Origin of the sequence: Bacillus sp. DHT2 (assembly GCF_026241455.1) — a bacterium.
Taxonomy (GTDB): Bacteria; Bacillota; Bacilli; order Bacillales; family Bacillaceae_G; genus Bacillus_A; species Bacillus_A pseudomycoides.
The window spans coordinates 57,672-173,014 of the sequence record NZ_JAPHWH010000003.1; the positions used below are offsets into that span (position 1 = coordinate 57,672).

The window sequence follows — 115,343 nt, forward strand, 5'->3', positions numbered from 1 at the left end:
TGGCCGAATGACACATGGACGTTGTTTGTGGCCATGGCGTTTCGAGCGGCTTGCTGCTCGGGCGTGAGGCGGTTGGTGGTCATCAGCTGGACGGCGGGCCGGGACAGGATCCGTTCGCTTTCGTGCATCCCGTGATTCAGCAGCATCCGTAAATACGCGTTGTAGTCGTCGACGGTGGAGACCAGCCCACCTCCGCCGCCCTGGAACGCCGGAGGCTGGCTCCAGCGTCCCCCCTTGGCCTCGTCCCACACGATGAACTCTCCGGTCTGCGGGTTCGGGGCGTAGAGGGTCGGCAACCGGTCGATCTTGTTGGCGGGCACGTGGAAACCGGTGTCCTTCATGCCTAGGGGGGCGAAGATGCGTTTGCGCAGGAACGTCTCAAACGACTGGCCCGTGACCCTGGCGACGAGCACGCCGAGTAAATCGTTGCTGATGTGGTATTGCCAGCGCTCTCCGGGCTGGTGCATCAGCGGAAGCTCGCCAAGGCGGCGCATCCACTCATCCGGCTCGGGCATCGGCACCGGTAGATCGGGCGTGAGCCCCTTCTCGAAGATCGCGTTCATGATCGGAGTGCCCAGCGACGTAATATCCATGCCGAGCCCGAACGTGGAGGTCAGCAGGTCCCGTACGGTGATCGGCCGCCGCGCTGGCACGGTATCGTCCAGCGGGCCGTCGATCCGCTTCAGCACCCGCCGGTCGGCGAGTTCCGGTAGCCACGTCTCTACCAGGTCATCCAGCCGCAGCCTGCACTCGTCGAGCAGGATCATTGCCGCCGCAATCGCAAGCGGCTTGGACGTCGAGGCCATCCGAAAGATCGTGTCCCGGCGCATCGGCGCACCACCATCATGGCGCATCGTGCCGAGCACTTCGACGTGCGTCTCACCGTTCCGGCTGACTAAGGCGACGACCCCAGGAATCTTCCCGGAATCGACATGTCGTGCCAGCACGTTGCGCATTTTGTGCAGCCCTGTTTCGGAGAAGCCTTTGTTACTTTGTCCCATCATGATTCTCTCCTTTTTTCCCCATTTTCTGATGAACGAAAATCTTCTGTTGTAATCTTTTTCATTTGGTTTCCCTCTTTTTACTTTTTTATCAGCCCTATTGTTTTAAAACTACAAATTCTCTTTTGTTATTCATGCTTGAAAGCCCTTTGTCAAAAAGGTGGATTCGATGCATCAAAGAAAATGAATATTGGCAATCAAAATCTGACTCACTTCCTTTTCTGGGTTATCAGAATCGAGATATGTCCTGCACTTAACATAGAGCCATGTGTTCATCAGACGTTTATTCTACAACCGTTGTCTTGTCCGCCCCATTGGAGCCGAGCAGGGCGAAAATACTGCCCTTATCCACCTCGAAATCTACGCCCTTTAGGACTTGTAGCTATATATCTTTATCTATCTACATATCTAATTCAATACTTCCCTTTTTTGGAAGTAACTTTAACTTTCTAGATGCCTTATCTAAATCCCTTTCTTTTTCCAGAATATAGCCCGATTGCGGAACAAAAATAAAAGAGCTCTCTTCAGCTTTTCTGTGTGCTTAATAAATTCGCCCCATAAATGAAGGGTATAAGTTTTCACGAGAAGATCATGTTATGCTGAGCCCATACCTTACAAGGCACATTAAACGTTTTGGTGATTATGTCATCGATTTACAAAGCATCCCTCAACCAGTAGAGGAAAATATACCGGTATAAACATAAAACGGGTCATCGGCTGGAAATAAAAATAAGCCTATGACCCGTTTTTACACGTATCTCGGCTGAACCCCATATTTGCACCAGAACCGAAAAGAGAAGTGTATGAATATCAAGGTGTGGTAAATGTGATAGTTCCTGATGAATCAGAGGAACGTATAGAGTCCACCTTTTTCACATACAGCATATAAGTTCCTACAGGAGCTGGCTTATTAGTTGTAAAAGTAAATGAACCAGTACCTTTAAATGTACCAGAACCGAAGATAGTCGAAGAACCATCTGCTTCCATTTTTAAGAAGGCGTACGTTATTCTTTTACCATCAACTGTTTTTTGATCAACATTAAAAGTGATATGCCCTGCATTATTCACATAGATGTGACCGAATTGTCTAGGATCAGATAAACTTGAGAAACTATAAGAATATTGTTCTGAGAGTAATGACGTTTGTACTAGTGGTTTAATTTCTAAGGGGTTATGCACTTGTTGAGGCGACGTGGCATGTGCCAAGTTTCCAGGCAATAAAATTCCGATCGCTAATGTTCCAATCGCTAATTTTTTTAACATAAATACATCTCCTATTCTATATTGGTTATCTATCAATCAAGTGTTATAACCTAATTGACATACTAAATAATACCAATTAAGAAATAGAGATAGTGTCATATTTTGTAAGTTGATGAAAATTTTTTGGAAATATGACGAAAATATGAACAAAAATTTCATTTTGTAGAAAAGGGGGATGGATATGGAATTCAAAGAAGATGACTATGTAATGGTTGTTCATCCAGATTATCCAGAACTACATGGGCTAGCACGAGTTATAAAGCCAAGAAATCAAATTATCAGAATTGAATTATGTGGTGATAAAACTAGGTGGTTAGCTTCTACAGAATTTTTAAAACATGCTTCAGAAGAAGAAATAAGAGCAGCTAGCAAAAGCTAACTGCTCGGGTTGTGGAATAGGTTAAGAAATGGGTATCTACATTATTGACGGAATATTGAGTTTTATTCAGTCTTGTATTTAAATTGCGTTTTAACTTAACGCATATCCTACAATCAAAGTAAGTGTTAGAAATACAGATAATGAAAATGTTAGTAGGACTGTTACTATGCTTCTAAGCATCGCTACCCAATTATTTACCTTAGAGAAGCCAATCATGCCAGCAAAAAAAGTTCCAGTTCTGGTGCAAATATGATTTGTTAGAAACATAGAGCCTCCATATCCTTTTCATCTAGGAGTTATGATGCTACTCCAAATAATTTATGTATGAATTCAATCTCGTTTTGGACAGACTCCATCCCTTGTTGCAGTTGTCCTTTTTTCAGCATATACATCACCTCTACTCCACAGATGATCCGTTTGGCTGTTTGAAACGTTTTTAATCCTAACATAGAACGAACTCGTTTCTTTATAAAGCGATGATCTTGCTCTACTATGTTATTCAAGTACTTCTGTTGTCTAAGTTGCATACCGTCAGATATGCTTTTCTCTTTTTTCAACTGTTCAATTGCTATAGGATAAGCCGGATTCTTATCGACTGTTATGACACGAGATTTAGAAACATGCAAAGACCGCAAAGCTTTCTTAAAGAAGTGCTTTGCAGCCTGTTTGTCTCTTGTTTTACTGAGATAAAAATCAATCGTGTTTCCTTCGGAATCCACGGCACGATACAGATACATCCATTGACCTTTTACTTTGATATATGTTTCATCGATTCTCCAGGAGTCATTTGTTTGTTTGAGGTGACGTCGGATTCGCTTGTCCAATTCAGGACCATACTGATGAACCCAACGCATAATCGTTGTATGGGAAATGGATAAACCCCGTTCTTCCATCATTTCCACCAAATCACGAAAGCTGAGGTTGTACCGTTAACAAAATAATATCAGGTTGGTAATGTTTCCATTTGAACAAATTTTCCTTTTTCATACCGATCACACACCTTTTTTAGAGTAATAGTATCAGTATGTCCAAGATTTAGAGGTTACTTGCATGTATCTTGAAGTTTTTGCACCGGAACCGAAAATTTTACATATTTCTGTATTATGTTTTTCTTAGCTTGATGGCGATGTTGCGGTGCCCCTTATAGGGAATTCATTATACTTATTAAAACAATAACATGATATAGACAAAGCCAAAGAATAAACATAATGGACTATAGAACCAAGTGTCGTATCTAGCAAACTGAGAATGTTTAATTTTTTTAAAAAATCCAACAAACTTAAAATCACCAATTGCCCTAATAATGAAAACTAAAGCACAGACAATACTTCCGATTTTAGATAAACTATTTGCTTGGAACCCTTGCAAATAACCTCCTTGAACAACAATAATGACACTAGCCAGTAGAATAAGAATGGCTACGAATAATGTTCCCCATATTCTCGGAGTAAAAGCAGGCTTATGTTCTCCCTCTTTTACTGGGAGAACAGCGGCAGAACCCCATCGACCTCCAAAAGCCCAATAAATATGCAAAAAACTGATAAACCACAGAAGCCCTACAGCTACTAATATTAATAGTAATTTCATTTATTCGCCCCCAATGTCGTAACTTCAAATGAAACATACACTACCGTATGTTATAGTGAAAATTTTGTCCCCTCAGGTTTTATAACCATATTAGGGACATTTATTATCGAATAATCAATTATGCCTTGGCATAATTCCGTGACATCCGCCGGAGGCTTTAACTTCTTTCAGCGGATGTTTGGACACCCGCTGAAAGAAGTTAAAAGCTCAACCATTTTATCAATATCAAAATTAGGATTTGCTTCAAACCTTGTCATCCATCCTACATACGTTAAATAGGCAAGTCTCGCTCGATCAATTGATTCAGTTTCGTCTATGCCCATTTTTTGATACAATTTTGCAACACAAGAAATTCTCTGTTCTTCCATATCTACTAAACGTACTGCCACAACAGGATCATATTTAGCCCAAGTATAAATACCATTCTCAATTTTTTTATCTCGATTAAAACTAATCTGTAATAGCTTTTCTAAAGAGGCATCCTGTTGCTCCATACTTTGAACAATCAGCTTTGTTGCATGTACTTCCCAAAAGTCGAGCATAGAATCTAAAAGCTCTTGATGGTCACGAAAATAGTGATAGAAGCTTCCTTTGCTTATTTTTAGCAATCGAGCAAGTGCTTCAATGCGAACTTTATGTATCCCTTCATCAGCTAATTGTTGTAATCCTGCTTTTATCCAATCTTCCCTCGTTAATTGCATATCATCTCTCCAGTAAAATACGGTAGCGTATGTTTTACGTTAGATTACTACTATTCTCATTTTTTGTCAATTAGGGGTTCAGCCCATGCCCATCAAGCTAAATATTTATAAATGGCTAGAGTAGAACTCTTTCTACAAGACAATTTTCTACGTTACTGAAGGAAGGCATGCGAAATAAACCTGAAATAGGTCATTTTTTAACGTTATGTACTTTTTAGCTTAACTACACGCATAATGCTATGAAATATTTTGCTTAGTACTTACTCCCTACCTTTTTGACCAGCAGTTGGAGAGCTTGTGGAGATAAAAAAGTAAGTTCAGCTGATACCTCATGCAAAAAAAACACCGTCTTTTCTGTTCGTTCCCTATAAAGATTCTACTCTTACAAACACAATTAACACAGTTCAAATAAATCGAACTGTGTTACTAAAGTTGTTTAACCTAATCCCATTTTGAACAATCGAATTACAGCATTTTATATATCTCAATTAAGTTATCGTCAGGGTCACGAAAATGTGCAACACGCGCTCGCCATTCCTCACGATCATGCGGTTCATTAACAAATTCAATTCCTTTTTCTTTGAAACGGTTATAAGTCTGATCGACGTCTTCAACTTCAAATTGAAGCAAGAATTTTGATTGGGACTCAGCTTCTAAAGGCTTATTTCCTTCTCCGACCAATTCGGCCATCACGTTTCGAGATACAAGCTCAATTTTCGTTTCTCCATTATTGAAAAGCGCATATTCCATGTTTTCCTCGTACCAACTCACTGGAAATTCCAATAGATCTCTGTAAAACACAGCACTTTTCTTAAAATCCTTGACCAAAAGTCTTATTTGCAACAACTTCAAATCAATCATCTCCTAAAAAATACTATCGAAGAGCCAACACCATCGTCATTCATTGAACATTTCGTTACTGATTCCAATATCCCTTCATGTTTCATGTAATTATCCTGCTGTGTTATCTGTATAACAAATGAAACAACATTGTTATCATTCAACACTTTCTATCGTGATACAGAAAGAATATTCTCTATATGGTTAAGTTTTGAGATTAAAGCTTTAGAAAATAGAATAAGGAAGCACTCTTCATCAATTAAAGTTGCTTCCTACCTTCCAATGTACTATTAAATGCAGTTGTCTAGAACTACAATATATATTCGTTAAGATTAGACTTCTTAAGTGTAGCCCCAATAGTCGCTACTATCGTGAAAATTGAATCACTATATATTCTATGTTTAGCTAGTTTTATTGATATGTAATATTAAATATTTATTTTGGTTTTGCAACGCCCTCTACGTGAATACATGTACTTTTTCATATGGATATTACTCACCTTTATAGGCTCATCATATCCGTATGTCTAAGCAAATGTATTAAAGTTTTTGTACCAAAAGATACAGTTTAACGTTTGATGGCTTTTAAAATGTCCTGGTATTTCCATGATTTTGAGCTACCTGACTGGATTTTATTTGCTAATTCATTCGTGTAATTTGTTGTTGCTGCCGCAAATTTATTACGATCCCACTGATGATCTTGAGCGATTTGTGCATCAGACAGATTATAGTATGAATAAGTTACTCGTCCTTGCACATCTGGAATTGGATCATCAAAAGTTGTATCAAGATGGTACCATTTTCCTTCAATTTTCACTTGATTCCAAGCATGTGGTTGTCCATTTCCAGTTCCTGTTACAATATGATTTTCTATTCCAGCCTCTTTTAACAATTGATATGTTAATAATGCATATCCTTGACAAACAGCAGAACGGTTTGCTAAAGCTTCATACGCTGTATAAGCTTGGAAAGAAGTATCATAAGAGACATGTTTTACAACATAATCATGAATTGCTTTTACTTTCTCGTGTTCATCCATACCAGCTTGAACAATGGAATTGATAATTGATTTCGCTTGTGTCTTTACATAGTTCGTTTGTTCTTTGGATTCACGGTATGTAATCTTTAATGTAAACGTGTAATTTCCTGGAATACCACGAATAGAGTATTGCGTATTTGCGATATTATAATTTAAGTATTCGTTAGATTCGACTGCCTTGTCGTATTCTTTAACAAGTGTATCCATAACTTCATTAATATTAGAGTTTTTGGATTTGTATGTCATTGTTATATTTTCTTCTTGATTATTAATATGCTTTTTTATTTCATTTTGAAATGCGTCTAATAGTTGCCCGTCAGGTCGTGAAACGTTATTTGCATTTGCAGCGTTTGGATTCCAAACACCATTACTTTCAAAGTAATACTTTTTACCATTATCTTGGATCCAGCCTGTTTGCATTGCTCCGCTTCCACCAAAGTAGTACCATGCTCCATTAATTGACTGCCAACCTGTTTGCATTGCTCCACTTCCGTTGAAGTAGTACCATGCTCCATTAATTGACTGCCAATTTGTTTGCATTGCTCCACTTCCGTTGAAGTAGTACCATGCTCCATTAATTGACTGCCAATCTGTTTGCATTGCTCCACTTCCGTTGAAGTAGTACCATGCCCCATTAATTGACTGCCAATCTGCTTGCATTGCTCCACTTCCGTTGAAGTAGTACCATGCTCCATTAATTGACTGCCAACCTGTTTGCATTGCTCCACTTCCGTTGAAGTAGTACCATGCTCCATTAATTGACTGCCAACCTGTTTGCATTGCTCCACTTCCGTTGAAGTAGTACCATGCTCCATTAATTGACTGCCAACCTGTTTGCTTCGCGCCGTTTACATTGTAGTAATTCCATACCGATCCAGTTTGTTTCCACCCTGTATCAGCACTTGCATAAGTAGCTACTGTTGACCCCATAACTGTTAGACCAACTGCCATAGCTAACATTTTGATGTTTTGTTTCATAAATTCATATTTCCCTTCTGTTGACCTATTTATCTATCAAGCATTAACAGTGAGGGCGTTGCAAAACTAAAATAAATATTCAATATTATAAGTTTTTCGTTTTCATAGACAATATTAGCGACTAAACAACAAGATTTGAAGTGTACAATTATAATATTATAACAAAAATTCCAATCATTTTTCATGCGATATTGCATAAAAACGATTGGAAAGAAAATAGAGGTTGCCATTCACTTGTTTGTCTATCAATTAACTGTCCTGCTGTTTTATTCGCATAACAAATGAAACAACATTATTATCATTCAACACTTTCTATCTTAATACAGAAAGAATAGTATTTTTTCGTTTTTTGGGTAATGATTTGCCTTAACTTGATGAATCCCTTTTTTACATATAAGTCGCTGCTATGAAAAACAATATGGACTTGCACTCGTTTTCTCTCTCTGGTTTCACTTGGTATGGAGAAAAAAAGAGCTGACCGCTTCTATCCATGATCGAATCCTCTCTCCTACCCAAAAAGAATGGTTTTCTATCAGTTTTTCATTTTATATAATTTTGATTTCCAACATACAAATTACGGTTATGAAAACAAAAGCAGATTTCCACTCATTTTCTCCTTTTGTTTTCACTTGGCATGGGGCTAAAAAAGGATCTGACCGCTTCTACGCATGGCCAGATCCTCTATTCCCCCTCTAAAAAGAAAAGGTTTGTCTTTTTTCTATTTTGGTTTCTACTTATTCTTATACCAATCTAACATACACTCTGCATCTTCTAAACGCGTATGCTCTAATTTATAATTTGTGGATGCACTAGAGAAAGTCTGCGAACATAAATGCGCTCCACGCTGAAAATAAGATTGCGTTTTCTCGATTGATTGTACATGTCTTCTTCTTACTAAACCTGTATATTTAGCAATGTTACGATACACCATCGTTAGCTGCTCTCCTTCTACTCTATAGCCACCTGCACGGAATTTCGCATATCCGAGTGACAAAAGTAATCCAAACAAGGGTAACAGTGTCCAAATCACAAAATATTTTTCAAAATATACACTTGCGCCTGTAATCGGAACTGCTAATATACAAAAGAAAAGAAAACTCTCTAATACATAGCGGCGCAGTGCCGTTTTTGGCAAGGCTGTAACATTTTGATTTAGTTCATATGGCAACTGCAAATGAGCAAGCAATTCTGCGACCCGTTCTTTCCGAATGACCGGATGAAGCGTAACATTCTCCTCACCTTTTTCATTGTTTTGAATCACTTCTACATGCACAGAGCAGTAACCAAATGGTTGACGGAATATCCCTTCTTTTATCGTGATCCCTTGAATGCGGTGCAGCTTTAACACAAGTTCTTTTCTTTCTAGAAGTCCTTGTGAAATGCGAACTTCATCATTTTTCCGATGCACGGTAAAGTTCGCGTGCTTTAAGGCGTAACCAAATGTGGATACAATCCAAGAAACAACAAGTAAGACCGCAACCATATAAATCCAGCCATACACATCATGATCCATCACATATGTTTCTACTCTTTCTTTCATCCATTTCGGGATATATTCATCTACTTGGGAGTAAATAAAGAATAATAAAGAGAACAACAAACCAAATTGACCAGATGTAACGGATGCTAATAAAATCTCTTTCCAAGTCAACTTATATTCCGTCCGATTTTCTTCTATCAAACTAGCATTTACAGTATCCTCTTCTATTTCTGTATGTTCCTCTGCCCGTTCATTTAACATTGTAATTAATGTTTTTGCTTCGTCAGCTGTAATACCAGCTAAGCTAACCTCAGGCTCACCACCACCGCCAGCTGTTTCAATTTTGAGCTTCGTTAAACCTAATATTTGATATAACATACTTGAACTTGTATTAATCGTCTGTACGCGCTCTTTATTCAAGTAACTTTCTTTTTTCACAAATAGTCCTTGTTTAATGTGCAGTACATTATTTTCGACCCAATATAATTTATAGTACCACTCAACAATAACAGAGATAACTGAAATCACTAAGAAACCTATCGGTACTAAATACCAAAATGGAAATTTTCCTTTTAAACTAAACAGAAAAATAATAAATGGTATAAAGTCTGTAATCTTTAATTCAAGTAACATTGTGATTGGATGCTGCCTCTTATACATCCTCATCACTCACCTTCGCAAGTTCTCCAATTTGTCGTTTCAATTGTTCCGCTTCTCTCATCTTTAAACCTGGAATACTATGAGAAGTAGCGGCAGTTGAAATTTGTAATTCTGCTAAATCATATTTTCTCATAATTGGACCTTGCTCAATTGTAACGTGTTGCACGCGAATCATCGGAACTAATAGACGCTTAACCGTAAACATTCCGTGCTGAATTTCTAATTCTTCTTCATTTAACCGATAGCTGTAATAACGCTGACGTAATTTCGGAAATATAAAGTAGTCAAACGGTGTATACACAACCGTCAATCCAATAAGTACATAAAACAGCCAAGCCCACCAATTAAATTTAATCATGAAAAAGAGATAAGCAAGGATTACTAATACACTTATGCCTAGTTCAATTAAAACACGAGCTTTCCAAACTCTGACCATATCAGGATGAATTTCATTTTCCAATGGCTGCATCTAATCACTCCAAATTTAGTAATCTAATATATGAATTCTCTCATTTACTATTTTACAGAAAATTACATGGAAATAGAAATGTTTTTATTATAATTCTTTCTTTTCATCATCTTTCTTCTCCGGGATGAAATAACCGAACCAAATAAACCAAATGAGGCTAATCAATGCCGTCCAGTCCTTTTCGCCTTGAAACGCATCAATTACATTCGGAAACTTATAAACTCCAATTAACCCAAGAAAACCAAGCCACCAGTCTTTTCGAAATTTCATCTTTTCCTTCTCCTCTCTACCGATTCATTGATTCATTGATTCTATCTATTTTCAATTCCCAATATCCACATCTCGGCTATGAAAACAAAAGAAGACCTGCACTCATTTTCTCTTTTTATTTTCACTTGTTGTAAAGTAAAATATAGTCCCTTCTTCACTTGATTGTAACGTATATTTTATATTGAGCATTCTAGATATATCCTGAATGATTTTTAATCCTAGCCCCGCTCTTTTACGATTCATATCGAAACCAATTCCATTATCCTTAATAGAAACAACCTTATTTTCAATGGTTATCTCAAGTTTCTTAGCTTTTGAATGTTTTAATGTGTTCTGGAAAATGTTATCAAATAATCTTTGAATCCATAAATCGTTACTCGTCCATATTAAATCCTTATTTATTGAATTATATATTAATTCAATATCATGAATACTATACAAATAGTCCCACTTTTTAACCATATCTTCTAATAAATCGTGTATATTTACCTCATGATTTAAAACATATGAACTCTCTAATGTATCAGTGGATTGTAAATTAAATTCATTGGTTAATTCAGCAATATACTGTATTTGTTGATATAACGATTCTAGTATTGGTGCTTGATCATTATATTGACCTTCTAAGTAAAATAATTGTAACCTAACAGCTGTTAAAGGTGTATTAATATCATGTCTTAATTTATTTAAAAGTTCCTTTTTTATTTCCTCTTGCTGTTTAAGTTCTAATTCTCGATATGTAGTTCTTTCAATTAATAAATTTACCGCCCTGACGAGTTCCCCTATTTCATCGTCGTTTTTAACATCTAATTTATTCGGAATCTTTTCATCACTAGCTAAATTTCGAATGGTTTTATTCAATATATTTATTTTATTTAATAGGGAATTAATGGATTTCGAGAATAAAAAGGCTAACAGTAATAGTGATAAAAAAAAGACGACTAGCATTGTAGGATATGCAAAAGATTCATGAAATGGAATATTATTATTTTTCGTTTTAAAGGCAAGATTATAAATAACTGACATAGAGATACTAATCAACAGTAATAAAAACGGTACGCTTATAACAGCTGAAAACAACAATAACTGGTATTTTTTCTTTAATTTCATTTCTTTATATAGGTATTTAATCTATACCCTTCTCCATATATATTTTGAAGAATTTCACCTGTGTTATCATTAATCTTTGTTCTAATTTTTTTTATGTGCACATTCACAATATTTTGATTTCTATCTTCGAGTTGCCATAAATAATCAAAGAAATGTTCTTTCGTTAAAATACGATTCCTATTTTCATATAAATAGAAAAATATTTTACGCTCAATCGCAGTAAACTCAACTTCATTATGTAAGTTATTGTTGAAAACTTTTTTATGCTCAGCATCAATATATAAATGTTTGATTTGTGTAAAAGTACCATAGCGATTATCTAGCATTTTCTGCATTCTTAGTAATAGTTCTCTAGGATCAAAAGGCTTTATCATATAATCCTCTCCGATTGTTAAACCTTGGAGTTTGCTGTCTATATCGCTTCGAGCAGATAGAAAAATAATTGGAATATTTAATCCTAGATTTTTTATTTTCTTTGTAATTTGATAGCCATCTTCACCTGGCAACATAATATCCATTATGACTAAATCTATCTCGTGGATGATATCAATAACTTCTTTTCCTTCTTTCTTCCAACATACATAATACCCTTCGCGTTGCAAAATCTTTTGTAATACATCTCCAATCATTAAATCGTCTTCAACAATTAAAATTTTATATCCCTTCATCACATAGACCTTCCATTTTCAAAATAAGAATCTCTTAATGTTTTTCTACTTTTTTATTGATAAAATCCATGGCAAGATTATATATCTCATCAGGCTCATATAAATAAATGCTGTGCGTACCTTGAATTTTTATTACATCTGCTATCAATAGTTGCTCTGCAAACTCCTCATAATCTTTGTTTTTTTGTTTTGTATATTTCGAATTTTTATTTTGTTCAGCGATCGCATCTAAAAATAAAATAGGTGTTTCTTTTGGTATCGGTAGGTTAACTGATTTTTTACCATTATTGTAACTCTGTAAAAGCTCTTGCTCCATATCATTATTAAAAAATTGTTTATATGATAGTGCTTTATACATTTCTTTTTCATGTTCAGTTAAAAAAGATTGCCGGATCACCTCGGGATTATACGTAACAGAAGGAAAAAGACGATGTACACCCATTTTCGTTAACAGATTGAATCCTCTTACTTTTAATGAATCCACTAGGTTCATTTTATGAGTTACGTATTGCTTCGGTAAACCAATATCTAAAGCAATAATTCCCTTCACTTCATTTGGATACTTTTGTGTCCAGTAAATTGCTTCGATACCCGAGATAGAGTGTGGCACTAATATATACGGAGGTTTATTTCCACTTTGTATGAGCGCTTCTCTACTTTGTTCTAACATCGTATCAATATCTCTATCATCGTGAAAAGCATCACTGTATCCATAACCGGCTCTTTCAATAACCGCAATCTTGTTTTCTTTTGAAAACTTGCTATATAGTCCTTTCAGTTCATAAGTAGGAGCAGCTATCCCAGATCCAGACATAAATACATATGTATCCTCACCGCTCCCTTCCTTGTATACATTGATTTTTTTATTATTAAAATTGACTAATGTTCCCTCACTTTTGATTAATGACGATTCTTTACTTAATTGATAATTATGGTATATAAAAACAGATAGTAACACCAGTAAGATAACCGTAATCGACACAATACATATATTCTTTAATACTTCACATAATTTTCTCATAGAATTCTCCTTTCAAGCTATATTGAAAGGATACGATACAAAAATAAATTTCTAATAAATTTTTCTAAATAGAAATCATTTGTTTGTAAAGGAATAATATGCGCCCTTAATTTTAAGCCTTCCAGTCAATGACTGTTGGCAAGCTTTTAAAGTTGTTTCTGTAATGTTTAAAGAAATGAAAGTATCATTTTAATGAACTACATGCTTCTGATTTAAAACTTTAATTTATAACGAATTACCTATCAATTTCGACAGGCTTTTTATTGTTTTAGAAGGAATATTATGGTTAATGCCGAATACTCCTGTTTAATAAATTATATAGAGAGATTTTAAAACAAATATAGTGAATAGTGTGCAGTTGAAACTCTAAAAGTGTATGAAGCTAGTTTTCATGTAGACTCTTATATTAAATCTGATGCTCTTTTAGCCCCAAAAGAAATTGCATAGTAACGAACTAAGACAATGAAATTTAATTCTGATATTACAGGGATTGCAGAATTTTTAAAGGAGACATATATATGGGATATATTATGGATTTGCGTAATTTGGTTGGAAGTAGACCTTTAATTATGGTCGGGGCGTGTGTCCTTGTTATAGATCATGAGCAGCGAGTTTTATTACAACTTCGAAAAGATAATGGATGTTGGGGACTGATTGGCGGTTCTATGGAGTTAGGAGAAACACTTGAACAAGTAGCTCATAGAGAATTGTTTGAGGAAACAGGACTAACGGCTGAGAATCTGAAATTAATTCATACATATTCAGGGGAAGCTTTTTATTATCAATATCCTCATGGTGATGAAGTCTATAATGTTGTGACGGCCTTTGAATGTAAAGAATATAACGGTCATTTAAGTCATGATAAGAATGAGGCAACAGACCTTCAATTTTTCTCTTTATATGACTTGCCAAAAAATATAAGCCCACCAGATAGACCTGTACTCGAAGATTATAAATTAAAATACTCATACCATCACTCACTTCAAAGCAATCTATAAATAGCGTAACACGATTACTTCCATTTGTTGAGCACTACTTCCCAATCATTTTTCTACATATAGAAACGGGTAAAGAATACATACCAAAAGACCTCCAAGTATAGAGGTCTCTTTAATTTCTTTATAACTGATGTACGAATGATTGAGATAATCCTTTTTTACTAAAATCTCATCCACACTCCCACTCTAGATGTTCTTCTTTTAGACATAAAAACCCCCTTTGGTAAGCATAACCAAAGAGGGTGAAACTTCGTGACTTCATTTCAAAGCCACATATCAAATCGATATTCCCTTCCGCTGAAGCAACCGCAAACGATAACAATTCATCGTCACTTCTCCGAGGCGTTGCAACAATTGATAGTTTGCATATGCACCGACCGGGGCACCAATAATCGGCACAAGCTGCAGCATCTTCGCTAAATCGATATAATCGCGGTACTCTTGCTGGAATTTCTCCCAGTCCATATGATTTTCTTTCTCTGTGTCCCACGTTTCGATCGCTTTCCATATTTCCTTGCGATGATCATCACTTGAAAATGCTAATTGAAACACGTGCAGAATAAAAAGTCGCTCTTCTTCTTTACTCGTATCGAATCCATACATAGTCGCTGCATCGAATAAAAATTTAATTTTAATGCTGAGCAGGAGCGGAAAATCGGCAAGTCCTAAAAGAATACCACCAGCTCCTGTTCCGGCGCCTTCTGCTGCGGCAATCTTTTTGTACTCGTCCATTTTCTTTAACACTTCTGCATCTCTTCTTTCGAGCGACCAGTCTGTTTCTTTTAACTTCGGTTTTATAAAATTGGATCCGGCGCTAATACCTTGCACCATCTTTTTAATTGTTTCTGTTAACACATTTTGTACTTTTTCTGGAATTAGCTGTTGTACTTTCGTTTGTACCTTTTTCGAAAACCTGGTCATCATAGAAGAACTTTTCATGATTGTAAGTTTCCACTGCTGTAATTCTTTTATGACCTTCCCTTCATATTCAGTCATAAGTTCATTCCTTTCAGTTTAAACGCTCGATGCGCTTTGCACCGTATTGATATACGAAAGCGATACTAAATACTATGCTAGCGGCAAGTAAAATACAAGTCATGATGATATCTTTTGTTGCGAAAGCAAAAATGATGGTAAATACAACACTGCCTATACATAGAATTGCATTTAACAGTTTCAGAAAATCCTTTTTCTTTTCTTCTACGGTCACTGGATATAAATCAAGCCAAAGTTTTAAACGATGGTGTTTCCAAAGGCTTAATAGTTGATATCCAATTAAGTATAAAAATACGATACTCACAATAAAGCGTCCATATAAAAACGGTATAAAGTAAAGAATGACACCGCCAATCGTAAGTAAGCGAACATATAGACCAAAGTAGTTGCCAGATCTTAAAAATGTCCGTGTATACAAATATAAATATGTACGTTTTTCACCAATCATGGAAAGTACAAAATCAAGCCATTTCCGGCGTGATACTCGCTCTTTTAATGCTGGTACATCGACAAACATGTTGGCGATGCGGTACAGGCGCATCATTTTCTTTCCTTCTTCTGCAATTAAGTATTCCCAGTTTAACGGTTTTCCTTGTACCTTTTGATACATGAAAGCAAGGTATACAACCATTACAAAGAGAATTACTCCGATGTAAATCACTGAAGTTCGCTCAACAAGGAAGTATACAAATAACCCGTTACATAAAAAGCGAACAAACCAATCCGCGCGCTGCATGCCTTGATCTGTTAAAAATGATTTTTCCCATGCTACAAATAAATTCCATGCTTTAACGAGAACAAGTGCAGCCACAATCCATATGTAAGCCCCTCCTGTTTGCTTCATCTGCTGGAAATATAGCGGAGCAAGCGCAGCCGCTACAATTGCGATTACATATAGCTGAATCATAAATGTAAAGAGAAATGCTTTTGTAAAGTATGGTTTTAATTTTTCTTCAACTGGAAGTAAATACACAAGATCCGCTTCTTTTAATAACGTTTGAATCGATCCTGCTGTTAATACAAGTCCTAATAGTACCGCCATAACTAGCGCGGTCGGAAATGAAGGAGTCAGTGTTTGCAACCATTGCTGATAATAATAGGCCCCTGCTCCAATGATAAATACGAAAATAAATTTTAAATGATCATTAAAAACATACTTACTATATGTACGAACTTCTTTTAAGAAATATTTGAACCGTTCTTTCCATAATGCTTTGCTATTCATAATCTTCTTCCTTTGTTAACGCAATATAAATATCATCTAGCGTCGCACCTGGCATGTTAAATTGTGATTGCAACTCAGATAACGTTCCTTTCGCACGAATTTCACCTTGATGTAAAATAATAAAGGAATCGCAGTAACGTTCTGCTGTCGCTAAAATATGGGTACTCATTAAAATACCAGCACCGCTCTTTTTCATCTTGTCCATCATTTGGAGTAATGATTGAATCGCTAATGGATCGAGTCCAACGAAAGGTTCATCGACAATATAAAGTGACGGTTCAACAAGAAAAGCACTCATAATCATCACTTTCTGCTTCATACCTTTTGAAAAATGAGCTGGGAACCATTTTAAACGATTCGTCATTCGAAATTCTTTTAATAATTGCCCGACGCGTTCTTCATATTGCTTCTCATCTATACCATATGCCATCGCTGTTAACTTTAAATGTTCTTCCAATGTTAACTCGTCATATAATACAGGTGTTTCAGGAATAAAAGAAAAACTAGATCGATACGCTGTCATATCTTCTCGAATTGTTTTTCCGTTAATTGTTACCGTACCTTTTTTCGGTTCCATTAAACCGATAATATGTTTAATCGTTGTACTTTTACCAGCACCATTTAAACCGATTAAACCAACAAGTTCACCTTTATTAACAGAAAATGAAACGTTTTGCAGCACCGGCCGCTTCGTATATCCTCCTGTGACATTTTCCACACGTAATAACTGTCCCATATGACACCACTTTCTTCGTTATATTCATTTGTTTGTACAAAAGCGCATATTCTATTAGAATGTATACATTCATCTTACCAAAAAACAAAAGATACTACATAGTATCGAATTTCTTCAAAAAAAAAAATTTCTTTACATATCCTCTGCAAAACGGGACATCATAATTAGTGAAGAAGGAACACATTGAAAAAGCAACCACCAAGTTGATGAACATAGCCTAGCGAAATCATCATGAAATGGGGTGTCCATAATGGACAAAGAAAATTTACACGAAACCAGATAGTTTGTTTTATTTTAGAAACGGGGTGTCTCGAGGAGAGTATATACTGTTTTATAAAATAAACAAGTTCATTTCATAAAGGATTATCATTTCATTGTAAATGGGGTGTCTAAGGCAGAATACGAGCCGAATTGTCACATATTTCCTAAATAAATGAGGTGTCTGCGAACGGTAGATTATATTAAATGCTTTTTCAATCCCTCTTCAGAAAGCAGGAAGCTGAGTCAGCTTCCTGTTTTTCGTGTTTGTTCTCCTATGTAAGTATGGTAAAATACGGCTAAGACTACTTGAAAGGATGAGAATAATGAATCACACTGCGGATAATTGTATTTTTTGTAAAATCATTGAAGGACAAATCCCTTGCTCAAAAGTATATGAAGATGAACATGTGCTTGCATTTTTAGATATTAGCCAAGTGACAAAAGGACATACACTTGTCATTCCAAAGGTACATAAACAAGATATTTTTGCTTTAACGCCAGAAATCGCATCACATATTTTTTCTGTCGTTCCTAAAATCTCAAATGCGATTAAATCTGAATTTAACCCAGTCGGCTTTAACCTTTTGAATAACAACGGTGAGAAGGCTGGACAAACTGTATTCCACTTCCACCTTCATTTAATTCCACGCTACGGTGAAAACGATGGTTTTGGCGCTGTTTGGAAATCACACCAAAATGAATATACGACGGAAAATTTACAAAACATCGCAAGTACCATTGCAAATAGTGTAAAATAAGGGTAAGAATTCTCTCTATTTTGTACGAATTGTAAACCGTACTATAGAAACATATAAAATACGATTGTACATAACAAGCCTATTCCTCCAAAAGAAATGTACTGCATGGCTTGTTTCTTAGCCCAAAATGCTGGAGGATACGATCTTTTTTGCTTTATAAATAACAATAAATGCATAGCACGTACAAGAAAGAAAAGACTTACGATAAAACAAATTGTTGTCACAAGTTTCACTTTTCTCCCCCCTTGTCTTAAGCATATGCATTGTTTTATACATCATGAATACCAACAAAAAATAAGGAGGTTTCCTTTTATGTCAAAAGCTAAATCCTTTGTAACAGGTATCATTTGTGGCGGAGCTGTCGCTGGACTAGCCGTTCTTTTTTCTACTCCTTCTTCTGGTAAAGATATGCGCAATAAACTAAAAGAAAAAGGAAATGATATAAAAAAAACGCTAGCTGATATTACTGCTGATACAAAATTATTAAAACGTCAAATTGTTGAAACAGCTTCAGAAGGTAAAGAAGTTTTTCAAGAATTGAAAGACGATATGCAGGATACGCTTTCCACATGGAAACAAGATATTTCCCAAAACAAGCTCCATATTGAACAAGAGATTTTAGACATTCAAAAATCAATTGAAAAACTGCAACAAGCAGTTCCAGAAAAAGCATAAACGATGTTTCATTCTTAGTTTTTGCATATAACAAATATTTTTTATAACTATTTCTCTTCCCGCGACATATCACATAGATATGTCGTGTTTTTATGCATTTACAATATATGTTATCCTCTATTACGTGAAGATAACACATATAGTTATGAAACCTAAAACGCTTCCACAGTTATGCATGATTTGTACAAAAATATAATTTTTCCTAAAAATTTTCACAATTCTTACAAAAAGACTTTATTAATTTTTATTTTACTGGCATAATAGATACTAATGAATAAGAATGTAAAAGTGGGTGAGTAAATGAAAAGTGGAGAAAAAGATTATTCGGTAAAAGAAGCCATGATTTTCAGTCAACGCATTGCTCAATTATCGAAGGCATTATGGAAATGCGTAGAAAAAGATTGGCAACAGTGGATTAAACCATATGATTTAAACATTAACGAACATCATATTTTATCCATTGCTTATCATTTAAAAGGGGCTTCTATTTCCGAGATTGCAAAGTTTGGCGTTATGCATGTATCAACTGCATTTAACTTTTCCAAAAAACTTGAAGAGCGCGGCTATCTTGTATTTTCAAAAAAAGAAGATGATAAGCGAAATACGTATATTGAAATTACAGAAAAAGGGGAAACATTGCTACTGCAATTAATGGAGGAGTATGCCCCTGAAAATAATTCGGTCTTTAATGGCGCTCTTGCACTTCGCAATTTTTATGGTAAGTTCCCAGAAAATATCGAGTTAATCGCGATTTTAAGAAATATTTATGGACAAGATTTTATCGATATTTTTGAGAAATCACTAGAAAGTATTGAGGAAAATTTTATGGAACACGATCAAAAATTAATTAAAAAATAATATTGATTATTTTTTCGCTGTCATGCGTAAAAATTCTTGCATAATTGGCTGAAATAAGCCCTGTCTATGTAGCGCTTCTGCAGTCTCGTTTACTTCGAGTTGATGTGGAAGCGCTTTTTCAAACTGCTCCAAAAGAGCATCAAACAAAAGTAAGCCTTCTTGTTTCTCTACTATGTATTGTTCGTTCAATTGTTCACAAAGATTCAGTATACGTTCAATATCTTTTTTACGAGCTTTTTTCTTTATAATTAAAGAATAAAATGGACACTTATCTTCATCGATCATTTGGAAAAGAAGTTCTACATAATATTCAGCTTGCTCTAGTCGTTTTACAACGTCCATTTTTCCCCTCACTTTCTAACACAAGGTCTTCTATTTCTGAATTTTATAACACTAACAAAATATCGTATGATACAATATATAAAAGTATATGTATTTTGGCCAAAAGGAGGTATCTCCTCGTGACTCTTATAGAAATTGTTTTTGTCACATTTGCACTTATTGTTCTATTCTACACGAATTTCCTGACACATACACTGTGTGTGCGGAAACAACTATCCGAGAGCCGACAAACGAGCGCTTTTCGGGTTATTAATGTATGTATTACCATTCTATTAATTTCTAGTTATATAGAAATTATATTTCATGCAAAGTGAGGAAGGAAAGCCCCTTCCTCATTTTTTCCTCTATAAGCAAATTATACCTATAATGACTAATAAAATAAACAGTACAACCAATAAAATAAGTGATGAATTCATTCACCCATCCCCTCTCCTCTTTCCTATATATGCACATTCGCCCAAATTGGTACTCATTCCCAATCTGACAATCTTTATAAACAAATAGGTAATTTTTCTTTATCAATAGGAAAAGACGTCGAAATGTGATATATTAAACTTTGTACATATTGCTTATACTATAGAATAAAATTACCTTCAGCTAAATTTTATCCTCAGCCTCGGTAAGCCCTGTTAAGCAGGCTTTTAACTTTATAAGAAGGCGAAACCAGTGAGACTTGATCGGGCTCTTTTGGACAAGCATAACCTCAAATGAGGCGATTGTTCATTCGTGCGGGATAAATTAAAAATACATAATAGTAGGAGTGTTTATTGAATGAAGAAAGCTATGCTTGCCTTAGCAGCAACAAGTTTGATTGCTTTATCAGCATGTGGATCATCTGACAAAATTGTTACATCTAAAGCTGGTGACATTTCAAAAGAAGACCTTTACAAACAAATGAAAGACAGAGCTGGTAAACAAATTTTACGTGGTATGGTACTTGAGAAAGTACTTGTTAAAAACCATAAAGTCGACGATAAAGAAGTTGACAAAAAATATGATGAATACAAAAAGCAACTTGGCGATCAATTTGACGCAGCTTTAAAACAACAAGGCTTTACAAAAGATTCATTTAAAGAAAGCGTTCGCGCTGAATTAGCGATGGACAAAGCTATTGAAAGCAGTATCACTGACAAAGAATTAAAAGAGAATTATAAACCTGAAATTAAAGCAAGCCACATCCTTGTAAAAGATGAAGCAACTGCGAAAAAAGTAAAAGAAGAACTTGGACAAGGTAAATCTTTTGAAGAATTAGCAAAACAATACTCAGAAGATAAAGGTTCTGCTGAAAAAGGCGGCGACTTAGGCTACTTCGGACCTGGTAAAATGGTAAAAGAATTTTCAGATGCTGCATATAAATTGAAAAAAGATGAAGTAAGTGAGCCTGTGAAATCACAATTCGGTTACCATATCATCAAAGTAACTGATATTAAAGAACAAAAATCATTTGAAGAAGAAAAAGCAAACATTAAAAAAGGCCTAGTTGAGAAGAAAAAACAAGATCCTCAATTCATGGCTGAGCTTCAAGACAAAGAACTTAAAAAAGCTGATGTGAAGGTTGAAGATAAGGATTTAAAAGATACCTTTGAGACTCCAAAAGCTGAAAAAGAGAAGAAATAATAAAAAAAGCTTGGCATATGCCGAGCTTTTTTTATTAGGCCGTTGAAGAGACAGGAGAATTTGTTGTAGAAGAAGTAACAGAATGGGTTAGTAGCAACTAGTAAATGGAATTTTATAGGCGAAAATCCAAATATATCAACCGTTCTTCAAAATATATCGACTTTGCGATAAATAAAAACAGGAGCCGTCCAGTTCCCGTTTCCCAACATTCTGTTAAAAAACCCCGAATTGTGGACAATTCGGGGTTTCGTTCGGAAAAAGGTGTATTTATTTTTATGCTAATGCTGCAGCTTGCTCCTGCTGATCTACAGGCACTACAGCGTCCTTTAATGCTTTCTCTAATTCAGCTGTATATTTCATTTGTTCTTCTTTGCTCCAGCCTAATTTTGCTGCCATATATGCAACGACTGCTTCTTTCCACTCATATACCCAGTGAATGTTAAAGAATACAGCCCCTCTGCGGCGTACGAAGAAGTCAACAGGTTTTGCTGTCATTTCATAATCCATCGCGTATACAAGCGGTACAAGCACGTCTAACGGCATGTTATATTCTTTTGCTTCTGCTTTATGTTGTTTTGCTAAGTTAAAGAGAATATCTACGTTAGATCCATAGAATTTCGCAAACTCTTCTGCTTGCTTTGCTGTTAAACCATATTTTGTTCCCTCTTGTGCTTTTTTCGCAACGAATGTTGGGAATTGTTTTGATCCACTTACATGTCCACCAGAGATTGGCATATGCTTCGTTTCACTTTTCGGATACGCACTATGTCCTTCTTTTTGTAATAATGACGTTACATAATCTACTACCATTTCAGCCATCTTACGATATCCTGTTAATTTTCCGCCCGCAATTGTGATTAAACCAGATTCAGAAGTCCAAATTTCATCTTTACGAGAAATTTCAGATGCACTCTTACCTTCTTCATAAATTAATGGGCGAACACCAGCCCAACTTGATTCAATATCTTTTTCTGTAATCTTCACAGTTGGGAACATATAGTTAATCGCATTAATGATATATGTGCGATCTTCTGTTGTCATTTGTGGTACTGCTGCGTCTTTATCATAGAACGTATCAGTTGTACCTACATATGTTTTTCCACCACGTGGAATTGCGAAGACCATACGCTTGTCTGGTGTATCAAAGTAGATCGCTTGCCCTAGTGGGAAACGTTTTTGATCGATTACTAAGTGAACACCTTTAGATAATTGCAATACTTTTCCTCTTTTTGAATTATCTTTTTCACGTAATGTATCTACCCAAGGTCCAGCTGCGTTTACAATTTTCTTACCGTATACTTCATACACTTCTCCATCTAATAAATCGACGACACGTACACCACATACTTTTCCATCTTTATATAAGAAACCGTCTACTTTTGCATAGTTGACTGCTTTTGCACCATGTTCAATTGCTTCTTTCATAACTTCGATTGTTAAACGAGCATCATCTGTACGATACTCTACGTAATAACCGCCGCCCTTTAAGCCTTCTTGTTTTACAAGCGGTTCTTTTTTCATTGTTTCTTCGCGGCTAAACATTTTTCTACGTTCGCTGCGTTTTACACCCGCTAGGAAGTCGTATACACGAAGACCGATTGATGTACTGAATGAACCAAATGTACCGCCTTTATGGAACGGAAGTAACATCCACTCTGGTGTTGTTACATGGGGACCGTTCTCATATACGATCGCACGCTCTTTCCCAACCTCTGCTACCATTTTCACTTCAAGTTGTTTCAAATAACGTAAACCACCGTGTACAAGCTTCGTTGAACGACTTGATGTACCTGCTGCAAAGTCTTGCATTTCAAACACAATTGTTGATAAACCGCGTGTTGCTCCATCTAATGCAATACCAGAACCAGTAATACCTCCACCAATTACGATCACATCTAACTCTTGTTTATTTACTCCATTTAATACGTCTTTACGTTGTTTACTTGAAAATTTCATGGTAATTCCTCCCTTTGATAACGAAAAAAGAGACCACAAACTCCGCTATAGAATTCGCTTCTATAGCGTGTTGTGGTCTCTCCAAATCTCCTACCGAATTATTAACTTATCATCATTATAACACTGTTTATAATTATTTAAAAGCTTTTGTTGCTTCAATCGCTTTTTTCCAACCAGCATATAGCTCTTCACTTGTTTCCGCTTCCATTGCTGGTGCAAAGCGCTTGTCCATATTCCACTGCGCCTTAATTTCGTCTTGGTTTTCCCAATATCCAACTGCAAGACCTGCTAAATATGCTGCACCTAAAGCCGTTGTTTCATTCACTTCTGGACGCTCTACTGGAACATCTAACATATCACTTTGGAATTGCATTAAGAAGTTATTCTTAACCGCTCCTCCATCAACGCGTAATGTTTTCAGTTCAATACCTGAATCTGCTTCCATAGCACATAATACATCTTTTGTTTGATATGCTAATGATTCTAGCGTTGCACGGATAAAGTGTTCTTTCGTTGTTCCGCGTGTTACGCCAAATACCGCTCCGCGTACTTCACTATCCCAATATGGTGTTCCAAGCCCTACGAATGCTGGAACAACGTAAACGCCATCTGTTGATTCAACGCGAGATGCGTATTCTTCGCTCTCACTTGCATCTTTAAACATACGCATGCCGTCACGTAACCATTGAATTGCAGAACCTGCTACGAAAATACTTCCTTCCAGCGCATATTCAACTTTACCATTTAAACCCCATGCAATTGTTGTTAATAGGCCATGTTCAGATGCAACTGCTTTTTCACCTGTATTCATTAACATGAAGCAACCAGTTCCATATGTATTCTTCGCCATACCTTCACCGAAGCAAGCTTGTCCAAATAACGCAGCTTGTTGGTCACCTGCGATACCTGCGATCGGTATATTTTGGTTAAAGAAATGATAATCAACTGTATGGGCATATACTTCAGAAGATTGACGTACTTCTGGAAGCATGCTTTTCGGCACTTCTAACATATCTAGAAGCTCATCATCCCACTGCAGGTCATGAATATTAAACATTAATGTACGTGATGCATTTGAATAGTCTGTTACGTGTGCTTTACCACCAGACAATTTCCATACAAGCCATGTATCAATTGTACCGAATAATAATTCGCCGCGTTCTGCTTTTTCTCTTGCACCTTCAACGTTATCTAAAATCCATTTTACTTTCGTACCTGAGAAATATGCATCAATTAAAAGTCCTGTTTTTTCGCGAACCATATCGCTATAGCCTTTTTCTTTTAACTCATCACAAATTTCAGCTGTTTGGCGAGATTGCCATACGATTGCGTTATAAACTGGTTTACCAGTTTCTTTATCCCATACAACCGCTGTTTCACGTTGGTTTGTAATTCCAATACCAGCGATTTGCTCTGGCTTTACGTCCGCTTCACTTAAACAAGTTGCAATAACCGCTAAAATTGATCCCCAAATTTCTTGTGCATTATGCTCTACCCAACCTGGCTTTGGAAAATGTTGTGTAAATTCTTTTTGAGCTGAATGAACAATTTTACCTTCTTTATTAAAAAGGATTGCACGCGAGCTTGTTGTTCCTTGGTCTAATGAAAGAATGTATTTTTTCATAATCGGTTCCCCCTTATGCTACTTTTCTACTATTTGTATTGTTTTCGCTCTTTTTACTTGTCATATAAGAGATTGCTAGTACAATCACAGTTGCAATTATCACATAAATAAATGCTGCATTTTGTTTTCCTTCAAATACAACTTGATGGAATAAACCTGCAAGTGATCCACCTAAAATCGGTCCTACTACCGGAATCCATGCATATTTCCAGTTTGATCCACCTTTACCCGGAATCGGTAAGAAGAAGTGTGCAATACGAGGTCCTAAATCACGAGCTGGGTTAATTGCATAACCTGTTGTTCCACCTAATGATAAACCAATACTTACAATTAAGAAACCTACGATGAATGGATTTAAACCATCCGCAAATTTATTTGCACCAATTGCTAATATACCAAATACTAAAACGAATGTTCCAATCATTTCACTTAAAAGGTTTGCAAATGTATTTGGAATTGCTGGTCCTGTTGCAAAAACGCCTAATTTTGTACCTGGGTCTTCTGTTTCTTTCCAATGAGGTAAGTAATGTAAATATACGATAATTGCACCGATGATTGCCCCGATCATTTGCGCTGCGATATAACCTGGTACATCATTCCATGGAAGCGCTCCCTTAAAAGCAAGTCCAATTGTTACTGCTGGATTTAAATGTGCCCCACTAATCGATCCTACTGCATATGCTGCGATGGCAACCGCTAAGCCCCAGCCCATCGTAATAACAATCCAACCGGAATCCTTAGCAAACGACTTCTTTAAACTTACGCCTGCACAAACGCCGCCACCAAGAACGATTAACAACGCTGTCCCTATTAACTCCCCTAAAAATGCTGACATAAAATCCCTCCACAATCAATTTAAATAATTCCAATGTGATAGAGGTAAAATGAATGGCCATTCGTTTTTTTTTCAAAAGAAAAAGATCCACACCTGGCATGCTTCTATATAAAAAATATAGAAACAATGAAATGTGGATCTCTTCTTTTCTCCGTCACGTTTATTAACTTATCTATAATGTTAACCTTAAATGAAAGCGGTGTCAATACATTCTTTTCACATTTTCGACACTTTTTATTTTTCTCAACATACAAGCCACTGTTACGAGAAGAAAGCGGTCTTTCACTCACTTTCTCCCTTTGTTTGTACAAGGCATAAGGCGAAATTAGGTACTGACCGCTTCTATACACAGGTGGATCCTCTTTCCCGCCTAAAAGAAAGCTTTTATTTCGGTTTTCCCACATATAAATCGCGGCTTTGTAAACAAAAGCGGTCTTCCACTCATTTTCTCTCTTTGTTTTCATAAGGCGTGGGACGAAAATGGGTACTGACCGCTTCTATGCTCAGACGGATCCTCTCTCCGCCTAAAAGAAAGCTTTTTCTATCTTTGGTAATGTTTCCAGAGTTCTTTTTTCGACGTTGTAATCGCCGTCGCACCAGCGGATAACGCTCTTTCTACATCATCAACCGTACGAATAAATCCGCCTGCTAAAATCGGTACGCCCGTCCGTTCTTTTACCTCAGCAATCACACCTGTTAAAGCTCCGGGAAGCACCTCAATATAATCCGGCTTTGTTTTCTCTAAAAGATTACAACTCTTTTCCATCGCACTCGAATCAATCAAAAAGATACGTTGAATCGCGACAACACCCTTTTGCTTCGCCTTCATAATTACACTTGCCTTTGTCGACAATAGTCCATATGGCTTATACTCTTGGCATAAAAACTCTGTCGCATGGCCATCGCTTTGCAAACCGTGAATTAAATCGACATGTAAAAATACCTTTTTACAATGCTGCTTCGCAAGTGCAACAACACTTTTCAATTGACCGATATGAATGTCTAAAATAACAATATACTCATAAGAACTATATAGTAACTTTTCTAAATCTTTTATTTGCCGAACAGCTGGCAAAATATTTTGTTCATGAAATTCCATTCAAAAATTCCCCTTCTTTACGTCATCCTACCTTTTATAGTACACAATTTAAGCGAAAAGAAAAGCTAGCAAGAGAAATTTTTAATTCTCATTCTTGTCGCATTGTGTTGAACAGTCGATATCCTATGTCCAATTGCCGATATATGACGAGAAACGATTGATATATCTTAAAAATCACCAATATAATGATGGCGCAAAAAAAGAGTGAATAACCGATTAGTTACTCACTCTTTACTAGGATTAAAGCAACACAGAATCCTTATCACTCTCTTGATTACGTCTCTCGCGTTCTTCTTCTAAACGCTTCATATATACTTCTCCTTCTTTTTCAATAAACTCATTATCCATATCTTGCTCTTTTTTCGAAGTATATAAAACCATGTAACCACTTACGACAATCCCGATAATAACAAGATAAATCCACCATGGTAAAGTTTCCACTCTTCGCCCTTCCTTTCCTGAGACAAGCCTTGTTAGTTTCACTATATGAAGGTAGGACAAGAGTTATGACAATTTCTTTTTCAAACAAGTAAAGCAGTACTCCCATCTACAATCACCGTAGATAGAAGTACTGTCTTTAAAATTCTATCGATGAATCCAAACTGCACCTGCAGACTTGTCTTCAGCTTGTCCTACTACCTCAAACTTCAATCCTAGTTTCGGCAACTTACGTCCTGCATCTGGAATGATGCTGTTGATATACTGCTTAGAATCATCAAATTTCGCAACGCCTGGTAATCCTTTATAGTCAAAGATACCGCGAGTTGGCGAATCTACTTTCCATGCTGGCGTTTGATCAAATGAGAATGCCGCATCGGCAATTTGATAACGCGTACTGCTCTTCACAGTCGGTTGTCCGTTTAATGTCCCTACGATTGCCTCTGGATGAGAATCTACTACGCCTAAGAATCCTTCACCTGGATGAACGCCTACCCAGTTATCTGTAAAGCTTTGATCCGCATACCATACAACCATTCCTGTATTAAAGACTGGGCCACGTGCATGTTGTAACGCCATGTCAGAACCAGCGTAATTTCTCCACTCTACATAGTAGTTATGTTTTTTCTGTTCAAATCCGTTAGACACAGTAAATCCTTTTAACGTCATTGCAGGTTGTCCTTCTGCATCATCAGAGAAAACAACTTTGCCGTCTACAGTTAATGCTGCATTATCTAACGCAAATCCTTTATAAGCTACTGCAATATCTGTTAAATATTCAAACTGTAATTTTACTTTTTTCCCTTTGAATTGGCTTAAATCGTATGATTTATCAACCCACTTACCATCAGTTGTATCCATACCGCCTTTTACGTCTTTTTCGCCCATTCTATCAATACGTGTCTTCGTTCCATCTTCTGCAATAGCGTACACGTCAAGGAAATCATACTTCGCTTCAAGCTCATAGAATGCCTTATAATCAAACTTAGCATCCGTTGCATTTGTTAAATCAAATACTGGTGTCTCAAGTGTTGTATGAATGTCATTTCCTTTTGTACTGTAATAAAACTTCTTACCAAATGCCGATTCGATATTTTTTATATCTTTGTCCGGCAAGTTAACGCGAACGATTCCTGGTCGTTTTGATTTCGTAACACTTTGATCTAAATATGTTGCAGCACCGATTCCCGTGCGAAGTTTATCATAATCTACCTCAACGATATTCGCCCAGTTACCCTTCATATTCTTTTGGAAAAACTCTTTATTTTGTGGTGAAAAACTTGTTGGCTCTGTTCCTGCAATCTTTCCAGCCCAGCTGCCGCCGCTCATAATAGACCAAGATTCAACTGGTTCACCTTGTCCAGTGTACTTTGTATCGTACTCATCCGGTAAGCCTAAATCATGACCGTACTCATGGGCAAACACACCTACTGCTCCATCTTCAGGCTCGATTGTATAATCGTATGCGGCCATCTTTCCGCCCCAATTCGGAACAGAAGCTTGTGTTCCATCAATTGCATATGGTTTTGATCCAAGTTTTGAACGGTGAGACCAAATCGCATCATCTTTCAATTTACCGCCGCCAGCTTCTTGACCCACGCCAGCATGAACAACCATTAAATGATCGATAATGCCATCTGGCTCATTTTTATTACCATCTCCATCTTGATCGTACTGATCAAATTGGTCAAAATCAGCTAAGTTAATCCCTTTTGCTACTGCTGCTTTTAATGCTTCCTTCACAAAATCACGCGGTCCTAAAGGTCCTTTATTATCATGACCGGTACCAGCATCTGCACCATAATCAGAAGCTTTTCCTGGAACAGTAAGCCATTCCGTTACAGTTCCATCAACTGTGTAGCTACCACCTGATTGCTCTTCATAATATTGCTTGAATGTGTTAATTTTTGACCCATCAAATAGCGTAAATGGCTCATCACCAAATAACATTTTTTGATAATGCTCACGATTAAAGTCCTTAGAATACATATATCCTGGCGCTTGATCAATATTATTATGTTTAAAATCGCTAAATTCTACGAGTAAAACAAGCACTTTATCTTTTCGAACAGTTCCATTGTACTCTTCTTGCTTTGCTGGTGTAGTAGGTACTTTTCCATTTAATTTTCTAGGATTCAATCCTGCATCTTGTCCAGCTACTGGTCCTGCTGTTGGCTGCTGCGCCTGTTCATTTTCCTTCATTTTTGCATCTTTTACTTTTTTCATAAAATCAGAAGCTTCTTGCGTAAGACTATCTTCTGTAATGATTTCTTTCCCAGGGTTTTCCCCTTTCTTTTTCTCAACATACTTTTCAACAGCCTTTGACGTCTCAGCTTGTGATGCAGATTGATCAATGACTCCCCGTTCTTTTAATGCTTCTGCCAAACGCTCATCCGGTATTAAATGCTCATCTATTGGTAGAGATGATGATGGTGTTTCAGCATATGCTGCTTGACTTCCAAATGCAAAAGTACTACTTAGCACTGCCGCTGTTGCTAATACTGATAAAGGTTTTAACTTCTTATTCTTTTTCAATGCATTTCCTCCCCGTTGTTTGCGAACTATCGTTTTTTTGTCGATAACAACATAATATTCGTATTATGACGAATATTCAATATTTTTCAACAAATAAAATGTTGAGAAATATTTTTTTATGCAGGGTGAAATACATAAGATAGCAAAATAAAAAGGTTCTGCCCTAAATAGCAGAACCTTTGTTTGAATCATCTTCTTAATTATGAAAGAAGGAACGGGTAATTCTATTCATTGATGGATACAGCATGCTTTTCAAAAAAAGCTTGGACATATTTCACAAACTCTTCCGGCTCTTGACGGAACGGAGCATGATACCCTTTTTCAATAATATGGAATGTACTATTTTTAAATAGTTGATGATAGGCTTCACCATTTTTCCATGAAACGCTTTTATCATTTCTGCCCCAGATGATTAAGGTCGGCACCTTGATTTCATTTGCATCCATCGCTAATCGATGTTCTCTCATCTTACTTAGTTCACTATAATGCTCTTTATCATCTCTTCTATTTTTCACCGCATTTTTATCATAATCCGTAATGGTAGATACCGTATTTAAATCAACCGATAAATTCGGCTTTTGGAAACCTTCTTTTTGCTGGAAGGATTCTATTCCTGTCGAGTCCGCTAAAATAAGGTGCGTAATCGCCTCAGGATATAGGTATGTTAAATTAAGAGAAATCTCTCCCCCCATTGAATGACCAAGCACCGCAAACTTATCATAGCCTAATTTTTTCATTAACTTATAATATATATTTGCTTGCGCTGGAAATGAATACTGAAAATCCATTGGCTTCGAAGAACGACCAAATCCTAAAATATCAACTGCAATGATCGTATGATCTTTCGCTAATTCTGGATAAATATCACGAAATCCATCAGAAGAACCTCCAAAGCCATGAAGCATAAGAAGCGGCGTTTGTCCTTCACCAATTTGTTTAAAATATATTGTTTGCCCATCAATTTCTGCCATTTTTTCTGTTGTGTTCAATTTTGTTGCAACAGTATTTTTTACTTCTTCTACTTTTGCTGTTGGTTTCTCAACGATATTACAAATCACTAATACGACAAGAACAATACAACTAATTATATAGAACTTTAATCGTTTCAAATTTATTGTCTCCTTTCCGCTACTTTAAATCATGAAAAAATACACTTAACATAAGCTTTCACTTTTTGTCGGTATTTTATAGCCATATAGTTGTAACTATTAAAGTTACAACTATATCAAAAAAATATGCTTTCTCTCTAAGTAAGAATGCATTGGGATATTTCTTGTATTTGATTATTTTCGTACTGTCCAACCCTCTTGTAATCATTATAGTTACAAATAAAAAGTAGGTCAATCATTTTGCAAAAGTTTTATATACTTATAGAAATGAAGGATAAAGAAGACAAATAAAAGAAGAACGCCTTTTAGTGAGGGTAAACGTTCTTCTTTTTGTTATAGGTCTACATGAGTATTCATTATAGGTGTTCGTGTTCTATTCTGAAGCACTTATACCGGTGTTTCCATCAGTATATGAATAGGTAGATGTATCGCTAACGCTATATGCTAAATCAGGCTTTGATATGAAATGGTCTGCGTGAGTAGCTTGTTGTGTTTCAGCAAAATGATTTAATCCAAGGGAAAGAATTCCGATAACAGATAAACCAACAGTAATAACACCCAATTTTTTCATTATTTTAACGCTCCTCTACTTAATAATTTTTGTTTCGCTTCATAACAGATATTAAAATAATCACTTACTTTTTCATGATTATTCAATTTACGAAATTCGACAGCTAACAACTCACCATATTCTTCAACATAATCCCATAATCCTTGTTTTTCGAAGTAAAATAGTCCTTCTTTTATCTCTTTTTCCACTAAATCCATTGAACATCTTTCATTTAGTCTTTTCAAAATGTTGAAGTGATACATATATTCTTTGTTTCCTACTGCAGAACAAATATTTAAACCGTTTTCAATTAATTTTTGTGCAATATTTATTTCACCTAATTTATAATGTTCCCTTGCTTGTAGGAAAATGGCTTTGATATGATTAGGAAGTTTCTCTGTTACTTCTGATAAATGACGAATAGCTAAAGTAGATAGATTTTGGGTAGCATACAATAAACCTAGATTATGTCTAACTATTAAAATTAGCTTATCTTCTTTAGCTTTCTGTAAAATGTCAATTGCACGATTTAAATGTTCTTCGGCTTGTTCAAATTGTTTTAAAAATATACAAGCTGTCCCTATAATATTTTCACAGGATGCAACTTTGACTTCATATCCTTCTTGATTTAAAAATATTGCTTTCGCTTTATTTATATATTCAATAGAAGATAGCATTTTGTAAGTATGGTGATACAATACAGCAAAGTGTTGATGAAATTCAGCTTGTTCTATCGGATTAGAAACTTGCTTTAATAATTCTTTAGCTTTCTCAAAATGTATTTCAGATTCTTTGTAATTCGAAATGAACATTAGATGAATACCTTTAAAGAGATGATAATAATGTGTTAAAAGCAGATCATCCGGAAGAGACAAGGAATCAATTTTATCGAAGCTATTGCTTGTAATACTTAAACGATCTGCTAACACTTGATAGCGAAAATCTAATAATGAATAATAAAACAATATGTTTTGATCTTCTTCCATATGATTAATTTTTGATTCAATTTCCTCTTTCAATCGTGTCGCTTTCTCTACTTGTTGTTGCAGCATTGACTGATACCAAGCGTCTAATGAATGCTTAATCTGTTCTTTCGTTACTACATGTGCACTCATAGAAATTCATCCCCCTCGTTTAGAACTATAATTATCTAAATATTATCACTTTTCCACAAATTGTATATCCCTCTAAATATATAAATAACTTGAGAAATAATTATCAGAATATTCAACTCAAAAGACATAATTACAATCCACCTCATAAAAAATAGCTTTCATATCCTTATTGCGGGTAGTACCAGCGAAACTGTCACTACCCGCAATAAGGATATGAATTAAGAATGCACTGATTCCTCTAGATATGATCTCTCTTCAATTTGAATTCGTTCCATCATATCCAATTTAAAGGTCCCGTAAGGATTTACATGACTATAGATGAGTATTTCTTGCAACATGGCTACATCTTTTGTTTATAAAACCAATAGCTGAAGGTTTTGCGCATAGTGTGGGTACCAATGGATTCTACACCGGCAAAATCTCCGGCTTTTTGTAATTGTCGGTACGCTTGGATTTGGCTAATGGGTTGATCTCCTTTTCGAGAAGGAAATAACCAGGTACTTTCTAGGGTTTGGGTATAGGAATAGACTTCATCAAAAATAGAAGTGAGATTAATCATGCGCTCTTTCTTCGTTTTTTCCTCTTTGCTTTTGAATTCTTTTCTCTTTTTTCGTTTTTGTAGTAAAAACAAAAAGAACTTGTAAAAAAATACAAGTTCTTTTTAAAATAATGTAAACTGAAGGGTAAACAAACTATCTTATCAGAAAAACTAGGGATCACTATTTCTTAAGACTACTAGGACCTCTTTATTATATAACAAATATTAACATGCAAAGTTTATAGTTTTGAAAATTATGTGAATTAAGATGACAGATCAATTTATTCCATATATAAAGTTACGTTAAATTCGTGGGGTTTAACCCCACCTTTCCTCCATTGTATGAAGAAATTCGGTAAGTATGGATATGTTGCCGAGCCGAACATACCAAAAACAAAGGGTAATACATTTATGTTTAATATGCGCTTTATTAAAATATTTTCCGTATAAGAAGTGAATAAGCTTCCTATACGGAAAATATTACATATTAATACTTTAGGAGATTTTAAAAATAAAGAGGTGATTTTTAAATGTATAATGAGTCAATATATTTTCCTTATATAAATTATAATCAATACTTCGATCGTCAATTCCCTGGTCCTCAGATTCCAAGTATACCGGGAATGCCAAGTTTTCCGGGTGCACCAGATATACCGGGAATGCCAGGTTTTCCGGGTGCACCAGGACAGCAAAGTTCACAAGCTCCAACATCTCCTCCTCCATCATTTATTCCTCAACAATCAACTGCTTCACCATTTGCTGTTGATCCAGGGGCAATTTCATTCTGTTTATTTCGAAATACCTATATATGGCTTACGAATGGTGAACAGTTTTGGTATTATCCGATTTTTGTAGGACGAAGATCTGTTACTGGTTTTAGATGGAACGGTAGGTTTTGGGTGATTTTTGGAATTGATACAAGAAGGATTAATTCATTTACATGTTTTTAAAAATTATAGAGTAACGATAAAAGTTTAATTATATAAACAAAAGAGGTATTAGAATGAAAAACTTTCAATCATTTGATGGGACAATAACTATGATTAACGATTTTGTAACAGGATCAAATGAAGAAATAGGATGTACTAAATTAATATCCGTAGATAATGGTTATGGGACTCTAACAAATTTTGTAGTGAAACCAAATACTTATTTTATTGACTACGCAGCGGTAGTAGTAGGAGATAAAGTAACTGGATTTTACGATGCTAACGTCCCTGTTCCTCTCATTTTCCCACCACAATTTCAAGCAATTGTTATAGCGAAATATATACCCTATCAAAATGTAAAAGTAGATAATTTTAATGAACAGTTAGAGAGTAGTGATGGAAAATTAAAATTAAATATTTCTCCTTCTACTCAAATTTTATTAACAAATGGCCAATTTTTTACAGGGAATCTTGCGAATCGAAATTTAATAGTTATTTATGGTCTTGCAACAATGAGTATACCAGCCCAAACTACGCCATATAAAATCATTGTTTTGTGTCAAAAGTGATTTTTATTTTAAAGGGGCTCTCGGTTTATTTGAGAGGCTTTTTTTGTTTCTGAAGAAAAAAATAATGAAAAGTAGGAAAAAAGGTTTATTTTTTAAGATAGGGCCACGCCCCATACTCATCAAGCTAAGATTTTGAAATATCCCCAAAACGAAAATTTTATATTTCTACATTTATTTATGAGAATTCAGCTTACTTTTTTCGTTTTGGGAAACAACCAATTTCTTAAGTTGATGGATATGTGTTACTCCCCCCACTTTTAAAAATAAAAAAGGCAAGTAACCTCAGCTATACGCTAAAATCACTTGCCTCATAAGTATTATTTAGTTATGAAAAGTAGGCTTATAAAACGAACGATTATCAAGCGCAAAGACACGTTCTGTGTATTCACCTGGCTTCGTGCGTCCAAGGGCACGATCCATCATGTTCATCTTCGCATCTAAATTATCAATGTAATGCAGAATTTCTGCTTCTTTTACTAATGGCGGTTTTGGGCTACCCCATTCCGCTTTCCCGTGATGGGATAAGACGATGTGCTGAAGAATTAATACTTCTTCTCCTTCGATTTTCAGCTCATCTGCTGCTTTTCCAATTTCGTTTACCATGATGGAAATGTGGCCAAGTAGATTTCCTTCTAATGTATACGTTGTTGAAATCGGACCAGATAATTCAATTACTTTTCCAAGGTCATGTAAAATAACACCTGCATACAGTAAATCTTTATCTAAAGATGGGTATAGCATAGCAATGGCTTTCGCTAAATCAAGCATCGATACAACGTGATAAGCAAGCCCTGATACAAACTCGTGGTGATTTTTCGTTGCTGCTGGATAATCTAAAAATTCACTTTGATGCTTATTTAATAAGTGTCTTGTGAGACGCTGAATGTTTGGGTTTCTCATTTCAAATATGTACTGTGTAATCTTTTCTACCATATCTTCTTTTTTCACTGGTGCTTTTTCTACAAAGTCTGAGATATCTGTCACTTCATTCGCATTTGCAACGCGAATTTGCTTCACACGAAGTTGAATGCGCCCTTTATAGTTTTGAATATCTCCAGCTACCTTAACAATCGTTTCTGCTACATATTGTTTCTCAACTTCTGGTGATACATCCCATAGCTTCGCTTCAATATCTCCAGTTTGGTCTTGTAAGATTACTGTTAAAAATGGCTTCCCATTACTCGCGATACCTTTTGTCGCTGTCTTAATTAACAAGAAGATATCGACTTGTTCACCAACTTCATATTCTGCAATTTTCTTTTTCATCCTGATTCCTCCACCAACTTAAGTACTTTTAGTATAGCACATTATACCTTATTTTCTTTATGCTCACGTGTTAATTTTATAATCTGTTTTTCCGCAAAGAATGATAATAGATGGGCATGACATGTAAAGAAAATCACTTGTCTATCCTTCGCAATTTCTTTTATTAACTGGATTGTTCGTTCTGTTCTTACTGCATCAAAATGCACAAAGCTATCATCAATAATAAATGGATAATCATGTTCAAACGTCCGGGCTAGCGCAAATCTTAGTGATAAATAAAGTTGCTCCGCTGTCGCTTGACTGAGTTCATGACTATAAAAACGAATACCATCACTTCGTTCTACAATAAACGGCTCTGTTTCTGATGGTGAAAAAATCTTACTATACTGACCGCCTGTTAAATATACAAAATACTCCTCTGCCTTTTGTAAAATGCGCGGCAGCTGCACTTCATGATAGTATTGCTTTGTTTTTGTTAACACTGTTTTTGCCGCTGCATACGCCGCCCACTTCTTCACTTGCTCACGCACTTGGGACTTTTTCATTTCCCATTCATGGAGTAAATCGCCGTACGTACTACCTTCTTCTAAGTTCGCAACATCTACGCGGTGCTCCGCAATACGCTCGGTCAACTCCTTCTCTTGTGAAAGGAAGTCTTGTATATAGAGCGCTTCTTGTTTCAGCTTTCCTTCATACCCTTCCACTTGATAGTGTTCCGCTAATGATAAGCTTGTTAAACGTTTTTCTAACATGTCAATTTGAGGTGATAACCGCTCTACTTGCTTCTCTGCATCTTCACGCTTTTCTGCCCTCTTGCCAGCTTCTAAAAACATTTCTTCATCAGTAGCTGCTGCCATTTCCCAGAGCGCATCTCTTTCTAATGTAAGTTGTTCTACTTGATGCTGTAATAGTGCTTGTTCTTCTTTCCAATCAGCTAGCTTCCCTAAAAGCTGCTCTCTCTTTTGTTTCTTTTCTTTTTCCTTTTGAATACGATTACTGATCATATGAAGATGATCAAAATCTGTATTTTCCATAACGTTTTCTAGTTTATGTTCAAACTGCGAAATCATTTCATATAATATTCCTTTTCGCTCCGCCAGCTTTCCTACCTCACGATATAACTGCTGCATCTTTTCAATGCGTTCAAATGCTGGCAAGACATGTGCATATGTATAAAAACTTGGGAAAGAATAACGCGCATTATATGTATCCACTTGCTCTCCCATACGAAACGTATCTCGCTCCCATTCTTCATATGCAGAAACACCTTTATCATAGGTTCGTTCTATTTGTTGTAATTTATAAGACTCTCGCTCAAATAATTTACGAATTTCTTCATCTTTTTCTAATTGATAACGAATGGATAGCGCCTCTTCATTTTGCCTTCCGCCTGCACTTTGCTGCAGCGAGAGCAGTTCTTCTTGTAAACCATCGGAAGAAGTATCTTTATACAAAACAAGTGCAAGTACAATTAGGACAAAGACGATAACACTTGTAAATAACAATGCACGATTATCTAGAAATATACTTGTCAGCAAAATCACTGTATTAATAGCTAACAAAAGGAAACAAATCGTCTGCCAGCGCTTTTTCTTTTCCTGCGCGATTTTCATTCTTTCTTCATATTTACGCTTCATTCGTTCCACGCCAGTACCCATAAAAACTGTATCTTGAAACGATCTTTCCTTTTCTACAAGCGCCTGTCGCTCTTCATCCGCTAACATCTGCTTTCGGATGTGCCCTACATTCTCTTCCTGTTCTTCTAGTTGCTCTTGCACTACTTTAAAGCGCTCATCTAGCTGCTCTTTCCGCGTTTCTAATGCTCTCGCCTTTTGCACCGTTTGCGTTATCATTTCTTTCGCTGCAAGGCTTGTATCAAATGAAAGCACACTTTCTTTCTTAAAAGTAGCACCAATTTGCTGCTCAAGCTCTTCTATCTCTTCTTTCATATTTCCAATACTTACTGTAATATCACGCATTTCTTGACGTGCATTTTCATATGACATATGCTGCATACGAAGTTCTTCTACATAGCTATCCTTTTGCAAGAGCTCTTCTTGTACTTCTACCCCATCCACTTCCGTTTGCACCATTTCCATCCTTTTCTGGATGGAATCCAATTGTACCCCGAGCGGCTCGAGTTTTGCTTTTATCGTTTCGAAACGTTCTACTCCTCGAACAGGAAACGGATTCTTCTGTTCTTCTAGCACTTTTTCATATGCATGTTTTTCAATCACAAGAGGTTGCAATGCAGCCAATACTTCATAGTCTTGCTTACGCTTGTCTGCCATCTCTTTTTCATTCCGAATATGAGCAAGACGCCCTTCATTTTCTTTTAACTGCCCCATTAACTTTTCATACGTACCAATCTTCCCTTGCCACGCCCCAAGCTTTTCTTGGAGCTTCTTTATTTCTTGAAGTGACGCATTGATCTCAGGCTTACGACCATTTGGCTTAAAACGCTGCTCCATTTCTTTTTCTAACTTTTTATCTAACTGCAGCAGGGCATCGCTCCCAACTGCACTCGCCGAAAATAAATAATTTCCGATTTCAGCTTCTCCAATATGATGAATATTTTGAAGACCGTGCATATCAAACGAAAAGACAGAATCAAACAGGCTCTCATTCATCCCGCTCAGCACAGTCTGTAACACTTCTTCTCCAGCTGTTTTTCCATCTTCAAAGTATACTGTTACTTCCCCAGCAGCCGTTTTCGGCAAGCGCTCGATTTGGAGTCTCCCATACTGCTCAGTCATAACAGTCACCCTGCCGCCGTACTTCCCGCCTTCTTTCGGCTCATAACGCCTTTGTCCTCTCATTGGGAACCCAAACAAAATACTCTTCATAAACGAACGAATCGTTGATTTTCCTGCTTCATTTTCACCGTACAACACCGTCAGCAATGAAAGATCCATTTCCACATTTTCTAATTTTCCATAACCATAAATATGGAGTTTTTCAATTTTCATTTTTTATCCCTCTCTTGCTGGAATAGTTGCTCTAATATAATATTTTCCGCTTCCTTTTGAATCTCTGCTTTTTCCTCATCTGAAAAGGATTCAATCACATTACGCGCAACTGGAGATGTCCAAATCGTCCTAAGCACCGCATCCATATTCGTAAATGATTCCAATTCTTGCAATACACTACCAACAAAATGATTCTCCTCTTTTAATCGCTGGATTTCTGCAAATGAAACCGTCTCATTCTTCCACTTCATCACATACACAAAATCTCTTCGTTCTTCTCCCGCTGCTAAAATATGAAAAATCTCTTCCACACGTTTTTCATCACGTAAATAAGGAGACAATGGCCCTTGTCCGATGAATACAATTGTCAAAAGAGTTCCTTCCTCTTCCTGACGCCATTCATTCATCACTTCCGTACAAGCTATCATAAGGTCATCAACTGTTTGCAGTTCATCAATGCTAATTTCCGTCTCTTCCCAAACTACATCCGCCGCACCGAAAAATGAGCACACCGTTCCCTGCTCTGTTATCTCAACAAGATACGCCCCCTTCTCTCCTGTTTCCTTCCGGTGGCGTCCTTGTATATTGCCTGGATAAATGATATATGGCTCCTCTGCTAAAATCTCTCGCTTATGTATATGCCCAAGAGCCCAGTAATCAAATCCCTTTTCTTTTAACTCACGAATTTGAAACGGCGCATAGCGATTATGTTCCGCATCGCCTTCCACACTCCCGTGAAGCATGCCAATATGAAAAGGCGCATCGCTCATTTTTGCATACTGCGCCGTCATATTATCCGTTACAGCCTGCTGCAAATAACTAAACCCATAAATAGATGCAAGCAGTTCACCATCTTTATAAAACGGCTTTTCTTCTACATATGGCTCTGCAAACACATGAACATTTTCAGGAAACTCAATTGCTGCCCAGCTTCCCCCTAAATGATCGTGGTTACCATGAATGATATAAACCGGAATCTCATACTGCGAAAGGCGCTTCATCTGCTCCCTCACAAACACTTGCGCCCTAAGACTTCTCGTTTCCGCATCATATAAATCTCCTGCTAGTAATACAAAATCAACGCGCTCTTGAATTGCTTTATCGATAATACGCTCAAACGACTGAAACGTACTTTGCTTCATTCTTTCCCAAACAGATGACGGCACATTCATTTCCATCCCTTTAAACGGACTATCCAAATGCAAATCTGCCGCATGTATAAACTTTACTTGTTTCACAAATAAACGATCCTTTCTTTATCCTATAAAAGTTTCACTCTATTTTACCACGCAATGTCACATATTTCTTTGCATATTCTAGCATTTTATGACAAAATAGTTATAAGATTCTGATTTTAATTTTTGGAGGGAATTTTCATGGGAGTATACGTTCTAACAGTCTTTGAAAAAGATGGTTCAAAAATGCTAGACGAATCATTCGAGGCGGCAACAGAAGCAGAAGCGAAATCAAAAGGAGCATCCATTTTACAAGAAAAGGGATTGCATAAGCACACACATCGCTGCACATCTTCCGCAGGAAAACTCGTTTTATTCCAGCGCTAAAAAAAGAAGCGTCATCCGCTTCTTTTTCATTCTATATCTTCATCACACCACGTAAATACCACATCTAGAATCCGGTTACCAATACGCACGCGTCTGTTCCACTTTCCAGTTTGAATTTGGCGCGTTAGCTCATCTTTCATCTTTTCCGTCCAGTCGTGAATGGTTCCATTCCCGCCGTACGGATATACATTAGGAAACTCTTCCTGCAGAAGACTCAAGCTCTCTGCATCCAAATGAAAATGGAAATAGTAGTTGGCCGTAAGCGATGGCTCTTGCAATTGTAAAAACGGATCGTCAATTTGCTTTCTATTTCGGTAGAAAGTAAATATATTCACCTTTCCGCTCGTAATTTGGTCAATTTGAATTTCGTGCTTCTCTATAATCACGTCGTGCCCACCTCGTTATATACTACCTTTAGTATATATGTCTTTTGCATCAAAGTTAACCATTTTCACACGAAATTCATTTCCTTCATCTATTTCCCGTACCTCCAAGTAACAATCAGAACACATAAAAAAACAAATTTGAAGGGGAGCGATTCTATGTATTTCGGTAGCAAAGGTTGGTATGTAAAGGAACTAAAAAAATTAGGTATCCGTACTTATGAAGGTAAAAAACTAGAATCCTATCGTACGCATGTGTTGGCTAGTTTGCTTGAGAGAGTTCAGAAAGAATCGGCTTAATACTAATACAAGAAAGAAGCAACGTTTGTTTTTGCGTTGCTTCTTTTTTATTTTTCATAAAGGCTGTTTTCATATATATTGGAGACACAAAATCTTGAACGCATTAGGAACTCTTGGTTTTAATCCATTACAAGGCATCATAGTGAGCGACGAAACTTTCTTTCGAGAAGCTTTAAAAGGTCATCGTGAAATCGCTCATAGAAAAGACAAAAAACGTGGTGAGAAAGACAAAAAAACAACTTGAATTAGTCCAAATTGTTTTCCCTTAAGAATTGTATAATTTGTCCTTTGTGGTGGTTATCGTGGTCTGTAAATTCCTTAACAATATATATAAGTGAGTAAGGTGCTCCAGTATGTGGACAATGAGTTACACCATTTGCAGTTAATGACTTGTTTAGCTTTTCGATTGGAAATTCGTTAAGTTCTTTTATAAGTAGTTCCCTTGTATCTTTTGCTTCTTCAAGAAGTTTTGATTGTGATATTCCTGATTTTGCATAGTCTGATGCCTTTTTATTATGTGTATCAAAATTTGGAAACTCCATTCCCTTTTCATTTTGTACAGATGGGAGGACTTTTTTTAATAGATGATTATCCCAATTCATAATATGGGCTATTATCTCCCTTACAGACCACTTACCTTCGGCTATTGATTTAGACCATAATGTGTCATCAATTTCTTCTAAAGTGCTTAACCAAGATGAATAATGACTAAAATTACTAATTATGTTTTTTACCTCACTCAATTTAATCCCTCTTTTCTAAATTAATTTAATATAATTATAACATTAAACTCACAATACACAAACGTATGTTCTTATAAATATTTTCAGTTATAAAACCAACAGCCTTTTATAAAAAAAGAAACCGATGATATGCATTTCGTTAGCAAAGGTTGGTACTTAAAGAAATTAGGTACCCGTTCCGATGCTTCGCCACATGAACCTCGGTAATATCCTTATTCTCTGTCTCCTTATCATAATAATCCTCTCTTTTATAATTCCTATCAAATTGAACTATTCGTCTACTCTCATATTTAAGAATTGCACAAGTTGATCATTTAAATAACTTGTACTATAAGAAAAATCATTTTGATACCATTCAATAATGATGCCAATAATCGCATTCGCTTGGTAGGAACAATAGAGTGAATGATTAACTCCTTCTTTAAGAAAAGCCTCTTGATCTTGAAGTAACAAACGCTTTATTTCCTCAAATAATAAATAATAGTACATTAATGGAACCTTTTTGGAAAAAACAATTCTGTAGAATGACTTATATTTTTCGATATGATGAAAAACCCGAATGGTAGACGGGTCTAATTTACTCGTTTTCAATACTGATACGTGGCGATAAGGTTCTTGATAAGATCGGACCAAATCCGCTGTAATTTCTTTAAAATATTCCTCGAATAAATCTTCTACTTGTTTATAATGCAAGTAAAATGTACCACGATTTATTTTTGCCTTTCTGCAAATTTCCGAGATTGAGATGACTTCTAGATTTTTTTCATTTAGTAATTCTAACAATGCATTATGTAACGCCTCTTTTGTTTTCACAATCCGCATATCTGTACGCATCTTTTTTCACCTCTTATTGAACACATTTCTAACTATGTGTTAATTATTGAACATTTATCGTTTTTTTGCTCATTGTAAGCGCTCTTTTATATGATTATACTTTTTATTGAACAACTGTTCAATAAAGTGAAATTTTAATTAATGGGGGGCTTCATTCCCCACTGATTATCAGCCTGCACCAATCGGGCTTTTACGGGCAGTTGATCCCCCACCTAACTTCTTTGCTTTCGCTGAATTTTGAGGTGGAGGTCTTACTGCCCGTTAATGCGAGATAAACAGACAAAGGGGGCCGTTTCGAATGAGATTAAAAGGAAAAGTAGCAATTGTCACTGGTGCTGCGTCAGGCATGGGGAAAGCAATCGCAGAAGGTTATGCAAAAGAGGGCGCAAAGGTCGTTGTATCAGACTTAAACTTAGAAGGGGCTCAACATGTAGTACAGGGAATTAAGGCTACAGGTGCAGAGGCCATTGCTGTTCAAACAAACGTTACTTCCGATGAAGATCTACAACGTCTTTTCAATGAAACAAAACAAGCTTATGGAAAATTAGATATTCTTGTTAATAATGCAGGCATCATGGACGGAATGGAGCCTGTTGGTGAAATTTCAGACGAACGCTGGGAGAAGGTTTTCTTCGTTAATACAGTAGCTGTAATGAAAACAATGCGGATTGCAGTGAATCTATTCTTAGAACAAGGACATGGTACGATCGTTAATAACATTTCTGCAGGCGGACTATACGGCGCACGTGCTGGTGCTGCTTACACAGCATCTAAACATGCAGTCGTTGGCCTAACAAAAAACACTGCCTTTATGTATGCGAACAAAAACATCCGTTGTAACGGTATCGCTCCTGGAGCAGTCATGACAAACATTGCTTCTTCAATGACTCATTTGAGCGAATTTGGAGCAAGCCGCCAAGCATTAGGTATGGCAATTAATCCACGTGCCGGACAACCAGAAGAAGTTGCAAGGCTAGCTATCTTCTTAGGCTCAGACGAAGCTAGTTTCGTAAACGGACAAGTGATTGCGGTAGACGGCGGCTGGACTTCCTATTAATACACCTATTAGGGGTTACAACACATAGCTATCAAGTTTAGAGAAATGAGTTGATCTGTTTTCTTAACTTGATGGGTATGGTGTTCATTCAGAATACATGTAAAAACGGGTCATAACATGAACTGACCCGTTTTACTCTTTATATCATTATACTCTTCATCAAATTAGTAAGTTTATGTTAAAATCGTAAATCTTCTGCATCACTCAGTTGTTCTGGATGTCTATTTTTCCTTTTTTGAGGAATCATCTTTGGTCACCATATCCTGATAGGTCGCCCGTTCGTTTCCAATCTTGACATCAGCGATAAAAATCTTCCGTTCTTTTACCGGACTAGGTTTCAGTTCACCGTACTTCGGTTTCCACTGTGGGTGGTAAAGCCCTGTTTTGAGGTAAGGCGTACGCGCACGTGTAGTATAGGCATTAGGACCTTGCACTTCCCATACAACTTTTCCATCCTTCCATATTTGTAGCAATCCGTCGTTCCCTGATGACCACTTTGCATGAATTACCCAAGAAGACCAGACTACTTTTTGCACCAGTTCGTCCAATGTCTTAGAATCGCGCTCTATATTCGCAGTAGGACCGAATGCGCGTTGTATACTCCATCTGTCACCTTTCACTGCAATAGCCAATTCCGGAAAATCCCGATCCACCCGCTCACTGCCGAGTACAGCATGCCATTGCATGACGATATCGTCGCCACTGCCCTTGTCGAACACCCAATCCTGCGGGATATAAATCCGTGCTGTATACCAACGTTCGTGGAACCCTTCTTCGTATGGCTGTGCAATTTCCGAGCGGAATTGTCCTTGAGAATGCGGAACAACGAACTGCACTGCTTTGTGATCTCCCGTCATGCCTGGCGCATTTACTACATGTACACGCTGCGTGATCGTGTCAATATCTAGGTTGGTGCGGTTTTCCGAGTCGTTGATTGCTATTTTCCATTTTTCTAGACCAGATTGAAAGATATCTTCTAACATAATAGAATTGTTTGTTTCCTTCAACTTAGGCTTCTTTTCTTTTTTGGATATATAGGGTTGAGTCACTGTCTCTTTTCTATTAACCAATACGATACCACCTACAAGTAAACTGACAAATAGGAAAGATATAGCAAGAATTTTTTTCATCTTTCGTTACACTCCATCTGGTTGATGTTTCTTTTGCATTTGATGGCATTAAAATCTCTTAAGTTGAGGGCGATGTATAGTTCCCCTATTATGTAATGCCAACCCATTCCTCTCTTATTATATCGAATTAATCCATCATTAAATGAAACAACAGAATAAATATTGAATGTCCCATAGCAACCATCTCTGGTCATTTCACTTCCTCAACTCACTATATTGCTTATGAATTCTGTTTTCTGGTTTTTTGTCCACCGTATACAACACAATAAGGAATAACCATTCCAAAGGCTTCATGATAAGATAGATAATGTCTGCAGACCATTTTGAATTGATATGCCTGCTGATTGGGTAGCCATACCTGTCATAAAAATTACGGATGGCTTTATGGAAGTTTGGAACATATTGTTCAAGAATGTTCTCAAATGCATTAGCAATTAGTAGTTGGCGGTTCACAGGGATTCTTTCTCCACTTCTGATGCCTGCCCTAACTGGCTTGACCAATTTTTTATGCCCTCTAGCAGAGACCGTACACAAATAATGCCCGTCACCCGCCACTATCTCTGGTTTTGGCGCAGGGATATTCGAATAGTTGAAAGAACTTGTTTCAAGGAACACACGAATAAAGCTATCTGGTCGTTGCCCAAACAGAACCAAAATTAGTTGGATGATAATCAGAACTGGAAACAAGCTTATAGCCCATAGTTTTGACATCTGTTGATAGTTATTACATACCCGGAAGAGAAATAGCATACATTTATTGTTGTACTCAATCTCTTTTTCATGCTGACTAGCAAGAAAATGGTTCAGAGAATCTTTCAAGCTTGCGATATATAAAACAAACAACGATAGACAGCTAGTTTGCAGAAGAAAAACCGAATATTCTTCACCATCATTTGAGAAGGCTGTATGAGTGAGATAGGCAACCGCAAATATGATATTCAGTATCATTAATGTACTGCATACCACATAAATAAGCGGAGGAAGATCCCCATAATTAAGGCTTACGATCCAAAAGCTAATCATCCCCAATGTTATTAAGACAATTACTGAAACTATATATTCATTTGCAAGAGAAGCATATCCATTATTCTTAGCACCAGTCCTTTCAAAAATATGCAATTGCTCACCAGCACCCGCTGCCACTCCATTTAGAAAAAAGCCAAGCATGAATAAACAATAAATAACCATGGAGGCAAAAACATCTATTGATTTGATTTTGACTGATTTCTCCTTCGTAAAATTCCGAGACATCCTAAAAAAAGCATACCTAGGAATTGAAATAAATAAGAGCACCTTTATAAAAACAAGCAACTCTCTCCCTCCTCTAATCCATCCAAACACTTTGTTAGTATTTTAACAGTTTACCTTTTGCAAAAAAACTATCATCTTATTTCTCGCTATTAATAATCCTAAGAACGAGCAAAAATATGAGAATAAATGTTTAGTGATAAATAAAACGGACAAAATCCCTTCGCCCCGACCGCTTCTATGCATGGCCAGATGCTCTCGACCACCTCTAAAAAGAAAGGGGTCTTTATCTTTTATCCAACTGACTCATTATTTTCTATCAACATTTGAATTTGACAGCTATAAGATTCTGTATTAAAGAAATCGTTAAATAACTCCACTTCAATGAAACTTTTAACTTTTAAATTATTTTCTTTTACATATTTAATGATTTTATTTCGACGTTCCTCTTCATTCTCTTTACTATAAGATAACGTTACATACTTTCCCTTTGGTAATATTTTCATATTTTGTTCAGCTTCTATATTAGAATTCCCTTGAAATCTACTAAAAACATATTTTGGTTCTGCATCCCCCTCTGAATTAAAGTTATATATGATTCCTCTTTCCATTGACATTTTCCCCTCTTTATCTTGAATGATTTTCTCTAAGTCTGAATAGTAAAGTAGCTCTTGTAAACTTCCCACTTCTTTACATGGTGCTACAATTACATAGCGTGGTTCAAAGAACTGAATAGATATCTCATCACTATTTAATATATCCTTAGAAGTCTCTACCTTCATATTTAAGCTATCAATGGTTTGGATTACTTCTTGCATTTTCTTTATGTTTTCTTCTGCTTCATATCTTTTTAATTGTAAAAATTGTAGTAATTGATCAGTATCACAGTCCTTAAAAATCTCTTGAAGCTCTACTATACTCGTTCTTAACTCTCTACAGCTTTTTATAATATCTATATGAATAAATTGATCTATAGAATAATACCTATAACCTGTTGTTTCATCGATATATCTTGGAATAAGAATCCCCATTTTGTGATAATATCGTAACGCTTTTATTGTGATGTCCTTTATTTTCGCAACTTCCCCAATAGAAAATAAGTTTTTCACCCTAATCACTTCCTTTATATTTTTCTTATATTATCATTGACTCTCCCCTTAAGAGAGACCTTATGATCATAATAAGATATTTGCAATAAAATACAAAATTCACTTATATACAAGGGAGTTTCGAAACATGAATACAGTAACATACAGAAGTCTAGTTAAAGAAGATTATGAATCTGTCAAAGCTTTGATTGGTGAAGCATTTGGCTTCAATGAAATGATTGAGGATAAAAAATTTTTAGATTCCATATTAAACATCTATCTACAGAGTTGTATTTTAGGGAGCTCATTTAGCAAAGTAGCAGAAAAAGACAATAAAATTATTGGTGTTATTTTGGGGGATTCAAAAAAAGACAAAAAGCGTTTAAAGAGAGCTCATAATACTTTAAGTTTTGCCTACACCATGCTGAAAGTATTCATGACTAATAAAGAGAATAAAAAATTCATAAAAGAATCCTCAAAGGTTGAAGACACATATAAAGAACTTATAGAAGGAAAGGAAGATGATTTTCAAGGTTGTATACAGTTATTTATTGTATCAGGGGAATCTAGAGGCCTTGGGGTTGGAAAGGCTCTAATAAATCATTTGTCTAATTATATGAAAAGTACGAATGTGAAATCTTTATATCTATATACAGATAATAAATGTAACTATGGATTTTATGATAGTCAAAACTTTGAACGTATAAATGAAAAAGAAATTTATTTCGATTCAATGAAAACAAAACTTAATGTATTTTTATACTGTTATGATTTTTAACGAATAGTAAAAACCGTATCCCTTTTTTGGGATACGGTTCACCATAACTCATTTAAATGAAATTTTCTCTGAAACAAATTGCTTTTTTACAATTCCAGCCTATTTCATTCATTTCCTGTTAGAAATTCGTCTATACCGGTCTACATTAAATTCATATTATATATGACAAACAATATTTGATGATTTAAAAAGGAGGCAGTGAATTGTCTTTTAAAAAATTTGTCGATGCATTACCAATTCCTCCTGTCTTAAAAGCAGAAGGTACCCATGATGGAGTACCATTCTATGAAGTAACAATGAAGCAAGTCAAACAAAAATTACATCGGGATTTGCCGCCAACTACTGTCTGGGGCTATAACGGTATGTACCCGGGTCCTACATTCGAAGCAGAAAGAAATCACCCTATTCTTGTAAAATGGAAAAATAAATTGCCCTTTGAACACCTGCTGCCTGTCGACCAAACTGTTCATGGTGCGGAATCATCCATACCTTCTGTTAGGACGGTTGTCCATTTACATGGAGGCCGTGTTCGTCCAGAAAGTGACGGATATCCTGATGCATGGTTCACAAGAGATTTTAAAAATGTTGGGCCGAAATTCGTGACTGAAGTCTACTATTATCCAAACTGTCAACGCCCTACAACACTTTGGTATCATGATCACGCCCTTGGAATTACTCGTTTGAACGTTTATGCAGGTCTTGCGGGCTTCTATCTTCTCAGAGATGAAGAAGAGAAGAAGTTGAATCTTCCGAGTGGAAACTTTGAAATCCCGCTGGTCATCCAAGATCGTTCGTTCTATGCCAATGGTGAACTCTTTTATCCATCCCAACCAGGAAATATGCCGCCTCCAGCCCCACAGCCACCTCCACCAATCGATCCTACATTACCAAATCCGTCAGTGGTCCCTGAATTTTTCGGTAACACAATTTTAGTCAATGGAAAAGTATGGCCTTATCTTGAGGTTGAGCCGCGGAAATACCGGTTCCGCATCCTAAATGGCTCCAATTCTCGTTTTTATCGTATGAAGCTGAGCTCTGGGCAAAATTTTGTCCAAATTGGTACGGATGGAGGACTTTTGGAAAAACCAGTCCTAGTATCCGAAATCATCCTTGCACCTGCGGAACGTGCCGATGTCATTGTCGATTTTTCAAACCATAATGGTCAGAGTATTATTTTAACAAATGACGCACCAACCCCGTTCCCTGACGGCGAAAGTCCTTCTGAAGATCTGAGACAGATTATGCAATTTCGCGTCAAACAAACATACTGCAAACATGACAAAAGTAAAATTCCACAGAAGTTGAGTTGCTTGGAACAGTTGAATCCCCAGGATGCTGTAATCACACGAAAAAACACTTTACTTGAAGCTACCGATAATTTCGGACGCCCTATGCCATTATTAAATAACATGGAGTGGAGTCAGCCTATTACAGAAACCCCGTATAATGGAACTATAGAGATTTGGGAGCTGTACAATACGACACCAGACACTCACCCGATTCATTTGCACCTTGTCAATTTTCAAATTTTGAATCGTGCTGTATTTACTGGCGATCCAAATGGTTCTAACCTCAAAGTCGGACCGCCCATACCACCTGATCCAAACGAGAGAGGATGGAAAGATACTGTTCGTGCTAATCCCGGAGAAGTGACCCGGATTATCGCACGCTTTGGTCCATTTACAGGAGCTTACCCGTGGCACTGTCATATTCTTGAACACGAAGATTACGATATGATGAGACCATACGAGGTGCTAGCTAACCCTAGATTTAACCCATGCGAACGAGATCCTGAACAATGTAGCGATAACGCCTTTTCTCAATGTTTTGGCTGCTATCAACAACGGAAAAATAAAAGAGAAGAGAAATCATAATTCCATGATTTCTCTTCTCTTTTTCATTCATTTGATATCTTTATCTCTTTATCATAAAACTATTCAAAGTTCCTTATACATCTTGAAATATAGAGCTTGTTCAAAAAACGTATTTTTGAACAAGCTCTTTCTAATTAAGCAAATACTCGCTTAACCTCTTTTGCAATTTCATTTATTAAATCTTCCGCTTGCGGATACAAACCAATTTTATCCATAAATGCATGGTCTGTACCGTTGTACTGAATAAGCTTCGTAGGTACGCCGCTTCGTGCAAGTTTTGCCGCGTAAGCTTCGCACTCTACTTTTAAATAATCAAATTCAGCAGTTGCAATTAGTGTCTGCGGCATATTACTTAATTGATCTGAAAGGAGCGGAGAAACGTGAGGATCAGTAATTTCCGCTTTACTTTGCAAGTAAAGCCTGAAAAATAACTCGCCGCTTTCAGCCAACCCTTTAATCATTGGAATGATGAGCTCAGAATAGTTACGAATCTCATATTGGTCGAGGCTCCAGTTGAAATCTTCAGTTTGGACGCCGGCCATATTCACTGTTGGGTAAATAAGCGCTTGTAGCTTAATCATCTCTGTTCCCTTTTCAATATCCATGAGCGCGCACACCGTAGCTAAATTCCCACCCGCACTGTCTCCAGATACGGCAATTTGCTGTGGGTTCACACGAATTTCTTCAGCGTGCTCATACACCCATGTTACGGATTCGAAACAATCTGTCAGTCCTGCTGGATATGGATGTTCAGGCGCTAAACGGTAATCAACGGAAATCACAACGGCGCCTGCTTTTTCTGCCAATGCTTTACACGGATTTTCCACGACATCCACACTGCCGCCTATGAAACCTCCACCGTACCGCGCAGCACAAAAATAATCTCTACGCTGTTATGCCAATGACTCGGTACATAATTGACACTGTTCAATGAAACATCAAAAGGCAGACTATCATTCGTCTCAACCAACTCGTATACAGCATTTCGCATGAAGCTTTCCTCCTTTTAGAACGGTACTCTTATCTGTTTTTTGGAATGGAATTTTCTTTTCCATTAGGCTCTGATTTGTAGTATAATCCCTTAAAATCACAATAATGATAGATTTATTGGGTATATCCGTTTTTTTAGTATTATACCAGTTTCACGTGCAAGTGATTCTAAAATTGAAAGTGAAAATGTACTCTTTAATTCCTAACCTAATAGCTGTAATTCTTCTGTAAGACTCATTGAGGACATAAAAACAGCCACCCTTTCATGGATACTCCATGAAAGGGTGGCTGTTTTCCTTGAAATTTATACATAATCTTAACTTGCTAGCTATAGCGTCACCCGCTTCTTTTTCAACCCATCTCTGCATCACACCACGTAAATACTACATCTAGAAGCCGATTACCAATACACACGTGTCTGTTCCACTTACCGAAAAGCTGAAACAAGCTGTTGTTTACATGCAAGAATGCCTTTCGGTATCCATCCAACCATCCCATCTTTTTTGACTAAGCTATAACCCGTACAGCTATCATCAACTACAGAAACAATATCCCCTTTTTTTACGCTTAATTGCGCACAAGGCACGTCTGTTTTAGCAGTGAAAAGCCCTCTTTGATTTTGTTTGAGATATTCATTCTTAACATGTAGGAATCGATTTGTTTCTAATTGTCTACATAAAGTGAAATTTTCGTTTCTTTCAACTGGAAAGATATCATATAGAGGATAATGAATAGAACCAATCATTGTAGATTCTGCGTTAAAATCTTCTAACACCACGTAATTTGGAAAATGATCAAGGTATATATACGAAAACATATCTTTAGCAGGTGATCGATGAATGATAAACGCATTTAATTGTCCCGTTGGTTTGATTACATTCCCACCATCGATTGCAATGATTTTTTTGTCTTGATCAATAATTGGATTATGAACAGATACATCTGAGGAATAATTCACAACGGGCCAATGTCCGACGATCACATATTTATTCGTTTGGTGCGATTTATCTAAAAATGCTGGAAGTGTTATTGCAGTATCTCGAGCCGTATCTTTCCAATTATCGATATCTTCTAACCCACCATGTACAAAAATATAATCTTCTGCTTCGATCGCTGTCGGTAACTCTGTAAGCCACTTTATTTCTTTTGAAAAATGAGTAATTAATATTTCTTTTACTTCTTGAATATGTGTTTCTTCGTTAACAGCATAACCTAAATACGCAAGCCATTCATTTAATATAGAATGTTTTCTCGTACATAAATAATGGATTAACTTAGGATTCTCATGTAGTAGCTCTTCAACTAACGTATCACAATTCCCTTCTATAATATGAACATTAGAATGATGAGCCGAAAGTTTCATCAAGTAGCTGACAACACCTTTACTGTTACTACCTTTTTCACACAAATCACCATTTATAATTAAATAATCTTTTTCACTATAATTTACCTTTTCTAGTAACCCTTTCAAAAGCTCTAATTCTCCGTGAATATCAGAAATAACAATTACTCTTGCATAGTTTGGAATTGATAATCCTTTTATTTTGTCCAATGGGGATGCTCCTTTTTCATACGATAGATTCATTGCGCTGTAGAAATCTTTCGACAAAATTCCACTAAACCCCTTTTGGTAACTCGCTAACTTTTAGAAGAACGTGTTGCTTTATGTATGATTGACAATTTGAAATAAAGTCAAAATATTCTAACATTTATTTAGAAGCTGTCCCAAAAGTCCGTTTTTAACGACCTTTTAGGAAAACTTCTTTTTTAATTCAGCATGGAAAACATAATCTTCTCTAGTTCAGCCTTATTTAAAACATCATCAATAATTACAACTTGGTAGGCACTATCCTTCCCTTTTGCAGGAACAATCATCTTCATGCCCTTTACATTGCTTCCCGTCATTTTAGCAAACGTGAATTTTGCTCCTTCTCGTTCATAATTTTCGATCTTATCGTTATCATTAATCCAAAAGTAAAATGGATCCCTTCCTTTTTCTAAAACGGCGGATTGATAAATTGTATAGCCAAACTCCCCGGCTCTATATTCTGAGTTAATGATAGGATTCAGCTTTTTTGTTGTAATTACTGGTTCAACTTTTCCCCTCTTTAGTTCATAACCTTTCGCTACATAAGTTGGTTTCTTGTATGGAAAATCAAATGAACGAGATGTGAAATGTGAATAAATTTTTCCCCATAATGGTTCAATAGCTTTGCTATTCTCCTCTAATTTTTTTTGATCTTCTGGTTCTAAATTTTCAAATGTCCCTACTGTTCTTATCTTCTTGTCTATGATATACTCCTCTCTTTGCAATTTGATTAATTGGTCAAATTCTTCTTTTGTTAACAGATTCCGTACCACTTCCATTTCTTGAAGTATATATTCATATCGACCCTCTGAAATATGAAATTCTGCAAATGCTTGTTCTTTTGTACCAATCATCTTTTCTACAATTTGCTGAATAGGAACTTTAGTTTGTGCTTTTGCTTCTTTGATATTATTTTTCACTTCAGTTTGTTCTTTCTGCGGGTTAGTTGGTATATCTGCATGTGCATTTAATAAAGATACAGATGATACAGCAATAATAGCAACAACTCCAAGTGCAGACCAACGATATGATTTCTTTTGAAATTTTTTAATCATACGAATTCTCCTTTTCAACGTTCTTTTATTTCGACTTAAATTCGCTAAACTAGGCACTTGATAATAACTTGAGTAATGTTCTAGAAGAGTAATAATTGTATGACCATATGCAATTTGTTCCTCGGAACCTATAAATGTCAGAGCGAATGCATCACATGCCATTTCTTGATCTTCCCGCATGCACGAGTAGGCATACCAAATAATCGGGTTAAACCAATTTAGAATGAGTAAGCCATGCATTAGCCAATTTACCCCAACATCTCTTCGTTTAATATGAGCCAATTCATGATGAAAAATATATCGTAGTTGCTGCTCATCTAGTATTTTCATATGTACACTTGACAATAACACCCTAGGGCGAAAAAAACCGAACACTGTTGGACTTGAAATTTTCCCAGCTAAAAGTAGTGGAATATTCTGCTGAAGGGACATCGATTTTTTACAATTGTCAAAGATTGTGACAATCCGTTCATCTGTAATAACAGGCTGGTTCTTTATATAGAGACGTAAACGCCTATTCATAATCATAGTTGCAAGCCCTAAAACGATAACCCCAGCTAGCCATATGTATAAAAGGATTGTATAAAATGAAAATGTCACATCACTTTTATTTTCATTACGATGCGTTTGTTGCTTATTTTCCTCAGCTACTTGTGTGTAACTAGGTGCATAAGTATTTTCGTTTGTGACCATCTTTGTATCATCTATAGCTGCCTTCTCTTGCACAGGTTCTTTTTGATGAAAGATAACCGAAGTGTCATTACTGTATGAAAGGATAGAGTAAATACTGTAGGAGCTGTCTGGCGACCATGGTAATAGAAGTCTTACAATTAATATCATCCATAACAAATACTGCCACCTTGGTGTTAACTTGTTTCTAAATAAGATTTTGATACATAAAATGAGACCAACTACTATACTTGCCATAATGGATGTTTCTATCACCCAATCAAAAAAGTGAGGTAGATAGATGTTTACAAACATATCTATCATCATGATCTACCCTTCCTCTGATTTTCTTCTGTTTTCTCATCCAAAATACGTTTCAGTTCATTAATATCTTCTGAAGATAGTTTTTCTTCTTTTAAGAAATTCACAAGTAGAGGTTTAAGTGCCACACCATAGAAACGTTTGAGGAAAGATTTTGTTTCTACTTGTAGATAGTTATCTTGTGACACTAACGGATAATACGCATACATACGCCCTTTTTCTTGATGATAAGAAAGGGCTTCTTTTTGAACTAATCGATTTATCAACGTTCGAATGGTTTTTGGCTTCCAATCCATCGTTTTCTCTAACTCTTCGATTACTTCATTCGCCGTTTGAGGAGATTTGGACCAAAGAACTTTCATCACTTCTAATTCAGCTTCCGATATTTTAGGTAATTCTTTCATTGTTTACAATTCCACCCCTTATATTACGTTTGTAATCTATAAGTAGATATTACAAACGTAATCTCTGGTTGTCAACCATATTTTGGATTTTCAACTACATTCTGGACACTACATAACTATCAATCTAAGAAGATAAAAGAGTATAAAAAAATGGCTTCGATGCAATATCGAAACCACCTTTTAAGTATCTTTTTATAAAACTGTCCAGTTTATAGGGATAGTTCATTCATTTATATACGCACAGCCGTACCACTTACAGCAACCATTAACATGCCGTCACGAACAACCTCGTAGTCTACATCAATGCCAACAATTGCATTTGCTCCTTTTTGCTTCGCAAGTTGTTTCATTTCTTCCATTGCAATATCACGAGCTTCTTTTAATTTACTTTCATATGCACCAGCACGGCCACCTACAACATCACGAACGGAAGCGAATAAATCACGAACAATATTTGCACCCATAATTGCTTCACCATTTACAATATCCACATACTCAATAATTTCTTTTCCTTGAATTCCAGAAGTTGTTGTTACAATCATTACTGACACTCTCCTATCATTTATTGGCGTTTCTTATACCTTTATTATTACATTAAAAAAATAAATGAACTATCTAATAATCTTACAGAAAGATGACATCTTTGTAAGATTTATAAAAAAACAGAATCACTTTATGGACTCTGTTCTAATCGTTTCGCTTATTTTTTTCTATTAAATGCTCGCTCTATTTTTTCTAATCTCAATTGTACGTAAGCTATATAGGAGCACCCCTAGCCCTAGAATTTTTTCATTCTTAGACGCATTGGAACCTAATGTAATAGTAGGCACATTTAGTCCCATAAACCTTTCACTCCATTCTATAGGCATATACCCTTTCTTACCGATTGCTAATGTACGTCCATCTGTTGTACGAAGAGTACTTTGAATAAAATCAAACTCTACTTCTACATCGGACAATTTTGTTACTTTATCAGTCATTAAAGAACCACGTATCGCCGCAAATCCTTGTATCATCTTCTCTTTAAACATACCAATTTGGTTATAATTCGAATCATAGATTACCCAATCATACCCGTCAGCTTCAGTATGAAAATATGCAAGAATTTCCCCGCTACTCGCTTCTAATCCATAAACATCTTTATTACTTAAAAAAGGTATCACTGAAAAAAGAATGTTAGATGAAATGATCTTTGTTCCAGCAACATATCCCCCATCAGGATGATATAAACCAAATTGTTTATTCTGTTTAGGCAATTCTAATACAACAAACGTATCGACATCCCAAAACGTTACATTACTTTTCACCGCATTCTTTTGTATCAAATTCCCTTTTCGTAACTGCCAAAATCCAATTCCGAAAAAAACAGAAGAAACGATTACAATAAAAATAACTTCTCCCCAATTCACCATTCCCCAAGTTCCATATACACACCATAGTGCAAATAGAAAAATACAGGTTCCAATAAAAAGTTTAAACTTCCCTTTTCGCTTATAATAATCAAATAATTCCATATCTACGTCTCTACCCCTTATTTGTATTTCCCAACTATTAATGTATCAAAAACAAATTAGATCCTCTAGAAAAAAATAGATTCGTTGCGATATTGAAACCATCTTCTAAGTATATAATTTTAAGGCTCTTTCTATAAAACTGCCACTCGCAGTGAAATAGCTCATTCATTTCATTCCCGTACCTTCAGTACCATCAGAACAAATCAAAAAACAAAGTTAAACGGATGCATAAGTTGTTTGAAATAAAACAAGGTAATATCCAGTAGCTTTATTACAAAACTCTACTGATACATGTTCTATCTACATTGCTTTATCGTCAAAATCATGCCCTAAAAGCGTCACAACATATGAAGAAATGAGTACATCTCCACCGAAAATAAGTGCTTTTTTGGTAATCTCATAGCCTACACTTTCGTAAGCTTTTCGTCTAATCCAAAAAGGCGAGTTCCCCCACCCAGTCCAATTGATAAAATATCAGGCATCCTAAATTTAGTATTTACACCCAATGTTTACGGCTAAAGAAGACTGTCTTGGAAATCCTCTTGTTCATACACCAAGGTCACTCGCTTTCCCTCCAGCATCAAGTACAATGACCTTCTTTAATCCCGATAAATGGTTTGAACCGCTTGATTTCGAAGGTCATAACAGAAGTCCTTCCCATCATCCTCTTCTTCATGTAACGCAAGCCACTGAAATTCGTAATCTTGATTAATGAAGATGTGGTCCGCAATATCGTTCATCTTCATTTTGAGTGACAAATACACCTAGTGCAAATTATAATGAATTTTTGAAAGCGTATTAATTTACGCGAAAAAGTAAGCTACAATAGAAAAAGAAAATAAACTACTATAAAACGAGAAGAAATAGAATTTATCGTCACGAATTTGAAAAACTATAGGGGTATAAGAAAATGAACAATAAACTTCATGAACTCAATAAACAAAAAAAACCACTATTCGTCATTGTGTATGACCAATTGTATAAATTAATTACGGATGGAACCTTTCCTCTAGGCAGCCAACTTCCAACAGAACCCGAATTGGCCAAAATATTTGGTGTGAGCAGAATGACATTAAGACATGCTTTGGCACTTTTACAAGAAGATGGATTGGTTAAAAATATCCATGGAAAAGGAAATTTCATTACAAGATTTCATCATAATGAAAGTAGCGATGGCTTAGAGAAACTGGGGAATCCCTTATATAAATGCTATACGGAAAAAATAGATGATATCGAACTTAATTTCCGAATTGACCTAGTAACGGACTATGCAATGCAAGTATTAAATCAACAAATGACTGCAGTGGTTGCGTTGGAACGCTGGTATAAAAATCACGATAAGATAGTAGCTTTTGCTTTTACTATGATGCCAATAGAAGCCGTTTCCAAATTGAACCTTGACTTACATAACGAGAAGCAAGTATTGGAAATGTTGGAGGAGAAAGTATATGAACTGGCTAACTCCTCTACCATTGAAATTAAACGTTCTAATTCCGCCAATACTCCGTCATTAAAATACCAAATTTTCCACGGGGAGGAATTTGATTTAATTTTAGAAAGTGTATATATCAGCGACAAATACCCTGTGGTTTATAATAAATACTATATACCAATAGAATTTAGTCAAATTAGGATTAAAACATCTAAATAACCGAATGAACAATCCATTATCTCTTAGAAATTTCCATTTGTGGAGAGCTATTGGCTTCTTTTAACTTCTCCAAATGCGGTATGAAACAACGTGTATTTGTCGGAATTTAGTGAAGAGAGTATCCTACAATACACTGATTTTCTGTTCCTACTTGCACATTATATCCAGCTTTCAGTTGACTGTTTTTCATGGGGTCTTCTTTCATTCTCATAAACGTGGCATCTAGATCTGTCTTCGAGAAGCTATTACGATCACCGAAAGTCTCTTGATGTGACTCATATTTTTGTAGTCGTGATAAATAGTCTTCTTTCAGTTTCTTATGTATTTTTCGTTTCTTATGTATTTTTCGTTTCTCTTGATACACTTTCTTTTTCTCTTTTTTTGCTCCCTTATCTTGTTCCTGTTCTACTTCCGTTTTCACTTGTTCCACCATGTCATGGATCACTCTTACCACATAATCTTCTGGGATTAAATTGCTATAGTCCATTGGTAGAATTAACCGACCCATGTTATTAATGAATGAAAATAGCTGAATGGTTACTCATAAAGTGAAACTTTAATCAGTGGGGGCTTTCTTCATCCCCCACTGATTATTAGTTGAGCCAATCGGGCTTTTACGGGCAGTTGATCTCCCATCTAACTGCTTTGCTTTCACCGAATTTTGAGGTGGGAGTATTACTGCACGTTAATGCGGGATAAAAAAATCGTCTCCTATTTCTTGTTTGTGTGGTTACTTACAATTATAATGGGGGCGATTTTTTTGTAACAAAAAAGACAAATTCCAAAAGAAAGATGGGTTGTGAGCAAAGGAAAGGTATGATATCCTTTTCATTGTTCAGATGCATACAAGTTTTTAGACAACTATACAATATTGTATATCCCAAAGAGTCGTCATGAAAGCGCAATCAAAAAGTAAGATGTTTTTGGTTGTTCATGAAAATGCTTCCTTGTAAGCATCATAAGAAGGAAAGGCATGATATCCTTTTCAATATTCAAGTGCATACAAGTTTTTAAATAACCAAACAATATTATATAGTTCAAAGAGTTATTATGCATCATCATGAAAGCGTAATCAAAAGATAAGATGTTTTTGGTTGTTCATGAAAACGTTTCCTTTTTAAACACTATAAGAAGGAACGAACAAAAATCGGTACAACTGTGCACAAGAAAGCCTCGCATATGAAACAAAAGGTGTAGAAATTACCGAAACCATCCTTTACAAAAGGATCAATTGGTAGTTAAAGGCCAGACAATCATGACTCAGGAAGACAATTCCCTGAATAACAAGAAAAGAGGAATATAGCTATGTCTACAATTAATGAAGATGTGAGCATGAAGAAAACTCAGAAATATAGTGCTAAGAAAGCAGTACCTGTTACCTTACTGTTATTTCTATTATGTTTAGTAATTGACAATTCGTTTAAGATTATTTCTGTTGATATGGCAAAAGATTTTCACATTTCAGCGACAACAGTTAGCTGGCAAGCAACATTAGCTGGTCTTGTGATTGGAATTGGAGCAGTCGTTTACGCAGCTTTAGCGGATTCTATTAGTTTTAGAAAACTTTTTAGCGCTGGGATTATTTTAATCTGTGTCGGTTCAGTCATGGGATATATTTTTCAACATTCGTTTTTACTAGTTGTTATTTCACGTATTATCCAAACTGCTGGTTTAGCATCAGCTGAAACGTTATATGTAATATTTGTCACAAAGCATTTACCTGCAGATGAACAAAAGAAATTTTTAGGATTAAGTACAAGTAGTTTTGCTCTTTCACAGCTTATCGGTGCATTAACTGGAGGTTATGTTTCAACATATTTCCATTGGACAACTCTATTTTTAATTTCTTTAGTAACACTTTTCACTCTTCCTTTTATTTTAAAATACATTCCTAAGGAAGAAGCGAAAAACAGTCATGTAGATGTATTAGGATTATTCCTAGTGGGAGCCATTTCAGCATCTCTACTACTATATATTACAGATTTCAATTGGCTTTACCTAGTCTTGTTTATTGTTGCAATTGCCTTGTTCCTTACTTATATTAGTAAGAATTCAAAAGCTTTTATCGGAATCTCATTCTTCCAAAATAAGCAGTTTATCTCATTGCTTGGCGTTGCATTTATCATTTACTCTGTACAGCTAGCATATATTTTCCTATTCCCATTCTTGCTTGAAAAGATTTACGGTTTGCAGCTAGATGCAATTTCACTATTATTAATTCCAGGATATATCGCAGCGACTATCGTTGGAGCTCTTTCAGGAAAAGTTGCAAAGGTTATGGGAAGCAAGCAATGTATTACGCTCGCTATGTGCAGCATTATAATCAGCTTACTATTAGGCGGATTCTTTATCAAAACTTCTGTTGTTGTATTCGTAATCTCTATGGTTCTATTCTCTAGTTCATTTGCATTCATGTATGCACCATTACTTGACTCTTGCATTTGTACAATTGATAAAGAAAAAACAGGAACAGCAATCGGATTTTATAACTTAACACTAAATGTCGCAATGTCAATCGGAATTGCCTACACAGCAGCGATGATGGACCATTCCGCAATGAAAAAAAGTTTCTTCGGAATGACAAACAATGTGGATGCTTCCATGTTTAGTAACATCCTATTCATTCTCGTACTCGTTACCCTTTTCAGTTTATCTCTGTACTGGGTATTAGTAGGACGAAAAGCGACAAAATAGATTTATAAAGGTTCTGTTGCAAAGTTACCCAAAACATAGAGAATCTAGGGTTGCATCGTTAAATGGTTATGCAACCCTTAATAATTCCTGTAATTCGTTATACACCGAAAAGGCGGAGTCTATTTAAAGACTTCGCCTTTGTTTGTATAGGGCATGAAATCCCAATAACACCCGCTCCAATAACTGTAACAGGACTAAACATTTGCAAATTCTCAGTATACGAAAAAGAGAGAATCAATTTGATTCTCTCTTTTTACCCGTAAAGTTACTATTCAGGAATGAAAATAAGGATGTTATAAAGAGTGTGTACGATGGAGGAGATGTAACATTTTTGTTAACTAGACTTATATAGCTTTCGTTTCTTTACACTTACGTACTTATGTAAGTATGGTGCTGGTTTTAATTTCTTTTTCACTTTTATGCGACTACTATCCGAATGATAGACCATCCACAGTTTTACATCTAATAAAGAAAGAATTATGTTTGTTTCAAGTGACATTTTGATTACCTCCTTCTTTCTTGTAGTTTTTTATATCATATCTCTTGAATCTGGAGCTGATATGATATAAATATAGTTTTCCTGTGAAGTTTTTATATTGTTTCTATGTATTCTAATACGTCTCCACATAAACTCCAGATAAGCAGGTTATAATGGCTACAAGAGGTGATATAAGGATGAACTATCATATTCTTGTGGTAGAGGATGATCAAGAAATTCAGGAATTAATCAAACAATTTTTAATGACTCAGCAGTATGCTGTTACAGTTGCATCAGATGGATTAGAGGGCATGAAACAATTTAATAAACAATCCTTTGATTTAATTCTACTAGATGTGATGATGCCAAACCTTAATGGATTTGAAGTTGCCAAAATGATTCGAAGTCAGTCAAATATACCCATTATTATGCTAACCGCGTTAGAAGAAGAACAAGATCAAATGAAGGGATTTGATCTTGGCATCGATGATTATATTACGAAACCTTTTTCTTTTCATGTTTTGATTAGACGAGTCGAAGCAGTGCTGCGGAGAAGCTATGATCAAAGTACGGAGAATCATTTATTTTTTAAAGAAATACATGTTGATTGCGATGCATATAAAGTATATGTAAATGAGGTTGAAATCCCCTTAACGGCAAAAGAATTCGAAATCCTGCAACTACTACTTCAAAATAAGAAAAAAGTAATCACAAGAGAAAGCATCGTAGAAAAGGTTTGGGGATACGAGTATCACGGAGAAACTCGTATGATCGATACACACATTAAAAACATACGAAAAAAATTAGATATTTCCTACATTAAAACAGTAAAGGGCATTGGTTACAAAATCGATGAATAGGATTGTGAAAATCATGAAGACGAAGAGAATTACCTATAAACTCTTTATGACTACATCCCTCATTTTGTTAGCCTTTGCAGTCCTGATTTATTTAACTTTATACTTCTTTCTCCCTACATTTTATGAGCAATACAAAACAGATCAGCTTCAAACAGGAATAGAAGAAATAATTGATAAATCTAAAGATCTTACGTTTCAAAATGCTATACCACTTTTTGATGAATACGCACAAAAAAATAACGCAATGATTTCCCTTCAAAATAAGGAAGGCGTAGTTATGTATTCTCCTTCTTTTAGTTTTATTCAAAGAGGTACCCAAGCACATGTGATTGCCAAAGCAACACCATTAGGGAGTTCAGATTACCTTCGTAATTCATATGATGTTACTGTGCCGATTCAATTCCAAGATATTACCTTAACACTTGTGGTGTTCGCAACATTTCAACCTATTGATGAAGCTACGCAAGTCTTAGTACGTTTTCTTCCCTATATCAGTATCATTGTACTTGTGATTGGTATAGGAAGTGCTTATTTCTATTCGAGGTTTATTACAAAACCACTCATTTATATTAATGAGGGTGCACAAAAGATGGCAAACTTAGATTTCTCCGAAAAAATTGAGGTTCGTTCCACGGATGAATTAGGAGAATTATCCAATAGCTTGAACGATATGTCTATTAATTTACAACAAGCTATGTTCAATTTACAAAAAGCGAATCAGCAATTAAAGAGCGATATTGAAAAAGAAAGAGAAATAGAAGCAAAACGCAGAGAATTTTTTGCAATTGTATCACATGAATTAAAAACTCCTCTCACTGTTATGAAAGGATACCTAGAAGGGATGATCTATAATATTGGTCCCTATCAAGATCGTGACCAATACTTAAAGAAAAATCACCAAATTATTGAAAGTATGGAACAACTGGTTCGCGAAATTTTAAGCATGTCAAAACTAGAACAACATACCTTTAAACTACAATTAGAAGAAGTAAATCTCTCAGAATTAATGGATACAATCACAAAAGATATCGGATTTTTTGCTTCTCAAAAAGACATTCAAATCATAAAACAAATTGATTCTGACCTTTTTGTTTATACAGATTGTGTTCTGTTAGAAAAAGCCTGTAAAAACATTATTCATAATGCGGTTATGTATTCACCGCATAACGAAAAAGTCTATATACAGTTAACCAAAGATTCTAAACAAAACCACATCCAAATGCAAGTCATCAATACAGGTGTCAAAATTAATGAAGAGAATATACAAGATATCTTCAAACCATTTTATCGAATCGAAAAGTCAAGAAATCGAAATACTGGAGGGAGTGGCTTAGGGTTATATATCGTCAAACAAATTTTTGAAGCACTGGGTATAAGGTATTCTATAAATAATGTAGAAGAGGGTGTACAATTTTTTGTTACCATTCCATTATCTATCAAATAAACAAAAAAGAATCTTAATCTTATTTCGGGGTCTCACCACATCGCTATCAAGATAAGATTAAAAAAGGTCAGTTTCAAAAGAAACTTTTTTCTTTTTCTAAAAAACCAGTGTAGATCATTAGAAATTCTGCATATCAAAAAACAAACGGGTTTCATTCTTTTATTAAGCTGCTTGATTGTGAGACATGGTACAATTTTAATTGACACCTAATATCAAAGACTGTTTTCTTCTCGTATCGATGCGATTTTCGTCCGTTTCACTGTAGGAGTTTAAACAGACGAAGAAGAATCTTTGATAATTCTTGGGTGTCTTTTGGTATAGATCGAAACAGAAAAATTCTCTGAAAAATATACTGAACGAATTAATGCTATCATCTATATAAAACAGTTATTGGAACATAATATGGAAACTGGTTCTTTACTGCATGATAATTTACATTGGAGTACTTTTTGTTACTATAAGCAAGGACAAGATGCTTTTACACCAATAGTGAATGCCCCTCCTTAACACTCTTACAATTCGTTTGAAGAAGGGGCTTCCTGTTTAGCAGTCTTACATACTCCCCACAGGCGTCGTTTATACTGTTTGGACACAACCTTGTCCTACAGTTTCGATCTTTGGTCGTCCTCATAAGTAATTGTTCTAATCCTTTTTGCAAAATATTTAGACCTGCATTATGATCTCTGTCTAATACCGTTCCACACTTTGCACAAATATGTGTTCGAATAGAAAGTAATTTTTTCACACGATTTCCACAACCAGAACAATCTTGCGATGTGTATACTGGGTCTACTTTCACAAGTAAATCTCCAAATTTTTCGCACTTATACAAAAGCATCCATTTAGTTTATTTCCATTCTTAAGTTGATGATGTAGGCTTAATTTATAAAGTAAGCTACTATTTATGAACCGTCATAATTACTCCGTCCATATTGTTCCCTGAAATTTCATAATGCTGATTTACCGGGACATTAATGGTCGTATTTTTTGATACTTTATAATAAGAAACCGTATACTCTTTCCCCTCAACATTAGTTGAAATCTCCTTTTTCTCCTTCAAGAAATCTAAGTATTCTTCTAAAGTAAATTTATTTTTTTGCATGATTGCACTATGAGGCAAACCGACGTAACGTATATGCCATGGCTCATATTGAATTCCTGTAATATTACTTTTATTTTTCGGATAGCGTAAAACAAAACCGTATTTCCATACATTGTCTTCAATCCATTTTCCTTCAGGTGCTTTCTCCATTTTCATTTGAGTAGACCCTACATCAAGTGATAGCCCTAAATTATGTTCACTATACCCTGCTGGTAATGCATAATCAGAACCCATTTTTTCATATAGCTTCCTTTGTTCTTTAAAATCCCGATGGCCGCTACTGATCAAAAAATGATGAATCCCTTCTTTTTCTGCAGCATCTACAATCTTCAAAAACTTTTTCACAATATCCTTTGATAAATGAATATTTCTATCAAGCACTACATACCCTCTTACTAATTCCGTATTTTGAAATATATTTATAATATCAGTTCTTATGCTATCTTTCTGAACAGGATAATCTTTATTGACTAATAATAAATCACCTTTATAAATTTGTTCTTTTGTAATCTCTTTCTTTTCAGTATTCGTAGAGTTTACCTTATCACCTTTTTCTACGATTTTAACATCTACTCCATTTTGAAATAATGGTGCTATATAAATACCAACACATACTGTGCACAATATAAAAAGAGAAATAAATACCCACTTTTTCATTCCTAGTTCCTCCTTGACCTAACTTACGTATAGGATAGAAAAAACTATTTAAATAAAAAGTGGGGTAAACTTTAAATTTTTATTAAATTATTAAATGACATTCCACGCCATCGTCTTTCGGTAACCTCACTTCAAATATTGTTCGTATTACATTACTTTCTGCAGAAATCGTCCCATTATGCTGTTCCACAATGTTTTTCGCAATAAATAGCCCCAGCCCTGTACTCTCTTGCTGTTGAGTTCTTGCTTTGTCTCCTGTATAAAACATATCAAAAAGATACGGTAACTCTTCCTTTGGAATGCTATCTCCATAATTAATAATTTGTACGACAACTTTTCCATTATCAATATACCCGTTCATATCAACAAATTGTCCATCATATCCGTAGCGAATTGCATTCGTTAAAAGATTTTCAAATACTCTTGCCAATAATTTTCCATCTCCATTAATAGTTAAGTGAGGATTCACATTCATTCTGGCTACTAAATCTTGTTTCTCTAATAACGGATATAATTCTTCATCTAGCTGTATAAGTAATTCACTTATATCAATTGGTCTTTTTTCCAGCTTCAGCATGCCATAGTTCATTCTTGTTATTTCAAATAACTCATCAATCAAGTTCTCGAGTCGTTGAGATTTCGTAAAAGCAATAGTAGAAAAATGTTTAATTTGTTCCCTCGTCAAATTCTCATCTTTAAGAATTAAATCTAAATAACCTAAAACAGATGTTAATGGTGTTCTTAAATCGTGAGCCAGATTGACAATTAACTGATCTTTACTGCTTTCTGCAAAATCTCCTCTTTCTACCGCTTCTTTTAACTTTTCACTCGCTAGGTTAATTTCGTGTGCGATATCCCCGAACTCATCATTCGATGAAACATAAACCCGGTTTGTAAAATCACCATTAGCAAGATGATGAATCCCATTAGAGATCTCATTAAAATACTTCAAATATGGTCTAGTAAGAAAGAAGAAAAACAAAATAGCTAAAGGGATAAATATAATTAAAAAGAAATTAATGTCTCCAATTTCTCTTATCGTTGAACGGAATTGAGCTAAAGGATCCTCATAACGAACCACCGTTTTATAGTAGAGCTGCAGCCCTTTGTAGATCATATACGTTACGCTACCAGCTAGTATCATACTTAACGCAAATAGTGCGATCATTTTTGAACGAAAGCTTCTTATCATTTTAGCCATTGAAAGTATAACCTACCCCCCAAACCGTTTTTATCAATTTATTCTTTCTTTTATCTTCTCCAAGTTTTTTTCTTAAGGTACGAATATGTACCATTACTGTATTTCTACCTTCGTAATAGTCTTCTGCCCATACTTGTTGAAAGATATTTTCCACACTGTATACTTTCTTCGGATGACTTGCTAATAAATATAAAATATCAAATTCTTTTGGAGTTAATTCAATTTGTTCTTCATATACACTAACTGTCCGTTGTTCAGGATAAATGACTACTCCACCAATTTCTAAAACTGATTTATCGTCCTCTGCTTTCGGTTGATTTAACATTAAAAATCGGCGTAATTGCGCATTTACACGGGCAACTAATTCAATCGGAGTGAAAGGTTTCGTCATATAATCATCTGCACCTATTACAAGTCCTGTCACCTTATCAAAATCTGATGTTTTTGCACTTAAGAAAATGATGGGCATATGATATTGTGCACGAATTTGACGCGTTACTTCATAACCGTCCATTTTAGGCATCATAATATCTAAAATCACCAAATCAATTGGTTGAGAGTGAATAACACGAATAGCTTCTTTTCCATCAGCTACTTTAATAACATGGTAGCCTTCTTTTTCTAAATGTATCGCAATTAAATCAGCAACTTCTGCCTCATCGTCAGCTATTAAAATTGAAATTCGATTCATTTTACTACACTCCTATATCATTCCGCTTCTATTCCACTGGCACTCTAAAAAATTTGTTCATTATATATTTTCATACACTCGATTTTATACTAGTCCGCTCTGCTTGTACAATAAGGAGATTACAGTCGAGATACGCGTAAAACTAGATCATAGTAATAGGGAATCTGGCTTCCAGTTTAGTTTTTTATATGGTCCCATTATAAATACCCGTCAACTTAAGAGATTTTAATACTCAAAAATACCTAAATAGGTTAGAATGGATGACGTTTTGTTATGAGTCTCTCGATTCAAGATGAGCTACAACTATTTTCCAAAGGATTACAACGATATGTTACGACTGTATTTTTAGAAAAACTTGCAAGAACACTCGAGCTTGTAAAGCGAGAACGAAAGTTCATTTTGCTTCTCTTCTTAAGTTGATGGGCATGTATGGTGACCCCTAATATTCCAATATCTAACTAACAAATAAACTCCCCTATTAATAGGGGAGTTTGTTATTTAAGAATTATTAATATCTTTTACTACTAATTGCTTCTTGCTCAAATAAATTGCTCGATCCGATTGTTTTGCAACTTCTTGTGAATGTGTAACAACAATTACACATTTATTCTCTTGATGGGCAAGCTTCTGAAACAAATCAATAATCTCTTTTGCGGTTTCTTCATCAAGGTTTCCTGTTGGCTCATCAGCAATAAGTAAATCAACATTGCAAGATAGTGCTCGAGCAATTGCTACACGTTGCTGTTGTCCACCACTTAGTTGCAGGACATTTCGCTTCGCCTCTACTTCTGTAAGTCCTACCTTCTCTAATAATTCTAATGCCCTCGCCTTTTTATTTTGCACCTGAACACCTGTAATTTCCATTGCCGTTAGTACATTCTGAAGAGCAGTCATATAGGTAATTAAGTTATAGGATTGGAAAATCACAGATACATGTTGATTCCGGTATCGATCTAAACCAATCTTTCGAATATCCTTACCCTTATAGAGTACATAACCATTTTTAGGTATATCTAACCCACAACCTAAGCTAAGCGTTGTGGTTTTACCAGATCCAGATGGCCCTAAAATCGTGTAAAAGTGCCCTGTTTGAAAAGAAAAATTAACATTATCTAGTATCGCTACTTTTTTTCGGTTACTTTCATAATAATAATTTAAGTTTTTAAATTGTAAAATTGTCTCCATGTCGAGCCTCCTTATTCATCTTTTAAAAGGATTTGTTTTGGATTTAAGCGTAGAATAGATAATGCCGGAAGAATAGTTGCTAGTATAGCAATAGTCAGTCCAATTCCCCCATTTTTCCTAAATCCTCTCCTGTTACACTTACATCAATTTTATCAATTGGATCTTCGCTTTGGTTTTGTAGATTACCACCAGCTCCAACCATCATTACACTACCATTTTGTGAATTGTCTTTTTCTTCGCTTGCTGTAGCAATTTCACTCGAAAGTAAATTATCCCCTACGAATTGAGAAACTTTAGCTCCTGTTGTTAGGGATAATCCAAATGCTAAAATAGCAATACATACTACTTCTACTACGAACTGTGCCATCAGTTTCCATTTTTTCTCTCCAATGGACAATAGAATCCCCATTTCCTTACGACGTGCTTTAATTGATAACATAATGATTAATCCTAAGATAATAGCGCCTGCAATAGATACCATATAGATAATCATTTGAGAAGTAGAAGAGATATTTTCGATAGGACCAATCATTTGTTTGTACAATGAATCATGTGCATCTAACTTAAAATAATTAAAATCAATATCAGATTGTTTTGCTTCTTTTTTAAATGCATCAATGTATTGTGGATCGTTCAAGAAGTACACGACTTGAATGCTACTACTAGTACCTTCATCTGCTTCTAATTTTTTTAAAGTAGAGTGAGGCATATATAGCTTATTAGCTGGATCCATCATAGGAGGGGCATGCTCACCCAGTGGTTGCTCATTCGTTTCGTAAATACCAATAATTTCAACTTCAAGAGTTTTCTTCTTATCCCCTGATTGAATTTTAACCTTATCTCCTAATTTCAAATTGTTTTGTTCCGCTAATCGTTTTTCCATTAAAGTTACATTCTGATCGTTCATCTTTTCTGTAATTGGTTTCCCATCAATGATTTTACTTTTTCCATTTTTAAAACTTTCTTGTAATAAAGTCTTGCGCACTCCTTCTATTATAAGAGAAGAATTCATATCTATTTCTGAACCTGAACCTGATCCTCCTCGTACAGTCGCCACTCCCGCTCTACCTTTTCCTTCTTCTTCTCCTTCTGAAGCCCCTACTAATTTAAACCCATCCGAAATTCCGAAAGTATTGGTTATATAATTATAGTCTTTTACATACTTGGACTTCGCTAATTGATCTGCTTCTTTTGTGTTGAGATGCGGCGGATTAGGCATTTCTCCAGTTCCCCTTGCTTGTTTTCCTAATTTATCAAAATCAAGACCCAAAGTAACATCTGCACCCAGTTTTTTTCTTGCAGCATCAGCAGCTTTTTTTGATGCATTTTGGATTGTGAATCCTGCCAACACTAAATTGGTAACAATCAGAAAGACAGCCATCAAAATTAATGATGTTCCTTTTCGTTTTTTCATACTGAGAATTGCGCGTTTTATAAAATTCATTTTTTCTAACCTCCTTGATAGTTTTTATTCTATATACACTATCTGGAGTTTGTATGGAGTTATTCAGTAGTTTATCTAGAGGGCTAAGGAGTTTATATGGAGTTATTCATGTACATATTTCTAACGGGTTCTGTTGCACAGTTTTGTAACATCAACATAGTTGAAAAAAATAGCGACTATACTAAGATTAATTTAGATCAAGTGATTCATTTGACTTCAATTTTTGCATTCATCTGATTGAAAGATGAATGTTTTTTTTAGTCCATAATAAAAAAATAAAAATTCTTGTCACAAAACTGGATTTTCTGGTTTCTCTATAATACAGGCAGCAAATGAGAGTGAGGTTTTGACTTACATGTTAACTATAAAAAATGAAGAGAGGCATATTTCGGATGTGACATTTGAACAGGTGTTTAAACGATACTATGGTTACGTTGTAAAACAGATCCTATGGATTATCAAAAAACAAACAATCGCTGAAGAACTAGCACAAGAAGTGTTTTTACAATTATATCGCACCGATTGGAAAGCAATTGAAAACTTACCTGGGTGGCTGATTAGATCTTCTACTTATGTAGCTTATAACTATTTACGATCTGAAAAACGACATCAAGCGAGAATAGATAAAACAATACAATATCATGAAGTACAACATGCTTCATCGCTAGATGATGACTGGATAAGAAAAGAAGAAGTCACAAAGGTACAAACCGTACTAAGTAACATGAGTGATCGAGATCGAACCATTTTATTAATGAAATTTTCTGGATTTCAATATAAAGAAATTGCAGAAGTACTTCAAATTGACATAGCTTCTATTGGAACATTGTTGATACGAGCCAAAACAAAATTTCGCAAGATTTATAAACAAATGGAGGAGGCATAACAAATGACTTGTTATGATATGGGGTTAATTCAAGCATATATAGATGGAGAACTTCCTCGTGATGCAAGAAAGCAATTTATACAACATCTAGATACATGTGAAGATTGTCAAAAAGTATTAATAGAACTTAGTGAATTAAATCAATGGGAAAATTTAATGCTTGATGAAGAGTGTGTACATGCAACACAAGAAATCAATATTGATGTAGAACAAGCATGGCAGACATTTGAAAAGCGTTCAAAGCAAGAAAATGTTTCTTATACCAATAATAAAACGCAGAAGAAGAAAGGATTGTTTACAAACATGAGTAAAAAATCAAAACATTTCATTTATACAGCGGTAGCTGCAGCAGGAATTTTCACAACAGCAATGATTCCACAAGTACAAGTTGCAGCTACGAATGTTGCCTCCTATTTTTCTAATGAAGTTACAAATGATAAGGTTGTAAATGAGGGAATAAAGGATGAAAATGGTGTCACACAAGATATGATGAAGAATGGTCAATTTATTCCCCTGGATGAAAAAATAACTGATCAAGGTGTTACTGTGCATTTTAAAGAATTATTTGTTGCAAATTCACGTATATCAGTTCATTATAGAATTGAAAAAGCTGATGGAAGTCTAGTACCGTTTGAATTTGATATAACTGGATTAGACCTTAAAAGTGATGGTAAGGCAAATGGACAACAAGAAGAAAATCCTGAATATAATACTAAGGATGGTATGTTCTCACAGTTAGGATTTATTCAAGGTGCAGATGATTTACCATTCAAATTAATGGCAGATGGAAAAGAATTAAAACATGTAGGTATTCGTGATAAAGATAAACCCGAAGGCGTTGTTACATTTGTTGAAGGTCCTGAAGGGAAAGGATCCTTTAAACAACCACTCACGATAAATGTAAATATAAATAAAATCGGAAAAGTAACTGGATCTTGGAAAGGACAAATTCAAATTGATCCTGCAAAATTGAAAAAATAAAACAAATTAAAATGAAAAAAAGAATAGAACAATGTGTATCCAATACGATGCTTATATGCTTCCTCGTTTTCATTACATTTATTTCGTACATTGTTTTCATCCTATCTTTTATTTATTAATTAAGTTCATAAAATCAATATGCGTAATGCTAATAAGAAAATAACGACTAAAAGGCGTACCCGTCTACATTTCAACGGAAATATAGGCTAAATAGCATAAATCTTTTATTCACAAAAACATCCCAATAGAGTAAATCCTATTGGGATGTTTTAATGAAATAGATTTAACGGTATTTCACAGTATGCCATATGACTTGTTTCAAAATAGGTATCTTTCTTGTTTTCTTTTGTAGGGTACAACAAAGAAAGAGTGGAAAAACATTAAAGTCATAATTACACATAAAGAAAAAGAATCTCTTATGATTTATGGGATTCTTTTTCTTGTTTAAAGTTTGCTCACACAAATGATCTGTACCTCAACTAATTATTAGTTGAGGTACAGATCATTTGTATGATAATTTTAAAAAATAAGTGCAGAGAATTATATTACATGAATGCTTTTATAAGTGTTGTTACTAATGGAAGTACTCCACCTAAGAATGTTAAAACTGCCATTGCGATTGCCATAATCATTTCCTCCTTTTTAATATTAAGATATTATGACTCTTTATACTCTTATTATAGTAAGCTTTTATTAATATATAAATATATTTTAATATGCAATATTACATCTAAAAACCATGTTTTATACTGTTGGTGAATTCTACAGCATTTTCCGATGAACTAAACAGCTAATGAACATGAAATTTCGCGTAAATAAAAAAGGAAGAGAATTTTTATAATTCTCTTCCTTTTTTATGTTTTCATAAACATTAATTATCTATCTTAAGAAGGTACCTGCTGCTTCATAAGGTACCTTTTTATTTGGCGTTGCCTCTTTCTTATTTCCCTTCTATTCACCTACACAATTGAGACTTTCCAGTATCCGGAAATACTATTATCTTAAACTACAAGAAAGCTCCGTAAAAATAACCCCTAGCGCATAGGCACCAGCATCAGGATAACCTAAGCTTCTTTCACCAACCGTACCAGCGCGGCCCATTCGAGCGACGATTTCTTTTGTATATTCTGCTCCTTTAACGGCAGCCGCTGCCCCTTTTTCAAAAGCAGTCTTAAAGTCTGTACCAGCTGCAGCGCTTTCTGACCAAGCATTTACACAAGGTACAAGCGCATCTACAAGCGTCTTATCGCCTACTTCTGCTCCTCTTCCGAAAGAGCGCTCACCGATAGACTGTATACCATGAAGTGCAGCTTGCAACATTTCAGCAAACTCTCCAACTGTTAATTCCATTTTCCCTTCCATAGCCTTACCTGCAGCTCGGAAAGCTCCGCCCCAAATTGGGCCAGAAGCTCCACCGCAATGTTCCATAATCACCATAGAACACGCATCAAGGAAAGTTCCAATATTTAAATGCTCTTGATCTAAAATCGAGCTCCATTCACGCTTTAATTGTTTAAATCCTTTCGCGACACTCATTCCGAAATCACCATCACCTGCATGCGTATCCAGTTCGCAGAATGGTACTTCGTTCTTAATAATAACTTCGCTCATTTTATCTATAAGATAAATCATATTATTTAATGTGATTACCTCATTCTTAATGATTGCATGTTCTTCAGCTGTTTCCGTCTCAAAGAAAACTGGCTTCTCTTCTTCGTGCTCCGCAATATCAACGTATTCTACACTCTCAATTGGTCCATCTACTTTAAACGCAGGTGTATTACATTCTTTCGATAGCAATGTCTTCAGCTCATCGTCTAGTTTCATCACTGTTAGAGAAATTCCAGCCATATCAATACTCGTCATGTAATTACCGACAAACGTTCTATTGATTCGTATATTTCTTTTACTTAACTCTCTCGTAACGGCATTGTTAAACAGATACAGTTCTTGAAGCGGTGTACCACCAAATCCGTTTACTAGAACAGCAATTTCAGCATCTTCATCTAGTCCTAAATCCTTCACAAGGTCATTTGTCATACGTAACGCTAATTCATCTGCAGCCATAATTTTTTCGCGTTTTCTGCCTGGCTCTCCGTGAATACCAACGCCATATTCCATCTCATCTTCACCTAATTTAAAAGTAGGGGATCCACTCGCCGGAACCGTGCAGGAAGTTAATGCGAGACCGATTGTTCGAACATTTGCCGCTGCTTTTTCCGCTACAGCTTTCACCTGCATCAAATCCATACCTTCTTCCGCTGCTGCACCGGCTATTTTATGTACTAACACAACTCCCGCAACACCGCGGCGTCCCACTGTATAAAGACTATCTTCTACTGCAATATCATCATCTACGCGGACATATTCTACTTCAATGCCATCCTCAGTAGCTAAGTGAGCACCATTTTTAAAGTTCATGATATCGCCACTGTAATTTTTAATAATGAGCAGCGTACCTTTTTTGCTAGCTGTTGCTTTAATCGCTTGATACACCTGTATTTGCGATGGAGAAGCAAACACATCTCCGCATACTGCCGCATCCAGCATTCCTTTTCCTACTAACCCCGCATGTGCCGGTTCATGTCCACTACCGCCACCGCTAATTAAAGTTACCTTATTTTCGTTCATTTCTTTTTTCTTAATGACCTTATACTTTTTTAATAACTCGAGTTCCGGATGAGCCATAACCATCCCATTGCACATCTCCATAACGAGCGTTTCAGGTTGATTTATAATTTTTTTCATTTGTTATTCCTCCTCTGTAAGCTTTGTTACATTCTTCGCAAACCTATTCGTATCCACACTTCCATAATTTTATTGCTTTTCCTGCCACGGTACATTCTCTTCTGAATTATGATATATTTGAAAGCGCATTCTTATTAACTATAATAAAATGAAAGCGTTTTATGGTAAACGGACAAAATGAACGATTTGTCTAAAGACACCCACTTCATTTATAGGTAGGATGTTAATTATTAAAAACGAATAAAGCTGTAGGGATGATTATAATGACCTCTTCTATCATTTCAAAAAAAATCATAGCCAACTCATTAAAAAAATTAATGGAAACTGAACCTTTCCATAAAATATCCGTGAGTGACATTATGTTAAATTGTCAGATGCGCAGGCAAACTTTTTATTATCACTTTAAAGATAAATTTGAATTGTTAAGTTGGATTTATAAAGAAGAAACAAAAGAGAATATTATAGACTTTCTTGATTATGAAAAATGGGAAAATATTTTCGACCTATTATTTGATTACTTTTACCAAAACCAATGCTTCTACCGAAATGCATTTAAAGTAATCGAGCAAAATTCATTTAATTATTATCTCTTTGAACATACGAAAAACTTATATCTCAAAATCATCGATGAACTATTAATTGGCTGTAAATTAGCAATTTCTGAGGTAAAAAAAGATACACTGGCCTCTTTTTATAGTCACGGATTTGTTGGGACAATAAAAGATTGGATTGAGAATCATTGCGCTATTGATCCGTCTATCATGTCTTCAATGATGAAAAATATAATAAACAATCAATTAGTCCTTTTACTAAAGCAATCAGCACACAAATCATAAGGTGGAAAAACAATGAAAAAAATTATGAATGATGCTCAAAATATTGTTCAAGATATGTTGCATGGTTTTTATTTTGAACATAACGATAGAATATCTTATAACAAAGAACACAACATCATTTATCAGAAAGACCTTGCTAAAATTGGGCAAGATGTTGCCATTATAAGCGGCGGCGGTAGCGGGCACGAACCAGCTGATATTGGTTATGTAGGAAAAGGCATACTTTCAGCGGCAGTCAATGGAGAAATTTTCACCCCACCTACACCAGAACAAATAGTAGCGGCAGTTCGCTCTGTGCCCAAAGACAAGGGCGTCCTATTAATCATTAAAAACTTTCAAGCTGACGTAGAAAACTTTTTAACTGCTGAATCTTTAGCAAAAGAAGAAGGAAGACTTGTTGATCATGTCATTGTGAATGACGATGTTTCCATTGAAGATGATGCTTCCTTTAATAAAAGAAGACGAGGAGTAGCTGGTACGATTTTCGTTCATAAAATACTTGGAGCAGCGGCTCTTGAAGGCCATTCATTACAACAATTAACAGGCATCGGCCATTCTGTCATTCGGAATCTGCATACATTAGGAGTTGCGCTCTCTCCAGCAACCGACCCTATCCAAGGAAAGACTTCTTTTACCTTACAAGACAATGAAGTCTTTTACGGAGTCGGCATCCACGGAGAAAAAGGATACCGGAAAGAAATGTTATCTTCTTCTGAAAAATTGGCGATTGAGCTTATGAATAAGCTCAAAAGTATTTACCGCTGGAAAAAAGGAGACAAGTTTGCCATCTTGATTAATGGATTAGGCGCTACCCCATTAATGGAACAGTATATCTTCGCAAATGACATTCGCCGTTTATGTGAGCTTGAAGGATTAGATATTCGATTTGTCAAAGTCGGAACCCATCTAACCTCCTTAGACATGCAAGGCACTTCATTGAGCTTACTTAAAATAGAAGATCCACTTTGGGAAAAATGGTTAAAAGCGGATGTTGAGGTGGCTAGCTGGTAGTTTCAATTAGCTTGAAAAGGTGTTTTCCATATGTGAAAACACCTTTATATTGTTTAGAATCCTTTGTTCTTCTTTAAATTGTAGTGCCCATTCTGGTGTATGCCCCTCAATAACAACTTGCTTATCCATAGTTCTGTCTCCTTACTCGTTTTTTGCTTGAATATAACACCAACTTAAGATACATAAAACTATTAGATCCCCTATATACATGAAGCCTACATAACATTTCATTATCAAAATTTCAAATTAACTTTCTGGTCTAAAACTTTATTTTAATAAAAATTCTTTTCCCTAAATAAACACTAATTTTGCCCATAGAAAAATCCCCTCCATAGTAAACAGATTAATGTGCTTTCTTTTTACTGTCTACAATAAGGGGGATCATGTCATCGTGCCACCTTCTTTTTTTATATCACTCTTTAATCCCGCTATTCGTGGGCAGTAAGTCCCCCACTGACGGACACTTTCTTTCGTTTAATAATATTTCAGTTCACTCTCCGGTGTTTGTACAATCACAGGACTTTTAGCAGGATTTAACCATCTTAAAACAGAAAGAACATTTTCCCGAGATGTTGCTGTGCAACCGTATGTATACATATCTGAAATATGGAAGAAAATCGCCGAGCCAGCTCCAGCTATTCGTTCTGTATTATAGTTAATCACAAACCCATAATCATATTGAGGAATATTCATATTTTCGGCACTGCTCCAACGGTCATTTGCTGGTTTTTGCTGCCACGTGTTATATAAAGGTGAATTAGAATCATCCACCCAAACATCATTTGATGTAATTTGTCGATATGGTAGTTTTGTTCCTGGATTACCGTAGCGACCAAAAGCTGTTTCAATTGTATATTTACCGCGCGGAGAACTTTTTCCTCCTTCTGCCATTGTATATGCAAATCCATCACGTCCAATATATCCTTGCATAGCAGCATACACTGGATACCATTTATTATTTCGCTTCTCGAATGTTTGAATTTCTGCCTTACTAGTTCCATAATCATTTGCCGTCACAAGAATAAGCTGTTGATTTTCTCCTATTGTATATAAATAGTCAGCATCATTGCTTGCAACCCATACACCGCTATTCTCAAAGTAATACCATGCCCCGCCTATTTTATTCCAACCAATCTCCATTCCACCATTGCTATTCATATAAAACCAATTCGTTCCGTCAAAATACCAATCTGTTTTCATTACGCCATTACTCTCAAAGTAATACCACGTTCCTTGAATCTTTTTCCATCCTGTCTCCATTCCACCATTGCTATTCATATAAAACCAATTCATTCCATCAAAATACCAATCTATTTTCATTACGCCATTACTCTCAAAGTAATACCACGTTCCTTGAATCTTTTTCCATCCTGTCTCCATTCCACCATTGCTATTCATATAAAACCAATTCGTTCCGTCAAAATACCAACCTGTTTTCATTACGCCGTTACTCTCAAAGTAATACCACGTTCCCTGAATCTTTTTCCATCCGCTTGCCGGCACATTATTCACATAGTAATACCAATTGTTTTGTTCAAACACCCAGCCGTCTTTTACGACAATTTGCTGATTTCCACCTGTCTTTACTTCTGCAAAACTTTGTATAGGTGCTATTAATAAGCTTCCTGCTACACATATTGATGCAATCATTCGCTTCATTACATTTCTCCTCTTTTTCTTTACAGAATATACACTTACATTTTTAAAATATCTAACAGAAAATTTTTCTAGCCTCCTATGAAAAATGCTAGAGAATCAAAACCACATTGCTAATTTTTACGAATTTCTTTCTTCTATAATAGAATGGAAAAGAAACAGCTAGCAAGAAGGATTTTAAAACTCCTTTGCATACTAATGATAATGGTGATTTTATTCCTTATTAACAGATAATAAGGAATAAAACCCTTACAGAAAGAAATACTTTCGATATTTTTTAACATATTTGTAACATATTTGTAATAAAAGCATTGAATTTGTTTTATTAGTTAGATATATTAGTAGTAGGGAAAGGCATTTTTCTAAAAAAGGAGCAGATTATCATGAAAAAACAAATCGTTAGTATGTTATTTGTTGCAGGTATATTGTTTAGCGGAATACAACCTCATGTTTATGCAGAAACAAATAAACAGTCTACTCCAATAACGGGTTGGGTACAAAAACAACACGCATGGTATTACTACATAAATGGAAAAATGGCAACAGGATGGGTAAACACAAATAACAATTGGTATTTCCTTGAAAAAAATGGTGTCATGAAAACTGGATGGCATCAAAACTCACCATATGATTGGTACTACTTAAATAAAGATGGCGCTATGCACACTAGATGGGTTCTTGATCAAAACAGATGGTACTTTTTAAATGCAAAGGGTATTATGCAAACGGGTTGGGTACTCGACCAAAACAAATGGTACTTCCTTGATAAAAGCGGTGCAATGAAAACTGGATGGTTTGTCGACGATCAATTACAATGGTACTATCTCGATAAAGACGGTGCATGGAATCCTGATGCAAAACCAACTTCTATTCTATACAACGTTCAAGGAACATGGTCAGAACAAGAACTACCGACGAAACCACCGTATATCGGCCCAGCTTTCACAATGATGAAGATTAGTCCTATTTCTGAAAACGAAGCAGTTGTCGGTGTATCTTCTTATTCCGATAACGCTGAAGATATAGCATATATAGACGGTACTGTAACATTCAAAAATAATAAAGCAACTTTAATTTTTGATCAATTTGGTAAACAAGGTCAAATTGATATTGAAATCGTAGATGGCAAAGCATTGTTAAATATTAAACTTCTAAAAAGTTCGGATGAGTGGAACTTAATTCAAGGGAAACATACATTGCCTATTTATAGAAGATAAGATTTCATAAAAAAGAGGAGAACCAATATATGAACTGTGCCCTATAAAATGGACAGTTTAATAAAAAGACCTTTAAAAAATTAAGCACTTAAAAGATGGTTCCGGTATTATACCGGAGCCATCTTTTTGAGTGTCCATTGATAACGATCATAATTATAATCTTGCATATACTTCTCGATTACTAGTTGAAGAGATTGGAACGTTTGACAACACTTATAGTCTAATTCATCTTTCATATGACCGAAAAAGGATTCCATTGGGGCATTATCTAGACAGTTTCCTCTACGTGACATAGATTGTCTCATACCCATTTCCTTTACACAGCGCTGAAATTCCGGGTGTGTGTAATGAAAACCCTGATCTGAGTGTAAAAGTGCTTCAGGATGAATCATATCTCCTAATCTATCTTTTAATTTGTCTAATGTTTGATAGACGATAGCCATTTGTAAAGAAGGGGAAACGTGATAAGCTAAAATCTCTCGTGTCGTACTATCTTTTACGCAAGATAAATAAGCTTTCTTTAGCTTGTCATCAGAAGATAGCTGTTTTGAGGAAGGGCCACCAACATTTCCTTTTCCGCGTCGTTCTGTATGGAAGCCTTCCTCTTTTGTCCTCTTTGTCCATGTATAACTATTAAAGTATTATATTATGATGATATTTTCTTCAATATTTCTTTAGACTGAATATCTTTTCTAATGAACAATCCAGTGTATAAGAGGAATGTGCCAATTATCACAATGATTCCAATGTAAACGGACATTATCGTAGGAATCAAGAAAGCACCAACGATAATGGTAATTCTTGCAATCAGGTCAGCACCAATATCTGATAGACCTGCAAAAGCTGAATAAGATCCTCTTTTATCAGCCGGGATCATATTAGCTTGTTCTGCATTTCTGACAGGCGAGTAGACAAGTTCACCAACAGTAGCAATAAAATTAAAAATAATAAGTACGTACCAAGTGTTTGCAGATGTTACTGTTACATATCCTACCCCATAGAGAACCAGACCTAAGAGTAACGCCTTCTTTCCACTTAAACGATCTGTAAATTTATTCACAATAAACGTCAAACATACCACTAAAAGCATATTTTGTATGTTGAGAATACTCAGCATCCTTACTCCTACTATTTCAAAGTTCCCCACGTTTATTGTATTAAATGTTTCTGAAAGCCGTATACCTATATAGCTATTTAAGGAGAACTCTGCCGCAAATATGCATGTAGATCCTATTACAACTTTTAAAAATGCTACATCTTGAATAGCAATTTTATAGTTTTGGATTAGATCCAATACTATATTTTCATGTTTTGGCTCTAAGAAATTATTAAATTCAGCAACTAACCACAATTTATAGGTAATTGGTAGTGTAGCAGAAACTACGGTTAGTAATATAAATAACTCTTTTTGGTAATTAATGTATAAAAAACCACCTAACGCAGCACCAATTGCCATCGAAAGATTCATGAGCCAATAGTCAATTGTATAAACAGCCTTTCGATTTTCTGGTGTAGTTGAATCTATTATTATAGCGTGCATGGATGGACGACCAAGACTGCTAGATATTACAAAACCTACATAAGCAATTGCAAATAACCAAATCAACTTATCTGTAGGATATAAACTTAAGGTCATTAATAAAAACATTACAGCACTAGAAGAAGAAGTTAACAATAAAACTTTCTTCCGTTGAAAGCGATCGGAAATGTAACCTCCAATTAAACTTGAAAAAAAACTTAAAATAACAGTCGAGATTAAAAATAACCCGGCCCATACTTTATTTATTTCTTGAGCAAAAAACAATGCCATGAAAGGCATTACTGCTGATGTAACAGCACGATTAAAAAATGATGTAATTAAGCGTACTTTTATATTTTGCTCAAAGTCTTTCCAATTCATAGTATCTCCTCCTTTTATCTAATGTTATATTAAACTAGACTTATCAAACTAAAAATGGACATATCTAGAAAAATATGTCTACTTATAGAAGGAGATAGGAAAATGGATAAAAATTTATTGGATCTATGGCGATCATTTTCTTCAGGACACATAAAAATAAAAGACCTAGCAGACTTTTTAGGTTTAAGTACAAAGCAAACAGTACGTTACTTACATAAATGGATGGATGAAGGTTGGCTAATTTTCACTTCCGGAAAAGGAAGAGGACACACTTCCTCTCTTCAATGGCTTAAAAATATAGAACAAATCTATGAGTCACAAGTGATGGAGATTATGGATCAACAACCTGTTGAAAAAAGCAGTAAATATTTACTATATAATTGGTCTCCAAACAGTAAACTACGTTTGATGACTAAGTTTCACTCAAAATTTGGCTATATACATAATTCGGATGATAAATTAATTATTCCTAGAAGAAAGCCCCTTTTAACAACACATCCACTAGAGGCTGCCGATGTACATAGTGCACACATTGTCGCAAACGTGTTCAATCGACTTGTTTATATGGATGAAAAGGGGAACATATTTCCTGAAATAGCTCATAGTTGGGATTTAACTCAATCTAAGCTTAGACTATACTTAAAAAAGTCCATAAAATTTCATGATGGATCCATCTTAACAGCGACTGACGTGAAACTATGTCTCTCAAAACTACGGAGTCATAAATACTATAAAGACTTATGGGCACCAATAGAGAAAATAGATATTGTATCACCATTAATTATTGACATACATTATCCGGATGGTTGTAGCTATTGTTTACAAATGTTATGTATGATAAATACAAGCATTTATAAAGAAAATAACGGTGTAATTGTGGGAACTGGTGGTTTTTATATAGGAGAGAATAACCAGGAAAAGACATCATTGATAGCATTTAATGATTATTTTCAGGAAAGACCATTGCTAGATACAGTAGAATTCATTCAGGTTCCTCTAGAATTTGGTACTATTTATCAATCTTCCAAGCGCAACGAGAACACTTCCACCTTTCAAGTAGAAAGAAATTCTGGCTTTGGCGTTATAATTATGAATGCCTGGCGTAATTCACCTATTCAACGAATCGATGTTCGTAACTACTTACATTATATTATTACTAAGAATATCAATCATATCCATGAATATGACTTTAATAAGATCCCTAACCCTACGAGTTGTTTAAAGGAAATAGATCATCAAATCGATATGCGACAAAAATCACGCCCCTCATTTAAAGAACCACTTATTATAAAAGCTACTCAGTATACAGAAAAACTGACAAAGTGGTTAATGAATGTCTTAGAAAAAGAAAATATACCTTTTCTAGTTAAATGGGTTCCTTTTGAAAGCTATCTGAGAGATGAAAAACTTAATGAACAAGTTGATCTCTTTATTCATGGTGAGGTATTCGAGATGAATCAAGAGATATCATTTTATTATTTTCTAACAGCTAGATATTCACCGTTGGCTAAGATTGTAAAAACAAATGAAACAATAAAAAAACACCTTGATAGATACAAACGTACACATTTTGAGAAGTGGCCCTCATTAAATAAAGACCTTGAAAAAGAACTGATAGTATCCTCTATTATGATTCCCTTATATTATGATAAATGTCAGATTCCTTTTTCATCAGATCTAACGAATATTAGGATGAAATATTTTGGATATGTGGATTTTTCTCAACTTTGGGTAAGGCCTTTAATTTAAAAGCTACAAGAAATCTGATACACCGTAATAATTATCACCCTATTTGGGGTACGGAAACATCGCCATCAAGTTAACGAAAATGAGATACCCCATGCCCATCAACTTAAGATCTCATAATACCCCCAGAATGAAAATTTTGTGCATTTTTCTCGTTTGTATTGTTTTGGGATAACTCGTGCATTTAGCTTGATGGCGATGTGGCGGACCCCCTATGTGAAAGCATCTTTTATTTATTCTTATAAACATCTATCTATTTCATTATGAAGTGTTTTAACACGCTCTTTATAGAATATGCCTTTATCCTCTATTTTCAGTTGCGCTATAAACAGGTTTGCAAGCATTACCGCTGTATCAAGCTGATAAAATAAGCTGACAATAGGAGGAATAGACTCAAAGATATCTTTATTCTGATATCCATCTGTGAATTCATACCAATCGATCTCATTAGTTTCAGCTATCCTCATAAGTTCTAGCAGCGGGTGACCAATTAGAGCATTATCCCAATCAACCAACGCCTTAACTTCTCTATTATATCCAATTAGATTTGCTGGTCGAATGTCCATATGTAATAACTTCCTTACATGATCCGCTTGTTTAAGAATCTGTTCGATTATTGATATATCAGGAAATTTAATATCGCAATGCGTAATTTTATTAAATCCTTCTACTCTTTTCACGAGACGTTCAGCTATATACTTGCTAGATGGTTTTCTAGTCCTATGTTGGTAATTTAAATCTTCAATTGGCATACTGTGAAGCTTGTTAACTACTTCTCCTATTTTGTACGCAGAAATTGGAATATGATCAGTAGCCAGGTAATCTGAAATTAAAAAATCAAGTTCCGTAGAAAGATGCAATCCGTGAATCTCTGGTACTGGAATGTCTTTAGAATTACAAAACTTAGAAAGTTCCGCTTCCTTTTGTAACGAAAGTCGACTACTAAACAACTCTTCATTTATATTTTTCACTTCACGTTCCCACGGTACTCGAAATGCTAAAGGTCCTTTTTCCGAATCTCCTCGAAACACAATATTTTGTACTCCATTTCCTACTACTTTTAACTCCTTAACAGCCAATTCTTTATATTCTCGACTCAATATAGTTTTTAATTTTGCTCTTAGTTCTTCTGTTTTCGAACGTATATTAATCATTTTATCCCCCGATTCGCAAGTTATTTACAACCTGTAACAGCATCTCTGATTAATCTTCCAGATGTATTTCCCTTCATTTTAATACATTTGTTTTTTCATATTTCCAATCGTAATAAAGCTAGCCAATATTAAGATAGAAAATAAAAGCAAAATATGATTCACTCCCATACGAGTTATTAAAATACCAGTCAATAGAGCAGATGATATCTTAACAAATGATGCTAGAATCGTTCTTAAGCCTATTACCCTACCAATATATTCTGTTGTAGTATTCAACTGTATTAACGTTTGCACAATAATCAAGTGCGACATGGTAAATAGTCCCATTATAAATATACAAATAACGGCCGTTGTTTTATAGTCATTCAAATATAATAAAAAAGAAGAGGTTGCCATACCCACCATCGTAATAAAAATAACTTTATGTTTAAACTTTTTTAAAAAATAGATAGCAATAAAACCTGCTATAATCCCTCCTACTGAAAATGCCATCTCAAATATTGAGTAGAGTCCGCTCCCTCCTTCAAACTGTTCTGCAAGAGGTAATAATAAAGTTGTTGTCATTTGTATACTAATGCTATTCAAAATAGATAAAAACAGTAAGTATTTCATTCCTTCTGCTTGATTAATAAAATGACATCCCGATATTAATTCTGCAAGGTAGGATATTCTCGTATTCTGTATTTTTTTAGGGTTCATTCTTTTTATGGAAGAAAAGAAAATAGCCGCAACTAAAAATGTTACAGAATTAATAAAGAAACTAGTAGCTAAAGAAAATTCAACTAGAAATAACCCAGAAATACCAGTTCCCACTATTAATGCTGCTTCATTTAATGAAGATGCTTTTGATATGACAAATGGTATATCATGATTACAGAATGCTTCCTTAATAAATGCAGAAGATGCAGGTTTGTAAACGGTGTAGCAAACTGCTAATAAGAATTGCATAATGTAAAAAACAAATACTGACTCAAATCTTATGAAAACGAGAATCGCCATGATTAAAACAAGTACAAATCGAATACTATCTGTTAGAACAACAATATTTTTGGAGTCATGATGATCTACATAAACAGACACAAAAGGTGTTAAAATGACACTTGGTATATAATAAATAGCAATCATTAATCCGATAGAAGTTGATTGTCCTGTTAAATGAAAAATATACCATAGCAAAGCAATTTGTTGAATTCCATCCCCGAATCCGGTAATGCTAATCCCTAATAAATATTTCAATTTATTACTCATAAAATTACCCCTTATATAATAGTTACCTTCATTTTAGGTGCATCACTTCAACAGAGTAAATTACAACTTAATTATCTATATTTATAATTAATTCTTATAAAGTAATAATTTAATCTCTCAATCAAAATAAAAGAAGTAAAAGGGTATTACATATTATAAATGACTTATATGTAATACCCTTAATTTTTTATGACCTTTTACAATTTAGGTCTTGATAATATACGATGTCCGCGTTTTGACGTCAGGACCCCTAATAGACCTCAAATAACTTCATTTCCATTAAATATAAAAACATAATTATATAACTGTCCTCTAGTGAGTGGCTCAAAAAAGAAGGAATTCTTGCCGTGCCCCATAATGAGATTTTACTGTTTTGTTAGTGGAGGAATATTGTTGTAATATATGAGTACATTCACTCTTTATCTCTGCACAATGTGTGGGGATTTTTTCATAAAGAAAAGACACTCCAATGAGTGCCTTTTCTTTACTAGCAACCGAATCCGCCGCCCCAACAACTGCAACCAATGATAATTAGCAGAATGAACAGGACAATTAGTAAAGCGAATCCGCCACCAAAACCACCACAACTACCTCCAAAGCCCATAACATTTCCTCCTTGAGTAAGAGGGACCATACACATGTGTTTTAACGGATACACATTACTTTATGTTTTTAAACAATATATGAGCAGGTCCTTTTTCTTTATGGGTGCACCACATCACCATCAAGTTAATAAAAATCCTCCAGATGCTGAAAGCATCTGGAGGCTGTGTGGGTCTCATTTAGCGAGTCATATTTATAAAAAACAGACTTTTTTTGTATCATTAATAGCCTTTGTGTCCATGGCTATCAAATTTATAGGTTTTTCCGTTAATTTCAACCTTGGTATCTGTATAAATTGAACCATCCTGTTTAGCATAATACGTAAAGTATCCGTAATAAGGGAAATGATACCCACCACCAACTGAGAACCATCCTATCTTAGCTGCTCCAGAATCATCAAAGTAATACCATTTACCATCGATTTCTTGCCAGCCCGTTTGCATTACGCCTTTATCGTCATAATGGTATATCTTACCATCAACTTTATCGAACCCTGTTAGCTTAGCTTCTCCGTCATGATTAAAATAATATCTTTTTCCGTCAATGGTTTCATGTCCATCGAAAGTATAGTGTGCGCCATCTTTGAAATGATATTTCTTTCCATCAATCGTTTTCCAACCAGCATAAGTAGCTCCTTCTTCTAAGCTATAATAGTGGATTGCATCCTTCTCGCTTCCATCCGGTTGAGGGAAAGCTCTCTTTTCAGTCACTCCTGATTTTCTAATAGCACCGTTTTTCTCAAAGGCTAGCTGTTTCTCGTTAAAAATAACAGTTGTAGGAGTAGTTAGTGCGTTTCCATTCAGATCAGAAGCTCTCTCAAGCACGCCCTTGTCAGAAAAATGAAGAATGACTTTTTGATCTTCTAAACGTAGTTTATTTTTAGTAGGTTGGTAATTTTGGAAATCATAAATTTTACCATCGATTTCCCGCAAACCTTCTTTAACCAACGCTCCAGAAGCATCAGAATAGTAATTATCTCTCCATGCTGATCGTTGCAAAGCACCAGAATCATTAAAGTGATAGTACTTACCCTCAATTTGTGAATTTAGTCCTGAGGCCATCATGTGAGACTCCAGATTAAAATAATACGTATTCCCCTCAATTTTCTGCCAACCCTTCAAGAGAACTCCTGAAGCATCTGCATAAAACCAACCGGGATTTTGGGTACCTTGGTTTATCCAACTATTCTTTATCAATTTTCCAGAGGAGTCGTATGCAGTCCATATAGAGCGATCTTTTTCATCAATTTTGAACTCTATTCCGTCATAATTCTGTTTCTCATTTTCTTTCCCAGGGTACCATTCTCTTAACCAGTTATGAATTTCATTGTTAGTTTTTGCAGTGAAACGAATTTCGGATTTGAAACTCCAATCAGTACCAAATTGTTGAACATAAGAATTACCAGCCAAACTTACTCCATTCTTGTTTTTTAAATAGAATTGGAATTTATTATCATGAGAATTACCGGTCTGAACAAGTTCAAACACTTCATCATCACCAATCGAATCAGAATATTGAAGTGCATTTCCTTCTTTCCCTGAAAGATATTTTGAACCTGTTTTTACCAATACTTTATTCGTCCCTTTTTTATAGGGGATAATTTGATAAGGTTTACCGTCATTTAGTATACTAAATGGTAGTGTAATAGGTGTCTCTAGGATTTTTGTAGATTCCGCCAATATCTTAGTTGACCGGTTATTAAAATCCGCACGAGCTTCAGGGTTATTCATAACATAATTAGAAAGAACTTCTCTGCCTACTGGATGTGAAGTCAATGTTGCTATCTTCTTTTCTTCTTCTGTTAAATAAGAGAATAGGTCAGTAAATAAACCTTTAAATCCGTCAAGAGAACGTTCCCCAAATTTTTTCTTATAAAATTCGTCACGAAGAATTACATTTTGACCAGATGTTTTTTCTACATATATAGTATTAACTTGGTTAAGCGCAACTCCCGTTTTTCCTTCATCTAATTGCGCTTGTGTAATATAAAGAAGATTGTGTTCTGAAACAGATTCTGCATCAGGATTTAGATCTACAATGGTACCCGCTTCTGTAAGCTTAAGCTGCTGTCCTGATTTTAATTTATGAATTTCACTTTTTCCATCTGGATAAAGTACTTTAATCTGCTTAGTAAAATTCGAATCATTTTTCGTATGATGCATAGAGATATTGAATTCCCCAGATTTAAAATTAGGAGCTCTGTAAGATACATTCTCTGCATAGGGACCAGTGTAATCAGTTAAGTCGGGATCCCCTGTAGATATTCCAAGTCCTTCATAAATGTCTTTCACTATACCTAATGAAGTAATCGTCACATCGAGTACGGTACCTATCCCTGCGCTAGCCTTGTTTTCTGCAATAGGAGCTACTGAAAAAAGAATACCTAATGCCGCTGCGGTAGGAATGACTTTCTTTCCAATTCCAATTGTATTAAATTTTTTCTTCATTTTTATTGTCCTCTCTTAGTAAGATTTAGCCTAGATTGCTTACATGTAACACTGTAAAAAATAAATATATAAAGACTGTCGTATGTTGATTTAAAAATATAAAATCAATATTTATAAGTTCATCTTAGTTTAAATACCTTTCATTTTTCTTGCGGAAATGTTACAAAACTCTTTCGTTAATATCTTAAAAAATTCCGAATTTCATAAGATATTCTGTATTTTTCAGCTTGGCCGCTATACAGAAAAACACCCAAGAAATAACAAAGATTCTAATCCCCCTATTCCACCTAGTACAGAAAAATGGTCGGAAATCTCATCGATATGAGAAGAAAACAGTCTTTGATATTATGGGTGTTGTCTATGCGTATGATGGATTGAGAAGACAAAAGAAAGCTGCATCATTTTTAAGGACAAAAAGTATCTTAAGAGTTTTTTAGTTCATTTGAACGAAAATTTATTTTGTTTTCGTTCTTAAGTTAATGGGTATGGGGCATGTACACAAGCCTCATTTGTATGTTCTTTCTTACTTTTCAAAATAAGCCGCACCAAAGTTTTCATTAAATCTCTTACACCATATAGAAACCGAACCGTATGTGCTTACATCTATCCCTTCAGGAATTTCATAGTTTTGGTCTCCTTTGTTTCCCTTTAACTTTCCTAATTCAATATACTGATGGTTTTTAACATCTTCGTTATTTTTCAAACGATTCGTAGGAACTAATACAACTCGAACATCTGGTCCATTAGAAGTTGAAAAATTTGAAAGTCGTAAAACACGTTTTCCATCCCCTAATTGATGGATCGTTGCCGTTCCAGTTGTTTCATGAACACCGTTTTGAAACTGACCTGTACTTATTACTCGTTCTTCTTGTTGTTTTGTTTTGTTTGATTGTATTTCTGTTTGTGGCAATGCTTCATTCACTTGCTTATCAATAAATAATTTCTCGGGGCGGAACAATGACCATAAAATTCCCCCAACAATTATGGAACCTCCTATAAGCAATACATATTTTCTTTTCATAAAGTAAAAGTCCTCCTGTAGTATACTGTTTAATGGTATAGTAACAAGAAAGTCTTTCATTTCTATAATATAAATATTACAAAAGTCTTTCAGCAGTCTTATTTTTTTCTGATGTGATGGGAAGAGTAAACCAAAATTCACTTCCCTGTTTTCCATCTGAGCGATCTCTCACACCAATTTCTCCTAACTCTCCATATTTGCTTCTTAACTAAAATCAAATTGATATCGTTTCATAGCATACCGTTAAAAACCTTTTCAAAATTCATCGGTTAAACATAGAAGAAGTAGACACATTATTGTTAACATAAATTAGAGACTGAAATTCGCTTGTTTTTCATTCATATTGGTTAAACTTCTTTAAAGTTACGGCTCTTTTTGTATAGATTGTTGTTTTTTTGCGATAAAAATAAGACCTCAGATTAAATCCAGGTCTTAGGTATTTATGAACGCTTTCTTCGTATGGCGATATTAATCTTCATCACGACTTCCAAGTACAAGATAGAATCCGAAAATCAGCTTCGCGAATGTAAATATTTACCAGCATTCTATTTTTTGTGTATGTCGGAATTTAGAATATTCCTACATTTTCTAATATTTTGTTTAATTTGCTGATTTTCAAAAAAATAAATCTCTGTACCTGACCAAACAAAAACCCAACACACTATGCTTAAAACTCCTGCAATATAGGCATGATTGCTTGAAAGCTTCAAGTATATCAACCCAACAATAATACCAACCACAAACAAAACAATAGCCTTATTGACATTTCTAGCATATGTATATTCCTCTTCGTTCAAGATGTTAGAAAAAGTGTTACATGTGGCAGTCTTCAGTAACTTTTCGTCAAAATCATTCTGACCTAAAAAAAATATTTCAACTTCTTTTCTTTTGCCACTGCGTAGCTTTGACAAAAGAAAATCTTCAAGGTCAGAGCTTAGGTGAACATCATCTGGGCTATAATATCTTGAAAACGGAGTATCAGTTTCATCTAAATAGATATTTATACTTAATTCATCTTTCATGTTAACCCTCCTTTAACTCCAATGTACTAGTTGAAAGTCAACCTTTTATCAGTATGGTCAAGATAGCAACAATTCTTACGACAACAAGGAAAGTCAAAGAAAGACTTTTGTAACAATTACGAAAGAAATTTGAAAGGGGTTTAAATTAAGATAAACTTACCGATATTAATTTAAACATGTTGGTAACAGTATATTTAGAAAGTAAGGAACAAAGTCATGAAAGAAAAGATAAAGAGAAGTATAAAAAAAATTTCCCCTGTAGGAATAGCGATGGGAATCTTATTCAGTTTCAACCCAATTACAAAACATAAAGCGAAAGCAGACATTAATACAAGAGAAACGTCTCTTACCACATTTGGAGATACCTATGATACGTTTCTAAAAGAGCCTTTTGTTATTCTTTTATCAGAACAAAGTGCTAAATATGATTATACAGCTAACAATGAAAACCGTGCTTACAAAGCTCCTACTTTTAACAAAGGAGAATTTGGTATTAGTGTGTATGATTATTATAAGAACCAAAACTTTTCTAAAAAAATTAAAGTTTTCTATGAAGATGGGAAAGTTGAATATAAAACGATAAAACATGGTCAACAACTTCTGATTAAGCAAGCTGGTATAATAGTGGACTTAAATCCCGATGCCTCAAATCTATATGAACATGATACGTATTATATTACACAAAAACAATTAGATGCAGGGAATACTGGTATTGCGCTGACGAATTGGCAAACATATTACTTAAAAAGTGACAATAATGGTCAAATGAATGGTCCTTTAGCTCTAAAATATATTAAACAGGAATTTCCAAATATAAAACCAGGTAGTGCTTCTTTTGACCTAAATAAACTTTTTCATGCACTACCGGGAGAGAAGCGAAAACTCGCAACGATAACTTCGAATCCAGTAAAAGCATCTGGAATTTTTAGTTATACCTCTGATGAGCTTGCTGAGATAAAGAAACATAAACTCGCTGTCGTTACACAACATAAAAATAAAAAAGAAAGTCCCAGGTGAATGAATTCATTAAGAAATTAAACAAAAACATTGTTTTTTGGTAAACAATGTTTTTGTTTAACGTAAAATTTTCTTTTTTTGATATGATAGCCTCTAGAAGCTTTACAAGCATTTTTAACGAGTAACTAATCAACAAGCCAATTTTCTATACCTTAAGGAAATTGGCTTGTTCTTTGTCTAAAGCTACTTAATGCTTTGATCTCGACGCTTTGTTATATAAGGGGTCCCGTCCCATCGCCATCAACCTAAAGTTTTGATTTATCCCCATAACGACAATTTTATGCATCGTTGACACAAAATGCTTATTTTAAGTTGTTCACGATGACTTTCTTTAATGTGTTAATTAATTTAAAAGCAATTAAGAAAACCACTACTATAGCTAAGAGTGGTTCTTATATATCAAACTTAATTAATTGGTATATATTTCTTGAATCCCTTACTTATAGTTCCATTATAACCATTTTTAGCAAAGAATTTATGTGCTTCTATTCTAGTTGTACTACTTAATAAGATAATTCTTGTGGATCCTCTTGCAATTGATATTTGCTCTACATGCTTTAGTAACTTTTCACCTATCCCATTACCTCGAAAATCTTCATTTACAATCACATACTCTAGAACAGTATATGGTCTAAATTGGTATCCTGGATCAAGACAAAAAGTCATAAATATACTTCCTTTAACTTTACAATCTTCCTCATAAACAAATAAGAAATTATTAGAATCATTCCTTATCTGCTCAATTCTTTCTGGTAAAACCTTAATGTTTTTACTATGCGGTGCTAATTTTTTATATAAATTTTCAATTACATTACTGTCTTTTGGTTCAGCTTCACGAATCATATAATTACCTACCTTTTGTATTAACATATCAATATTTCGATTCATCTTAACATTCTGATTATATTACATCCTAAAACAAGATCTTTTTGGTATAATTCGGAAAAGGAGAGGATAAAAATGAAGAGGATAGGAATAATTGGAGCTTGGCAACCTGAACTAAATTATTTACACGAAGAATATCCGAGTAGAAAAGTTCGTAAAATTGCCGCATGGGAATTCTATCATCATAATATTAACAATTTAGAGATTATATCCGTTATAAGTGGTGTTGGAAAAACAAACTGTTCTAGTTGTACACAATTACTTATATCAGAGTTTCATCCTGATGAAATATATATGACAGGAATTTGTGGAAGTTTGTCAGATAGCATCAAGGGTGGAGAAATTGTCATTGCAAGACAAATGCTCCAACATGATGTTACGAATGCTGGAAAAGGCGATGATGTGTGGGACCTATATACTGGTAGAACATCCATTATTGATGGCAATAATTCTATATTTAGTGATTTTCTTAATTTTGCTATCAATACCAGTGAACATAAAATCAACAATGGGATGGTTATATCGGGAGACCAACGTATTAGAGAAGATGCTTTGAGACTATCCTTAAGCAGTACCCATAATGCTATTGCTGTTGACCAAGAAATAGCATCTTTTTCATATGTTTCTTATGTTAATAAAATACCATTCCTATGCGTGAAGTCTGTATCCGACCAAGCAGATAATAAAACTATTGAAGACCAAAAAAGATTTAAGCTCTTGGCATGTAAAAATTCATGTAAATTATTAATTGAGTTTCTATTGAGATAGGACTCAATAAGATCACTAAATGAAAGTAAACTTTTAAATATTAGTTTACTTTCATTTTAATTTGCATAGTAAATAACACGCAAAAAAAACTCAAAGTCCCTATATGACTCTGAGCCTTACTTTTGTATAAGACTTATTTCATTAAATCCACTCTTTTCCATGTTCACGAATGAATTTAATATCGTTTTGATAATGTTCAAGATGTCCTTCATCTATCATTTTTTGAAAATTTATATCGCCTTCTTTGGCTTTTCTTTTCATGTATTTACATAACCCTTCTAATCGTAGCAATACCATCTCCAAATAATCTTCTTCCATACCCTCACCGTAGGATTCAAAAAACAACTTAACTCTTTGTTTTATACGGTCGGCATGCTGTAATAAATTATAATAAACTGCCTCACCTGTTTCAGTATGATAAACTCTACTTAAGGGGACACAAGTATAAAGAGTATAGGCTATGTCCCAAAGTCTTGGACCAGGACCAACAACATCAAAATCAATAATACCTACTGGTTTTTCGTGATTAAAAATAATGTTGTATATTGCAAAATCATTGTGGCATACAACCTCTATTTTATTTGGAGTATTATCCATTGGTTTCCAATCATCTGATAACGGAAAGTCACTCACAGCATCATGGTAAAGACGGAGCATCTTCGCTATTTCTTTTAAAACATCATTAGACCACATGTATTCTTTTAAAGGATAATTACCAGCTTCTCCTTCAATAAATGATAATATCTCTCTATCTTTTTCATCAATACCTAAAAACTTTGGTGCATAACTAAAACCTTTGTTTTCCAAATGATTTAATAGCTTATGAATTTTGGTACTGTCTGGCTTTAATTCTCGTCGAACAGTACCTTCCGAACGATATACGTTTGAAACATTCCCTCCCGTTAGCATTTCTTCGTTTTCGTAGTTTGACATCTGATAATTCCCTCCTCCATTATTAGAAAACTAGACACTCTTAAAACAAATGCCGATTGTTCAACAATCCTGCTCGTTAACGGAACAAGAACCACTTTGCTTGGCTTTATATTTTAACATAAAGTTCCTATTCCTTTTTTTTAACACCTCAAATAGCAACTTTAATCGCATCAAAAATAACGAAATGACAATGGTTATGGTCATCCTGATAATTGATGTGCTATTGCACTTGTTAATTCAACAGTGAAAACCGGATAAACTTTTACATATCAACAAAAAAATCGAGTATAAAACCTTTGTGATTTTACACTCGATTTAGCCTGTCATTTATACGGCTTCTCCATGTTATCTGAACTACTTAAAATTAATAGGACTCTTTTTTAGTTTTGAAAGTAAACTTTAGTATATTAGTCTACTTTCAATACACTGGTTAACTAAATATTTTTCTTTAGCAAAATAAATTGATTTTTTCTATCCCTCGTGAATTTCTTTAATGCTTTTTCCTTCTAAAAACGCATGTCCCGTTTTAATTTTTTCTACTGTTTCAAATCCATACTTTTCATACACTTTTTCTACTGTTTCGTTAATTGGGATCACCCAAAGATTATCTAGTCCTCTATTCATTACTTCACTTTGAATAAAGTGAATAAGTTCACCTATTAACCCTTTACCTCTAAACTTTTCAATTGTAGCTACACTTTCCATTCGGGCCTGTTTTTCATGTTCAAAAATACAAGCGATGGAACATGCTACTCCATTGTATCTAAGTAGATAGTGAGTGAATGCTGGATGTTGGAATTCATCTTGAAAAGCTTTTTTTCTAACTTCGCCTCCTAACTCTTTTATATTACATTCAATATCTAAAGCTTCTTCAAAATTTAATTCAGATACCTTTTCAATAGTAACTTTTTCATTTTTATCTTTTTTAGTTAATTTCTTATTCCATAATTGGACTGGACTTATTAATTCTTCAAACCCAAAATTCTTTATTTGTAATTCAGAAATCAGTTTTTCTTGCATATCTAAGTTGTATATATAAAATCTAGGTACTATATTTTTAGTCTTATAGAAATGGACTACTTCATCTACTATCGTTTGTGGATTTAAACTTACTACACTTACATGTGCATGATTTGCATCATAATAATATGGGTTACTTTCATTACAAAATATAGAACCCCATGATTTCTCTATTTATTTCTTCAATATCTTCTGTTCTCTATTATACATTTTAATATTTTAATTTTCAGTTTTTTAGTTAAAATATATCTCATACCTTCAAAAAAATATTTTCAAGCAAAAATGAATGTAAACTTTTTATTATTAGTTTATATTCAAATCCCCTAATCATTAACTTTATCCCAATTCCCCTGATATCATCAAAATACAGAACAAAAGTATACATTTGAAATACTGTAAATAAAGATTTAATAGAATATCTGAACAAAAAACAATCTTATTATTTATCTTTAAATATGGTAACACATGCGTTAGTCAGGAGAAATGCCAGTTTGCAGATTTATCTATAAATCGAAAATCCTCATATCCTTGTGACAAAATTTCTTGTTGTATATTTGGAAAATCCTCTATATTATTTACGAAAACTGCTATCTCATAACAATCTATAATTACAAACATTAAACTACATTTACTATTTAAAAATTCAGGGATAGTATTCACTGAAGTATTACTTATTTCGAATGTTGGTATTTCGTGTAAGTACGCTCTAAGGTTTAAAAATATTGGATAAAAATCTGTTGTCGTTAACGCTTCTTTTAACTTACTTCCAGTTTCAAACTCTTTGTTATCTAAAAAGTTGTTATCACCGTATTTATTATTAGTGAATACTAAACAATCGTTTACAGGAATGTGCCAATTATAATTCTCTATTTTGATGAATAATTCTAATATGCTCTCTATTCGCAAGTTGCCTTTTTCCATAGGAATTTTGAAAAACAAACCAATTTTCTCCATTTTTCACTCCATCCTTTTGCTTTTTAAGATACTTACAAATACATCTTTTATATTTGCTGTTATCGCGTCAAACCCCTTCATTAATATATTAAAATTATAAGAAAATACTGAGAAAAATACATCCTTATTAACATAACACCACTTCTCGGTAGCAAACATGTTAATGCCGTAATTACATAAAGAAAAAGAATCCCTTATGATTTCTGGGATTCTTTTTCTTGTTTAAAGTTTGCTCACACAAATGATCTGCACATCAATTCGGTTTTGATATACAGATCATTTGTATGATAATTTTTATAAATAAGTGCAGAGAATTCTATTAGATGAATGCTTTTAGAAGTGTTGCTACTAATGGAATTACTCCACCTAAGAATGATAAAACTGCCATTGCGATTGCCATATTATTTCCTCCTCTTATTTTGTATAGTAAGATAATGAACCTACATTACTGCTTTTAGAAGTTCTGCTACGAATGGGATGATTCCACCTACAAATTTTAAAACTGCCATTGCGATTGCCATATTATTTCCTCCTCTTATTTTGTATAGTAAGATGTTGTAAATCTTTATACTCCTATAATAGTAAGCGCTTACATATATATCAATACATTTCGATATGCAATATTTCATATGATATGCGTTGGTTTTATTGCTATAAACTTAATCAAACTCATTTATCCTCACATTATTTATTTCTCTGTTTCCATACCCCATTCTTTTTACGATAAGTGTTCTTGCCATTCATAAAGTCAGCTGTATTGCCAGGAATGCTATATTTCTTATTCTTTTTCTTAGTCTTCTTCTTCAACCGCTTCTCTTCTTGAACAGCTTGTAAATCCGCCTTCCATTGCCTTAACAAAACCTTTTCTCTTCGCACCGAATTTATACCCCTTAGTTTAAATTACCCACCAAAGGTAAAAATTCTATTTTTCAACATAAATATCCTCTTATTTGAATATTAAATGTTTCCGCATCCTCCTGCACCTGGATAAACGAACGAAAAGGAATCTGGGAGTTGAAATGCCGTTGAATCTAAAATACGAATACGCTTGAAAACAGAAGTATATGGAGAAGAAACTTTGAACTTCTTGAGCAAATAGTTGTAATTCATCAGATACAGAAATAGACATACAAACACGCCATCCTTTCCTATGATTCTACAGAAAGAATAGCGTATTTTTTCATTTTAGGGAGGATTTTGTTTTATTAGCTTAATAGCATTGGGTTGTCAACAAAATCCCAAAAACTCCCAATTTTTTTAGAGTAAGTTGGGAGTTTTTGAACCAGAAAGGTATATTTATAAAAACTATGACAAAATTTATTCGTTTTTCCTTTTTACCTACTTGCTAAATTCAGCAAGTAAAATATTTTTAAAACAATCAGGACTGTTAGCTTTACCCATACTGTTCAAATTGACGGCCAACGTATGCTTGCCTCCAAGTGTACCCCCAGCAAAAGTAACAAACCCTGGAATGCTACCTGTGTGTCCCCATATCGAGACACCGTTTGGAAGCTTAGTTTCATAGATTCCAAGACCATATCCGCCGATTTCAGCACTTCCTGTTGGAACTGTAGTAAGCATTTGTTTTAATTGCTGTTCCTTCAGTAATTTGCCACTGAGTAAGTAAGAGAAGAATTTGTTTAAGTCGTCAGCAGTAGAAATCATATCTCCAGCCGAGCTAGCTATACTTGGGTTATAATAAGTAACGTCTTTTAGCTCACTTGCTCCGTCTGGTTGGAAATATCCACGAGCATGCTTGGTGCCTGGAATAACGCTTGAATTGCCAGGTAGGAATGTATTCGACAATTCAAGCGGTTCAATAATCCGATTTTCAATCTCTTCCGCATAGCTGTTCCCGGTTACTTTTTCAATAAGGATACCCAGTAATACGTATCCTGTGTCTGAATAAGACCAGCCCTTTCCTGGGGCAAAGTCTGGAGGCAGAGAAAGCCCAATCTTCACTATTTCTTCAGCGGTATATGTTTTTTTGGTATTCATCATATCAGCGTCTTTTGACCTTAAGTATTCAGCGATACCACTTGTATGGTTCAATATCTGCCGGATAGTAATCTGGTTACCATCATATCCGTTTCCTTGAATGACACCAGGCAACCATTTTTCGATGGAGTCGTCTAGATTCAGGCGGTTCTCTCCAGCTAATTGAAGTAGAACTGTTGCAATGAACGTCTTCGTCACGCTGCCAATGCGAAAGCGAAAATCTGTTTTCATTGGTTTCTTGGTGCTCAGATTCGCTACCCCAGCGGCATAACCCCACGTTTTTCCATCCTCGGAAGTTTTAGCAAGTATCCCCGGGATTCCAAGTTGCAATGTATCCCGCATTGCTTGCTTGACGGAATTACGATCTCGTTGAGTACTTGTTTGTAACGAACTAGATACATTTTGAGTGGACTCTGCTTTTACAATTGAGGCTGGCGTTGTGTATAACAGGGAACTTCCAGCTATTAAAAGGGCCAGACTTGCAAATGTAATTTGACTACGTGTTTTCATAAGGCATTCCTCTCCTCTATTCATATTGTATAGGTGGTTGCTTGCTGTTTCATACTAACGACACAGCTATCATCTCCACCAATGACAAAAGGTCAACATTGAATTCGTAATCATCTTCATAATTATTATTTTTACAAACGCCATTCTGTCCTAACAAACGGTAAATCCCTCTTTTTCCACATGTATGTTGACCCCAGAATTTACTTCTTTTCCTTGAAACACTCTTGTTACTGGTTTGTTTTTCATATATAAGTCACATCTATTCCGCCTTTCACGCCTCGTTATATTTTTATCATATACAATAAAAATCTCTTTTTTCTTACCCATTCCTTACAAATTACTTACGTTCAAAATAGCTCCTATAATAGGGTAGAAGGAGCATCTGTGCCGGAAAGTTCAAAGTATTTTCCAATAAATATATGAATCAAAAAGAAACACAGAGGTTTTTCACTTCTATGTTTCTTTTTTTCGTCCTTTAAATATTAAAGGTTTACTCTTAACAGGGTGAATTCCGGCTCTTTTCTAATGTAATTTTTCTTCTTGCGATACAACATAAATGACATTGTGCTGCATGAAACACTCCTAACGTTGTTAAAATCACTTGTTTCTAAGTCGAAATTTATTTAACCTAGGGGGGTACTCCATATCTATCAACTTAAGAAAAGTAAACATCCCCAAAACGAAAAAATGAGCTGACTTCTCAAAGTAACTACCTGTAGAAAAAGAAAATGTTCATTTAGGGGGTACATTAAAACCTTAACTTGATGGACGTTTGGCGGGACCTCATAAAGGCATAAGAAGCTTGATGATCTCGTTTTTTACGAAATGATATAGTGATGAGCTCTTATAGCTTATACAAAAAGAAAGAGCATCTAATCCTAATAGATCAGATGCTCAAACACGGATAATATATCTGTCAAGTTCCTAACATACTATATTACTTAGTAATAATTTACTTCTTATGAGATTGTAAATCATTTTTAATTACATCCCAAAGTGGATTATCTTGACGTATTGGTTTACCCTCTTCATCCCATTTTATTTTTCCTGTTCCTAATTCATAATTCATTCCTGTCCAAGTATCTTCACGGAATGCATAGAATGATTTGTGCCACCCTTTCTGATTGAATATAGAAATTAAGTCCTGCATGTATTGAGGTGCTCCAGGAACAGTACGGTTAATTCCAAATTCCTCAGCAATGATTCGATTAGATGGTACATGATTTTTCTTAGACCAATTTTGCACAGGCTGTAAGAATTTATTTAATCCATCTTTATCCCACATCATAGGTTTTTCTACATCTCCTACTTTTACAATTCCAGGATATTGATACTCTTTATTTTGATTTTCACGCTGACTTGTTAATTGATATGGCTCATACATATGAAATGCATACAATGTCTTCTTATCTTTAACTGGTTTAAGATATTTAAAAGCCCAAGGTGTGGCATATAGGCCTGAATCTAAAATAATGGGTGTTTCTTTATCTACTTCACGAATTGAAGTAACAACTTTTTGATAAAATTTATTTAAATCTGCTGGGGTCCCCTTCACTTTTGAATACCATTTCTCATAATCTTCCGTCCAAAAATCATTATATCTATTTTTCTTAGATGTTTCTGGGTGTGGCTCATTTATAATATTGTAGCCAACCACAGCAGGATGATCCTTTAATTCAAGAGCAAGGTCCTTCCAAAATTGGCTTGCTTGTTCTTGATATTTCTCTTCCTCCCAGATTCTATCATCATTCTGATTATTATTAAATTGGCGCCAACGGTCACCAGGTAATGAAAGCATTGTAAGTACAACTTTAATCCCTTGTGATTGTGCAGCATCTAAATCTGTTTTTAATTTTGCTACATCCTCTTTCACTAATCCTTGATAGTTATCTGCATTACCGATAAGAAAATCTTTTCCTGGTGTATCTGGTTTGTCACCAGAGAAGAAAGCTTTATCTTTTGCCCATTTATCAGGTGCTAAACGAACATATTCAATATGAGCCTCCTTTGCACTCTTGTAATTCTCAGGTAATGAAGTGCTATTCATAAAATTAGTACCTGTTCTTTTAGAATTCCAAAAATCCATTTTGGAATCTGCACATTTGTATGTCTCAGCTTTCACATTCATTTCTTGCATCCCTAAACTTAGTATGCCCATTAATGCAACTATCGGTATGATTTTTTTCATAACTTCTCCCTCTTTCTATGTTAGTTACCTATATAAAATAAATCACTTATGTTACAGAAAAGTGACAATTTCAAAAAAACATATTTTATTGATCTATAGAACTCTTTTAGGAATTTGAAAAACATAAAATTCTTTCCTTTACTTACTCATATCTTATATTTTGTGTAACTGCCTCGAACTCTAAATACCTTGGTAGTCTTAAGTTTATAAACATTTTATTTTGAGTTACACAACATATAAAAGACTGTTAACTACACTATTTGGCGTACCATCACATAGCCATCAAGCTAATATTTTAAAGTGTCATCAAAACGAAAAAAGAAAATCGTACATTTGAACATAAATTAACTAGTTCCCTGTCGGCTTAGTGACAAAGTTCTTGCTGTAGAACGCAAAGTAAAAAACACAGAGGTATTCACATCTGTGTTTTTTCAAGTTTCGGATGATTAATCGTTCTATATAAAGAATATTAAGGGATTCCAGTTCCTTCAACTATTTCTTTAATGTAGGATTTCTGACTATCATACATAGGTAATGCAATTGAGAGTCTATCTTTTTCTAAATTTGGTCTGCTTGTATTTTACTATTTTTTTCATTTTTCTACTTACTTTTAAACCTTCGCCATACCCCTTATACAATAAAAAGCATTGAAACCATTCATGACCTTTACAACAGAACCACCCACCAGCCTATCTAAAGTTGATAAAGCTTATCTATTATCTTTTCGATTTCACCTTATGATTCTAAGCAAGGAAGGGGAACCTTCATTTTTTTATTCCGCTTTATGAACATCGGAACTAAAATCCCTCATTTCTTTATTTTATCTGCATTTCATCTGCATCTGTGTCCACTAAACTACATAATTGTAAGATGTATTTATGAAAATAGACTCATAAAAAAGAGGGATCCACGAATGAAAATAAACAAAAGTCGATCATATATTGGGAATGTTTTTTTGGATCGCGACCATCGATCCTTGAATAAACTTCAAGATAAAAAAAAATCCCCAACAAAATTTCGGGATTTTATGCAAAAGGATACAAGTATAGCATTATTGTTCCTTCTACCAAGTACAATTGGTTTTTCAATTTTTTATCTGATTCCATTTGTAATGGGAATGATTTATTCGTTAATGGACGGTACTACTGATGGTTCTTTTGTCGGTTTAGCCAATTATAAAGAACTGCTAGGTAGTGCTTCTTTTCTCAAAGCAGCAACGAATACGTTTTGGTTTACCGCAGTGAGTGTACCTCTCATCATCATTATCTCCTTATTACTGGCACTTTGTTTGAATCAAAATGTATATATTCAAAATTGGTTACGAAGCGCGTTTGTATTACCACTTGTCGTTCCTGTCGCTTCCATTGTTATGCTCTGGCAGATTTTATTCGATTGGAACGGTACGTTTAACGTATGGATGCACAATATGGGGTTTGAACGAATTGATTGGATGAAATCAAATTGGGCAATTATTGTCTTATCAATTGTATATCTATGGAAAAATATCGGGTACAACATTATTTTATTCTTAGCAGCTTTACAAAATATCCCAAAAGAGTATTACGAAACTGCAGAAATTGAAGGTGCAGGTCGTATGCATACATTTTTAAATATTACACTCATTTATTTAACACCAACAATGTTCTTTGTCATATTAATGTCGATTATCAATTCGTTTAAAGTCTTTCGAGAAGCATACTTGATTGCTGGAAGTATACCACATGACAGTATGTACATGATGCAGCATTATATGAACAATATGTTCGTGTCGCTTGATATTCAAAAGTTGACAGCGGCTGCCACGTTGATGGTGGCGGTTATTTCTATCCTTGTATTCGTATTGTTTGCAATAGAACGTCGTTTTCGAAAGTTTATGAATTAGGTGGGAAAAGCAGATGAAAAAAGAAAATGTATTTCGTAAATGGATTTTAACGCTATTTTTGACAATATTAGCGGTCATGATGCTATTTCCAATCGTATTTACCTTGACCAATTCATTCATGACTGAGCATGAGATTGGATCCAATTATGATTCTATTGGAGAAGTGAAAAAGGATACACCTTTCATTAATTTAAAATTAATCCCAGATTTAGTGTCATTTGAACAGTATGGAACAGTATTAGTGAAAAATCCGACATTCTTAAAAATGTTTTGGAATTCAGTATTCATGGTTGTACCAATAATAGTAGGTCAAGTAATCGTTGCATCGTTTGCAGCCTATGTCTTTGCTAAGATTCAATTTCGAGGAAGAGACAAGTTGTTTATCGTTTATCTTTTGACGATGCTCATGCCATTCCAAGTTACGCTCGTACCAAATTATATCATGGCGGATAAACTTGGAATTTTGAACAGTATAGCGTCTATTATTCTTCCAGGAATCTTTGGGGCATTCGGTGTATTTATGCTCCGACAGTTCATGTTGCATATCCCGGATGCGTATATAGAGGCAGCTAAGATGGATGGAGCTGGCCATATTACAATCTTTTTTAAGATTATTCTTCCTCTTATTCGTCCTGGAATTGCTGCTCTTATTGTCTTATTATTTGCGGATTATTGGAATATGATCGAACAGCCGCTTATTTTTCTGAATGATGAATCCAAACATCCATTATCGCTCTATTTATCAAAAATTAACAAAGAGGCACGTGGGGTTGGGTTTTCTGCTTCTATTCTGTATATGACCCCAATGATACTTTTATTTTTATATGCGCAGTCCTATTTTATTAAGGGAATTCAGTTATCAGGTGTGAAGGAATAATGAAGAATTACAATGTAAACATTCCTTCGGAAAGATTTTAGGAGGGGACACAATGGAATATAGAACGGAACAAGACGTCACAAGGAAAAAACGAAATATTAAAATCATTTCCAGTGTATTTATAGGGCTTTTAATTATCCTTACACTCTTTAGCAATACGTTAGCGAATTGGAATTTGCCAAAGGTTATTACAGAGAAGCCAAAAAATAGTGAGCTTAAACAAACGTTTACAGGTAATGGCGAATTACAGCCACAAGAAGAAGCAAAGTTAAGTAATAGTAGCATAGAGGCGAAAGTGAAAGAGGTACATGTAAAAGAAGGAGACCGTGTCAAAAAAAATCAATTATTAGTGACATACGATAGTAAAAAGAGTGAACAAGTAATTCTTGATGAAGAAGCAACTCTTCAAATTCAAAAGTTAGCACTGAATGACGCTCAAGCAAATTATAATGAAGCAAAAAAAAATCAACAAGAAAACAAATCAAATGATCAACCAAATAATCAGCAAGAAAACAACTCAAATAGTCAACCCAATGGGAGGATAAGTGAGACAAGTTTACAAAGTCTCAAAACAGCTGTGGAGAGCAAAAAAATTGAGATTAGTACGCAAGAAAGAAAAATTAAAAGTTTAAAAGAAGAATTAGAAATGAGCAAGAAGCTGATCGCTCCTTTCGATGGAGTTGTTACAAAAATAAATGCAAAGAAGGATCAGCTTTCTACGAGAGATGAAGGTGATGTAATTCTCTCTGATGAGAGTAAAGGCTTTAAGGTTGAAGTACAAGTACCTGCTGATTTAGCCACGCACTTGAAGGTTGGGGAAAAGATAAATTTGAAAGGAAATGCTAAATCCTTAGAAGGTGAACTTATAGAGATTAAAAATATAGAAAGCAATGAAAATCAGAGACCAGAAGAACAAGGTAAACAGCAAGATGAACAAAAGGATGAACAAAAAGGTGAACAAAAAGGTGAACCAAAAGATGAACAGCAATTTCAACAAACATCAGCAACTCCACAACCACAGAAACGTATTCTTGTAAAAGTACAAGGAGAAGAACTGAAAAAAGGGGAGCAGGTAGAAGCTACACTGACTAAACAATTGGCTAAAGGCGTGGTTATACCAAATAAGGTGATTAAGAAGGAAGGACAGAGAACATTTGTCTATACAATAGAAGAAAAAAAAGGCCCTTTAGGTAATGCCTTTTATATAGAAGAGTCTCCTATTACTGTTGGTGAATCCAACGGACAAGAAACAGTCGTGTTAGAAGGAGTATATGAGAAAGATCAAATTGTTTTACAAACCAGTGAACCTTTGAAAAAAGGAGAACGAGTAAAGATAAAATAACAAAAATAAGGAGCGAATTTAAAATGAAAAAGGTTTGTATGATGCTAGTAGCAAGTCTATCAATCAGCTTCGTGGCAGGTTGCGGAAATAATGATAGTAAAGGAGAGAGAAAAACAAAAGATGGAAAAACGATAGTCGAAGTGTCGACTTTAGGTGATACTAAATCCCTAAAACAGGCAGAGAAGCTATATGAACAAAAGAATCCTAAAATTGACATCCAGATAAAAGGTGCTTTTCCGGAAGATGGATCAAAGACAGAAGCATCAAAGACAGACGAGACCTCTGCTGAGAAAATCATTAGTAAGGTGAATACAGAATTTTTATCGGGTAAAGGATCCGATGTGATTGTACTAGACGGTTTGCCTGCGGACAAGTATGGGAAGAAAGGCTTGCTTACAGACTTAAGTAAAATGATGGAACAGGATAAATCTTTTGATAAAAATCAATATTTTAATAGCATTTTAGATAATTCGAAAACAGGTGAAAAACTTTATGGTATTCCATTATATTTTTGGTTGAGTGGACTGCTTGGGGATGATAAAGCGATACAACAATCTGGAGTAAAAGTGAATGACAAAGAGTGGACTTGGAGTGAGTTCACAAGCATTGGAAAAGAATTAGCAAGCAAAGGAACACATACACATGTTATTGGAAATACTCCTCCGGAACAAATGCTGCAATTTCTGGTGCAAGATCATTACAGTAAGTTAGTAGATAAAGCAAGTGGACAAGCAAAGTTCCAGTCTGATTTATTTGTACAGATGCTGGAAGACGTAAAGAAGATGTATGAACAGAAAATAGTCACTGCAGATTCTGTGGCTTTAGGAGAAGCATATTTTGTCCCAGCACCAATCATGTCGGTAGAAGAATATTTCAGTTTTGGATATAGCTTGGGTATAACAGAGTCAAAAATGTATCAAAAACCACATATAGCTGGACAAAAAAAGGGAGTTGCTTTTACACCGAACACAACAGTAGGTATAAATGCGAAATCTCCGGTTAAAAAGGAAGCTTGGAATTTTCTTAAGTTTTTAATGTCTGAGGAGGGCCAGGGGGCCCATGCAACAGGTAATGTATTTCCAATTAATAAAACTGCATTCGAGAAACAAATCAAAACACTGAAGGAAAAAAAGGGAATTGAGGGTCCAGATGGTACTCTGATAAACGTTACTGAGAGCGATATACAAGGATTAGAGAAAATGGTTGCTGAAATAAGCGTTCAGAGCCCACAAAGTACTAAAATTGAATCCATTATTGCTGAGGAGTCCAAGTCATACTTTAGTGGTCAAAAATCAGCTAAGGATGTAGCAGCACTAATCCAAAATCGAGTGACGACATATATAAACGAATAAACTATATATAATTCACGACAGGTAGTAGCAATTAAAGTGAAAATAACTAGCAAAGTGGGGATTAGAATTGAAGAGGAATAAAATGATTCTGATGTTATGTAGTAGCATATTGCTAACTGGTATGGTGGCATGTAGTAACAACAGTGATGAGAGTCCAGTGAAAACTGTTGATCAAAAAAAGAGTGCAGAAAAAATGGAATCAGCTTCTAAAGAAGCATCTGTTGAGGAAACTAAACTTTCTATAGAAGATACACTTTCAAAAGAAGATCAAGAAATTGTTGATGTATTGTTTAATACGGTCCCTGAGATAAAATCATATTATCAAAAAGACAAAGAATACACGGTTTCATTAACAGCAGAAGTTACAAAACCCAATCTAAATTCAACGGATAATAAGGAGAAAGAATATTATAAAGTGCATTTTGAAGGAAAGGTATTAGGCGGTTGGGAGTTTTATGTGAAACCAGATAATAAAGAGGTTTTATTTAAAGGAATATTTGTAGGAAATAAGGGTCTTTATACTCTTGAAGAGTTCAAAAAAGAAGCAAATGAAACGGATGATTTCTATGCAAAACTGAAAGAGAAAGTGCCGGAGTTTAGAAAAGATGTAAAAACAACTGTAGCAAAAAAACTACAAAGTAAAGTAGCAAAAAAACAAGAAATTAGTGATGAAGAAATCCTAGCGTATCTAGATGAGGTTGCGGAACCGGAGTTTACAGTATGGAACCAAGCTATAGGGCAAAAAGGACTAGACATTAAAAAAGATAGAAAAGTAATCAAACCAGATCCAAGTGCAAAAGATCCACTGAAGAAGGATTTTTATCAAGTTGAAATGTTAAAAGAAACTTTCCTTATTAAACCTACTTTTGAAGAAAAGGATATATATTTGGTTCGAGTTCAACCTATTGAGAAGCCGGGGAAAGAAGTAAATTCATTACAAGTTTCTCGTTTTATAACATTTTCTATGGAAGCGATTAGCCAGAATGAAGCTAACAAAAAATAAATGTAACTATTCAGTTACTCAATAAGACGACATGCCCAATAAACCGTGCCATATATGGTTACAATAGGACCATTGTTTCATATAAATCCACGATGAATAAGAGAAACTGCACAAAATTAGACGGCGGTTTCTCTTATTCTACTTTTGAGCCCAAGGGATTTTTTTGGTTTCCTATACTTGTCTTATGGCTTGAAATACAGACTGGTCCCCTAAATCTATACAATAGAGTTTCTAAAGTATTATTGTTCGTTCGAATAGATGGAAAAAGTGTGTGAGGTTGAGCATGAATACGGGAATTTTGAATTCATACTATATCTTTAAACATACAAGGAAAACAAAAATGATAAAAACATATATAGCTTTTTATTGCAGGAGGTAACAACATGACAGAGGTAGTATTAAAAAATATTTATAAAATATATGACAATCAAGTAGCAGCGGTGGAGAATTTTAATCTTCATATTCAAGATAAAGAATTTATAGTGTTTGTTGGTCCTTCTGGATGTGGTAAGTCGACCACTTTACGTATGATTGCCGGATTAGAGGGGATTTCACAAGGAGATTTATACATTGATGAAAAATATGTGAATGACATACCACCAAAGGACCGTGACATCGCAATGGTATTCCAAAATTATGCCCTCTATCCTCATATGACCGTGTATGATAATATGGCATTTGGTTTAAAAATTCGTAAGTTACCAAAAGATGAAATTGAGCGTCGTGTTCAAAACGCAGCAAGAGTTCTTGGATTAGAAGAACTTTTAAAACGGAAGCCAAACGCGTTATCCGGTGGTCAAAGACAACGTGTTGCTTTAGGGCGTGCCATTGTCCGTGATGCAAAAGTATTTTTAATGGATGAGCCATTATCAAATCTAGATGCAAAACTACGTGTTACCATGCGCTCTGAAATTTCAAAACTGCATCATCGCTTACAAACAACAACCATTTATGTTACGCATGACCAAACTGAGGCTATGACAATGGCAACGCGCCTTGTGGTTATGAAAGATGGACGGATACAACAGGTTGGTACACCAAAAGAAGTCTATGAATATCCCGAAAACGTATTTGTTGGTGGATTTATTGGTTCACCAGCCATGAACTTCTTTACGGGAAAAGTGGAAAATGGAAATTTTATTTTAGGTCATATCAAACTGAGTATTCCAGAAAAAAAATTAGAAGCACTACGTGAACAAGGTTATGAAAATAAAAACATAATTCTTGGCATTCGCCCGGAACATATCTATGATAATCCAAGTATGCTAGAAACATTGCCTGATTATATTATAAATATAAAAATTGAAGTTGCAGAATTGCTTGGAGCCGAATCGATGATCTATGCTACGTTACACAATCAATCCTTTATTGCACGTTTAGATACGCGTAATGATTATCAAACAGGAGAGGCTATGCAACTTGTATTTGATATGGACAAAGTACATTTCTTTGATACCGAAACACAACTACGTATTAAATAAAATTGTATCTTTTTGCAACAGAACGCACCATATTATTTCGGGAATTTTATACATTTAGATACAAATCAACCTATTCTCTTTACGTTAAAGAAAAGGTAAAGATACTATCAAAATAAATGAAAAAAAGTGTAGAACCTCCGTTCTACACTTTTTTCTGTAAATAGAAATAAAACAACACGCCATCAACTGTATTGTGTACTCCATACTCTGCTCCATGAAGTTCTAAAATATTTTTTGAAATGGCAAGTCCAAGACCTGTTCCACCTTGTGAGCGTTTACGAGCTGTATCAACTCGGTAAAAACGATCCCAAATCTTATCTAATTGATCTTCTTCAATATGGGTCCCTTTATTTTCGATACAAACTTTTATGCGACTTGGCTCATCTATTATAGAAATAATAATATCCTCTTTTTCTGGCGTATAACGAATAGCATTCGTGATAAAATTTGTGAGTACTTGTTCTATACGATGGTAATTTGCAATGACTTCAATTGTAGAAAGATGTGTGTGAATACTTAATTGCTTTTTTGTTATCTCCAAAGATAATTGTTCACAGATATGCTGAATGGCTTGGTCAATATAAAAAACATCCATCTGCATTTTATACGTACCAGATTCAAATTTTGCTAACTCAAGCATGTCCACAATTAACATATCCATCTTATCTACTTCTTTTTCCATTGCCTTAAAGTAATACTCCTTCTTATGACTTGCAACACCATCTTTTAAAATAGAAATACAACTTTTCATAATACTTAGAGGAGTCTTTAACTCATGCGATACTCCTGAAATAAATTCTTTTCTTGTATGTTCCAATTGTTTTTCTTTCTCTATGTCTCGCTGTAACTGCTCAATATGTGAATGTAATGTATTTGAAAGTAAATTAATATTTTGAGATAAATCACCAATTTCATCTTTTGACATGACTGGAACCCTTTCCGAGAAATCTAAGTTTGCAATTTTCTTGGTTGTCTTATTTATTTGTAATAAGGGCCTTGCAATCTTTTTTGAATAGTAAAAAGAAGCTAGAAAAATAAGAAGCAGCACAAACATAATAATATAGACATAATACTCTTTTATCATTTGTACAGCTTCATCAACTGGCTGCAACGAAGTCATTGAGAAAATGTATGTTATTGCACCGCTTTTATCCTTTATGGGTTTTATTATAAGCTTATATTTAATATCATTCTGCTCATAATCTATTTCTTGTAATGCATCATTGTTAGTGTTCTTTTTATTTAGTAATAGGTCTGCCTGAAACTCTTGTATCCTTTCCATAAACAAGTTATTTGTATAAGCAAAATTCGATTGTTCATTCCCACCCGAAAGTTGAACCTTTGTAATTTTCCCTTCTAGATATCTTAAAGGTAGTTCTTCTTCAAATGCTCTTTTATATTCATCGGCTTCTTTTTTAGAGAAATCTTTAGATGTAGATTTATTTTTAAGTTTTTGTCCAATTTCATTTATTTTTTTTTCTAATGCCAGATTTATCAAATTTGGAGTTGCTGTTTTGAAGAATGCAGAAAAAGGAATGAATGTAGCATTTTTTTCTATACCTTGCAAAGTAACTGTTTCTCCTAAAGGAAATATTTCATTTGCAATATTCCTCGCATGATCGTCCGCAACCTTGAAATTATACAGTGGTATGGTAATTGTAGAATTAGCGAATTGAGTTTCTTTATTTTTAGACTGATCTAATTTTACTTCTATATAAAAATCATTTACATTCTTTAAATTCCCATTACTATCTAATGTTGTAATCCATGTATTATGTTCTCGATAGAAATCTTGTTCTAACTTTTGAATGGCTTGTGAATTTCCTCCTCTATTTAAATAATCTGTTTCAAAAGATTTCATGTTTGTTTTGATATCATCCACTTTTTTATTGGCATAAAATTGTTTAAAGAATATGGTTTGTCCAGCAAAAATAGTTGCCAAGATCAACATACATAACGCTGTTGTTAACATAAATAATTTTAATACAATCCCTCTTTTCATACTTTATCCTCCAATTTACAAACTGCTCGAACAATGATTATAACACTCTTGGATTTAATTCGTTAGAATTTAAGTGGTGGGTACTTCACTGTCTTTCCCATCTATTCCTTCTGATACTTCATATCCTGAATCTAATTAAAATGACTACTCTGCACACAAAAAGCCAAATTGCTCTTGATTATCAAGAATTTGGCTTTTTTTGGGGGAGAATTATAAAAAACTTTCACAAAATATGACGTTTTTTACAATCGTTTTATTTTTTAATTTCTTTAACTTTAATATTTGCTTGTTTATAAAATGCTAATTTGTTCTGATTATACTCATTCGTGTATTTATTAAATCTATCCTGATCTGAATGAATTTGTTCATAAGACTGATTGATCATTTTTACTTTCTCAGTAATTGATTTAAGTTTTTCATCTTTTGCTTGTAGCATTTTGTACAATTCTTGTTCTAATTGTAATGATTTTTCATAGTCATCATGCAATTTCTTGAAAGATTCAGCACGATTTTTATACATATCTTGAACTTTTTCAGCCTGTTCTTGTAATTTCTTATCTTCTAATTTCTTTATATAGTTATCAACAGACTTCACTTCATTTTGTGCATTTTCTAAGGTAGCTTTCCCTTTCTCTAATACTTTTTTACGATCATGTATGTTTGTTACAGCCTGATCTAATTTTCCCTTCACTACTTGATTATTTTCTTTTCCTTCAAGTGTAATTTGATTATATAACTCTAGTCCTTGCTTTTCTAATGTTGCTAACTTTTTTGTATCTTCGGATAGTGTCTTTTCTTGTTTTGTAGCATTTTCAAATGCTACATATAATTTTTCTTCTGGTTTTGCTCCTAAACAGCCTGACAGCAAGGTTACTGATATCGCTGTTATAAATGCCAGGTTTCTATATATCATCTGCACTTCCTCCTACTTAGATGCGATTATCCTTCTGAAAATTTAATGGGAAATGAGAAGCTTCATCATATACTTCAAATTCATAACCTTTACTACGAAGATCATCAATAATTCCTTGCAACGCCTGCACTGTCTGTGATTTTTCATGCAGTAAAATTACTTCGCGATTTTCGCTAACCTGAGAAATTGTTGTTTGAACCACAGCATCTGGATTTCCTGGGAACCTCCAATCTGAAGAATCTATTGTCCAATCCCACTCTTTCATACCGACATTTACCATTTTGTCTCTTAATGCCTGTGTAAGTCCGGGCATACTCCCATATGGACAACGAACAAGATTTGGATGAATTCCAGTTACTTCTTTCATGATATTTTGCGCTTGTTGCATTTCTTCAACAAATTTGCCTTGGATATACAGCTTTTTATTATCGTGTGTCATACTATGAACACCTGGATAGTGACCTTCATTTACTAAGCGTTTTACGCTTTCTTTATGAGCTGGGATATTTCCACCAATCATAAAGAAAGTTCCTTTTATATTATTACTCTTTAAAATATCTAAGATTTCTTTTTGAAATTGACTTGGTCCATCATCGAATGTTAAGTATGCTACTTTCCGAACCTGACCATTATATTTATCGGGGGCTGTTTTTTTCATTTCTCCTTTTGTTTGCTCACTTGCCAGTTGAACACTATTTTCTTGGTTCATTACCCCTTTGGCAGGTGAAGTGAAGAATTGAAACATAAAAATTCCTAGTGTGATACAAGCAACTATTGATATAATCAACGTTATTTTTAGTCCTTTTGTAAACATTCTAGTATGTCCTTTCTAGTAACCTTTAGTTATATATTTTCTACTGAATAAATTTATTCAGTAAAATTGAAATTTTTAATTATATACTGAATTTTATTTTTGGTTTAGTAGTCTAATTTAACTAGACTACTATTTTTTAAAATATTCTATAACACCATTAACAATTCCAGAGGCTACATCTGCTTGGAATTGTTGTGAATTCATTCGTTCCTCATCTTCTGGGTTTGTAATATAACCTAGCTCAAGTAAAATTGATGGTTGTTGATTTTCTCGTAAAACATAGTAATCGCCAGATTTTACACCTCTATTTTTTGCCTGTATATGTTTGAATAAATGTTCGTGTATCGTTTCTGCCAATGCTTGTTCTTTTAATCCCTTGTAATAGTATGTTGTTACTCCTTTTACATCATTAGTTGTGAAACCGTCATAATGAATGCTAAGAAAGAGATCAGCTGATTTATTGTGAGCAATAGCTACGCGATTTTTTAGTGGTACAAACGTATCATCTTCACGCGTTAAAATTACAGTCATTCCTTTTCCCACGAGCTTTTGTTGAATGTTTTTAGCTGTTTTGAGAGTTATATCTTTTTCTTTTGTTCCTTTTGATCCAATAGATCCAGGATCATTTCCTCCATGTCCTGGATCTATGACGATAACTTTTTTCGATAATGTATCTTCATACATTGTTCCTTTTACTCTTGGACTGAATAAAAAATAGACCGATGTAATACATATAAAAATCAGTATAGGAAATATAATCATTTTTTTGTTCATAAAAAAATCCCCTTTGGATCAACTTGCTTTTGATAATATGTTTACAATTTAATAGATTTTTTTAAAATAAAAATAATATCGTGAGCGTTACAAAACTCTTACAAATATAAATGCAGACGGTAAATTGATAAAATTCCTCCTTCTTGAACCATCTATAATGGGCACAGACCGCAAATCAGAATTAAGCAAATTTCGACATTAAAACAAGTAATTTTAACAACGCTAAGAGCATGTAGTGCAATACAATGTCATTTGTGTTGCATTATATGGAGAAAAACTATTGAAATCGGTCACCAACACAACACAATTTACTTAAAACACGGTTAAAATGACTCAAAAACTTTTAGCATGTTTTTTTCAAAATGGTAGATCCCTATAAATTCTGTAATACCTTCTGGGTATATTTATATGGTATAAGTTTTATATAAAGATTAGATGCAGATAACATGCATTTGTTTTAAAGATTGTTATCTACAAAAGGAGACACAATATACATTCATTAACGTGTATGTCTGTTTTTCTCATATCGATGGGATTTCCGCCCGTTTTTCTATAGAAAATTAAACAGATGAAGTGATTATCATTGATAATTTTTTGGTGTCTTTTGGTAGAGGTTGATAATGTTTGAAGTGGTTATGTGTTAGTGGGCATTATTTAAGTGGTGTTAAATAATTTGTTTTTTAATTTACAAAAATGGCGTGATACAGTTTTGCTAGTGGAGGGTGTATGTACTAAGATAAAGATACGATACAGTCGCTCCTGGTCCCAGCACATTGTGTAGGGATTTTTTCATAAAGAAAAGACATCCAAATGAGTGTCTTTTCTTTAATAATGAAATTCGATAAGTTGTTAGTTTTTTCTGGTGTGATGGGAAGAGTAAACCAAAATTCACTTCCCTGTTTCCCATCTGAGCGATCTTTCACACCACTTTCTCCGTTGTGCATTTCAATTAATGATTTTGTAATGGCGAGTCCGAGACCGAATCCTCCAGATTGTGAACTTCTGGATTGACCTGTTCTAAAAAAACGTTCAAATACGCGTAATTTCATTTCCTTCATTTGGTTCAAAGTGATACCCTATCCCCCAAACCGTATGAATCCAACGATTCTTTATCGTATGTTTCTCCAGCTTCTCACGTAAACGACTCACTAACACGGTTACCGTGTGTGTATCCCCGTCATATTCAAAATCCCAAATGAGTTCAAGAAGTTGCGAACGAGAAAATACTTGTTTTGGATGCTTTGCCATGACATAAAGTACCTCAAACTCTTTCACTGTTAACTCCACTTTATTTTCACAAACAAGTACACATCTCGTCTTTGGATAAATTTTTAAATCCGGAAATTCTATCACTTCTGATAGGAATTCTTTTTCTTGTATCGGTATCTGATTACCTCTCTTTAGTATAATTTGAACCCTTAATACTAATTCACGAGGTGAAAACGGCTTTGTTACATAATCATCCGCACCAATTGTTAAGCCTAAAATTCGATCTCTTTCCTCGCCTTTAGCAGTTAACATAATTATAGGGACATTTGATTGTTGACGAATTTCCTCGCATAATTCCCAGCCATCTTTTTTCGGCATCATCAGATCTAAAAGAATTAAATCTGGTTGATGAGTAAGAAATAAATCCCAGCCTTCCATTTCATTCATAGCTGTGTATACTTCATATCCTTCTCTTTCTAAGTATCGTTTGCATACTTCTCGAATATTTTCTTCATCTTCTATGATTAAAATTCTTTG

At 34.9% G+C, this 115,343-nt stretch carries 104 protein-coding genes and 13 pseudogenes (2 of these 117 cut by a window edge); 34 read left to right on the forward strand and 83 right to left on the reverse strand.

Going from position 1 to position 115,343, the window contains the following annotated elements; genetic code table 11:
• The 3 genes and pseudogenes from ORL93_RS09185 to ORL93_RS09195 form a co-directional block, all read right to left on the reverse strand.
• Positions 1-1,001 carry the 5' portion of a serine hydrolase domain-containing protein gene (locus ORL93_RS09185; protein ID WP_265958953.1) on the reverse strand. The gene continues 229 nt to the left of window position 1, outside the view, so only the first 1,001 of its 1,230 coding nucleotides appear in the window; the start codon lies at positions 999-1,001; its stop codon lies beyond the left edge, outside the window.
• Positions 1,002-1,290: 289 nt separating this feature from the next.
• Positions 1,291-1,380 (reverse strand): annotated as a pseudogene (locus tag ORL93_RS09190) (ABC transporter ATP-binding protein); the annotation flags it as partial.
• Between the two features lie 431 nt (positions 1,381-1,811).
• The gene (locus tag ORL93_RS09195) at positions 1,812-2,264 is read right to left on the reverse strand and encodes a hypothetical protein (protein ID WP_265958954.1); all 453 of its coding nucleotides are present in this window, start codon (positions 2,262-2,264) and stop codon (positions 1,812-1,814) included.
• A gap of 175 nt (positions 2,265-2,439) precedes the next feature.
• Here ORL93_RS09195 and ORL93_RS09200 point away from each other — a divergent pair, with 175 nt between their 5' ends.
• On the forward strand, positions 2,440-2,643 hold the full coding sequence (locus ORL93_RS09200) for a hypothetical protein (RefSeq protein ID WP_265958955.1): 204 nt from the start codon (positions 2,440-2,442) through the stop codon (positions 2,641-2,643).
• A gap of 90 nt (positions 2,644-2,733) precedes the next feature.
• On the opposite strand, the gene ORL93_RS09205 is transcribed toward ORL93_RS09200, so the two are convergent.
• The 12 genes and pseudogenes from ORL93_RS09205 to ORL93_RS09260 all read right to left on the reverse strand — a co-directional run bounded on the left by ORL93_RS09205 (position 2,734) and on the right by ORL93_RS09260 (position 13,465).
• Complete coding sequence (locus tag ORL93_RS09205) at positions 2,734-2,910, reverse strand: hypothetical protein (RefSeq protein ID WP_179862732.1); 177 nt, start codon at positions 2,908-2,910, stop codon at positions 2,734-2,736.
• Between the two features lie 29 nt (positions 2,911-2,939).
• A pseudogene (locus ORL93_RS09210) lies at positions 2,940-3,630 on the reverse strand (IS6 family transposase).
• 177 nt (positions 3,631-3,807) lie between these two features.
• Positions 3,808-4,230, reverse strand: a complete 423-nt coding sequence (locus tag ORL93_RS09215) for a DUF3995 domain-containing protein (RefSeq protein ID WP_003204883.1) — start codon at positions 4,228-4,230, stop codon at positions 3,808-3,810.
• Between the two features lie 167 nt (positions 4,231-4,397).
• Positions 4,398-4,931: a TetR/AcrR family transcriptional regulator gene (locus tag ORL93_RS09220; protein ID WP_018782671.1), complete on the reverse strand. Its 534-nt coding sequence runs from the start codon at positions 4,929-4,931 to the stop codon at positions 4,398-4,400.
• Between the two features lie 465 nt (positions 4,932-5,396).
• The gene (locus tag ORL93_RS09225) at positions 5,397-5,783 is read right to left on the reverse strand and encodes a VOC family protein (RefSeq protein ID WP_018782675.1); all 387 of its coding nucleotides are present in this window, start codon (positions 5,781-5,783) and stop codon (positions 5,397-5,399) included.
• 555 nt (positions 5,784-6,338) lie between these two features.
• Positions 6,339-7,787 carry a transglutaminase domain-containing protein gene (locus ORL93_RS09230; protein WP_265958957.1) on the reverse strand — a complete coding sequence of 483 codons (1,449 nt, stop codon included), beginning with the start codon at positions 7,785-7,787 and terminating at the stop codon, positions 6,339-6,341.
• Positions 7,788-8,517: 730 nt separating this feature from the next.
• Positions 8,518-9,927, reverse strand: a complete 1,410-nt coding sequence (locus tag ORL93_RS09235) for a PH domain-containing protein (RefSeq protein ID WP_097795486.1) — start codon at positions 9,925-9,927, stop codon at positions 8,518-8,520.
• Positions 9,920-10,396 carry a PH domain-containing protein gene (locus ORL93_RS09240; protein WP_265958958.1) on the reverse strand — a complete coding sequence of 159 codons (477 nt, stop codon included), beginning with the start codon at positions 10,394-10,396 and terminating at the stop codon, positions 9,920-9,922. Before ORL93_RS09240 ends, ORL93_RS09235 begins: the two co-directional genes overlap by 8 nt.
• Before the next feature lie 87 nt (positions 10,397-10,483).
• A complete protein-coding gene (locus ORL93_RS09245) occupies positions 10,484-10,666 on the reverse strand; it encodes a hypothetical protein (protein WP_006093855.1) in 183 nt (60 codons plus the stop codon).
• A 102-nt stretch (positions 10,667-10,768) separates the two neighbouring features.
• On the reverse strand, positions 10,769-11,776 hold the full coding sequence (locus ORL93_RS09250; protein WP_265958960.1) for a sensor histidine kinase: 1,008 nt from the start codon (positions 11,774-11,776) through the stop codon (positions 10,769-10,771).
• Complete coding sequence (locus tag ORL93_RS09255) at positions 11,773-12,444, reverse strand: response regulator transcription factor (RefSeq protein WP_098160553.1); 672 nt, start codon at positions 12,442-12,444, stop codon at positions 11,773-11,775. Before ORL93_RS09255 ends, ORL93_RS09250 begins: the two co-directional genes overlap by 4 nt.
• 34 nt (positions 12,445-12,478) lie before the next feature.
• The gene (locus ORL93_RS09260) at positions 12,479-13,465 is read right to left on the reverse strand and encodes an alpha/beta fold hydrolase (RefSeq protein ID WP_098160552.1); all 987 of its coding nucleotides are present in this window, start codon (positions 13,463-13,465) and stop codon (positions 12,479-12,481) included.
• Positions 13,466-13,983: 518 nt separating this feature from the next.
• On the opposite strand from ORL93_RS09260, the gene ORL93_RS09265 reads away from it, so the two are divergent.
• Positions 13,984-14,463 (forward strand): NUDIX hydrolase, encoded by a 480-nt coding sequence (locus ORL93_RS09265; RefSeq protein WP_006093851.1) that lies wholly within the window; start codon positions 13,984-13,986, stop codon positions 14,461-14,463.
• 276 nt (positions 14,464-14,739) lie between these two features.
• Here ORL93_RS09265 and ORL93_RS09270 read toward each other — a convergent pair whose 3' ends face one another.
• The 3 genes from ORL93_RS09270 to ecsA are packed head-to-tail and all read right to left on the reverse strand — an operon-like array spanning position 14,740 to position 17,420.
• Entirely contained in the window at positions 14,740-15,459 is a 720-nt protein-coding gene (locus ORL93_RS09270) for an EcsC family protein (RefSeq protein WP_003195743.1), read from the reverse strand.
• A gap of 13 nt (positions 15,460-15,472) precedes the next feature.
• The gene (locus tag ORL93_RS09275; RefSeq protein ID WP_097795489.1) at positions 15,473-16,684 is read right to left on the reverse strand and encodes an ABC transporter permease; all 1,212 of its coding nucleotides are present in this window, start codon (positions 16,682-16,684) and stop codon (positions 15,473-15,475) included.
• Entirely contained in the window at positions 16,677-17,420 is a 744-nt protein-coding gene (ecsA, locus tag ORL93_RS09280) for an ABC transporter ATP-binding protein EcsA (RefSeq protein ID WP_003195739.1), read from the reverse strand. Before ecsA ends, ORL93_RS09275 begins: the two co-directional genes overlap by 8 nt.
• A 584-nt stretch (positions 17,421-18,004) precedes the next feature.
• Between ecsA and ORL93_RS09285 the strand changes: the two genes are divergently transcribed.
• Positions 18,005-18,439: an HIT family protein gene (locus ORL93_RS09285; protein WP_003195737.1), complete on the forward strand. Its 435-nt coding sequence runs from the start codon at positions 18,005-18,007 to the stop codon at positions 18,437-18,439.
• Positions 18,440-18,480: 41 nt separating this feature from the next.
• On the opposite strand, the gene yhzF is transcribed toward ORL93_RS09285, so the two are convergent.
• The gene (gene yhzF / locus ORL93_RS09290; RefSeq protein ID WP_003195735.1) at positions 18,481-18,672 is read right to left on the reverse strand and encodes a membrane protein YhzF; all 192 of its coding nucleotides are present in this window, start codon (positions 18,670-18,672) and stop codon (positions 18,481-18,483) included.
• Between the two features lie 79 nt (positions 18,673-18,751).
• On the opposite strand from yhzF, the gene ORL93_RS09295 reads away from it, so the two are divergent.
• A complete protein-coding gene (locus ORL93_RS09295) occupies positions 18,752-19,114 on the forward strand; it encodes a YtxH domain-containing protein (protein ID WP_097795490.1) in 363 nt (120 codons plus the stop codon).
• Positions 19,115-19,414: 300 nt separating this feature from the next.
• The gene (locus ORL93_RS09300; RefSeq protein WP_003195731.1) at positions 19,415-19,972 is read left to right on the forward strand and encodes an HTH-type transcriptional regulator Hpr; all 558 of its coding nucleotides are present in this window, start codon (positions 19,415-19,417) and stop codon (positions 19,970-19,972) included.
• A gap of 6 nt (positions 19,973-19,978) precedes the next feature.
• Here ORL93_RS09300 and ORL93_RS09305 read toward each other — a convergent pair whose 3' ends face one another.
• Positions 19,979-20,314 (reverse strand): DUF1878 family protein, encoded by a 336-nt coding sequence (locus ORL93_RS09305; RefSeq protein ID WP_003195729.1) that lies wholly within the window; start codon positions 20,312-20,314, stop codon positions 19,979-19,981.
• A 119-nt stretch (positions 20,315-20,433) separates the two neighbouring features.
• On the opposite strand from ORL93_RS09305, the gene ORL93_RS09310 reads away from it, so the two are divergent.
• Positions 20,434-20,628: a hypothetical protein gene (locus ORL93_RS09310; protein WP_018766633.1), complete on the forward strand. Its 195-nt coding sequence runs from the start codon at positions 20,434-20,436 to the stop codon at positions 20,626-20,628.
• Positions 20,629-20,658: 30 nt separating this feature from the next.
• Here ORL93_RS09310 and ORL93_RS31490 read toward each other — a convergent pair whose 3' ends face one another.
• Positions 20,659-20,730 carry a YjcZ family sporulation protein gene (locus ORL93_RS31490; RefSeq protein ID WP_224796251.1) on the reverse strand — a complete coding sequence of 24 codons (72 nt, stop codon included), beginning with the start codon at positions 20,728-20,730 and terminating at the stop codon, positions 20,659-20,661.
• 355 nt (positions 20,731-21,085) lie between these two features.
• Here ORL93_RS31490 and prsA point away from each other — a divergent pair, with 355 nt between their 5' ends.
• Positions 21,086-21,931: a peptidylprolyl isomerase PrsA gene (gene prsA, locus ORL93_RS09320; RefSeq protein ID WP_003195728.1), complete on the forward strand. Its 846-nt coding sequence runs from the start codon at positions 21,086-21,088 to the stop codon at positions 21,929-21,931.
• Positions 21,932-22,204: 273 nt separating this feature from the next.
• On the opposite strand, the gene glpD is transcribed toward prsA, so the two are convergent.
• From glpD to ORL93_RS09370, 10 genes and pseudogenes are all read right to left on the reverse strand, one after another.
• On the reverse strand, positions 22,205-23,887 hold the full coding sequence (glpD, locus tag ORL93_RS09325) for an aerobic glycerol-3-phosphate dehydrogenase (protein WP_265958963.1): 1,683 nt from the start codon (positions 23,885-23,887) through the stop codon (positions 22,205-22,207).
• Between the two features lie 133 nt (positions 23,888-24,020).
• Positions 24,021-25,511 (reverse strand): glycerol kinase GlpK, encoded by a 1,491-nt coding sequence (gene glpK / locus ORL93_RS09330; RefSeq protein ID WP_097795493.1) that lies wholly within the window; start codon positions 25,509-25,511, stop codon positions 24,021-24,023.
• Positions 25,512-25,524: 13 nt separating this feature from the next.
• Positions 25,525-26,346, reverse strand: coding sequence for a glycerol uptake facilitator protein GlpF (glpF, locus tag ORL93_RS09335; RefSeq protein WP_003195722.1), 822 nt, complete (start codon positions 26,344-26,346; stop codon positions 25,525-25,527).
• A gap of 541 nt (positions 26,347-26,887) precedes the next feature.
• On the reverse strand, positions 26,888-27,445 hold the full coding sequence (locus ORL93_RS09340; RefSeq protein WP_006093839.1) for a glycerol-3-phosphate responsive antiterminator: 558 nt from the start codon (positions 27,443-27,445) through the stop codon (positions 26,888-26,890).
• A 240-nt stretch (positions 27,446-27,685) separates the two neighbouring features.
• Positions 27,686-27,886 (reverse strand): sporulation YhaL family protein, encoded by a 201-nt coding sequence (locus ORL93_RS09345; protein WP_003195714.1) that lies wholly within the window; start codon positions 27,884-27,886, stop codon positions 27,686-27,688.
• A gap of 144 nt (positions 27,887-28,030) precedes the next feature.
• Positions 28,031-30,418, reverse strand: coding sequence for an immune inhibitor A domain-containing protein (locus ORL93_RS09350; RefSeq protein ID WP_097795495.1), 2,388 nt, complete (start codon positions 30,416-30,418; stop codon positions 28,031-28,033).
• A 224-nt stretch (positions 30,419-30,642) separates the two neighbouring features.
• Positions 30,643-31,527, reverse strand: coding sequence for an alpha/beta fold hydrolase (locus ORL93_RS09355; protein ID WP_257130785.1), 885 nt, complete (start codon positions 31,525-31,527; stop codon positions 30,643-30,645).
• 373 nt (positions 31,528-31,900) lie between these two features.
• Complete coding sequence (locus ORL93_RS09360; RefSeq protein WP_006093830.1) at positions 31,901-32,098, reverse strand: Phr family secreted Rap phosphatase inhibitor; 198 nt, start codon at positions 32,096-32,098, stop codon at positions 31,901-31,903.
• On the reverse strand, positions 32,098-33,192 hold the full coding sequence (locus tag ORL93_RS09365) for a Rap family tetratricopeptide repeat protein (RefSeq protein ID WP_098160544.1): 1,095 nt from the start codon (positions 33,190-33,192) through the stop codon (positions 32,098-32,100). Before ORL93_RS09365 ends, ORL93_RS09360 begins: the two co-directional genes overlap by 1 nt.
• Positions 33,193-33,410: 218 nt before the next feature.
• Positions 33,411-33,808: pseudogene (locus ORL93_RS09370) on the reverse strand (tyrosine-type recombinase/integrase); the annotation flags it as partial.
• A 452-nt stretch (positions 33,809-34,260) separates the two neighbouring features.
• Here ORL93_RS09370 and ORL93_RS09375 point away from each other — a divergent pair.
• Positions 34,261-34,680 (forward strand): hypothetical protein, encoded by a 420-nt coding sequence (locus ORL93_RS09375; RefSeq protein ID WP_018766935.1) that lies wholly within the window; start codon positions 34,261-34,263, stop codon positions 34,678-34,680.
• Positions 34,681-34,733: 53 nt separating this feature from the next.
• A complete protein-coding gene (locus tag ORL93_RS09380; protein ID WP_265958967.1) occupies positions 34,734-35,228 on the forward strand; it encodes a hypothetical protein in 495 nt (164 codons plus the stop codon).
• 321 nt (positions 35,229-35,549) lie between these two features.
• Here ORL93_RS09380 and yhaM read toward each other — a convergent pair whose 3' ends face one another.
• Genes yhaM through ORL93_RS09395 form a run of 3 tightly spaced genes read right to left on the reverse strand, consistent with a single transcriptional unit; the run spans position 35,550 to position 40,701 of the window.
• Positions 35,550-36,494 carry a 3'-5' exoribonuclease YhaM gene (gene yhaM / locus ORL93_RS09385; RefSeq protein ID WP_097795064.1) on the reverse strand — a complete coding sequence of 315 codons (945 nt, stop codon included), beginning with the start codon at positions 36,492-36,494 and terminating at the stop codon, positions 35,550-35,552.
• 41 nt (positions 36,495-36,535) lie between these two features.
• A complete protein-coding gene (locus ORL93_RS09390) occupies positions 36,536-39,463 on the reverse strand; it encodes an ATP-binding protein (RefSeq protein WP_098161359.1) in 2,928 nt (975 codons plus the stop codon).
• Positions 39,460-40,701, reverse strand: coding sequence for a metallophosphoesterase family protein (locus ORL93_RS09395; protein ID WP_097795062.1), 1,242 nt, complete (start codon positions 40,699-40,701; stop codon positions 39,460-39,462). The genes ORL93_RS09390 and ORL93_RS09395 overlap by 4 nt, the downstream gene beginning before the upstream one ends.
• Before the next feature lie 138 nt (positions 40,702-40,839).
• On the opposite strand from ORL93_RS09395, the gene ORL93_RS09400 reads away from it, so the two are divergent.
• On the forward strand, positions 40,840-41,025 hold the full coding sequence (locus tag ORL93_RS09400) for a YhzD family protein (protein ID WP_003195690.1): 186 nt from the start codon (positions 40,840-40,842) through the stop codon (positions 41,023-41,025).
• A gap of 26 nt (positions 41,026-41,051) precedes the next feature.
• On the opposite strand, the gene ORL93_RS09405 is transcribed toward ORL93_RS09400, so the two are convergent.
• Positions 41,052-41,411 (reverse strand): hypothetical protein, encoded by a 360-nt coding sequence (locus tag ORL93_RS09405; RefSeq protein WP_097795061.1) that lies wholly within the window; start codon positions 41,409-41,411, stop codon positions 41,052-41,054.
• A gap of 156 nt (positions 41,412-41,567) precedes the next feature.
• Here ORL93_RS09405 and ORL93_RS09410 point away from each other — a divergent pair, with 156 nt between their 5' ends.
• Both ORL93_RS09410 and ORL93_RS09415 read left to right on the forward strand, forming a co-directional pair.
• Positions 41,568-41,708: a YflJ family protein gene (locus ORL93_RS09410; protein ID WP_018766939.1), complete on the forward strand. Its 141-nt coding sequence runs from the start codon at positions 41,568-41,570 to the stop codon at positions 41,706-41,708.
• A gap of 76 nt (positions 41,709-41,784) precedes the next feature.
• Positions 41,785-41,943, forward strand: a pseudogene (locus ORL93_RS09415) (IS1595 family transposase); the annotation flags it as partial.
• A 10-nt stretch (positions 41,944-41,953) separates the two neighbouring features.
• On the opposite strand, the gene ORL93_RS09420 reads toward ORL93_RS09415, so the two are convergent.
• Positions 41,954-42,451, reverse strand: coding sequence for a DinB family protein (locus ORL93_RS09420; RefSeq protein WP_097795060.1), 498 nt, complete (start codon positions 42,449-42,451; stop codon positions 41,954-41,956).
• A 270-nt stretch (positions 42,452-42,721) separates the two neighbouring features.
• A complete protein-coding gene (locus ORL93_RS09425; RefSeq protein WP_006093813.1) occupies positions 42,722-43,285 on the reverse strand; it encodes a TetR/AcrR family transcriptional regulator in 564 nt (187 codons plus the stop codon).
• Positions 43,286-43,583: 298 nt separating this feature from the next.
• Here ORL93_RS09425 and ORL93_RS09430 point away from each other — a divergent pair, with 298 nt between their 5' ends.
• Positions 43,584-44,342, forward strand: a complete 759-nt coding sequence (locus ORL93_RS09430) for an SDR family oxidoreductase (protein WP_265958970.1) — start codon at positions 43,584-43,586, stop codon at positions 44,340-44,342.
• Between the two features lie 221 nt (positions 44,343-44,563).
• Here the strand turns inward: ORL93_RS09430 and ORL93_RS09435 are convergent, their stop codons facing one another.
• The 3 genes from ORL93_RS09435 to ORL93_RS09445 form a co-directional block, all read right to left on the reverse strand.
• Complete coding sequence (locus ORL93_RS09435; RefSeq protein WP_098161358.1) at positions 44,564-45,472, reverse strand: polysaccharide lyase family 20 protein; 909 nt, start codon at positions 45,470-45,472, stop codon at positions 44,564-44,566.
• Positions 45,473-45,667: 195 nt separating this feature from the next.
• Entirely contained in the window at positions 45,668-46,783 is a 1,116-nt protein-coding gene (locus tag ORL93_RS09440; RefSeq protein ID WP_018782908.1) for a DUF6688 domain-containing protein, read from the reverse strand.
• Between the two features lie 230 nt (positions 46,784-47,013).
• Entirely contained in the window at positions 47,014-47,829 is an 816-nt protein-coding gene (locus ORL93_RS09445) for a MerR family transcriptional regulator (protein ID WP_265958971.1), read from the reverse strand.
• A 127-nt stretch (positions 47,830-47,956) separates the two neighbouring features.
• Between ORL93_RS09445 and ORL93_RS09450 the strand changes: the two genes are divergently transcribed.
• Together ORL93_RS09450 and ORL93_RS09455 are read left to right on the forward strand one after the other, a co-directional pair.
• Entirely contained in the window at positions 47,957-48,586 is a 630-nt protein-coding gene (locus ORL93_RS09450) for a GNAT family N-acetyltransferase (protein WP_097795056.1), read from the forward strand.
• Positions 48,587-48,789: 203 nt separating this feature from the next.
• Positions 48,790-50,460, forward strand: a complete 1,671-nt coding sequence (locus tag ORL93_RS09455; RefSeq protein ID WP_097795055.1) for a multicopper oxidase family protein — start codon at positions 48,790-48,792, stop codon at positions 50,458-50,460.
• Positions 50,461-50,594: 134 nt separating this feature from the next.
• Here ORL93_RS09455 and ORL93_RS09460 read toward each other — a convergent pair.
• From ORL93_RS09460 to ORL93_RS09495, 8 genes and pseudogenes are all read right to left on the reverse strand, one after another.
• A pseudogene (locus ORL93_RS09460) lies at positions 50,595-51,323 on the reverse strand (alpha/beta hydrolase); the annotation flags it as partial.
• On the reverse strand, positions 51,305-51,451 hold the full coding sequence (locus ORL93_RS09465) for a cupin domain-containing protein (protein ID WP_157753613.1): 147 nt from the start codon (positions 51,449-51,451) through the stop codon (positions 51,305-51,307). The gene ORL93_RS09465 and the pseudogene ORL93_RS09460, both read right to left, overlap by 19 nt.
• A gap of 426 nt (positions 51,452-51,877) precedes the next feature.
• Positions 51,878-53,002 carry a metallophosphoesterase gene (locus ORL93_RS09470; RefSeq protein WP_141556407.1) on the reverse strand — a complete coding sequence of 375 codons (1,125 nt, stop codon included), beginning with the start codon at positions 53,000-53,002 and terminating at the stop codon, positions 51,878-51,880.
• A gap of 215 nt (positions 53,003-53,217) precedes the next feature.
• The gene (locus ORL93_RS09475; RefSeq protein WP_176549050.1) at positions 53,218-55,086 is read right to left on the reverse strand and encodes a M56 family metallopeptidase; all 1,869 of its coding nucleotides are present in this window, start codon (positions 55,084-55,086) and stop codon (positions 53,218-53,220) included.
• Complete coding sequence (locus tag ORL93_RS09480; RefSeq protein ID WP_006093802.1) at positions 55,086-55,487, reverse strand: BlaI/MecI/CopY family transcriptional regulator; 402 nt, start codon at positions 55,485-55,487, stop codon at positions 55,086-55,088. The genes ORL93_RS09475 and ORL93_RS09480 overlap by 1 nt, the downstream gene beginning before the upstream one ends.
• A 230-nt stretch (positions 55,488-55,717) precedes the next feature.
• A complete protein-coding gene (locus ORL93_RS09485) occupies positions 55,718-56,029 on the reverse strand; it encodes a heavy metal-binding domain-containing protein (protein WP_006093801.1) in 312 nt (103 codons plus the stop codon).
• Positions 56,030-56,200: 171 nt separating this feature from the next.
• Positions 56,201-57,001 (reverse strand): ABC transporter ATP-binding protein, encoded by an 801-nt coding sequence (locus ORL93_RS09490; protein WP_265958973.1) that lies wholly within the window; start codon positions 56,999-57,001, stop codon positions 56,201-56,203.
• A 599-nt stretch (positions 57,002-57,600) separates the two neighbouring features.
• Entirely contained in the window at positions 57,601-57,747 is a 147-nt protein-coding gene (locus ORL93_RS09495; RefSeq protein WP_018782901.1) for a hypothetical protein, read from the reverse strand.
• A 164-nt stretch (positions 57,748-57,911) separates the two neighbouring features.
• Between ORL93_RS09495 and ORL93_RS09500 the strand changes: the two genes are divergently transcribed.
• Positions 57,912-58,652, forward strand: coding sequence for a GntR family transcriptional regulator (locus ORL93_RS09500; RefSeq protein ID WP_006093798.1), 741 nt, complete (start codon positions 57,912-57,914; stop codon positions 58,650-58,652).
• 109 nt (positions 58,653-58,761) lie between these two features.
• On the opposite strand, the pseudogene ORL93_RS31495 reads toward ORL93_RS09500, so the two are convergent.
• Positions 58,762-58,986 (reverse strand): annotated as a pseudogene (locus ORL93_RS31495) (IS5/IS1182 family transposase); the annotation flags it as partial.
• Positions 58,987-59,957: 971 nt separating this feature from the next.
• Here ORL93_RS31495 and ORL93_RS09510 point away from each other — a divergent pair.
• Positions 59,958-61,346, forward strand: a complete 1,389-nt coding sequence (locus ORL93_RS09510; RefSeq protein ID WP_006093796.1) for an MFS transporter — start codon at positions 59,958-59,960, stop codon at positions 61,344-61,346.
• A 334-nt stretch (positions 61,347-61,680) separates the two neighbouring features.
• Here the strand turns inward: ORL93_RS09510 and ORL93_RS09515 are convergent, their stop codons facing one another.
• Positions 61,681-61,845: a hypothetical protein gene (locus tag ORL93_RS09515; RefSeq protein WP_018782900.1), complete on the reverse strand. Its 165-nt coding sequence runs from the start codon at positions 61,843-61,845 to the stop codon at positions 61,681-61,683.
• A 152-nt stretch (positions 61,846-61,997) separates the two neighbouring features.
• On the opposite strand from ORL93_RS09515, the gene ORL93_RS09520 reads away from it, so the two are divergent.
• Together ORL93_RS09520 and ORL93_RS09525 are read left to right on the forward strand one after the other, a co-directional pair.
• On the forward strand, positions 61,998-62,684 hold the full coding sequence (locus tag ORL93_RS09520; protein ID WP_006093794.1) for a response regulator transcription factor: 687 nt from the start codon (positions 61,998-62,000) through the stop codon (positions 62,682-62,684).
• Positions 62,677-64,128 (forward strand): sensor histidine kinase, encoded by a 1,452-nt coding sequence (locus tag ORL93_RS09525; protein ID WP_029427677.1) that lies wholly within the window; start codon positions 62,677-62,679, stop codon positions 64,126-64,128. The genes ORL93_RS09520 and ORL93_RS09525 overlap by 8 nt, the downstream gene beginning before the upstream one ends.
• Positions 64,129-64,290: 162 nt before the next feature.
• Here ORL93_RS09525 and ORL93_RS31500 read toward each other — a convergent pair.
• From ORL93_RS31500 to ORL93_RS09560, 7 genes and pseudogenes are all read right to left on the reverse strand, one after another.
• Positions 64,291-64,465, reverse strand: a pseudogene (locus tag ORL93_RS31500) (IS4 family transposase); the annotation flags it as partial.
• A 276-nt stretch (positions 64,466-64,741) separates the two neighbouring features.
• Positions 64,742-64,966: pseudogene (locus tag ORL93_RS09535) on the reverse strand (zinc ribbon domain-containing protein); the annotation flags it as partial.
• Positions 64,967-65,026: 60 nt separating this feature from the next.
• A complete protein-coding gene (gene vanY, locus ORL93_RS09540) occupies positions 65,027-65,887 on the reverse strand; it encodes a VanY-A/VanY-F/VanY-M family D-Ala-D-Ala carboxypeptidase (protein WP_097795051.1) in 861 nt (286 codons plus the stop codon).
• Positions 65,888-65,969: 82 nt separating this feature from the next.
• Positions 65,970-67,088, reverse strand: a complete 1,119-nt coding sequence (locus tag ORL93_RS09545) for a HAMP domain-containing sensor histidine kinase (protein ID WP_097795050.1) — start codon at positions 67,086-67,088, stop codon at positions 65,970-65,972.
• On the reverse strand, positions 67,081-67,779 hold the full coding sequence (locus ORL93_RS09550; protein ID WP_097795049.1) for a response regulator transcription factor: 699 nt from the start codon (positions 67,777-67,779) through the stop codon (positions 67,081-67,083). Before ORL93_RS09550 ends, ORL93_RS09545 begins: the two co-directional genes overlap by 8 nt.
• Before the next feature lie 498 nt (positions 67,780-68,277).
• The gene (locus tag ORL93_RS09555; protein WP_097795048.1) at positions 68,278-68,964 is read right to left on the reverse strand and encodes an ABC transporter ATP-binding protein; all 687 of its coding nucleotides are present in this window, start codon (positions 68,962-68,964) and stop codon (positions 68,278-68,280) included.
• Positions 68,965-68,975: 11 nt separating this feature from the next.
• Positions 68,976-70,408 (reverse strand): annotated as a pseudogene (locus ORL93_RS09560) (ABC transporter permease).
• Between the two features lie 355 nt (positions 70,409-70,763).
• Between ORL93_RS09560 and ORL93_RS09565 the strand changes: the two are divergent.
• Together ORL93_RS09565 and ORL93_RS09570 are read left to right on the forward strand one after the other, a co-directional pair.
• Positions 70,764-71,294: an RNA polymerase sigma factor SigX gene (locus tag ORL93_RS09565; protein ID WP_018766958.1), complete on the forward strand. Its 531-nt coding sequence runs from the start codon at positions 70,764-70,766 to the stop codon at positions 71,292-71,294.
• Positions 71,295-71,297: 3 nt separating this feature from the next.
• Positions 71,298-72,275 carry a DUF4179 domain-containing protein gene (locus ORL93_RS09570; RefSeq protein ID WP_265958977.1) on the forward strand — a complete coding sequence of 326 codons (978 nt, stop codon included), beginning with the start codon at positions 71,298-71,300 and terminating at the stop codon, positions 72,273-72,275.
• Between the two features lie 996 nt (positions 72,276-73,271).
• Here ORL93_RS09570 and dhaK read toward each other — a convergent pair.
• A complete protein-coding gene (dhaK, locus tag ORL93_RS09575; RefSeq protein ID WP_097794664.1) occupies positions 73,272-75,023 on the reverse strand; it encodes a dihydroxyacetone kinase subunit DhaK in 1,752 nt (583 codons plus the stop codon).
• 263 nt (positions 75,024-75,286) lie between these two features.
• Here dhaK and dhaS point away from each other — a divergent pair, with 263 nt between their 5' ends.
• Positions 75,287-75,859, forward strand: coding sequence for a dihydroxyacetone kinase transcriptional activator DhaS (gene dhaS, locus ORL93_RS09580; protein WP_097794665.1), 573 nt, complete (start codon positions 75,287-75,289; stop codon positions 75,857-75,859).
• Positions 75,860-75,871: 12 nt separating this feature from the next.
• A complete protein-coding gene (gene dhaQ, locus ORL93_RS09585; protein ID WP_097794666.1) occupies positions 75,872-76,870 on the forward strand; it encodes a DhaKLM operon coactivator DhaQ in 999 nt (332 codons plus the stop codon).
• A 6-nt stretch (positions 76,871-76,876) separates the two neighbouring features.
• Here dhaQ and ORL93_RS09590 read toward each other — a convergent pair whose 3' ends face one another.
• Positions 76,877-76,999 carry a hypothetical protein gene (locus ORL93_RS09590; protein WP_006093780.1) on the reverse strand — a complete coding sequence of 41 codons (123 nt, stop codon included), beginning with the start codon at positions 76,997-76,999 and terminating at the stop codon, positions 76,877-76,879.
• Positions 77,000-77,344: 345 nt separating this feature from the next.
• Positions 77,345-78,529, reverse strand: coding sequence for a cell wall-binding protein (locus ORL93_RS09595; protein ID WP_265958979.1), 1,185 nt, complete (start codon positions 78,527-78,529; stop codon positions 77,345-77,347).
• A 380-nt stretch (positions 78,530-78,909) separates the two neighbouring features.
• On the opposite strand from ORL93_RS09595, the gene ORL93_RS09600 reads away from it, so the two are divergent.
• Positions 78,910-79,743, forward strand: coding sequence for an N-acetylmuramoyl-L-alanine amidase family protein (locus ORL93_RS09600; RefSeq protein WP_265958980.1), 834 nt, complete (start codon positions 78,910-78,912; stop codon positions 79,741-79,743).
• Positions 79,744-79,850: 107 nt separating this feature from the next.
• Here ORL93_RS09600 and ORL93_RS09605 read toward each other — a convergent pair.
• Together ORL93_RS09605 and ORL93_RS09610 are read right to left on the reverse strand one after the other, a co-directional pair.
• Positions 79,851-80,258 (reverse strand): annotated as a pseudogene (locus ORL93_RS09605) (transposase); the annotation flags it as partial.
• Positions 80,259-80,389: 131 nt separating this feature from the next.
• Positions 80,390-81,643, reverse strand: a complete 1,254-nt coding sequence (locus ORL93_RS09610; protein ID WP_098018402.1) for an MDR family MFS transporter — start codon at positions 81,641-81,643, stop codon at positions 80,390-80,392.
• Positions 81,644-81,745: 102 nt separating this feature from the next.
• Here ORL93_RS09610 and ORL93_RS09615 point away from each other — a divergent pair, with 102 nt between their 5' ends.
• On the forward strand, positions 81,746-83,392 hold the full coding sequence (locus ORL93_RS09615) for an ABC transporter substrate-binding protein (RefSeq protein WP_098018403.1): 1,647 nt from the start codon (positions 81,746-81,748) through the stop codon (positions 83,390-83,392).
• Positions 83,393-83,628: 236 nt separating this feature from the next.
• Here ORL93_RS09615 and ORL93_RS09620 read toward each other — a convergent pair whose 3' ends face one another.
• The 4 genes from ORL93_RS09620 to ORL93_RS09635 all read right to left on the reverse strand — a co-directional run bounded on the left by ORL93_RS09620 (position 83,629) and on the right by ORL93_RS09635 (position 88,841).
• Positions 83,629-84,543: a phosphotransferase family protein gene (locus ORL93_RS09620; RefSeq protein WP_006093774.1), complete on the reverse strand. Its 915-nt coding sequence runs from the start codon at positions 84,541-84,543 to the stop codon at positions 83,629-83,631.
• Positions 84,544-84,621: 78 nt separating this feature from the next.
• Positions 84,622-85,791, reverse strand: coding sequence for an MFS transporter (locus tag ORL93_RS09625; RefSeq protein WP_040119262.1), 1,170 nt, complete (start codon positions 85,789-85,791; stop codon positions 84,622-84,624).
• Positions 85,792-86,278: 487 nt separating this feature from the next.
• Complete coding sequence (locus ORL93_RS09630) at positions 86,279-86,395, reverse strand: YjcZ family sporulation protein (protein ID WP_018782884.1); 117 nt, start codon at positions 86,393-86,395, stop codon at positions 86,279-86,281.
• Positions 86,396-86,615: 220 nt separating this feature from the next.
• The gene (locus tag ORL93_RS09635; protein WP_098018405.1) at positions 86,616-88,841 is read right to left on the reverse strand and encodes an N-acetylmuramoyl-L-alanine amidase family protein; all 2,226 of its coding nucleotides are present in this window, start codon (positions 88,839-88,841) and stop codon (positions 86,616-86,618) included.
• 233 nt (positions 88,842-89,074) lie between these two features.
• On the opposite strand from ORL93_RS09635, the pseudogene ORL93_RS09640 reads away from it, so the two are divergent.
• Positions 89,075-89,278 (forward strand): annotated as a pseudogene (locus tag ORL93_RS09640) (hypothetical protein); the annotation flags it as partial.
• A gap of 86 nt (positions 89,279-89,364) precedes the next feature.
• Here ORL93_RS09640 and ORL93_RS09645 read toward each other — a convergent pair.
• Both ORL93_RS09645 and ORL93_RS09650 read right to left on the reverse strand, forming a co-directional pair.
• Complete coding sequence (locus tag ORL93_RS09645; protein WP_003202815.1) at positions 89,365-89,862, reverse strand: DM13 domain-containing protein; 498 nt, start codon at positions 89,860-89,862, stop codon at positions 89,365-89,367.
• A 545-nt stretch (positions 89,863-90,407) separates the two neighbouring features.
• The gene (locus ORL93_RS09650) at positions 90,408-90,884 is read right to left on the reverse strand and encodes a hypothetical protein (protein ID WP_098018407.1); all 477 of its coding nucleotides are present in this window, start codon (positions 90,882-90,884) and stop codon (positions 90,408-90,410) included.
• A gap of 216 nt (positions 90,885-91,100) precedes the next feature.
• On the opposite strand from ORL93_RS09650, the gene ORL93_RS09655 reads away from it, so the two are divergent.
• Entirely contained in the window at positions 91,101-91,901 is an 801-nt protein-coding gene (locus ORL93_RS09655) for a hypothetical protein (RefSeq protein WP_098018408.1), read from the forward strand.
• A gap of 405 nt (positions 91,902-92,306) precedes the next feature.
• Here ORL93_RS09655 and ORL93_RS09660 read toward each other — a convergent pair whose 3' ends face one another.
• Positions 92,307-92,744: a GNAT family N-acetyltransferase gene (locus ORL93_RS09660; protein WP_018766972.1), complete on the reverse strand. Its 438-nt coding sequence runs from the start codon at positions 92,742-92,744 to the stop codon at positions 92,307-92,309.
• Between the two features lie 117 nt (positions 92,745-92,861).
• On the opposite strand from ORL93_RS09660, the gene mtnN reads away from it, so the two are divergent.
• The gene (gene mtnN, locus ORL93_RS09665) at positions 92,862-93,554 is read left to right on the forward strand and encodes a 5'-methylthioadenosine/S-adenosylhomocysteine nucleosidase (RefSeq protein ID WP_003202809.1); all 693 of its coding nucleotides are present in this window, start codon (positions 92,862-92,864) and stop codon (positions 93,552-93,554) included.
• 141 nt (positions 93,555-93,695) lie between these two features.
• Here mtnN and ORL93_RS09670 read toward each other — a convergent pair whose 3' ends face one another.
• The 8 genes and pseudogenes from ORL93_RS09670 to ORL93_RS09700 form a co-directional block, all read right to left on the reverse strand.
• On the reverse strand, positions 93,696-94,487 hold the full coding sequence (locus ORL93_RS09670) for a phosphotransferase (protein WP_006093767.1): 792 nt from the start codon (positions 94,485-94,487) through the stop codon (positions 93,696-93,698).
• A gap of 471 nt (positions 94,488-94,958) precedes the next feature.
• Positions 94,959-95,681, reverse strand: a pseudogene (locus ORL93_RS09675) (GNAT family N-acetyltransferase); the annotation flags it as partial.
• 300 nt (positions 95,682-95,981) lie between these two features.
• Positions 95,982-96,461, reverse strand: coding sequence for a DUF2691 family protein (locus ORL93_RS09680; RefSeq protein WP_006093764.1), 480 nt, complete (start codon positions 96,459-96,461; stop codon positions 95,982-95,984).
• A gap of 440 nt (positions 96,462-96,901) precedes the next feature.
• A complete protein-coding gene (locus tag ORL93_RS31250; protein ID WP_309534059.1) occupies positions 96,902-97,090 on the reverse strand; it encodes a hypothetical protein in 189 nt (62 codons plus the stop codon).
• A 55-nt stretch (positions 97,091-97,145) separates the two neighbouring features.
• Positions 97,146-97,337 carry a hypothetical protein gene (locus tag ORL93_RS09685; RefSeq protein WP_006097732.1) on the reverse strand — a complete coding sequence of 64 codons (192 nt, stop codon included), beginning with the start codon at positions 97,335-97,337 and terminating at the stop codon, positions 97,146-97,148.
• A gap of 81 nt (positions 97,338-97,418) precedes the next feature.
• The gene (locus ORL93_RS09690; RefSeq protein ID WP_170959271.1) at positions 97,419-97,571 is read right to left on the reverse strand and encodes a hypothetical protein; all 153 of its coding nucleotides are present in this window, start codon (positions 97,569-97,571) and stop codon (positions 97,419-97,421) included.
• A 228-nt stretch (positions 97,572-97,799) separates the two neighbouring features.
• Positions 97,800-98,969 (reverse strand): serine hydrolase domain-containing protein, encoded by a 1,170-nt coding sequence (locus ORL93_RS09695; protein WP_078211719.1) that lies wholly within the window; start codon positions 98,967-98,969, stop codon positions 97,800-97,802.
• Positions 98,970-99,921: 952 nt separating this feature from the next.
• Positions 99,922-101,157, reverse strand: coding sequence for a glycoside hydrolase family 5 protein (locus tag ORL93_RS09700; protein ID WP_006097067.1), 1,236 nt, complete (start codon positions 101,155-101,157; stop codon positions 99,922-99,924).
• 913 nt (positions 101,158-102,070) lie between these two features.
• Between ORL93_RS09700 and ORL93_RS09705 the strand changes: the two genes are divergently transcribed.
• The 6 genes from ORL93_RS09705 (at position 102,071) to ORL93_RS09730 (ending at position 109,094) form a co-directional block, all read left to right on the forward strand.
• Complete coding sequence (locus ORL93_RS09705; protein ID WP_078211720.1) at positions 102,071-103,039, forward strand: carbohydrate ABC transporter permease; 969 nt, start codon at positions 102,071-102,073, stop codon at positions 103,037-103,039.
• A 13-nt stretch (positions 103,040-103,052) separates the two neighbouring features.
• Positions 103,053-103,916: a carbohydrate ABC transporter permease gene (locus ORL93_RS09710; RefSeq protein ID WP_018783149.1), complete on the forward strand. Its 864-nt coding sequence runs from the start codon at positions 103,053-103,055 to the stop codon at positions 103,914-103,916.
• Between the two features lie 52 nt (positions 103,917-103,968).
• Positions 103,969-105,258, forward strand: a complete 1,290-nt coding sequence (locus ORL93_RS09715; protein ID WP_040119257.1) for an efflux RND transporter periplasmic adaptor subunit — start codon at positions 103,969-103,971, stop codon at positions 105,256-105,258.
• A 23-nt stretch (positions 105,259-105,281) separates the two neighbouring features.
• Positions 105,282-106,610, forward strand: a complete 1,329-nt coding sequence (locus ORL93_RS09720) for an ABC transporter substrate-binding protein (protein WP_040119256.1) — start codon at positions 105,282-105,284, stop codon at positions 106,608-106,610.
• Positions 106,611-106,692: 82 nt separating this feature from the next.
• Positions 106,693-107,613: a hypothetical protein gene (locus tag ORL93_RS09725; RefSeq protein WP_018783152.1), complete on the forward strand. Its 921-nt coding sequence runs from the start codon at positions 106,693-106,695 to the stop codon at positions 107,611-107,613.
• A 383-nt stretch (positions 107,614-107,996) separates the two neighbouring features.
• The gene (locus ORL93_RS09730) at positions 107,997-109,094 is read left to right on the forward strand and encodes an ABC transporter ATP-binding protein (RefSeq protein WP_018783153.1); all 1,098 of its coding nucleotides are present in this window, start codon (positions 107,997-107,999) and stop codon (positions 109,092-109,094) included.
• 142 nt (positions 109,095-109,236) lie between these two features.
• Here the strand turns inward: ORL93_RS09730 and ORL93_RS09735 are convergent, their stop codons facing one another.
• The 6 genes and pseudogenes from ORL93_RS09735 to ORL93_RS09760 all read right to left on the reverse strand — a co-directional run.
• On the reverse strand, positions 109,237-111,096 hold the full coding sequence (locus tag ORL93_RS09735) for a sensor histidine kinase (protein ID WP_098161495.1): 1,860 nt from the start codon (positions 111,094-111,096) through the stop codon (positions 109,237-109,239).
• A gap of 253 nt (positions 111,097-111,349) precedes the next feature.
• On the reverse strand, positions 111,350-112,009 hold the full coding sequence (locus tag ORL93_RS09740; protein WP_040119254.1) for a YkyA family protein: 660 nt from the start codon (positions 112,007-112,009) through the stop codon (positions 111,350-111,352).
• A gap of 16 nt (positions 112,010-112,025) precedes the next feature.
• Entirely contained in the window at positions 112,026-112,823 is a 798-nt protein-coding gene (locus ORL93_RS09745) for a peptidoglycan-N-acetylglucosamine deacetylase (RefSeq protein WP_040119253.1), read from the reverse strand.
• Between the two features lie 129 nt (positions 112,824-112,952).
• On the reverse strand, positions 112,953-113,597 hold the full coding sequence (locus ORL93_RS09750; protein WP_033799374.1) for an N-acetylmuramoyl-L-alanine amidase family protein: 645 nt from the start codon (positions 113,595-113,597) through the stop codon (positions 112,953-112,955).
• A gap of 854 nt (positions 113,598-114,451) precedes the next feature.
• Positions 114,452-114,643, reverse strand: a pseudogene (locus ORL93_RS09755) (ATP-binding protein); the annotation flags it as partial.
• Positions 114,627-115,343 carry the 3' portion of a response regulator transcription factor gene (locus ORL93_RS09760; RefSeq protein WP_265958981.1) on the reverse strand. It continues 6 nt past the right edge of the window, so only the last 717 of its 723 coding nucleotides appear in the window; its start codon lies beyond the right edge, outside the window; the stop codon is at positions 114,627-114,629. The gene ORL93_RS09760 and the pseudogene ORL93_RS09755, both read right to left, overlap by 17 nt.

What these genes read in the sequence shown, in the direction of transcription:
- ORL93_RS09195 (WP_265958954.1), bottom strand. Translation starts at nt 2,264, where the DNA reads ATGTTAAAAAAATTAGCGATTGGAACATTAGCGATCGGAATTTTATTG.
- ORL93_RS09200 (WP_265958955.1), top strand. Translation starts at nt 2,440, where the DNA reads ATGGATATGGAATTCAAAGAAGATGACTATGTAATGGTTGTTCATCCA.
- ORL93_RS09205 (WP_179862732.1), bottom strand. Translation starts at nt 2,910, where the DNA reads ATGTTTCTAACAAATCATATTTGCACCAGAACTGGAACTTTTTTTGCT.
- ORL93_RS09215 (WP_003204883.1), bottom strand. Translation starts at nt 4,230, where the DNA reads ATGAAATTACTATTAATATTAGTAGCTGTAGGGCTTCTGTGGTTTATC.
- ORL93_RS09220 (WP_018782671.1), bottom strand. Translation starts at nt 4,931, where the DNA reads ATGCAATTAACGAGGGAAGATTGGATAAAAGCAGGATTACAACAATTA.
- ORL93_RS09230 (WP_265958957.1), bottom strand. Translation starts at nt 7,787, where the DNA reads ATGAAACAAAACATCAAAATGTTAGCTATGGCAGTTGGTCTAACAGTT.
- ORL93_RS09235 (WP_097795486.1), bottom strand. Translation starts at nt 9,927, where the DNA reads ATGTATAAGAGGCAGCATCCAATCACAATGTTACTTGAATTAAAGATT.
- ORL93_RS09240 (WP_265958958.1), bottom strand. Translation starts at nt 10,396, where the DNA reads ATGCAGCCATTGGAAAATGAAATTCATCCTGATATGGTCAGAGTTTGG.
- ORL93_RS09245 (WP_006093855.1), bottom strand. Translation starts at nt 10,666, where the DNA reads ATGAAATTTCGAAAAGACTGGTGGCTTGGTTTTCTTGGGTTAATTGGA.
- ORL93_RS09250 (WP_265958960.1), bottom strand. Translation starts at nt 11,776, where the DNA reads ATGAAATTAAAGAAAAAATACCAGTTATTGTTGTTTTCAGCTGTTATA.
- ORL93_RS09255 (WP_098160553.1), bottom strand. Translation starts at nt 12,444, where the DNA reads ATGAAGGGATATAAAATTTTAATTGTTGAAGACGATTTAATGATTGGA.
- ORL93_RS09260 (WP_098160552.1), bottom strand. Translation starts at nt 13,465, where the DNA reads ATGAGAAAATTATGTGAAGTATTAAAGAATATATGTATTGTGTCGATT.
- ORL93_RS09265 (WP_006093851.1), top strand. Translation starts at nt 13,984, where the DNA reads ATGGGATATATTATGGATTTGCGTAATTTGGTTGGAAGTAGACCTTTA.
- ORL93_RS09270 (WP_003195743.1), bottom strand. Translation starts at nt 15,459, where the DNA reads ATGACTGAATATGAAGGGAAGGTCATAAAAGAATTACAGCAGTGGAAA.
- ORL93_RS09275 (WP_097795489.1), bottom strand. Translation starts at nt 16,684, where the DNA reads ATGAATAGCAAAGCATTATGGAAAGAACGGTTCAAATATTTCTTAAAA.
- ecsA (WP_003195739.1), bottom strand. Translation starts at nt 17,420, where the DNA reads ATGGGACAGTTATTACGTGTGGAAAATGTCACAGGAGGATATACGAAG.
- ORL93_RS09285 (WP_003195737.1), top strand. Translation starts at nt 18,005, where the DNA reads ATGAATCACACTGCGGATAATTGTATTTTTTGTAAAATCATTGAAGGA.
- ORL93_RS09295 (WP_097795490.1), top strand. Translation starts at nt 18,752, where the DNA reads ATGTCAAAAGCTAAATCCTTTGTAACAGGTATCATTTGTGGCGGAGCT.
- ORL93_RS09300 (WP_003195731.1), top strand. Translation starts at nt 19,415, where the DNA reads ATGAAAAGTGGAGAAAAAGATTATTCGGTAAAAGAAGCCATGATTTTC.
- ORL93_RS09305 (WP_003195729.1), bottom strand. Translation starts at nt 20,314, where the DNA reads ATGGACGTTGTAAAACGACTAGAGCAAGCTGAATATTATGTAGAACTT.
- prsA (WP_003195728.1), top strand. Translation starts at nt 21,086, where the DNA reads ATGAAGAAAGCTATGCTTGCCTTAGCAGCAACAAGTTTGATTGCTTTA.
- glpD (WP_265958963.1), bottom strand. Translation starts at nt 23,887, where the DNA reads ATGAAATTTTCAAGTAAACAACGTAAAGACGTATTAAATGGAGTAAAT.
- glpK (WP_097795493.1), bottom strand. Translation starts at nt 25,511, where the DNA reads ATGAAAAAATACATTCTTTCATTAGACCAAGGAACAACAAGCTCGCGT.
- glpF (WP_003195722.1), bottom strand. Translation starts at nt 26,346, where the DNA reads ATGTCAGCATTTTTAGGGGAGTTAATAGGGACAGCGTTGTTAATCGTT.
- ORL93_RS09340 (WP_006093839.1), bottom strand. Translation starts at nt 27,445, where the DNA reads ATGGAATTTCATGAACAAAATATTTTGCCAGCTGTTCGGCAAATAAAA.
- ORL93_RS09360 (WP_006093830.1), bottom strand. Translation starts at nt 32,098, where the DNA reads ATGAAAAAATTGGGTGTTATTACTGTTGGTTTATCTGTTATCGGAATT.
- ORL93_RS09365 (WP_098160544.1), bottom strand. Translation starts at nt 33,192, where the DNA reads ATGAGTGCACATGTAGTAACGAAAGAACAGATTAAGCATTCATTAGAC.
- ORL93_RS09375 (WP_018766935.1), top strand. Translation starts at nt 34,261, where the DNA reads ATGTATAATGAGTCAATATATTTTCCTTATATAAATTATAATCAATAC.
- ORL93_RS09380 (WP_265958967.1), top strand. Translation starts at nt 34,734, where the DNA reads ATGAAAAACTTTCAATCATTTGATGGGACAATAACTATGATTAACGAT.
- yhaM (WP_097795064.1), bottom strand. Translation starts at nt 36,494, where the DNA reads ATGAAAAAGAAAATTGCAGAATATGAAGTTGGTGAACAAGTCGATATC.
- ORL93_RS09390 (WP_098161359.1), bottom strand. Translation starts at nt 39,463, where the DNA reads ATGAAAATTGAAAAACTCCATATTTATGGTTATGGAAAATTAGAAAAT.
- ORL93_RS09400 (WP_003195690.1), top strand. Translation starts at nt 40,840, where the DNA reads ATGGGAGTATACGTTCTAACAGTCTTTGAAAAAGATGGTTCAAAAATG.
- ORL93_RS09410 (WP_018766939.1), top strand. Translation starts at nt 41,568, where the DNA reads ATGTATTTCGGTAGCAAAGGTTGGTATGTAAAGGAACTAAAAAAATTA.
- ORL93_RS09425 (WP_006093813.1), bottom strand. Translation starts at nt 43,285, where the DNA reads ATGCGTACAGATATGCGGATTGTGAAAACAAAAGAGGCGTTACATAAT.
- ORL93_RS09430 (WP_265958970.1), top strand. Translation starts at nt 43,584, where the DNA reads ATGAGATTAAAAGGAAAAGTAGCAATTGTCACTGGTGCTGCGTCAGGC.
- ORL93_RS09435 (WP_098161358.1), bottom strand. Translation starts at nt 45,472, where the DNA reads ATGAAAAAAATTCTTGCTATATCTTTCCTATTTGTCAGTTTACTTGTA.
- ORL93_RS09450 (WP_097795056.1), top strand. Translation starts at nt 47,957, where the DNA reads ATGAATACAGTAACATACAGAAGTCTAGTTAAAGAAGATTATGAATCT.
- ORL93_RS09465 (WP_157753613.1), bottom strand. Translation starts at nt 51,451, where the DNA reads ATGCGAAATGCTGTATACGAGTTGGTTGAGACGAATGATAGTCTGCCT.
- ORL93_RS09475 (WP_176549050.1), bottom strand. Translation starts at nt 55,086, where the DNA reads ATGATAGATATGTTTGTAAACATCTATCTACCTCACTTTTTTGATTGG.
- ORL93_RS09480 (WP_006093802.1), bottom strand. Translation starts at nt 55,487, where the DNA reads ATGAAAGAATTACCTAAAATATCGGAAGCTGAATTAGAAGTGATGAAA.
- ORL93_RS09485 (WP_006093801.1), bottom strand. Translation starts at nt 56,029, where the DNA reads ATGATTGTAACAACAACTTCTGGAATTCAAGGAAAAGAAATTATTGAG.
- ORL93_RS09490 (WP_265958973.1), bottom strand. Translation starts at nt 57,001, where the DNA reads ATGGAATTATTTGATTATTATAAGCGAAAAGGGAAGTTTAAACTTTTT.
- ORL93_RS09495 (WP_018782901.1), bottom strand. Translation starts at nt 57,747, where the DNA reads ATGAAGATGAACGATATTGCGGACCACATCTTCATTAATCAAGATTAC.
- ORL93_RS09500 (WP_006093798.1), top strand. Translation starts at nt 57,912, where the DNA reads ATGAACAATAAACTTCATGAACTCAATAAACAAAAAAAACCACTATTC.
- ORL93_RS09510 (WP_006093796.1), top strand. Translation starts at nt 59,958, where the DNA reads ATGTCTACAATTAATGAAGATGTGAGCATGAAGAAAACTCAGAAATAT.
- ORL93_RS09515 (WP_018782900.1), bottom strand. Translation starts at nt 61,845, where the DNA reads ATGTCACTTGAAACAAACATAATTCTTTCTTTATTAGATGTAAAACTG.
- ORL93_RS09520 (WP_006093794.1), top strand. Translation starts at nt 61,998, where the DNA reads ATGGCTACAAGAGGTGATATAAGGATGAACTATCATATTCTTGTGGTA.
- ORL93_RS09525 (WP_029427677.1), top strand. Translation starts at nt 62,677, where the DNA reads ATGAATAGGATTGTGAAAATCATGAAGACGAAGAGAATTACCTATAAA.
- vanY (WP_097795051.1), bottom strand. Translation starts at nt 65,887, where the DNA reads ATGAAAAAGTGGGTATTTATTTCTCTTTTTATATTGTGCACAGTATGT.
- ORL93_RS09545 (WP_097795050.1), bottom strand. Translation starts at nt 67,088, where the DNA reads ATGGCTAAAATGATAAGAAGCTTTCGTTCAAAAATGATCGCACTATTT.
- ORL93_RS09550 (WP_097795049.1), bottom strand. Translation starts at nt 67,779, where the DNA reads ATGAATCGAATTTCAATTTTAATAGCTGACGATGAGGCAGAAGTTGCT.
- ORL93_RS09555 (WP_097795048.1), bottom strand. Translation starts at nt 68,964, where the DNA reads ATGGAGACAATTTTACAATTTAAAAACTTAAATTATTATTATGAAAGT.
- ORL93_RS09565 (WP_018766958.1), top strand. Translation starts at nt 70,764, where the DNA reads ATGTTAACTATAAAAAATGAAGAGAGGCATATTTCGGATGTGACATTT.
- ORL93_RS09570 (WP_265958977.1), top strand. Translation starts at nt 71,298, where the DNA reads ATGACTTGTTATGATATGGGGTTAATTCAAGCATATATAGATGGAGAA.
- dhaK (WP_097794664.1), bottom strand. Translation starts at nt 75,023, where the DNA reads ATGAAAAAAATTATAAATCAACCTGAAACGCTCGTTATGGAGATGTGC.
- dhaS (WP_097794665.1), top strand. Translation starts at nt 75,287, where the DNA reads ATGACCTCTTCTATCATTTCAAAAAAAATCATAGCCAACTCATTAAAA.
- dhaQ (WP_097794666.1), top strand. Translation starts at nt 75,872, where the DNA reads ATGAAAAAAATTATGAATGATGCTCAAAATATTGTTCAAGATATGTTG.
- ORL93_RS09590 (WP_006093780.1), bottom strand. Translation starts at nt 76,999, where the DNA reads ATGGATAAGCAAGTTGTTATTGAGGGGCATACACCAGAATGGGCACTA.
- ORL93_RS09595 (WP_265958979.1), bottom strand. Translation starts at nt 78,529, where the DNA reads ATGAAGCGAATGATTGCATCAATATGTGTAGCAGGAAGCTTATTAATA.
- ORL93_RS09600 (WP_265958980.1), top strand. Translation starts at nt 78,910, where the DNA reads ATGAAAAAACAAATCGTTAGTATGTTATTTGTTGCAGGTATATTGTTT.
- ORL93_RS09610 (WP_098018402.1), bottom strand. Translation starts at nt 81,643, where the DNA reads ATGAATTGGAAAGACTTTGAGCAAAATATAAAAGTACGCTTAATTACA.
- ORL93_RS09615 (WP_098018403.1), top strand. Translation starts at nt 81,746, where the DNA reads ATGGATAAAAATTTATTGGATCTATGGCGATCATTTTCTTCAGGACAC.
- ORL93_RS09620 (WP_006093774.1), bottom strand. Translation starts at nt 84,543, where the DNA reads ATGATTAATATACGTTCGAAAACAGAAGAACTAAGAGCAAAATTAAAA.
- ORL93_RS09625 (WP_040119262.1), bottom strand. Translation starts at nt 85,791, where the DNA reads ATGAGTAATAAATTGAAATATTTATTAGGGATTAGCATTACCGGATTC.
- ORL93_RS09630 (WP_018782884.1), bottom strand. Translation starts at nt 86,395, where the DNA reads ATGGGCTTTGGAGGTAGTTGTGGTGGTTTTGGTGGCGGATTCGCTTTA.
- ORL93_RS09635 (WP_098018405.1), bottom strand. Translation starts at nt 88,841, where the DNA reads ATGAAGAAAAAATTTAATACAATTGGAATTGGAAAGAAAGTCATTCCT.
- ORL93_RS09645 (WP_003202815.1), bottom strand. Translation starts at nt 89,862, where the DNA reads ATGAAAAGAAAATATGTATTGCTTATAGGAGGTTCCATAATTGTTGGG.
- ORL93_RS09650 (WP_098018407.1), bottom strand. Translation starts at nt 90,884, where the DNA reads ATGAAAGATGAATTAAGTATAAATATCTATTTAGATGAAACTGATACT.
- ORL93_RS09655 (WP_098018408.1), top strand. Translation starts at nt 91,101, where the DNA reads ATGAAAGAAAAGATAAAGAGAAGTATAAAAAAAATTTCCCCTGTAGGA.
- ORL93_RS09660 (WP_018766972.1), bottom strand. Translation starts at nt 92,744, where the DNA reads ATGATTCGTGAAGCTGAACCAAAAGACAGTAATGTAATTGAAAATTTA.
- mtnN (WP_003202809.1), top strand. Translation starts at nt 92,862, where the DNA reads ATGAAGAGGATAGGAATAATTGGAGCTTGGCAACCTGAACTAAATTAT.
- ORL93_RS09670 (WP_006093767.1), bottom strand. Translation starts at nt 94,487, where the DNA reads ATGTCAAACTACGAAAACGAAGAAATGCTAACGGGAGGGAATGTTTCA.
- ORL93_RS09680 (WP_006093764.1), bottom strand. Translation starts at nt 96,461, where the DNA reads ATGGAGAAAATTGGTTTGTTTTTCAAAATTCCTATGGAAAAAGGCAAC.
- ORL93_RS31250 (WP_309534059.1), bottom strand. Translation starts at nt 97,090, where the DNA reads ATGAAATATTGCATATCGAAATGTATTGATATATATGTAAGCGCTTAC.
- ORL93_RS09690 (WP_170959271.1), bottom strand. Translation starts at nt 97,571, where the DNA reads ATGAATTACAACTATTTGCTCAAGAAGTTCAAAGTTTCTTCTCCATAT.
- ORL93_RS09695 (WP_078211719.1), bottom strand. Translation starts at nt 98,969, where the DNA reads ATGAAAACACGTAGTCAAATTACATTTGCAAGTCTGGCCCTTTTAATA.
- ORL93_RS09700 (WP_006097067.1), bottom strand. Translation starts at nt 101,157, where the DNA reads ATGAAAAAAATCATACCGATAGTTGCATTAATGGGCATACTAAGTTTA.
- ORL93_RS09705 (WP_078211720.1), top strand. Translation starts at nt 102,071, where the DNA reads ATGAAAATAAACAAAAGTCGATCATATATTGGGAATGTTTTTTTGGAT.
- ORL93_RS09710 (WP_018783149.1), top strand. Translation starts at nt 103,053, where the DNA reads ATGAAAAAAGAAAATGTATTTCGTAAATGGATTTTAACGCTATTTTTG.
- ORL93_RS09715 (WP_040119257.1), top strand. Translation starts at nt 103,969, where the DNA reads ATGGAATATAGAACGGAACAAGACGTCACAAGGAAAAAACGAAATATT.
- ORL93_RS09720 (WP_040119256.1), top strand. Translation starts at nt 105,282, where the DNA reads ATGAAAAAGGTTTGTATGATGCTAGTAGCAAGTCTATCAATCAGCTTC.
- ORL93_RS09725 (WP_018783152.1), top strand. Translation starts at nt 106,693, where the DNA reads ATGATTCTGATGTTATGTAGTAGCATATTGCTAACTGGTATGGTGGCA.
- ORL93_RS09730 (WP_018783153.1), top strand. Translation starts at nt 107,997, where the DNA reads ATGACAGAGGTAGTATTAAAAAATATTTATAAAATATATGACAATCAA.
- ORL93_RS09735 (WP_098161495.1), bottom strand. Translation starts at nt 111,096, where the DNA reads ATGAAAAGAGGGATTGTATTAAAATTATTTATGTTAACAACAGCGTTA.
- ORL93_RS09740 (WP_040119254.1), bottom strand. Translation starts at nt 112,009, where the DNA reads ATGATATATAGAAACCTGGCATTTATAACAGCGATATCAGTAACCTTG.
- ORL93_RS09745 (WP_040119253.1), bottom strand. Translation starts at nt 112,823, where the DNA reads ATGTTTACAAAAGGACTAAAAATAACGTTGATTATATCAATAGTTGCT.
- ORL93_RS09750 (WP_033799374.1), bottom strand. Translation starts at nt 113,597, where the DNA reads ATGAACAAAAAAATGATTATATTTCCTATACTGATTTTTATATGTATT.